Consider the following 113405-nt stretch of genomic DNA (forward strand, 5'->3'; position numbering starts at 1 on the left):
CGGGCCTCGTCGCGGTCGGTCAGCCCTGGTGGGTACCGGCCGAGCGGAGGTTCTGGCAGGCCTCGACGACGCGCTGCGCCATCCCGGCCTCGGCCTCCTTGCCCCAGGCGCGCGGGTCGTACTGCTTCTTGTTGCCGACCTCGCCGTCGATCTTCAGGACGCCGCTGTAGTTCTTGAGCATCCAGTCGGCGACCGGGCGGGTGAAGGCGTACTGGGTGTCGGTGTCGACGTTCATCTTCACGACGCCGTAGTCGACCGCGGCCGAGATCTCCTCGGGCAGCGAGCCGGACCCACCGTGGAAGACGAGGTGGAAGGGCTTGCTGTCGGCGGCCACCCCGAGCTCGGCGGCCGCGGCCTCCTGGGCGGCCTTGAGCACCTCGGGGCGCAGCTTGACGTTGCCCGGCTTGTAGACGCCGTGGACGTTGCCGAAGGTCAGCGCGGTCATGTAGTAGCCCTGCTCGCCGGCGCCGAGCGCGCGCACGGTGGCGACGGCGTCCTCGGGCGTCGAGTACAGCTTCTCGTTGATGGCGTTCTCGACACCGTCCTCCTCGCCGCCGACGACCCCCACCTCGATCTCGAGGATGATGTTCGCCGCCTTGCACGCCGCGAGCAGCTCCTCGGCGATCTGGAGGTTCTCGTCGAGCGGCACGGCCGAGCCGTCCCACATGTGCGACTGGAAGATCGGCAGCCCCCCCGCCTTGACCCGCTCGGCGGAGGCGGCGATGAGCGGCCGGACGAAGGTGTCGAGCTTGTCCTTCGGGCAGTGGTCGGTGTGGAGCGCGATGTTGACCGGGTAGTTCTTCGCGACCTCCTCGGCGTAGGCGGCGAGCGCCTTCGCACCGGTGACCATGTCCTTGACGGTCGACCCGGAGGCGTACTCGCCGCCGCCGGTGGAGACCTGGATGATGCCGTCGGAGCCGGCCTCGGCGAAGCCGCGGATGGCGGCCGTCACGGTCTGGCTCGAGGTGATGTTGATGGCGGGGTACGCGAACGAACCGTTCTTGGCCCGGTCCAGCATGTCGGCGTAGACCTCGGGCGTTGCGATGGGCACGGTGTTCTCCTCGTGACGTGGGATGTGCCTACGCCCTGATCCTTCCACCAACGCCCGGGCGGCGTGCACCGGTGTCCGTACCCGCCGGTAGCCCGTCCTCGGCCGTGACCCGGCCCGGACGTGCGAACGGGGCGACGCTGTCGCGTCGCCCCGTTCGGCGGCTCGGCGGGTGCCCTGCACACCCGGGGGCCGGCCGGAGGTCCGTGGACCGTCCGGATCGGAGGAGACCTGCGGTTTCCATACCCGATGAGACGACAGTGTGCAGCGATCGGTGGGTCGCTGTCCAGTGCTTTGGCGATTTTCGTGGACCTGCGTTCTCATCGTCTCCGCACCGGTTCTTGACCGGATCTTCGTCAAGGCGCCCCGCGGCCTGCCGACGAGAGGGGCAACAGGTCCCGGCAGCCCGCCGGGCCGACCCCGCACGGAGGTGAGGTCGCGTGGACGACGGGATGGACGAGATCGTCCGGGAGTTCCTCGTGGAGTCGCACGAGAACCTCGACCAGATCGACGTCGACCTCGTCGCGCTCGAGCGCGACCCGGAGTCGCGCGAGCGGCTCGCCCGGGTGTTCCGGGCCGTCCACACGATCAAGGGGACGTCCGGCTTCCTCGGGCTCCCGGTGCTCGAGGGCGTGGCCCACGCCGGCGAGACCCTCCTCGCCTCCCTGCGCGACGGCGACCTGCACCTGAGCACCGAGCGCGCCTCGCTGCTGCTCGCGACGGTCGACGCCATCCGCGAGATCCTCACCTCGGTCGAGGCCGGCACGGGCGAGGGCCCGCGCACCTTCGAGGACCTCGTCTCCCTCCTCCATCGCTCCGTGGCCGACGAGCCCGTCCTCGTCGGGGAGCCGGCGCCCGCTGTCGAGCCCGCGCCGGCTCCCCAGGACCTCCCCGCCCCGGCGGGGGTCGTCACCGCCCCGACGGCCCCCGTCGGCTCCCCCGTCCCGGGTCCGGGGTCGACGCCCGTCCGGGCGGTCCCCGAGCCCGTCGAGCCGGTCGCGGCCGAGGACGACGAGCGCGAGGTGCCCGGTCGCCGCGGCGCCGCGGAGTCCTCGGTGCGCGTCGACGTCGCCGTCCTCGACTCCCTGATGCGCCTCGTCGGCGAGCTCGTCCTCACGCGCAACCAGCTCTCGGCCCATCACGGCGGGCAGTCCGGCGCCGACCAGCCCGCCGGCGGCGCAGCCGTCGCCGCGGCCCCCACGGGTGCCCCCGGCGACCACGGCCGGCGGGCCCGCGGCAGCATGATGCAACCCCGCAACCTCGGGTCGAGCGACCTCCAGGACGCCGTGATGAAGGCGCGGATGCAGCCGGTCGACACGGTGTGGGCCAAGTTCCCCCGCGTCGTGCGCGACCTCGCGACGGCCTGCGGCAAGGACGTCTCCCTGACGATGCTCGGGCGCGACACCGAGCTCGACCGCGGCCTTGTCGAGGCCGTGCGCGACCCGCTGACCCACCTCGTGCGCAACGCCGTCGACCACGGCATCGAGACCCCCGCCGAGCGCGTCGCCGCGGGCAAGCCGGCCGGCGGCGCCCTCGTCCTGCGGGCCTCCCACGAGTCCGGCCGCGTCGTCATCGAGCTCTCCGACGACGGCGCCGGCCTCGACCCCGCCGCCATCACCGCCAAGGCCGTCGAGCGCGGCATCATCACGCCCGCGCAGGCCGCGTCGATGAGCGCCCACGACGCCCACGCGCTCGTCTTCCGCCCCGGCTTCTCGACCGCGGCCGCCGTGACGAACGTGTCCGGCCGCGGCGTCGGGATGGACGTCGTCAAGACGAACATCGAGGCGATCGGCGGCACCGTCGAGCTCTCGTCGACCCCGGGCCGGGGCACGACCGTCCGGCTGACCCTCCCGCTGACCCTCGCCATCGTCCCCGCGCTCATCGTCGTCGTCGGCGAACAGCGCTACGCCGTCCCGCAGACGCTCGTCCGCGAGCTCGTCGCCGTCCACGGTGGCGGCCACGTTGTCGAGGACGTCGCGGGCGTCCAGGTGCTGCGGCTGCGCGAGCGCCTGCTCACCCTCGTCGACGGACGCACCCTGCTCGAGGCGGAGTCGGGCCCCCCCGGCGCGATCGTCGTCCTCGACGTCGACGGCCGCGTCTTCGGCCTCGTCGTCGACGAGGTCCAGGACACCGAGGAGATCGTCGTGTCCTCGCTCGGCGAGCACCTCGCCGGCACCGAGGTCTTCTCCGGCGCCACGATCCTCGGCGACGGCGCGGTCGCCCTCATCCTCGACGGCACCGGCCTCTCCGGCCTGGCCCTCACGGGTGAGCAGCGCGCCGACCTGCTCGCCGACGCGGGCTCCGAGGACCGGTCCCGCGAGGACGCCCGGCGCCTCGTCGTCGTCCGGGCCGACGGCGAGCGCCACCTCGCCCTCCCGCTCGACGCCGTCACCCGCCTCGAGGACCTCGACGGCGGGTCCGTCGAGCGCCTCGGCGAAGGCTGGGCGGTGCGCTACCGCGGCGGCATCATGCCGCTCGTCGAGGTCGCGTCCGTCGTCGGCGGCCGCCCCGGCCGGACCCCGGGCGGAGGCGCCGACGGGTCGGCGAGCCGCGCGGTCGTCGTCGTCTCGCGGGGCGAGCACCCGGTCGGCCTCGTCGTCGACGCCATCGTCGACATCGCCGACGAGGACCCCTCCGTCGCCCCGCAGGACGGCCGGCGCGGACCGGGCGTCGTTGGTGGGGCGGTCGTCGGCGGCCGGCTCGTCGAGCTCCTCGACCTCGAGGCCGCCCTGCGCTGCGCGGGCCCCGTGCCCACGGCCGCGCTCCTCGAGGAGGCCGTGGCATGAGCGCGACGTACGTGACCTTCAGCCTCGGTGAGCACCTCGTCGGCCTGCCGGTCGAGCGGGTCCAGGAGGTGCTCGGCTCCCTGCCGATGACGCCGGTGCCGCGCTCGGACTCCCGCGTCGCCGGCCTGCTCAACCTACGCGGCCAGGTCGTCACCGGCATCGACCTGCGGACCCGCTTCGGCCTGCCCGCCGACGAGGCCGGCTCCGGCACCGTCGTCGTCCGCTCGGCGTCCGGCCCGGTCGCGCTCGTCGTCGACCGGATCGGCGACGTGATCGACGTCGACGACGTCCAGCCCCCGCCGGCCACCCTCGCGGGCCCGGTGCGCGACCTGGTGCGCGGCGCCTTCGTCCTGTCCGACTCCCTCCTCCTCGACGTGCGGCTCGATGCCGTGCTCGCCCTCGACCGATGACCGACCTCTCGCCCCTCCCGGCCCCCGAAGGAAGCCCTGCCATGTCCGACCGCCCGACCCCCGCCCTCCTGCGCCGGTACGCCGACCTCCGCCTCGCGACGAAGATGGGCCTGACCATCGGTTCGTTCGTCGTCGCCGTCGCCGTCGTCGCCGTCATGTCGCTCACCGGTCTCGGTGCCGAGGAGAAGGCCCTCGACGCCGTCGCCTACGACGGCGTGACGGCCGTCTCCGCCCTCGCCGACGTCCGCGTGGCGTATGCCGGACGTGACGACCTCGCGATGAGCTCGAGTGGCGCGGCCGCCGACGGAGCCGTCGAGCGCCTCGCCGCCCAGGACGCCGCGGTCGAGAAGGCCGCAGCCGTCTACTCCCAGGTCGAGGAGAAGGGCGCCGACGCCGGGAGCACCGGGTGGACCGACTTCACCGCGGGGTGGGCGAAGTACACCGACCTCCGCGACGGCGTCCTCCTCCCGGCCCTGCGCTCCGGTGACGTCGCCACCTACCGGGCGGCGGTCGAGACCCAGCTCCTGCCCCTCGAGGACGCGATGGGCAAGGGCCTGCTCGCGGAGCAGACCTCGCGCAACGCCGCAGCCGGCACGGTCGTCGAGGCGGCCCACGCCCGGTCGTCCACCGCGACCCGCACCGTGTGGATCGCGCTCGGTGTCGGCGGCGCGCTCGCCCTCGCGCTCGGGCTCGGGCTGATGCGCTCGATCCTCACCTCGGTGAGCAGCGTCTCGCGCGGCCTGCGGGCCCTGCGCGACGGCGACCTCACCGTCAGCGCGCGCGTCCTCAACCGCGACGACATCGGCGTCATGGCCGAGAACTTCAACGAGGCCGTCGCCGGCGTCCGCGGCATGGTCGGCGAGATCGCCGACAACGCGAGCACGCTGGCCCACGTCTCCTCGACGATGGCCACGGTCACCCAGGACATGGCCCACGGAGCCGACTCCCAGGCCGAGACCTCGCGCAGCACCGCCGCGGCGGCACACCAGGTCTCGGCGAACGTCCAGACCGTCGCCGCGGCCACCGAGCAGATGGCGGCCTCCGTCGGCGAGATCGCCCACTCGGCCAACCAGGCCGCCCGCGTCGGGCAGGACGCCGTCGCGCTCGCGGCGCAGACCAGCCAGACCGTCGCCAGCCTCGGCGAGTCCTCGACCCAGATCGGCACCGTCGTCGAGACCATCGAGAAGATCGCGGAGCAGACGAACATGCTCGCGCTCAACGCGACGATCGAGGCGGCCCGCGCCGGCGACCACGGCCGCGGCTTCGCGGTCGTCGCCAACGAGGTCAAGGAGCTGGCCCGCGAGACCCGCCGGGCCACCGCCGAGATCCAGGTGCGCGTGTCGTCCATCCAGGCCGACGCCGAGGCGGCGGTCGCCGCGATCAGCCGCATCGACGGCGTCGTCGGCCAGATCAACGACCACCAGACGACGATCGCCTCGGCGGTCGAGGAGCAGACCGCGACGACGAACGAGATGTCCCGCAACGTCGCCGACGCCGCGACCGGCACCGGCAGCATCGCGACGAGCATCGCCGAGGAGGCCGAGGCCCAGGCCCGGGCCGCCGAGGGCGTCGCCACGGTGCGCTCCACCGCCGGCGAGGTCGAGTCCATCTCCAGCACCCTGCGTGCGGCCGTCGGCCGCTTCACCGTCTGATGCGCGCGCTCCTCGTCGACGACTCGCGGACCATGCGGGCCCTCCTGGCGCGCCTGCTCACCGGCCTCGGGTTCGAGGTCGAGCACGCGGCGGACGGGCAGGAGGCCCTCGCGGCCGTCACCGCCGCCGCGGCCGAGGACCGGCTGCCCGACGTCTGCCTCGTCGACTGGAACATGCCGGTGATGACCGGGCTCGAGTTCGTCGTCGCCGTGCGGGCCAACCCGGAGTGGCGCGACATCTCGCTGATGATGGTGACGACCGAGTCCGAGCACGCCCAGATCGTCCGGGCGCTGGCCGCGGGCGCGCACGAGTACCTCATCAAGCCCTTCCCCGCCGAGGCCATCGAGGAGAAGCTGCGGCTCCTCGGCCTCGTCCCGGTCGGATGAGCACCCGCGTCGTCCTCGTCGACGACTCCCCCGCCGTGCGCCGCGTCGTCGCCGAGGCGCTCGGGGGCCTGCCCGGGGTCGTCGTCGCCGGCCAGGCGCGCAACGGTCGCGAGGGCCTCGACCTCGTCGACGAGCTGCGCCCCGACGCCGTCGTCCTCGACATCGAGATGCCGGTCATGGACGGCATCGAGACGATGCGGGCGCTGCACCGGTCGCACCCCTCGCTGCCGGTCATCATGTTCTCGACCCTCACCGAGCGCGGCGCCCGCGCCACGTTCGAGGCCCTCGCCGCCGGTGCGCGCGACTACGTCACCAAGCCGCGCAGCACGAGCGGGCTCCTCGAGTCGGTCGCGATCATCCGCCGGGAGCTCGGCGAGCGCCTCGCCGCCCTCTGCCCCCCGTCCGAACCGGTCTCCGTCGCAACCGATCCCGAGGTCGGACGCGCCCGGCGCCGCCCCGGACCGGTGGCGCTTGCCGGCCGTCGGCCGGCCGCCCCGTCGCCGCTCGCCGTCGACCACTCGGGTCGCGTCGACGTCGTCGCCATCGGGTCCTCCACCGGGGGTCCCGAGGCGCTCGGTGTGCTGCTCGCCGGACTGCCCCGCTCGCTGTCCGTCCCGGTCCTCGTCGTCCAGCACATGCCGCCCGTCTTCACCCGGCTGCTCGCCGAGCGGCTCGACCGCACCGGCCCCCTGCCGGTCCGCGAGGCCGTCGACGGAGCCCCGCTGCGTCCCGGCGTCGTCCACGTCGCGCCCGGCGACCTGCACCTCACGGTGGCCGGCTCGCCCGCCGCCGCGACCATCGCCCTGACGTCGGGGGCCAAGGAGCACCACTGCCGGCCCTCGGTCGACGTCCTGTTCCGCTCGCTCGTCCCGGTGTACGGCCGGCGCACCCTCGCCGTCGTCCTCACCGGCATGGGGACCGACGGGGCCGCCGGCGCCGGCGCCGTCGCCGCCGCCGGCGGTGTCGTCCTCGCCCAGGACGAGGCGAGCTCGGTGGTGTGGGGCATGCCCGGCGCCGTCGTCGCCGGCGGGCACGCCTCCCGCGTCCTCCCGCTCTCGACGATGGCCCGCACGGTCGCGGGCCGGGTCGCCGTCGGCCGGACCGCCCCGGCGGGGGGTGCGGCATGAGCACGCTCGACCAGGCGGACTTCGACCTCTTCGCACGCATCGTCCAGCAGGACTCGGCCATCGTGCTCGAGCGCGGCAAGGAGTACCTCGTCAGCGCGCGCCTCGCGCCGGTCGCGACGCTCGCCGGCCTCCCCGACCTCGCCTCGCTCGCCACCCGGCTGCGGAACCGGCCGGCCGACCCCGTGCGCGCCCAGGTCGTCGAGGCGATGACGACGAACGAGACGTCGTTCTTCCGCGACATCCACCCGTTCGACGCGCTCGCGCAGCACGTCGTCCCCGCGATCACCGCCACGTCGCGGCCGGACCGCTCGCTCGACGTGTGGGCCGCGGCGTGCAGCTCGGGGCAGGAGCCCTACTCGCTGGCCATCACCGCCGCCGAGTCCCTGCCCCCGGGGTGGCGGGCCCGGATCACGGCGACCGACCTGTCGCCGGCGATGGTCGCGCGCACCCGGGCCGGCCGGTTCAGCCAGCTCGAGGTCGGCCGGGGTCTCTCGGCCCTGCGCCTCGTCTCGCACTTCACCCGCGTCGGTCCCGAGTGGGAGGCCTCCCCGGCCCTGCGCTCGATGGTCACGGCCCGGACCCTCAACCTCGCGGCGCCGCTCCCGCTCCTGCCGCGCTTCGACGTCGTGTTCCTGCGCAACGTCCTCATCTACTTCGACGTCCCGACCAAGGCCGCGGTCCTCGCGGCCGTGCGCGGGGTGCTCCGCCCGGGGGGATACCTCTTCCTGGGCGCGGCCGAGACGACCCTCGGCCTCGACGCCGGGTTCGAGCGCGTGGCGCTCGGCCGGGCGATGGTCTACCAGACGAGAGGCGGTCACCGATGACCACAGCCAGCCCCATCGAGTCCGCGTACGTCGACTCGATCGTGTCGACCGTGTGGGAGTCGCTCTTCGGCGAGCCCGCCGTCGCGACCGCGCCGGAACCCGTTCCCGCGCAGGCGATCCGGGCGCGGGTCGGCATCCACGGAGGCTGGACCGGGTCGGTCGTCGTCTCGTGCGGACCCGACGTCGCCTCCGACCTGACCCGTGAGCTCCTCGCCCTGCCCGCCGACTCCGTGCCCGGTCCCGACGAGGTGCACGACGCCCTCGGTGAGATCGCGAACATCGTCGCGGGCAACGTCAAGTCCCTCCTCCCGGCCCACGCGGAGCTCGGCCTGCCCGAGGTCGCGGACGGGTCGGGGCAGCACCACCTCGACGGCGCCGTCGCCGCCACCTACCTCGCCACCCTCGGCCCGCTCCGGGTCGACGTCACCGCCCGGGAGGGCCGATGAAGATCCTCGTCGTCGACGACTCTCGCGTCATGCGCCAGATCGTCGCCCGCACGCTCCGCCAGTCCGGCCACGGTGGCCACGAGATCGTCGAGGCCGACACCGGCCGGGCCGGCCTCGAGGCCGTCGCCGCGCACCGGCCCGACCTCGTCCTCTCGGACTGGAACATGCCGGAGATGTCCGGCCTGGAGTTCCTCGAGGCCCTGCGCGCCGCCGGCGACGCGACGCCGTTCGGCTTCGTGACCTCCGAGGGCTCCTCGCTGATGCGCGCCCAGGGCATGGCCGCGGGCGCGCTCTTCCTCATCGGGAAGCCCTTCACCGCCGAGTCGTTCGCGCTGCACCTCGACCCGGTCCTCGGGCGGGGCGCGGCCCCGGCCCCGACCGTCGTCGAGGACCGGGTCGCCGGCCACATGGGCCTCCCGGAGCGCAAGGAGGCGCGCGACCTGCTCGAGCGACTGCTCGGCCGGGACTGCGCGGTCGACAACGGCGTCGGCGCCCCCGCACCCGGCGAGGCGAGGTCGACCACCGCCGAGATCGTCGACGACGCCGGGACCGTGACCGCCCTGCTCGTCGCCGACCACTCGCTCGTCGTGCGCGCCGGGGCCTGCCTGTCGCTCACCCCGGCCCCCGCCGCCGAGGACCTCGTCCGCGACGGGGAGACGACCCCGCCGGTGCGGGCGGCCTTCGGCGAGGTCCTCAACGTCTTCACCTCCCTGTTCAACGGGGCGGGGGCGCCGCACGTGCGCCTCGGCCGGGTCTGGTCCGACGGCGAACCGGTGCCCCACGAGGTGCTCGCCCCGATGGCCGGGTCGCTGACGCGCGACGACCTCACCGTCACGGTGTCCGGGTACGGCGCCGGGCGGTTCTCGGTCGTCCTGCCGGCGACGATGCCCTCGATGGCCGCGAGCGGGGTGGCCTGAGCGCACCGTCCCGACCGGGTAGCAGTGCTCAGGACGGGTGGCCCCGCCGCCCGTCACGCTGGGCGCATGGAGACCCTCTCGCCCGCCGCCGTCGCCGCCGCGACCCCGGCCACCCGCAACCGGGTCGTCGACCTGCTGCGCGTCGGCGCCCTCACCGTCGTCGTCCTCGGGCACTGGCTCGTCGCGGCGGTCGTCGTGCGCGACGGTCGGCTCGACGCCGGGGCCGTCCTCGACCGGGCGTCGTGGACGCACCCGCTCACCTGGGTGTTCCAGGTGATGCCGGTCTTCTTCCTCGTCGGCGGGTACGCGAACGCGGTGTCCTGGAGGGGCGCTCGCGAGCGTGGCGTCGCCTGGCCCGAGTGGCTGCGCGGCCGGCTCCGGCGGCTGCTCGTGCCGGTGGTGCCGCTGCTGCTGTTCTGGGTCGGGCTGCTCGTCGTGGCCGACGCCGCGGGGGTGGACCGGGCGTCACTGCGCACCGCCTCGCAGGTGGCGCTCGTGCCGACGTGGTTCCTCGCCGCGTACGTCGTCGTCTGCGCGCTGGCGCCCCTGACCCTGCGCCTCTGGGAGCGGTTCGGCTGGGCGTCAGTGGTCGGCGGGCTGGCGGTCGGCGGGGTCGTCGACCTCGTGAGCCTCACCGTCGGGCCGTGGTGGGTCGGGTTCGCGAACTACGTCGTCGTCTGGGGCGCGGTGCACCAGCTGGGCTACGCGTGGCTGGACGGCCGGGTCGGCGGGACCGGGCGGCGGCTGGCGATGGCCGCGGTCGGTCTCGTCGGGCTGGTGGCGCTCGTCCGGGCGGGGCCGTACCCGGTGTCGATGATCGGCCTCGACGGCGCCGCCGTGAACAACAGCTACCCGACGAGGGTGACGCTGGGGTTCCTCGGGCTGCTGCAGGGCGGGGTGGTCCTGGCCCTCGAGCCGGCGCTGCGTCGGGCGATGTCGCGGCCCCGGGCGTGGACGACCGTCGTCGTGCTCGGCCGCCGGATGATGTCGGTCTACCTGTGGCACCTGACGGTCATGGTCCTCGCCATCGGGGGGTCTCTGCTCGTCGGCGGGTTCGGGCTCGGCGCCGAGCCGCTGTCGGGTGCGTGGTGGACCACGCGGCCGGTGTGGTGGCTGGTGCTCGGGACGCTGACGGCGGGGGTCGTCGCGCTCGTCGGGCGGTTCGAGGACGTGCGCCGGACTGCCGGCCGGGTCGCCGCGTGGCGGCCGGTCGCGGCCGCGGTGCTCGGCTGCGGCGGGCTCGGGGTCATGGCGGCGCGGGGGCTGGTCGGCCGCGAGGGCCTCAGCTGGTGGTGGGCCATCCTCCCCGTGCTCGGCGTGGCCCTGGTCTCGCCGGGACCCAGGCGGCCGCGAGGCTGACGCGGTTGTCGGCGTCGGACGGGGAGACGACCACGCCCTGCGCCGACGTCCGTGCCGACGGCGCGGCCGGGTCGCCGGCGGCAGGTCAGCCGGCCGTCAACCCGTCGCGTCGGGCCGCCAGGTGGGCGCGCTCGACGTCGTTGCCGCAGCGGTCGATCGCGACGTCGAGCGCGACGACCGCCTCCGCGTCACGGCCGATCCGGGCGAGGAGCTCGCCGCGCACGGCCGGTACCCGGTGGCTGGTCGGCAGCTCGGCGTCGAGCCCGTCGAGGGCGCGCAGCCCCGCCTCCGGGCCGTCGCGCTCGGCCACGGCCACCGCCGCCGCGAGCCGCACGGCCGGTGACGGGTTGACCCGGGCCAGCGCGTCGTACGCGTCGCAGACGACGTCCCACCGGGTGTCGCCGGCCGTCGGCGCCGTGGCGTGCGCGGCCCCGATGAGCGCCTGGAGCCGGTAGGACTCGACGAGCGGGTCGGCGGCGGGCGGCATCCCGTCGAGGACGGCCAGCGCCTCGTGCACCTCGTCGTGGTGCCAGCGGGACCGGTCCTGGTCGGGCAGCAGGACGAGCGAGCCGTCCGGCCCGACGCGCGCGTCGCGCCGCGAGTGCTGGAGCAGCACGAGCGCGAGGAGCGCCCGCAGCACCGGCTCGTCAGGCCGGAGCGCGAGCGTCACCCGCACGAGCCGCACCGCCTCCCCGGCGAGGTCGGCCCGCAACAGGTCCGGTCCCGAGCCCGGCGCGTACCCGGCCGTGAAGGCGAGGTAGGCCACCTGGGCGACCGTGGCCAGCCGGTCCGGCAGCGCGTCGGCCCCCGGCACGCCGTACGGGATGCCCGCCGCCACGATCTTCTTCTTGCCGCGGGTGATGCGCGCCGCCATCGTCGGCTCCGGGACGAGGAACAGCCGGGCGATGTCGGCCGTCGTCACGCCGACGACGAGCCGCAGGGCCAGCGCCGCGGCCACCTCCGGCGCGAGGGCCGGGTGGCAGCACAGCAGCACCAGGCGGAGCCGGTCGTCCTCGACGAGGCCTCCCGGGTCGGCCATCGCGCCACCTCCTGTGGTCCTCTCGGCCTCGTCGACGAGCAGGGGCTGCTTGCGGCCGGCCATCGCCTCGGCCCGCAGCCGGTCGAGGACCCGCCGCCGCGCGGCCACGTGGAGCCACGCGGCCGGGTCGTCCGGCACCCCGTCGCCGGGCCAGCGCCGGGCGGCGGCCTCCGTGGCGTCGGCGAGGGCGTCCTCGACGAGGTCGAGCCGCCGGAACCGCCCGAGGAGCAGGGCGACCAGGCGCCCCCACTCGTCGCGGACGACGGCGGACAGGACCTCGTCGGGGGTCACACCGACTCGTACCCCTCGATGACCATCACCGGGCGGATCTCGACGGTGTACGCCGCCGGCATCAGCCGGGCGGCGGCGATGGCCGCGTCGAGGTCGGGCAGCTCGACGTCGTAGTAGCCGCCGACCTGCTCGGCGAGCTCGACGAACGGACCGTCGGTGACGACCCGCTCGTCGCTCCGGCCGGGGTGCACGGTCGTCGCCGTGTCGGCGTCGCACAGGGCACCGCTGGAGAGCCGGCGCCCGTGCTCGTCGACGTACCGCTCGAAGGCGTGGTGGGCGTCGAAGTACTCCCGGCGCTCCTCGGCCGAGGCCTGCTCCCACTCACCGGGCCGGTAGGCGATGAGGACGACGTAGCGCTTCACGACGCACCCTCCGCGTCGTCCTGCCGCCCGGTGACCATGTCGCGGAACTCGATGAGCTCGCCACGGGCGGCGAACTCGCGGCAGATCCGCAGCAGGTCCGCGCGGTCGGGGCTGTCGACGAGGTAGAAGCCGACCACCTGCTCGACCGACTCGGTGAACGGGCCGTCGGTGACGACCGTCCCGCCCGACCCGTCCGGACGCATCGACACCGCCTCGGCGGACGGCGTGAGCGGGCCGGCGGCGACGATGCGGTGGCCCCCGGCGTCGAGGTCGCCGTGGAACCGCTCGTGGCTGCGCATCCCCTTCTCGTGCTCCTCGGGCGGCAGCTGCGCCCACTCGGCCTCGGGCGCGGGCAGCAGGACGAGGTGGCGCCCCATCAGGCGCGGTCCTCGGCCGAGACCGTCCGCCGCACCTGGACCGCGTCGCCGAGCGCGGCGATGATCTGGCAGCACTCGAGCAGGTCGTCGAGGTCGTCGCTCTCGACCTGGTAGAAGCCGCCCACCTGCTCGGCGGTCTCGGTGAACGGGCCGTCGGTGACCGCGCCTCCCCCGGCGGGCACGCGCTTGCCCTCGCTCGTCGCGTGCAGCTCGGCGCCGCCGGTGATGCGGTGGCCGCGCCGCACCAGCTCGGCCGCGAAGCGCTCGTACTCGGCGTACCCGGCCGTGCGCTTCTCGGCATCCATCGTGGTCCACCAGCGGTCGGCGTCTCCGACGATGAGGACGACGTACTCGGTCATGGCCTGCTCCTTCGGTCGTGGCCGCCCGGTCGGCGGCCTCACCCCGATGACGCACGAGCCGGCCGCGTGTCGACAGGTCTACAACAACTTTCTCTCCGGATGCCGGAACCTTCGGTGACCTGCCGGTTGGAAGCGGCAGGTCACTGAAGCTCTCGGCAGCCGGAGAGAATGTTCAGCGGGGTGCGTCGAGGGCGGACGCGAGCAGGCGCAGGGTCTCCTCGCGCGCCGGTGCGCGGTCGGCCGGGGTCCCGGCGGATGCCCCCGCCACGGGGCTGACCATCACCTCGTCGACCCCGTGCTCGGCGGCGAAGGCGATGAGCCGCCCGGCGACGTCGTCCGGCGTGCCGACGAGCCAACGCCCGAGCATCTCCTCGGCGAGCGCCTCGTGGGCCGGGGCGAGCGGCGCGGCCTCGGCCTCCTCGACCGTCGCGAGGGCGTGCAGCGGCTGGCCGGTGCGCAGGGCGACCATCGACCGGATGTTCGGCAGCGCCAGCCGGCGGGCCTCCTCCGCCGACGCGGCGACGACGACGTTCGCGGTGAGCAGCGTCCGGGGCTCCGGGTGCTCCTCGGACGGCTGGTAGCCGTCGCGGTACAGGGCCAGGGCCTCGGCCGTCCCGCGCCCCGAGAAGTGCGAGGCGAAGACGTAGGGCAGGCCACGGGAGGCGGCGAGCCGGGCCGAGTAGTCGGACGAGCCGAGCAGCCAGAGGTCCGGCACGGAGGTGGCCTGCGGGGTCGCCCGCAGCACGTGGTCACCACTCGGGAGGCGCAGGGCGGCGCCGGCGGGCGACATCATCGCGACGACCGCGTCGACGTGGTCGGGGAAGCGGTCCACCGCGTCGCCGTCCCCCTGCCCGGTGCCGCTGCGCAGGGCCCAGGCCGTGACCGGGTCGGTGCCCGGGGCCCGCCCGATGCCGAGGTCGACCCGGCCGGGGAAGGCCGCCTCGAGGAGCGCGAACTGCTCGGCGACGACGAGCGGGGCGTGGTTGGGCAGCATGACCCCGCCGGAGCCGACCCGGATGCGGTCGGTCGCGGCGGCCACGACGGCGGCGAGCACGGGAGGGTTGGTCGCAGCCACGGCCGGCATGTTGTGGTGCTCGGCGAGCCAGTAGCGGCGGTAGCCCAGCTGGTCGGCGACGCGGGCCAGCGAGCGGGTGGCGGCGACGGCGTCGGCGCTGCTCTGGTCGGAGCGGACCGGGACGAGGTCGAGGACGGAGAGGGCGGGGGTGGTCACCGCAGGTCCAGCGGCCCCGGCGCCGGCACTATTCCGGGCGCTGGTCGAAGACGTGCCGGCGCACCCACGCGTGCATCGCGACGGCCGCCGCCGCGCCGGCGTTGACCGACCGGGTCGACCCGAACTGCGCGATGTGCAGGACGACGTCGCAGACGGCCTGCATCTCGGGCGTCAGCCCTGCGCCCTCCTGCCCGAGCACGAGGACGCAGGCCCTCGGCAGGTCGTGGGTCTCCAGCGCCACCGACCCCGGCACGTTGTCGATGCCGACGAGCGGCAGCCGCCCGCCGCCCTCCCCCGCGGTCGCCGCCCACGACGCGAGCGCCGCGGCGTCCACGTGGTGGTGCTCGTGCTGGTAGCGGTCGGTGACCATCGCCCCGCGCCGGTTCCAGCGACGCTTGCCGACGACGTGGAAGGCGGCGGCGTTCATCGCGTTCGCGGTCCGCACGACCGAGCCGATGTTGAGGTCGTGGCGCCAGTTCTCGATGGCGACGTGGAAGGGGTGCCGACGGGTGTCGAGGTCGGCGACGACGGCCTCCAGCGTCCAGTACCGGTACCGGTCGACGACGTTGCGCCGGTCGCCGTCGCGCAGCAGCTCGGGGTCGTACCGGTCGTCGTCGGGCCACGGCCCGTCCCACGGGCCGACGCCGACCTCGGCCTCCGGACGCTCCTCCACGGCACCGAGGCTAGGCGTGCACGCGGGAGAGGAAGCGGCGGGTGCGTTCCTCGCGCGGGTCGCCGAGCACCTGCTCGGGCGGCCCCTCCTCGTGAACCACCCCGCCGTGGAGGAAGCACACGGTGTCGGCGACCTGCCGGGCGAACCCGATCTCGTGCGTGTTGAGGACCATCGTCATCCCCTCGTCCTTGAGCTCGCGGAGCAGGTCGAGGACCTCGCCCACGAGCTCGGGGTCGAGGGCCGAGGTGACCTCGTCGAGGAGCATGAGCCGGGGCTGGTTGACGAGCGCCCGGGCGATGGCCACCCGCTGCTGCTGCCCGCCGGAGAGGTCGTCCGGGCGAGCAGAGGCCTTCTCCGCCAGCCCGACCCGCTCGAGCATGGCCATCGCGCGCTCGCGCGCCTCCGCCTTCGGCACCTTGTGCACCCGCACCGGGGCGAGGGTGGTGTTCTCGAGCACCGTGAGGTGGGGGAAGAGGTTGTAGGCCTGGAAGACGACCCCCATCCGGGCGCGGACGGCGTCGGCGTCGACCCGGGGGTCGGTGACGTCCTCCCCCTCGAGCGTGATGCGGCCGTCGTCGACGACCTCGAGGAGGTTGACGCAGCGCAGCAGCGTCGACTTGCCCGACCCGCTCGCCCCGATGAGGACGACCACCTGCCCCTCGCGCACGGTGAGGTCGAGGCCGCGCAGGACCTCGGTGTCCCCGAACGACTTCCGCACACCCTCGAGCTGCAGCAGCGGCGCGCTCACAGCATCCCTCCCGCCCCGTGGAACCCCTGACGCCGGGCGACGTGGTCGGTGAACCTCGCCATCGGGATGGTCAGGCACACGAACAGCGCGCCGGCGACGACGTAGGGCGTGAAGTTGAAGTCCGTCGCCGTCTCGATCTGCGCCGCCCGGATGGCGTCGATGACCCCGAGCACCGCGATGAGGCCGGAGTCCTTCTGCAGCGAGACGAGGTCGTTCATCAGCGGCGGGACGACCCGACGCACGGCCTGCGGCAGGACGACGTGCCGCATCGTCTGACCGTACGACAGCCCGAGCGAGCGGGCCGCCGCGCGCTGCGAGGGGTGCACCGACTCGATGCCGGCGCGGAACACCTCGGCGACGTAGGCCGAGTACGACAGGACGAGCGCGCACGCTCCCCAGAACAGCGCCGAGGAGGGGAGCCCCGACAACCGCAGCGCCGGCGCGCCGAAACCGAGCACGAAGATGACGAGCAGCAGCGGCAGGCCACGGAAGAGGTCGACGTACGCCGTCGCGAAGAGCCTGAGCGGGAAGGCGACCGGCCCTCGAACCGTCCGCATCACGGCCAGCGTCAGCCCGAGCAGGGCGATGACCACGCCGCAGACGAGCATCACCCGGATGTTCAGCCAGAGCCCCTCGACGACGGCCGGGAACGCCTCGACCGCCTTGTCCGGGTCGAGGAAGGTCTCGCGCACCCGCGGCCAGCCGGGCGAGGTGACGACGAGCGCGACGACCACCCCGACGAGGACGAGCGTGGACGCCGCCGAGATCCCGGCGGAGCGCACGGCGCGGCCCCGTCGGTAGGCGCGGCGCTCACGCTCGAGCTCGGAGGGGACCCAGTCCTCGCCGGCGACCCCGGCACCGTTGGCGGACACGGGGATCAGGACAGCTCGGGAGCGCCCTGCGTGGAGAGCCACTCGCCGACCAGCTCGTCGAGCGTGCCGTCGGCCCGCAGCGCGTCGACGGCCGCGGTCACGCACGGGGTGAGCGAGCTGCCCTTGTCGAGGACGGCGCCGAACTGCTCGGGGCTGCCCGTGGCCGGCAGCTGGCCGACGATGACGCCGTCGTCGAGCTGGGCCGCGGTCATGTAGAAGCCGGTCGGCAGGTCGACGACGATGCCGTCGATCTGCTTGTTCTTCAGGGCCTGCACGGCGAGGTCGTTGGTGTCGAAGACGGCGACGTCCTCGGTCGGCGCGATCTGGTCCTTCGCGGCGGTGTAGGACGTCGTGCCCACCTGCGCACCGAGCTTCGCGCCCTTGAGGTCGGCGACCGTGGTCTTGCCGTCGATCGGGCTGCCCTTGTAGGTGATGACGGTCTGGCGCACGTCGTAGTAGCCGGAGGAGAAGTCGACGGCGTTCCGGCGCTCCTCGCTGATCGAGACCTGGTTGACGTCGAGGTCGAAGGTCTTCGGGCCCGGGGCGATGGCGGTGTTGAACGGCACGACGACCCACGTGACGGCGTCCTTCGCGTACCCGAGCTTGTCGGCGACGGCGTACGCGACGGCCGACTCGTAGCCCTTGCCGTTGCTCGGGTCGTCGTCGACGAACCACGGGCCGTAGGCCGGCTTGTCGGTGCCGACGGTGAGCTTCCCGGCGGTGACGGTCTTCAGGGCGTCCGGGGTGCAGCCGGCGAGCGGGTCGGCCGAGCCGCTGCCGCTCGGCGTCGACGAGGCGGCGGGCTCGTCGACCGGGGCGCCGCACGCGGCGAGCCCCAGGGCGAGGAGGAGGACGACGGGGGCGACGAGGCGAGGGCGTCGGGTCATGGTGGTGCTCTCTTCCGGGCGCGCGGACGGCGACCGCGCGATCTGGGCGACACGGTAGACCGTCGGGACGGAACGCGTCGCGGACGTCCCACATGGCGACGGGATCCGTCGTCGGCCCCGGCCGGCGCCGACACGCACAGGGACCCCACGGTCCGCGCCGGACCGGCCCGGCGGCCGCGACACCTACCCTTGACCCCGTGATGCACGCGCTCGGTCCCCAGTGGATGGACCCCGAATACCTCCTGTCGACCTACGGGTCGGCGTTCTTCTGGCTGTCCCTGGCCATCGTCTTCGTCGAGTGCGGGCTCTTCTTCCCGATCCTGCCCGGCGACTCCCTGCTCTTCGCCATCGGCATCTTCGTCGCGGGCGGCCGGCTGGAGGTCAACCTCGTCGTCGCCATGGTCGCCCTCTTCCTCGCGGCCTTCCTCGGCAACGTCGTCGGCTACGAGATCGGCCGGGCGGCCGGGGCACCGCTGCGCCACCGCGACGGGCGGATCGTCAAGCGCCAGTACTTCGACAAGACCGAGGAGTTCTTCGAGCGCTACGGCGCCCGCGCGCTCGTCCTCGGGCGCTTCGTCCCGATCGTCCGCACCTACATCACGGTCGTCGCGGGCATCGGCCGGATGGAGCGCCGGCACTTCTTCACGTGGTCGGCCGTCGGTGCCGCGCTGTGGGTCTTCGTCGTCACCGTCGCCGGGTACTTCCTCGGCGGGGTGTCCCTCGTGCGCGACAACCTCGAGGCGGCGATCCTCCTCATCGTCCTGCTCTCGGTCGTGCCGATGGGCATCGAGTACCTGCGCCACCGCCGCGAGCGCGGGATGTCGCGCGAGGAGGTCGCCCGCGAGTCGGCCGAGGTCGTCGACGAGGTCGAGGACGCCGAGCGCTCCTGACGCCGGGCTCCTCCCCCCGCCCTCAGCCGAGGTCGATGAGTCCTCGGCGGTGCGCCTCGGCGACGGCCGCCGTCCGGTCCTGGACGCCGAGCTTGGCGAAGGCGCGCAGCAGGTGCGTCTTGACCGTCGCCTCCCCGATGAACAGCTCGCGGCCCACCTCGGCGTTCGACAGTCCGCGCGCGACGAGGGCGAGCACCTCGGCCTCGCGCCCGGTGACCTCCGGCCCGGCGGGTGCGCGCAGCCGGTCGGCAAGCCGGGCGGCCACCGGCGGCGCGAGCACGGTCTCGCCCCGGGCCGCGCGACGGATGGCGTCGGTGAGCACCGAGGTCGGGGCGTCCTTGAGGAGGTACCCGCGCGCTCCGGCCTCGACGGCCCGGACGATGTCGGCGTCGGTGTCGTAGGTCGTGAGGACGAGGACGTGCGGCGCCGACGGCAGCGACCGCAGCCTGGCGGTCGCCTCGGCGCCGTCCATCACCGGCATCCGCAGGTCCATGAGGACGACGTCCGGCTCGAGCCGCGGCACGAGGGCCAGGGCCTCCGCGCCGTTGCCGGCCTCACCGACGACGTCGAGGTCGGGCTCCTCCCCGAGCACCGCGACCATCCCCGCCCGCACGACGGGGTGGTCGTCGACGACGAGCAGGCGGATCACCGGGGAACCTCCAGCCGCAGCGTGGTGCCGGCACCGGGGGCGCTCGTCAGCCCCACCGCACCGCCGACCTGGGCGGCCCGGGCCCGGACGCCGTCGAGCCCGAACCCGCCCCCGTCGGCCGACGGGTCGAAGCCGCACCCGTCGTCGGTGACGGTGAGCACGACGCGCTGCGGCTCGTAGGCGAGGGCCACGGCCACCCGCCCGGCCTCGGCGTGCCGGCGCACGTTGGACAGCGCCTCCTGGGCGGTCCGCAGGAGGACCACCTCGGCGACACCGCCGAGCGGGGCGGGCTCGCCGTCGACGGACACGTCGGTCCGCAGGCCGGTCTCGCTGCTGACGGCCGCCCCGAGCCGCTGCATCGCCTCGACGAGGGTGCGCGACTGGAGGTGACCCGGCGTCAGCTCGGCGACGATGAGGCGGGCCTCGGCGAGGTTGTCGGTGGCCGTGCGCTCGATGAGCGCGAGCCGCTCGCGGACGGTGTCGGCGTCGCCGCGGGAGAGGGCGGCCTCCGCGGCCCGCGAGAGCGTGACGACCGAGGTGAAGCCCTGCGCGAGGGTGTCGTGGATCTCCCGGCTGATCCGCTCGCGCTCGTCCTGCACGCCGCGGTCGCGCTCGACGGCGGCGAGCCGGGCCTGCGTGGACCGCAGCTCGTCGATGGTCTCCGCGCGGCTCTGCGCCTCGTCGACGATGCGGTTGATGAAGATCCCGAGGGCCATCGAGATGCCGAGGGAGATGACCGAGCTGATGACGATGGCCCCGAGCGCGTCGGAGTCGAAACCGCTCTGCCAGAACCGCACCGTGCCGAACGTCGCGAGGGTCAGGAGGGTGCCGACCGCAGCCCACCGCACCTCGAGCATCGCCCACATCTGCGGGTAGAGGACGAAGTAGAGCATCCACGACTCGGTACCCGGGTCGACGAGCTGGATGGCCAGCAGGAGCGACCACGCGACGAGCTGGTAGGCCACCCCGGCCCCCTGCAGCTGCCGGATGCCCCGGACCCCGAGCGTCGCGTAGGCCACGCCGATCGCGACGAGCAGCAGCAGGGTGGGCCACAGTCCGTGCGGGCCGCGGTCGTCGAGCACGGCGACGACGACCGCCGAGCCCCACACGATGGCGAAGGCCCCGTGCCAGAAGGGTTCCTGCCGCCGCCACATCGCGCGGAACTCGGCGGTCGACACCCCCTCCTCGGCGCAGTCGGCGGTCGGGTCGGTCATGGCCACATCCTGCCGCCCGAGGGGCCCTCGCACCTCACACCGAGCCGCGCTTGAACCACGTGAAGGTCGTCAGGCAGAGCACCAGCCCGCCGAGCGCCCAGGCACCGAGCACGAGGAGGGTGCGCCCCGGCTCCCACGAGCCGGCCATCTCGGCCGACGCCAGCGCGTCCGGGAGGAAGACGGCGCGCATCCCCTGCGCGATCCACTTGAGCGGGAAGACCGACGCGACCTGCTGGAGCCACTGCGGCACGTCCGTGAAGGCGATGTACACCCCGGAGATGAACTGCAGGACGAGCTGGGGGCCGATGACGACGGCGCCGATCGAGCGCGACGAGGCGAGCGAGGAGTAGGCGATGCCGAGCACCGTGCCGCCGAAGACCCCCAGCGCGAAGACGCCGGCGAAGAGCAGCCAGCGACCGCCGGTGTCGGGCAGCGGCACGTCGAAGGCGAGCCGGGCCACCAGGAGGAGGAGCGCCACCTGGACGAGCGAGGTGCAGATGACGAGCCCCACCTTGCCGAGGAAGTACGCGGCCGGCGGCATCGGGGTGGCGCGCAGCCGCTTGAGGGTGCCGTCGTCGCGCTCGGCGGCGACCGACATCGCCATCGTCTGGAAGCTCGTGAGGATGACGCCGGCGGCGACCATCCCCGGGAGGAAGTAGCGGGCCGCGGTCATCCCCGTGCTCGCCGAGTCCTCGAACTGGCTCGAGAAGATCACGGAGAACAGGAGCAGCAGGAGGATCGGGAAGAGGAAGGAGAAGAAGACGGCCTCCTTCTCGCGCGAGTACATCTTCAGCTCGACACCGGTGCGGTCGACGCCGAGGGCGAGGGTGTTCATGCGGGCACCTCCTGGCGCTCGTCGGTGACGTGGGGGGCGATGAGCCCGAGGTAGGTGTCCTCGAGCGACGGACGGGTGACGGTGAGCTCGGGGACCTCGCCGCCGAACCGGGCTGCGAGGGAGGCGACCTCGGTGGTGGGCGTGGCGGTGCGGACGTTCTGCCGGGTGCCGCCCTCCTCCCACGAGACGGTCGCCTCCTGCGACTGCCGGCCGCCGAGGGCCGCCGGGGTGTCGAGCGCGAGCAGCCGCCCGCCGGCGATGACCCCGACCCGGTCGGCGAGGTGCTCGGCCTCGTCGAGGTAGTGCGTCGTCAGGAGGATGGTCGTGCCGTCGTGGGCGAGGCCACGGATCAGCTCCCAGAAGTCCCGGCGGGCCTGCGGGTCGAACCCCGTCGTCGGCTCGTCGAGGAAGAGCAGCTCGGGGCGGCCGACGATGCCGAGCGCCACGTCCATCCGGCGTCGTTGGCCGCCGGAGAGCCCGGAGATGCGGTCGTCGGCCTTGGCGGTGAGACCGGTGGCCTCGAGGACCTCGTCGACGTCCCGTGACGCGCGGTAGCCCTTGGCCGTGCTCCGGAGGATCTCGCGCGGGGTCAGCAGGTCGAGGCCGCCGGAGGTCTGGAGCACGATGCCGATGCGGTCGCGCCAGGCGCGGGTCGCGCCGTGCGGGTCGGTGCCGAGGACGGAGACCTCGCCGCCGTCGCGGTCGCGGAAGCCCTCGAGGATCTCGACGGTCGTCGTCTTGCCGGCGCCGTTCGGGCCGAGGAGGGCGAACACCTCGCCGGCGTGGACGTCGAGGTCGAGGCCGTCGACGGCCCTGTGGTTCCCGTACGTCTTGGTCAGCTCGCGGATGCGGATGGCTGTCTGGCTCATGCCTCCAGCGTGCTCGCCCCCGGCGCCTCGCGGGACGCCCGGGCGGTGGACGTCACGTCCACCGACCGGTGGACGGCCCAGGCCGCGACGACGGCGACGAGCAGCCCCGCGAGCCCGGCGACGAGGTAGGCCGGGCGCGGGCCGGCCAGAGTGCCGACGACCCCGCCGAGGCCGAGGGCGAGCGCTCCGGCGGCCCGCGACAGCCCGCTGACGAGGGCGACGACCGCGCCGCGGTGGCCGGCGGCGAGCTCGTCGAGGAGCAGGGCGAACACGAGGGCGTTGACGACGCCGAGCAGCACCCCCACCGCGGCCGCGGCGACGAGGTAGACGGGGTAGCCCGGAGCCAGCCCCTGCCCCACCTGGCCGAGCCCCACGAGCCCGATCGCCCACAGCACCAGGCGGACCCGCGCGCTGCGCGTCGACGCGGCACCGGCGGCCAGCGCCCCGAGGACCGCCGCTCCACCGTGGACGGCCTCCGCCGCGCCGAACTGGGCCGGGCTCGCCCCGAGGACGTCGCGGACGAGGAAGACCTCGACGACGTTGACCGACTCGAGCGTGACGACCATCGGCAGGAGGGCGAGCACGAGCACGCCGAGGACGCGGTCCGAGCGCAGGGCCACCACGCCGTCGCGCGGCAGCAGCCGGTCGCGCCACCCGTCCGGGGGTCCCTCCCCCGCCGGTGTCGGTGCACCGAGCCGCGGCAGGGTGAGGGCGGCGGCCCCGAGGACGAGGAACGACGCGGCGTCGAGGAGGAGCGCGGTCGACGGCCCGTGCCACTGGACGAGGACACCGCCGGCGCCGGCGCCCAGCGGCCCGGCGAGCCCGCGCAGCGCCTGCTGGAGGGCCACGACCCGGCCCGCCGACCCCTCGGGCACGAGCCGCGGGACCAGGGCGGTCCACGACGGGTTGCCGAGGGCGAAGGCGGTCTGGAGCACGAGGACGAGCCCGAGCGTCGCGGGCAGGCCGTCGACGGCGGCGAGCCCGAGCGCGGCGATCACCTGGACGGCGGCGGACGCGGTGAGCACGCGCCGGGGGTCGGCCCGGTCGGCGAGCGACCCCGCGACGCCCATGAGGGCGACCACCGGCACGGCGAACGCGAGGAGGAGCGCGGAGACCGCCCACGGTCCGGCGCCGGAGTCGTGGACCCGCAGCAGCAGCGCGACCATCGCCGCCGAGTCCCCCGCGACGCTCACCGCCGCCGCGAGGAGCACCGTCCGCACGGGGCCGAGCGCGAGCACCTCCCGGTAGTTCCGAAGCACCTGTTTCATAAATGTGAAGGTAACCCTTCAGATCTCGCGTCGTCAACTACCATCGGCGCCATGGCCGCGCCCGACCGCTCCGAGCTGCGGATCACCGACCCCCGCGCACTGCGCGCCCTCGCCCACCCGGCCCGCCAGCAGGTCATCACCGAGCTGTTCTCGGGCGAGGTGCTCACCGCCACCGAGGCCGGCCGGATCTGCGGGCTCTCCCCCTCGGCGATGAGCTACCACCTGCGCGCGCTGGAGAAGTGGGGCATCGTCGAGCGCGACGAGAGCACCGACGGCCGCGAGCGACCGTGGCGCGCGACGGCGAACGCCATCAACGTCACGCCGGAGGCGCACCGGGGAGCCGGTGAGGCGGTCAGCCGCCGCTCGGTGCACACGTGGTTCTCGGACCTCGAGGGTGACCTCGACCGCCTCGTCGACGCGGTCGGCGACGGCGAGAGCCACGGCATGACCTCACGAGGTCGGCTGTGGCTCACCGGCGCCGAGGAGGCGGAGCTGCGCGAGGCGCTGCACGAGGTGGTCCGGCGCCACCGCGGGCGGTCACGGCGCGACCATCCCGAGGGGGCCCGTCCCTACAACGTCTACGCGCTGGTCCTGCCCGCCGACGAGGCCGCCACCCCCGACGCCTGAACCGGCGTCGCCGCCTGTGGGTCGAGGTGATACCCGACCCCATCCCGGTCGCGTTTCACCTCGACCGACGGGCGAGGGCGGTGGTCAGGCCGAGGGGCCGGCGGCGGGGGGCGCGGGCGGAGGGGTCGAACCGGGCTCCGGCGCAGCCGAACCCGGGGCACCCGGTGCCTGGTAGCTGCTCGGCGGCGGGATGGTGGCCTCGCGCTGGCCGAAGTCGACCTTCGGCGCCTCACGCTGCTCGCCGACCGCCTCGAAGTACTCGGCCCGCTCGATGTGGAAGAGGTTCGCGACGATGTTCGTCGGCACCGTCTCGACCTTGGTGTTGAGGTCGCGGACCGTCGCGTTGTAGTACCGCCGGGCCGAGGCGATGCGGTCCTCGGTGGAGGTCAGCTCGTTCTGGAGGGCCATGAAGTTCTCGTTGGCCTTGAGGTCGGGGTAGGCCTCGACGATCGCGAGCAGCCGACCGAGCGCCTGGCTGAGCATGTTCTCGCTCTCGGCCTGCTGGGCCGGGGACTGGCCGGGCGCCATCGCCGCGGACCGTGCCGCGACGACGTCCTCGAGGGTGCCGCGCTCGTGCGCCGCGTAGCCCTTGACGGTCTCGACGAGGTTGCCGATGAGGTCGTGCCGGCGGGTCAGCTCGACGTCGATCTGGCGCCACGCCTCCTGGACGAGGTTGCGCAGCTTGATGAGGCCGTTGTACGCGCCGACCGCCCAGAGGACGAGGGCGAGCACGATGACGACGACGACGATGGTGACGATCACGAGGTCCTCCGGGTCCGGTCGGCTGGGTCGATCGTAGGGCCTGGGTCAGGCGAGGCCGAGGTCCTCGAGGCCGTAGACGTGCCGGTACTCAAGCCCGGCGTCCGCGAACTTCTCCGCGGCGCCGGTCGCGCGGTCGGCGATGGTCGCGACGGCGACGACCGTGGCCCCCGCCTCCTGGACGGCCTGCGCGGCGTCGAGCGGGGAGGCGCCGGTGGTCGAGGTGTCCTCGACGACGAGGACGCGCCGGCCCGCGACCGACGGACCCTCGATGCGCTGCTGGAGCCCGTGGGCCTTGCCGGCCTTGCGGACGACGAAGGCGTCGAGCCGCCCGCCCGCCGCGGCCCGCGCGTGGAGCATCGCGGTGGCGACGGGGTCTGCGCCGAGGGTCAGCCCCCCGACGGCGTCGAACTCGAGGTCGGCGACGAGGTCGAGCATCACCCGCCCGACGAGCGGGCTCGCCTCGCCGTCGAGGGTGATGCGGCGCAGGTCGACGTAGTAGTCGGCCTCCTTCCCCGAGGAGAGGGTGACGCGGCCGTGGACGACGGCCTTGTCGCGGACGATCTCGAGGAGGCGGGCGCGGTCGGCGGCGATGTCGGTCACGGCACCACCGTAGGGGTTCGGCCGCGGCGAGCGCCCGCTGCGTCCGAGGGGCTCAGGCCCGGCGGCGCGGGGGGACCGACCCGTAGAACGCGGCCCCGAGGTCGGTGGAGACCACCCCGGTCCCCCACTCGCCGCCCCAGCCGACACCGCCCGGGACCGAGGACTCGTGGGCGACCGGCGGGAGGGGGTCGGTGCCGTCCCAGACGTCGCGACCGACGGCGAGGGTCCGCCCCGCCGGGCTCGCGACGACCGCCCGGGCGAGCAGCCGCAGCAGGTCCGGACGCATGCCGTCGAGGAGGATGCGCGGGCGGTGCCGTTCGGCGAGGACGAGGAGGCGGGCCACCTCGTGGACGTCGTCCGGGCGCAGCCGGGTGCCGACGAGGAGGAGCCGGCGCACCTCGCCGAGCAGCTGCGTGCGGGCGGCCGAGCCGAGGCTGGTCAGGGCGTGCCGGTGCGCCGTCTCCTGCCAGTCGACAGGGCCGGTGCGCAGCAGGTGGCGGTACTCGCGGAGCACCGCCGTCTCGGCGGCGGGTCGCACCACCCGAGGGTACGTCCGGCAGGCCCCTGACCGGTAGGGATGCCCCCGCGGGAACCCCGGCAGGGCAGCCGGCGTCGGAGGATCCACCGACCGTCCCGAGGAGCCCCGATGACCCAGCCCGCGACCACGCCCCAGCTGCGCTGCCCCCTCTGCGGGTGCACCGACTTCCAGCGCGAGGAGTCACGGCAGGAGTCCCGGTGGGGGTTCACCTCGCACCGGATGACCCTCCTCGTGTGCCGGCAGTGCCGGTACGTCCTCCACTTCTACGACAAGCACTCCATCTTCGACGTCGACTGACGCGCGCGGACGGGCCGGCCGCGGAGGGGCGGCCGGCCCGTGGCGCGCGCGGACCGGGCTCAGGCGCCGGCCTGCTCCAGGAGCCGTTCGGCGGCGGCGCCGAGCGCCTCCTGCATCTCCGGGTCGTGGTCGTACTGCGCGGCGAGGGCGGCGGCGGTCACGGCGGCGGCCGCGAAGACCTGCCCGTCGTCCCAGCCCTTCGGGGGCACCGGACGCGGCCAGCGGCGCGGCCACCCGGTGCCGCACCAGTCGTCGACCTCGTCGAGGAAGCCCTTCCCGGCGCCGTCCCGGCCACCGACGACGATGATCGCGCCGAGGAGGACACCGCGCAGCAGGTCGGCCCCGACCTCGGCCTCCTTCGGTGGCAGCGGCTGCGGGTTGAGCGCCGCCACGTCGAGCCGGCCGACCCCGCGGGCCACGAGGTGCCCGTGCGGGATGACCGCGTCCCACGCCTCGGGCGGGATGAGCCCGAGCTTCGCGAGTGCCTTCCAGTTCAGTGCCATGGGGTCCTCCCTCGTCCGTCCACCCGCGTGGTGCGGGTCACCGGGGAGGAGGACGCGGGGTGGCGGCTGATACCGGGCCGCGCTCAGCGGCGGCGCAGCGCCTCGACGAGCCGGGCCGCGCCCCCGCGCACGAGCGGACGCGGCAGGGCCCGCACCACGAGGCTGGCGACCTTCCACTGCGCGCCGGGGACCGAGACGACCTTGCCGGCGGCGGCGTCCGCGAGCCCCTGCTGCGCCACCTCGGCGGCCTCGGTCCAGAGCGCCCGCGGGACGCCGGGCAGCGACATCCGCGCGCGGGTGTGGAACTCGCTGCGGGTCAGCCCGGGGCAGACCGCGGTGACGCCGACACCGGTCCCGCGCAGCTGGCCGGCGAGCGCCTCGCTGAACACCGTGACGAAGGACTTCTCGGCCGCGTAGGTGCCGTTGGCCATGAACCCGGCGACCGAGCCGACGTTGACGATCGTGCCGCGGCCCCGCTCGCGCATCGCCCGGCCGGCGGCGTGGCAGGTGAGCATCACGGCGCGGACCATGACGTCGAGCGCGGCCTCCTCCTGGACGACGTCGTTGTCGAGGAAGGGCCGGTGCAGCCCGAAGCCGGCGTTGTTGACGAGGACGTCGACGGGGCGGTCGGGGTCGGCTAACCGGCGGCACACCTCCTCGGTCTGCTCGCGGTCGGCGAGGTCGGCGACGAGCACCTCGGCGGCGGTGCCGTGCCGCTCGCGCAGCTCGCCCACGAGGCGCTCGAGGCGGGCGCGGTCGCGGGCGACGAGGACGAGGTCGTGGCCGTCGTGGGCCAGGCGTTCGGCGAAGGCGCGGCCGATGCCGGCCGAGGCGCCGGTGACGAGGGCGGTGCTCATGGCACCGACCCTAGGTCCGCCGGGCGGCGTCGGCGCGCGTCGTTAGGGTGGGCGGGTGCGCATCGCCACCTGGAACGTCAACTCGATCCGCTCCCGCATCGACCGTGTCGAGGACTGGCTGCGGCGCACCGACGTCGACGTCCTCTGCATGCAGGAGACCAAGGCCCGCGAGGACCAGTTCCCCTTCGACCGGTTCGAGGCGCTCGGCTACGAGGTCGCCCACCACGGCCTCAACCAGTGGAACGGCGTCGCGGTGCTGTCGCGGGTCGGTCTCGACGACGTCCAGGTCGGCTTCGAGGGCGACCCCGGGTGGGGCGAGCCGCTGGCCGCCGAGGCGCGGGCCATCGGGGCGACGTGCGGCGGGGTCCGCTTCTGGTCGGTCTACGTGCCCAACGGACGGGCGCTCGACGACCCGCACATGGCGTACAAGCTCGCCTGGCTCGGGCAGCTGCGCGACCGCGCGGTCGAGTGGGCCGCCGACGGCACACCGGTCGCGCTCTGCGGCGACTGGAACATCGCCCCGCGCGACGAGGACGTCTGGTCGATGGAGTACTACCTCGACAAGTCGCACGTCAGCCCGCCCGAGCGCGCCGCGTTCCATGCCTTCCTCGACGCCGGGTTCGTCGACGTCGTCCGCCCGCACACCCCCGGCGCGTACACGTACTGGGACTACCAGCGCCTCGCCTTCCCCAAGAAGCGCGGGATGCGCATCGACTTCGTGCTGGGCTCGGCGTCGTTCGCGGCCCGGGTCGCGGGTGCGGCCATCGATCGCGAGGAGCGCAAGGGCACCGGCGCCAGCGACCACGCGCCGGTCGTCGTCGAGCTCGACGACTGAGGTCCGCCCCGGCGTCGAGGGCCGGGCGGGGGCTGACGGACGTCGGCGGTCGGGGTTACCGTGCCGGGATGACCCGCCCGCCGCACGAGAACGTCGCGACGCTCCTCGTCGACCCGACGGTGCTCGCCGCGCTCGAGGTGAGCCTCATGCACCTCGACCTGCGGGTGTGGCCGATGGCGACGGCGCCCATCTGCGCCGACGGGCCGCGGCAGGCCTTCCAGTACCGCCGGCGCGTCGTCGAGGCCCGGCGGGGGGCGTGGGACGACGCCGCCGACTGGGTGCCGGTGTGGGTGTCGTTCGGCGCGTCGTGGCGCGAGGGCGCCGAGCCGCTGCCGTGGGCCGCCCACGCCGCGCTCTGGGACGAGCTCGCCCGCTGGCCGGGGCACCTGCGCTACCGCAAGTGCCTCACGGGGGTGGCGCCGCTGCCGGTTCCGGTGGGGGTCGACGGCGAGGGGTCGGGTCCCCGGGTCCGCCGCGCCTGACGCGCCCACCAGCGCTCCCGCCCCCAGCGCGCCACCAGGAAGGTTCCCTGGCAGCAGATGTGGGGTGAACACCCCCATCCCGCCACCATGAAGGCTTCCTGGTGGCGACTGAGGGGTACTCGCCCGCTGCCGTCAGACCTGCTCGCGGGGGCAGAACCAGGTGGTGCGCCCGCCCACGGTGGCCCGCCGCATCTCGGCCCCGCAGCGCGGGCAGTGCCCGGACGGCCCCCGGTGCGCGACCACCTCGAGGGTGTGCACCCCACCGCGCCGGACGGCCTGGCGCACGGCCGTCCGCACCCGTCGGCGCAGCTCGTCGAGCTCGTCGACCGACAGCTCACCCGCGGGCCGACGCGGGTCGAGGCGCGCCTGCCAGAGGACCTCGTCGGCGAGCAGGTTGCCCACCCCGGCGAGGGTGCCCTGGTCGAGCAGCCGGGCCTTGACCGGCAGCCGCCCGCGCCCGACCCGCTCGCGGAACTCCGCGCGGCCGACCTCCGCGGCGTCCGGGCCGAGGGCCTCGACGTCGGGGTCGAGCCGCACCCGGCCGAGGCGACGCGGGTCGAGCAGCCGCAGCGCACCGCCGTCGTCGAACCACAGGGTGAAGCGGAACCACTCCTCCTTCCGGCGGCGCGGGTCGGCCCGGCGGCCGGTGCCCTGGTAGTCGCCGCCCTCGGCGGCGCCCTCCGGGCCGCTGACGAGGATGCGCCCGCTCATCCCGAGGTGGAGGCCGAGCGTCGGTGACCCCTCGCCGTCGACGTCGCACCAGATCGACTTGCCGCGCCGGTGCGCCGCGGTGAGCCGGTGCCCGACGAGGGCGTCGCGGATCTCGCCGGGACGGTGCGGCCGGCACTCCCAGGTGTCGGAGTCGTCGACGTCGACGACGGTGCGGCGCAACCCGGCCCGCTCGATGACGGCCCGGGCCGACTCGACCTCGGGGAGCTCGGGCACCGGTCAGCGACGGGTGAGGATGCCGGCCGCGTAGGCCGCCTGCCCGACGTGCTGGGTGGCGTCGTTGATCGCGCTGACGAGCCGCACCCCGAGGGTGACCGGCGGGTCCCAGTCCTCGTCGACGACGCGGTCGAGGTCGGCGTCGGTGACCCCGCGCAGGGCGTCGTCGACGAGGGTTGCGGTGGCGTCGAAGTACCCGCGCAGGTCGGCGGCCGAGGCGCACACGGCGAGGACGTCGGCGTAGTCCATCCCGTACCCGTGGGCGCTGGCCGGGAACGGCAGGCCGAAGCGGTCGGCCCAGCCGTCGGCGGTCCACACGACGTCGCGGTCGAAGGCGTCGGCGACGTGGGTGTCGAGGACGCGGGTCAGGTGCCAGACGAGCCAGGCGACGGTGTTGGCGCCCTCGGCCGGCGGCTCGGCGAGCCGCTCCTCGGGGAGGTCGTCGAGGAGGCCGTGCACCGTCTCGCGCACGCGGTCGAAGGCGTCGAGGAGGAGGTCGCTCGTGGTGGCCATGGTGCTGACGCTACCCGCGCCCGCCGACCGCCAACCCCTCCGGGACGGTGGCGCCCGCCGGGCGGCCGGAGCGGCCGAGGGTGAGGGCCAGCAGCGCCCCGAGCACCGCCGCGCCGGCCGCGCCCCGGAAGACCGACGACACCTGGACGACGGCCGCCTCGCGCAGGGCATCGGTGTCCGTGGGGTCCGGGAGGGCGGCGACCGCCCCGTAGTAGGCGTGCAACCCCACCGCGGTGAGCAGGGCCAGCCCGACGACCATCCCGACCATCCGCGCGACGACGACGAGGGCGGACGCGGTGCCGTGGGTCTCCTCGGACGACTCGGCGAGCGCGGCGTCGTTGACCGGCGCGAGGGCCAACCCGATGCCGAGACCGGTGACGGCGAGCACGACGGTGGCGCCCCACTGCTCGAGCGACCCCGGGCCCCAGGTCGACATCACCCCCAGCCCGACGGCGGTGAGCGCGAGCCCTCCCCCGGCGATCGCGCCCGCCCGCAGCCGTCGCAGGAGCCACCCACCGGCCAGCGCCCCGACCGGCACGGCGACGAGGAAGCGGACGAGGACGAGGGCCGCCTCGCCCTGGTCCTCCGTGTACACGAGCCGGGCGAGCAGGGGGACGTCGACGACGACCGCGACGAGGGCCACCCCGGCGAGGAGCGAGACCCCGAGCGCGCGCAGCAGCCGGCCGCGCACGAGCCCCCTCGGGACGAGCGGCGCGACGGACCGCCGGTGGTGCACGACGTAGGCGAGGACGAGGAGGGCCGCGACGGGCAGCAGCGCGTAGCCGAGCGGTCCGACGACCTCGCGCTCCGGCTCCGCGGCGGCGAAGGTGAGGACGACGGCCCCGAGCGCCCCGCCGACGAGCGCGGCCCCGAGCAGGTCGACCCGGCGCAGGGCGCCCCACCGACCGTGCATCATCGCCCCGAGGGCGGCGACGGCGAGGACCGCGGCGACCACCCCCACCGGTGTCGCGAGCCGCGAGGTGGCCTCTCCGAAGGGGACGAACGGCAGCCCGAGGTCGACGCTCGTCACGAGGGCCTGCGGCGCCGCGAGGGCCAGCCAGCCGACGGCCACGGCCAGCGTCCCGAGGACGGCCGGGACCGGCCGCGGCCGGCGCACCCCTCCCCCGCCCGTGACGACCACCGCCGCGGCGAGGACCACCCCGGCGGCCGCCCCGAGCCAGAAGATGGCGCGCCAGTCCGCGACGACGAGGACGGCCGCGCCGAGCACCGGCCCGAGGACCGACCCCAGCTCCTGCACTGCGCCCACGACCCCGAGCGGCACCCCCCGGCGTCCCGCCGGCCAGAGGTCGGCGACGAGCGCGAGCGTCGCGGGGACGAGCCCGCCGCCGCCGACGCCCTGCACCACCCGTCCCGCGACGAGCACCGGCAGCTCGACGGCCAGCGCGGTGACCATCGAGCCGAGGACGAAGACGGCGAGGCAGCCGAGCAGCACGCGCCGCCGGTCGACGAGGTCGGCGAGGCGGCCGACGAGCGGCAGCACCGCGACGTAGCCGAGGAGGAAGCCGGAGACGATGGGCGTCGCCCGCTGGAGGGAGTCGATGCCGACCCCGACGCCGCGCATCATGTCGGTGAGCGCGAGGACGACGACGTAGGTGTCGGCCGCGGCGAGCGCGACCGCCACCGAGGCCGCGCCGAGCAGCGCCCTAGGGGCGGGTGATCTCAACGGGCTTGCCGTAGTCGGTGAGCGTGAGGGTGTACGTGGAGTCGCCGCCCTCGAAGAACGGCCCGACGAGCGTCGCCGTGCGCAGCTGGTCGGCGTCGGTGAGGCCGAAGGTCACCCGGTACGTCCCGGTGCCGTCGCCGAGGTGGAAGAGGTCCGAGACGCGCTGTGCGGGAAGCGTTCCCGAGATCTGGGTGAGCACCTCCTTGCCGGCACGCACCTGGCCCCCGGCCTTCGGGCTCCCGGTCTGGGGCAGCAGCCCGGCGATGCCGTCGGCCGGGTCGAAGAAGCCCGCCGGGTTCGGGGCGTTGAGGGTCGAGAGGTCGAACTTCTCGAAGTCCGGCGTGAAGAGCTTGAGGTAGGCGTCCTCGCCGACCGCGATGACGTCGACGGTCGCGGCCACACCGCGCACGGTGCCGGTGATGGTGCCCTCGAACTTCGGCTCGGCGGCGTCGACGACGCCCTGGCCCTTGGCGGCGCTCACGCCGTTCTCCGTGGCGGGGACGTCGGTGCTCGCGAGGTCGAGGGCGACGCTGCCCGCGGAGGCCAGCGCCGCGCGGGCGGCCTCGAGCCGCTGGGTCGGTGACTTCGCGGGTGCCTCGTCGCCACCGCCGTCGCACCCGGCGACGAGGAGGGTGGCCGCGGCCAGGAGGGCGAGGACGGGGCGGCGGCGCATGGCGGTCAGGGTAACCGCCACGCGCCGCCCCGCGGATCAGGTCAGGACGAGCCCGTCGCCCGCGGCGTCGGTGCCGACCGTCACGGTGTCGCCGTCGCGCACCTCGCCGGCGAGGAGGGCGGTGGCGAGCCGGTCGCCGATCTCGCGCTGGACCAGCCGGCGCAGCGGCCGGGCCCCGAACGCGGGGTCGTGGCCGGTGCGGGCCAGCCAGGCCTTCGCGGCGTCGGTGACCGCGAGGTCGATGCGCCGGTCGGCGAGCCGGGTCGCGAGGGCCCGGACCTGGAGGTCGACGATGCGCGCCAGCTCGTCGGTGGAGAGCGGATCGAAGACGACGACCTCGTCGAGCCGGTTGAGGAACTCGGGCTTGAAGGCCTGGCGCACCGTGGCCATCACGGCCTCGCGCCGGGCGTCGGGGTCCATCGTCGGGTCGACGAGGTACTGCGACCCGAGGTTCGAGGTCATGACGAGGATGACGTTGCGGAAGTCGACCGTGCGGCCCTGCCCGTCGGTGAGCCGGCCGTCGTCGAGGACCTGGAGGAGGATGTCGAACGTCTCCGGGTGGGCCTTCTCGACCTCGTCGAGCAGCACGACGGAGTACGGGCGACGCCGCACGGCCTCGGTGAGCTGCCCGCCCTCCTCGTAGCCGACGTAGCCGGGCGGGGCACCGATGAGCCGGGCCACCGCGTGCCGCTCGGAGTACTCGGACATGTCGAGCCGGACCATCGCCCGCTCGTCGTCGAAGAGGAAGTCCGCCAACGACTTCGCGAGTTCGGTCTTGCCGACGCCGGTCGGACCGAGGAAGAGGAACGACCCGGTCGGGCGGTCGGGGTCGGCGATGCCGGCGCGGCTGCGGCGCACGGCGTCGGACACCGCGCGCACCGCCTCGGCCTGCCCGATGAGCCGGGAGCCGATGATCGACTCCATCGAGAGCAGCTTCTCGGTCTCGCCCTGGAGCAGGCGGCCGGCCGGGATGCCGGTCCACGCCGCGATGACCTCGGCGATGTCGTCGGGGCCCACCCTCTCCTTGACCATGAGGTCCGCGTCGCCGGCGGTCTCGGCGGCGACGGCGGCCTCGAGCTGGGTCTGGAGCGCGGGGATCTCGCCGTAGAGCAGGCGCGACGCGCCCTCGTAGTCGCCGTCGCGCTGGAGCCGCTCGGCCTGGGTGCGCAGGTCGTCGAGGCGGGCCTTGAGGTCACCGACCCGGTTGAGGCCCTCCTTCTCGGCCTCCCAGCGCGCGGTGAGCGCGGCGAGCTCCTCGGCCTTGTCGGCGAGGTCGGCCCGCAGCCGCCCGAGCCGCTCGATCGAGGCCTCGTCGGTCTCCTTGACCAGGTGCAGCTCCTCCATCCGCAGCCGGTCGACGGCACGGCGCAGGACGTCGATCTCGACCGGGCTGGAGTCGATCTCCATCCGCAGGCGCGAGGCGGCCTCGTCGACGAGGTCGATCGCCTTGTCCGGCAGCTGCCGTCCGGTGATGTACCGGTCGGACAGGGCGGCGGCGGCGACGAGCGCGGCGTCCTCGATCTCGACCTTGTGGTGCGCCTCGTAGCGCTCCTTGAGGCCGCGGAGGATGGCGACGGTGTCCTCGACCGACGGCTCGCCGACGTAGACCTGCTGGAAGCGGCGCTCGAGCGCGGGGTCCTTCTCGACGTGCTCGCGGTACTCGTCGAGGGTCGTCGCGCCGACGAGGCGCAGCTCGCCGCGGGCCAGCATCGGCTTGAGCATGTTGCTCGCGTCCATCGCCGACTCGCCGGTGGCGCCGGCGCCCACGACGGTGTGCAGCTCGTCGATGAAGGTGACGACCAGGCCGTCGGAGCCCTTGATCTCCTCGAGGACGGCCTTGAGCCGCTCCTCGAACTCGCCGCGGTACTTCGCGCCGGCGACCATCGCGCCGAGGTCGAGGCTGACGAGTCGCTTGTCCCGCAACGACTCCGGGACGTCACCGTCGACGATGCGCTGGGCGAGGCCCTCGACGACGGCGGTCTTGCCGACGCCGGGCTCGCCGATGAGCACCGGGTTGTTCTTCGTCCGGCGTGAGAGGACCTGCACGACCCGGCGGATCTCGTCGTCGCGGCCGATGACGGGGTCGAGGCGGCCGTCGCGGGCGGCCTGGGTGAGGTCGGTGCCGTACTGCGCGAGCGCCTCGCCGCCCTCGACCGGGGTCTCGGAGGTGACCTGGCGGCCGTCGCGCAGCTCGGTGATGCGGCGCTCCATGTCGGCCGCGCCGCGCTTCTCGACGGCGGCGAGGTGCCCAGTCTCGGCGAGGGCGAGCAGGAGCAGGTCGAGGGCGAGGAAGGTGTCGCCCTTCGCGCGCATGAGGGTGTCGGCCTGCTGGAGGACGGCGACCGCCTCGCGCCCGAGGGTCGGGGAGGTCGCGGCGCCGCTCGTGGTCGGCAGCGACCTCAGGCGGGCGTCGGCCTGCCCGAGCACGTGGGCGGCGCCGGTGCCGGCCGCGGTGAGGAGCGCGTCGGCGAGCGGGGTGTCGAGGCGCACGGCGGCGCTCGTCAAGTGGTCGGGGGTGACCTCGGGGTGGCCGGCGGTCTGCGCGGCGCGCTGGGCGAGGGCGAGGGCCTCCGCGACCTTCGTCGTCGGCTTCAGCTCCATGCGGGTGTCTCTCCTGGTCGTGCGGGGGTCGGGGCGTCACTCGGGACAACGCTCACCAAAGTTGAGTGTATTCCGCTCAAGGCGCTCCCGCGAGCCGGACGAGGTGCAGGTCACGGCCCGTCCCGGTCAGCCGGCCGGGTCCGGGTCGTACCAGCCGCCGCGCTCCTCGGCGAGCGCCGCGAACCGGTCGCGCAGGCCCTGGGCCACGGGCCGGCTCTCGTCGACGACGTTCTCCTCGCGCACGTAGACACCCCACTCGTGGTCCTCGGCGTCGTCTTCCCTGGCGAGGGCCTCCCGGACCACCCGCACGTCGTCGAAACCGTCCTCGCGCAGCCCGTCGGCGACGTCCTCGGCGGTCTCGCGGTCCGGGAAGACGATGAGGTGCTCGGTCACGCCGCCAAGTATGGACGCGGGAGGCACCGGTGCGCCCCTGCCGCAGGGCCGTCGCGCCTGCCCCGGCTAGCGTCGTGCCATGAGCGCCGGCACCGTGACGACCTCGACCGCCCCCACGTCCGCCGACCGGCTGCGCCAGGTGGGCGTCACGCTCGCGGAGGTCTTCTGCGTCGTCGGCACGCTCGTCGGCGTCGGGGTCATCGGCACCCGCGTCGAGGAGTCCTCGGGCGGGGCGCTGGCCGCCGACGCCACGCTCGTCGCGCCGGCCGGGCCGGCCTTCTCCATCTGGACCCCGATCTACCTCGGGCTCCTCGGCTACACCGTCTGGCAGTGGCTGCCCCAGCAGGCCGCCGAGCCCCGGCACCGCGCCATCGGGTGGCTCGTCGCCGCCTCGATGGTCCTCAACGCCGGCTGGCTGCTCGTCACCCAGCAGGGCTGGCTGTGGGCGAGCGTCGTCGTCATCATCGCGCTGGCCCTCACCCTCGGCCTCCTCGTCCGCCGCCTCCAGGAGCACCCGTCGTACGGGCACGCCGAGTCCGTCCTCGTCGACGGCACCTTCGGGCTCTACCTCGGCTGGGTGAGCGTGGCGACGGTCGCGAACGTCACGACGACGCTCATCGAGAGCGGCGTCGACCCGGGGGGTGTCGTCGCGGAGGCCCTCGCCGTCGTCGTCCTCGCCGTGGCCGCCGGCCTCGGGGTCCTGTACGCCCGGCGGTTCGGCGGTCGCTGGGCGGTCGCCGTCGCGATGGCCTGGGGCCTGGCTTGGATCGGCTGGGGCCGGCTGGCCGACGAGCCCGCCTCGACCCTCGTCGGCGGTGCCGCGCTCGTGGCCGCCGTCGTCGTCCTCGCGGCCCCGGCCCGCGTCCGGCCGCGCCTCGACGCCTGAGCGGCCCGGCTGCACCGATCGCCCCGCTCCCCGCGCGGGCGGGGCACGGTGGAGCATGGACACGACACGAACCGCCCCCGCCGTCGCCCTCCCCGGGCCCTCGCGCCGCACCGCCGTCACCGCCGCCGCCGTGGGCGCCGGGGCGTTCCTGCTCGCCCCCGACCGCGCCGCCGCCCACGGCCGCGACCACGGCCACCACGCCCCGCGCCTCCCCGACACGGTGCGCCTGCCGGACGGGATCCAGCCGGAGGGCATCACGTCCGGGCCCGGCACGACGTACTACGTCGGCTCGCTCAACGACGGACGCATCGTCACCGGCGACCTCGCGCGCGGCCGGCAGCGGGTGCTCCTGCCCGGGGCCACGGGTCGCCAGCTGCGCGGCCTGCGCTGGGACGGCCGCTCCGGGCTGGTGTGGGCGGTCGGCAACGTCGGCATCGTCGCGCACGTGTGGGCGGTCGACGCCCGGCGGGGCACCGTCGTCGCCGACATCGTCGTCCCGGGCGGCGGGTTCCTCAACGACCTCGACATCGCGGGTCGCACGGTCTGGGTCACCGACTCGCGGGTCGACCGGCTGACCGCCATCGAGCTCGACAAGCGCGGCCGGCCGACTTCCGGCACACCGCGGTTCGTTCCCCTCGGCGGGGACTGGCCGGGCTACGACGGCACCAACCTCGCCGCCAACGGCATCCGCGTGACCCGAGGAACCGCGCTGCTCGACCACAGCACCGAGGGCGGCCTGTGGGCCGCCGACCCCCGCACCGGCCGGGTCCGCGAGGTCCCGGTCTCCGGGGGTCCGGGTATCACCGGTGGTGACGGTCTCGAGCTGCGCGGCTCGACGCTCTGGGTGGTCCGCGGCAGCGGCCAGAACGAGGTGTCGGTGCTGTCCCTCGGCTGCGGCCATCGCGAATGGACGGCCCGCTGGCGCGGGGCGCTGACCGACAAGACGCTCGACGTGCCCTCGACCGCCACGTACGCCGCCGGGTCCCTGTGGGCCGTCAACGCCCGCTTCGGGACACCGTCGCCCGCCACCGCCTCCTACTGGGTGACCCGCCTCCCCGCCCGCTGAGCGACGAGGTCCAGCAGGGCGAGGTACCCACCCGGCTCCCAGGCGGCACGCCCGACGAACAGCCCGTCGACCCCGGTGTCGAGCAGCGCCTCCGCGTTCGCCGGGTCCACGCTCCCGCCGTACAGGACCGGGACGTCGACGCCGGAGGCGAGGTCGGTGAGTGCGGCACGCAGCGCGTCGACCACCGGGGCGACGTCGGTCGGGGCGGCCGGACGACCGTCCACGCCGATCGACCACACGGGCTCGTAGGCCACGACGACCGAGGCAGCCTGCTCCGGACGCAGCGCGGCCAGTGCGGAGCGCACCTGCCCGGCGACGTGTCGTCGGTGCCCGCCGCCCGCGCGGACCTCGGCGGTCTCGCCGACGCAGAGCAGCAGGGTCAGGCCGCCGTCGAGGACCGCCCGGGCCTTGCGGGCGACCAGCGCGTCGTCCTCCCCGAGCCCCAGCCGGCGCTCGGAGTGCCCGACCTCGACGAGGGACGCCCCGGCGTCGCGCACCTGCGCCACCGACACCTCGCCGGTCCGTTCCGGGCCGTCCGACCAGTGCGCGTCCTGCGCCCCCACTCGCAGTCGGTGGCCGGACGGCACCGCGTCACGGACGGCCGAGAGCGCGGTGTGCGACGGGAGGACGAAGGCCTCGACCCCGTCGGGCACCGGCACGGCGGTCACCGCGCTCGTCCACGCCCGCGCCTCGGCGAGCGTCTTCGTCATCTTCCAGCTGGTGCCGAGCCACACCCTCAGCAGCCCTCGTAGGCCGAGATGACCTCCACCTTCTCCTGCGAGGGTGACGCGGGGTCGAACTCGTAGCCGAGCCACTCCTTCGCGAGGCGCCGCGCGAGCTGCAGTCCGACGACCCGCTGCCCGAACGTGAGCACCTGGCAGTCGTTCGAGAGCACCGAGCGCTCGACGCTGAACGAGTCGTGCGCCACGGTGGCCCGGATGCCGGACACCTTGTTGGCGGCGATGGCCACGCCGATGCCGGTGCCGCACACGAGGATCGCCCGGTCCGCCCGGCCGTCGCGGATGGCCTCCGCAGCCCGGATGGCGACCTCGCCGTACGACTCGGACTCGAGGTCCTCGGCCGTGACGCCCAGGTCCTCGACGGCGGACACCCGCGGGTCCTCGCGCAGGTCGGCGAGCAGGACCTCCTTGTAGTCGAAACCGGCGACGTCGGACCCGACGAGCATCCGGTACGGGGCGCTCACGACGCACCGCCGGTGCTGCCGACGCTCTCGCCGGCCAGGACGGCGCCGACGGCCGTGACGATGAGCCCCATCGACACCGCGCCGGCGTCCGGGGTGCCGATGCTGCGCTCGGCCAGCGGCCGGGCCCGCCCGAGTCTCGGTGTCAGGGAAGCGGTCTCGTGGGCGGCGTCGACCGCGGCCGAGGCCGCCACCGACCAGGCCTCGCCGAGCCCGTCGCCGGCACCGACCCGCGCCCGCAGCGTCTCGGCGAACGGCACGAGCGCGTCGACGAGGGTCTTGTCCCCGACCTGCGCACCCCCGGCCGCCTGCACGGCGTCGAGGCCCCGGGTCACCGCGGCAGCGACGACCTCGGCCGTCACCTCCTGCTCGTTGCCGAGCTCCGCGCCGATGCCGGAGAGCAGGATCCCCCAGAGGATGCCGCTCGTCCCACCGGCCTTGTCCCCGAACGCGTCCGCGGCCGCGGCGAGGACCGCGCCCGCGCCCCCCGCCGCCCCGTGCGCGGCCTCCCGCGCGGCCCGGCAGCCCCGGACCATCCCGAGCCCGTGGTCGCCGTCGCCGGCGATGGCGTCGATCCGGCCGAGCTCGGCCTCGTTCTCCTCGACCGCCGCGGTCATCGCGTCGAGGGCGGCCCGCACGCGCGGAACGGCCGCCCGCGACTCCTCGCTCGCGGTGACGTCGACGGCGTGCTCGTCGGCCGTCGACGCCACCTCGACGGTCTCGTACGTCGGCAGCTCGCCGACGTCGCCGCGACGGAAGGCCGGCGTGTCGGCGGGCGCCACCCAGAGCTCCTCGAGACCGCCGTCGAGCCAGGTGACCGACAGCGAGCACCCGGCCATGTCGAGGCTCGTCACGAGCTCGCCGACCTCGGGCTGGACGGCGTCGACCCCGGCCTCCTCGAGCAACCGCGCGACGTGCCCGTAGAGCACGAACAGCTCCTCGTACTTCGTCGCGCCGAGGCCGTTGACGAGGACGGCCGCGCGCCCCGAGGCGTCGGCCGGCCGCTCGGCGAGGACCTTCTCCACGAGCGCGGCGGCGAGCTCGGGGGCCGGCATCCAGGGCGCGGAGGAGATGCCCGGCTCGCCGTGGATGCCGAGGCCGAAGTCCATCCGGCCGTCCTCGACGTGGAAGAGGGCGTCGTCACGGCCCGGCAGCGTGCAGCCGTCGAAGGCGACGCCGAAGGAGGAGGTGCGGTCGTTCGCCAGGCGCATGAGGCGCTCGACCTCGTCGAGCGAGTCGCCCCGGTCGGCTGCGGCGCCGCCGACCTTGTAGACGGTGAAGGTCCCGGCGATCCCCCGCCGGCGGTCCTTCTCGTCCAGCGGTGCCGACGCGACGTCGTCGGTGACGTACACGACACGGGTGTCGATGCCCTCCTCGACGAGGCGCTTCTGCGCCGCACCGAAGTTCAGGCGGTCGCCCGCGTAGTTGCCGAACGCGAGGACGACCCCGCCACCGCCGCTCGCGGCCCGCGCCACCCGGTAGACCTGCTCGGTCGAGGGCGAGGTGAACACGTCGCCGAGGACCGCCCCGTCGGCGAAGCCGGCGCCGGTCACCCCGGAGTACGACGGGTAGTGGCCCGACCCGCCGCCGACGACGAGGCTCACCTTCCCGGCGCCCGGCCCGCCGCGGCGGACGAACCCGGCCGCACCCGGCACCCGCCGCACGTAGCGCGCGTACGCCAGGGCGAACCCGGCGATGACCTCCTCCTTGAACTGGGACGGGTCGTCGTGGATGTGCGTCATGACAGGGCCTTTCGGGACGCCGCGCCGGGCACGGCGGAGCAGCCGCCGGTGCGGGGGGTGGGGGCGGGGCGGCCGGTCCCGATGCACACAGGCACCGGCCGCCCCGGGTCGGGGACGGGCGGGGGCGTCGCGCACGACGCCCCCGCGCGCGTCACTCGGAGAGGACGAAGTTGTCGAGCGTGTCGACGTTGTCCTTGGTGATGAGCACGCAGTCGATGGCCTGCTTCTCGGTGGATGCGCCGGTCTTGCCGTCCTTGAGGAAGGCGTCGGCCTGCTGCACGGCGAGCGTCGTGCCCTGCACGATGGGCTGGAGGACGGTGGCGACCATCTCGCCGGCCTTGACCGCGTTCGCGGCGTCCTGGTTGCCGTCGAAGCCGAGCACCTTGACCTGGTCGAGCTTGCCGGCGTCCTTGAGCGCCTGGATCGCGCCGAGCGCCATCTCGTCGTTGCCGGACACGACACCCACGATGTTCGGGTGGGCCCGGAGCATGATCTCCATCTTCGCCTTGCCCTCGGCGCGGTCCCAGTTCGCCGTCTCCTTCTGGACGAGCTTGAGGTCGGGGTACTGCGAGATGACCTCGGTGTAGCCGTCCGAGCGGACCTGGGCGTTGTTGTCGGTCGGGTTGCCGAAGAGCTCGACGTACTCGCCCTTCTCACCGACCGACTCGACCCACGCCTGCGCGCCGAGCGTGGCGCCCTGGGCGTTGTTCGAGACGATCTGGCTCTTGGCGATGCCCTGGTCGGCGATCTCCGCGTTGACGAGGAACACCGGGATGCCCGCGTCGGTCGCCTTCTTCACCGCACCGACAGACTCGTCGGCGCCGGCCGGGTCGAGGATGATCGCCTTGACCTTCTTGGAGATGGCGCCGTCGATGAACTGGTTCTGCTTGTCGGCGTCGTTGCCGTGGGCGTCGACCGTCGTTTCGTAGCCGAGCTTCTTGGCCTCGGCGACGGCCGTGTCGACCTCCGCCTTCCAGTACGGGTTCGACGGGTCGACCGTGATGACGGCGATCGTGCCGCCACCGCCGCCCGAGCCGCCCGCGGCGGCGGAACCGGAGGAGGACGAGCCGCTGTCGGACGAGCCGCACGCGGCGAGCCCGACCGTGACGACGAGCGCGGCTGCCGCCGTCGTGAGCTTGCGGAACATGGGATTCCTTTCGGGGGGAGGGGTGGTGCGGGTCCCGGTGGGTGCCGCGCCCCTCACTGGCGCGGCACCCACCGAGGTCAGGCGGGACGCGGCGCGCCCGGCCGGTTCGTGGCGGCGGCGACCCTGCGCAGGGCCCGCCGCTTCTGGAGGGACTGCTGGAGCTGGTCGACGGCGACGGCGAGGATGATCACCGCGCCCTTGATGACCTGCTGCCAGAAGACCGAGACCCCGACGAGGACGAGGCCGTCGACGAGGAAGCCGATGACGAAGGCGCCGATGAGCGTGCCGCGGATGGTGCCGCGGCCGCCGGAGAGCGCGGCGCCGCCGATGACGACGGCCGCGATGGCGTTGAGCTCGTAGAACTCCCCGGCCCGCGGCGTGGCGGCGGGCAGGTCGGCGGTGAGCAGCAGGCCGACGGTCGCGGCGCAGAGGCCGGAGAGGACGTACACGATCGTCTGGACCCGCTTGACGGGGACGCCCGACAGCTCGGCCGCGCGCTCGTTGCCGCCCGTCGCGTAGAGCCAGCGACCGAAGGCGGTCCGGTTGAGCAGCAACGAGAAGACGACGGCGAAGGCGACCATGAACCAGACCGGCATGGGGATGCCGAGCGGCGCGCTGGCCAGCGCCGTGATGAAGCCGGTGTTGCCCAGCCCCTCCTCGCCCTGGAGCTTGGTGAAGGTCTCGCCGTTCGTGATGAGCAGCGCGATGCCGCGGGCGACGTAGAGCATCCCGAGCGTCGCGATGAACGGTGCGACGTTGAGCTTCGAGACGAGGACGCCGTTGACCCAGCCGACCAGCGCGCCGATGAGCACCGAGGCCGCGATGACCACCCACACCGGCGGGTACGCGACGAGCTGGGTGAGCGGCATGTCCCAGCCCTGGAGCAGGTAGCCGGCGATGACCCCGGTGACCCCGACGGTGGACCCGACCGACAGGTCGATGCCGCCGTTGAGGATGACCATGAGCATCCCGATGGCGAGGATCGCGTTCATCGCGACGTGCCTCGTCATGAGGATGAGGTTCGAGGGGTCGAGGAAGTTCGGCGACAGCGACGCGAAGATCACGACGATGATCGCGAGCGCGATGAGCGCGCGGCCCTCGACGAGCAGGGCGTTCCAGTTGGGCTTGCGGAACCGGCCGGCGGGCGGCGGAGTCGCGGCCGGGCGGGTCTCGCGCGGCGGGGCGAGGGTGTCACTCACTGTCGGGCTCCTTCGGGTGGACGTCGCCGCCGGCCTCGCCGGCGGCGGCCATGACTTCTTCACGGGTGCAGGTGCGGGGGTCGAACTCGCGGACGACCCGGCCCTTGGACATGACGACGACCCGGTGCGACGCGGTGAGCGCCTCACCGATCTCGGAGGTGACGTAGAGGACGGCCAGGCCGCGCTCGGCCTCACGGAAGAGGAGGCTGAAGATCTCGCCCTTGGCGCCGACGTCGATGCCGCGGGTGGGCTCGTCGAGGAGGAGCACCTTCGGGCGGGTGAGCAGCATCTTCCCGATGACGACCTTCTGCTGGTTGCCGCCGGAGAGCGAGGTGATGAGCGCCTCGGGCCCGGCGGTCTTGACCCGCACGTCGCGGATCTGGTCGTCGATGCCGCCGCGCTCGTGCTTCCGGGAGACGAACCCGCGGCGGACGGCACCGAGCAGGCTGGCGAGGGAGAGGTTCTGCCCCACCGTCATCAGCTGCACGAGACCGTCCCGCTGCCGGTCCTCGGGGACCAGGCCGATGCCGAGGGCGATGCGCTCCTGGATCGAGTGCCCGGCGAGGTCGGTGCTGCCGAGGACGGCCCGGCCGGACGCGATCGGCTCCCGGCCGGAGAGGGCCTCCATCAGCTCGGTGCGGCCGGCGCCCATCAGGCCGTAGACCGCGACGATCTCGCCGGCGTGGACGTCGATGCTCACGCCGTCGACGGCGAGCCGTCCCCCGGCGTCCGGGTCGACGACGCGGACGTCCTCGATGCGGAGGGCGACCTCGCCGAACTCCCTTGCCGCGCCGGTGAAGTCGTACTCGGCCTCGCGCCCGACCATGGCGGCGACGACCCACGGGAGGGTGAGCCCCTCGGCCGACCGGTCGGCGACGAGCTCACCGTCGCGGAAGACGACCGCGTGGTCGGCGACCTCGATGGCCTCCTCGAGGTGGTGGCTGATGTAGACGATGGCGACCCCGTCGGCGGTGAGGTCGTCGATGATCTTGAAGAGCACCTCGACCTCGGCCGCGGACAGCGCCGAGGTCGGCTCGTCCATGATGAGGATGCGCGCGTCGGCGGCCAGGGCCCGGGCGATCTCGACGATCTGCTGCTGCCCGAGGCGCAGGTCGGCGACGAGGGTCGAGGGGTGGATCGGCTCCTCGAGGCGCTCCATCAGCTCGCGGGTGATGCGGGCCTCGCGGGCGTAGTCGACGTCGCCGCGCCGGGTGCGCAGCTCGCGGCCGATGAAGATGTTGTCGCGCACCGAGAGGTTCGGGCAGAGGTTGAGCTCCTGGTGGATGATCGCGATGCCGCGGGCGACCGCGTCGTTCGTCGAGGCGAGGACGACCGGCTCGCCGTCGAGCTCGAGGACCCCGCCGGTCGGCTGCTCGACGCCGGACAGGATCTTCATGAGGGTCGACTTGCCGGCGCCGTTCTCGCCGAAGAGCACGGTGACCTTGCCGCGCCGGACGTCGAAGTTGACGCCCTTGAGCGCGCGGGTGACGCCGTACGTCTTCGTGATGTCGACGGCGCGTAGGACGACGTCGGCGTCCGGCTCGGCGTTGGCGGGGCGCTCGGCGACCTGGGTCACGACGCCACCTGCACCGAGACCGGCTGCACGAGGAACGAGTTCTTCGGGCCGCCCGTGCTGTAGGCGCCGACGACGGTGACCTGCTTGCCCTGGAGCGAGGCCGGGTCGAGCTTCCCGACCACGTCGACGAGGACCTTGATCTTGATCTCGTTGGCGACGTTCTGGAAGTCGGTCTGGCCCGGGAAGTCGCTGAAGGTCATGAAGCCGGTGGCGTCGCGGATCGGCGTGCCGCTCACCGCGTTCGCCACCGGGACGCGCACGGTGTCGTCGGCCGGGACGCCGTCGACCGTCAGCTCGAGGAAGCCGGCGTCGACCGAGGCCACCGTGCCGGTGACGGTGACCGGGAAGGCGAACTTGCCGCTGCCGACGTCGATCCCGTACTGCTTGCCGGCCGCCGCGGCGTCGGCGTCGACGGCCGGGGCGAGGGTGCCGAGGTCGGTGCCCTTCTCCTGGAGCGTCTGCGTGATCTTCGGGAAGTTCTCGGCGACGTAGCTCTTGGCCTCGAAGACCTGGGGCCGCAGGGCCTGGGCCTCCTCGGGCGTGACGAAGCGGGTCGAGACGACCATCGCCACGAGCAGGACGACGAGGGCGGCGGTGAGGACGAGGGAGCGGCGCTTCACGCGCGACAGGACGTTCATGACGGGATGAGCGAGACCTTGATCGACTCCTGGCCGGAGGCGACGAGGTCGAGCCCGCGCTGGAACTCGGACAGGGGCAGCTGGTGGGTGCAGATGTCGTCCATCGGCAGCCGTCCGGACTCGATGAGCCGGATGGCGGCCGGCCAGCACCCGGGGCCGAGGTGGGCGCCGAGGACGTCGAGCTCCTTGTCGTCGCTGATGATCGACCAGTCGACGGAGACGTCGTCCTTGAAGACCGAGTACTCGACGAACCGGCCGAGCTTGCGGAGCACGTTGAGGCCCTGGAGCACGGCCGACGGGTGGCCGGTGCCCTCGAGGTAGACGTCGGCGCCGTAGCCGCCGGTCATCGCCTTGACCTCGGCGACGGCGTCGGTGTCCGCGATGTTGATGGCCCGGGTCGCGCCGGTGCGCAGGGCGAGGTCGAGCTTGCGCTGGTCCATGTCGAGCGCGACGATCTCGGCCGGGAACTTCGCGGCGGCGCCGGCGATCATCCCGAGCCCGATCGGGCCGCACCCGGCGACGACGACGACGTCGTTGAAGCGGATGTTCGCCCGCTCGACGGCGTGCAGCGCGCAGGACAGCGGCTCGGCGAAGGCGGCGTGCGCCGGCGGGAGGTCCTTGCTGATCCGGTGCACGAGGGCCTGGGTCGGGAAGACCATGTAGCTCGCCATGCCGCCGGGGTTGCGGCGCTTGAAGCCGAACATGTCGTGCGGCGCGCACATGTGGTAGTTCCCGGTGTCGCAGTAGCGGCAGTCCCAGCAGGGGACGATCTGCTCGGCCACCACCCGGTCGCCCACGTCGACGCCCCAGTGGGCCCGGGCCTCGTCGTCGGCCCGCACGACCGTGCCGGTGAACTCGTGGCCGGGCACGACCTCGGTCTCGGCCCACGCGGGGCGGTTGGCGTCGCCCCAGAACTTCGCGGCCCCGTGGTACGCCTTGAGGTCGCTCGCGCAGATGCCCACCGCCTCGACGCGCACGAGCAGCTCACCCGGGCCGGGGGTCGGCACCGGGATCTCCTCGAGGCGGTAGTCGCGCGGCCCGTGGCAGATCACCGCCTGCATCGACGTCGGCAGCTCGCTGGGGGCCGAGCTCTGGCTGGTGGCCGTGTCCGTCACGGGAGACCTCCGGTGGTCCGGCGCTGCTCTGCGCCTGTCGCGGGTGATGCGCACCACCGTAGGGGCGATCTGCACGTTTGTCCAGAACTAATTTTCAGGGACCGGCGTCGGGCATACTTCACCCGTCCGCACGAGGTGGGAGGGAGGCTGCCGATGAGTCCGACGCGTCGCGCGCCCGACGCCGACCGCGCCGCGCCCGGTCGCTTCCCCCCGGACCTGCTGTACCGCGCCGCCCGCATGTACTACCTCGAGGACGCCAACCAGGCCGAGGTCGCCGAGGCCCTCGGCACGAGCCGTCCGACGGTCAGCCGGCTGCTCGCCGAGGCGCGGGCGCAGGGCATCGTCCACATCGAGGTCCGCGAACCGCAGCCCGACCGCACCGCCGAGCTCGGCCAGCAGCTGGGGACCCAACTCGGGCTCACCCGCTGCTGGGTCACGCCGGCCGTGGGCGAGCGCCGCACCGGATCGGTCCTCGCTCCCGCTGTGGGAGAGGCACTCTCGGCCGCGGGGCTGCGCTCCGGCGACGCCCTGCTCGTCTCGTCCGGGGCGACCGTCCACGGCATCGCCCAGCACGAGCTCACCGCCCTGCCCGGCGTGCTCGTCGCCCCGGTCGTCGGCGGCACCGACGAGCCGGAGGAGTACTACCAGACCAACGAAATCACCCGGCAGGTCGCGGCCCGGGTCGGTGGTGTGCCCCAGTTCCTCTACGCGCCGGCGATGCCCGGGGCCGACCTCCACCCGATCCTCACGAGCGACCCCACGACGCGCCGCGTCACCGACCTCTGGTCCCGCGCCCGGGCGGCCGTGCTCGGCATCGGCGCGCCCCCGAGCACGCGCACCTCGCTGCCGAGCGTGCTGCCCGGCGGCAGCTCACGGCTCGCGACGGCGGTCGGCGACATCTGCTCCCGCCCGTACGACGAAGACGGTGTGCCGCTCGAGTTCCCCGGCAGCGAGCGGCTCATCGCGATGCGTCTCGAGGACCTGCGGCGCATCCCCGCAGCCATCGGGGTGGCCGTCGGCGCGGTGAAGGTCGCGGGCATCCTCGCCGCGGTCCGCGCCGGGTACGTCACCCAGCTGGTCACCGACGAGCCGACCGCCTCCGCCCTGCTCGCCGCGGCTCAGCGCGACTGAGCGTCCTCGTCCGCGAGGTCGGCCAGGCGGTGCATGTGCCGGGCGGTGTCGGCGTACATCTCGGTGAAGACCGGGTAGATGCGGTCGTAGCGCTCGCACGCGGCGGGGTCGGGCTCGACGACCCGGCCGACGTTGGCCCAGTCGGTTTCCGGCGCAACGCTTCCCGTGCCGATGGCCGAGAGCAGGGCGCTGCCGTAGCTGGCCCCGATGGTCTCCTCGGGCACGACCTGCGGGCGCCCGCAGACGTCGCTGACGACCTGCGTCAGGAGCGCCGACTGGGTCCCGCCACCGACCGCGACGAGCCGGGACGGGGTCGCCGGATGCGACGGCGGGACAGTGTCGAAGAGCTCGAGGATCTGACGCACCCCGAAGGCGATGCCCTCGTAGGCCGCCCGCAGCACGTGCCCTCGGCCGTGGCGCAGGGTGAGCCCGATCGCGACCCCGCGCGCCCGGGGGTCCTGCACCGGCGTGCGCTCGCCGGCGAAGTACGGCAGGAGGACCAGACCCTCGGCCCCCGCCGGCACCGCGGCCGCCTCGGCCTCGAGGCTGCCGAGCGGTGCACCCCCGGTGAGGTCGTGCACCCAGCGCACGAGCGACCCGCTCGTCGCGGTGCCGGCGGCCAGGGTGCGGCTGCCCGGGTGGACGCCCATCGTGCTCCAGAGGCCCGGCCGGACGGTGAAGTGGTCGAGCGGGCGGACGAGGAACATCGTCGAGCCGTACATGAGCATGACGTCGTCGGTGTCGCGGACGCCCACCGAGAACGCCTCGGCCCACGCGTCGACGGTGCCCGCCGAGACCGGGACGCCCTGCGGCAGACCGGTCTCGGACGCCGCCGCCGCGGTGACGGTGCCGACCACCTCGTGCGGCCACACGAGCCGCGGCCGCTCGAGGTGGCCCGCGACGTCGTCGAGCCAGTCGTCGGCCCAGTCCGCCGCGGCCACGTCGTAGAGCGGGTCGCACTGGCTCGCGGACTGGTGGTCGAGGACGTACTCGCCGGTGAGCCGGCCGGCGACCCACGAGCTGAGGCCCCACCACCGCCGCGCGCGGGCGAAGGCCTCCGGCTCCTCCTCGCGGACCCAGAGCAGCTTCGGCCCGACGGCCTGGGAGGTGAGGTCCTTGCCGCAGCGCGCCCGGACGGCCTCGGCCCCGAGGCGCTCGGTGAGCGAGGCGATCTGGCGCCCGGCCCGGCCGTCGATGCCGTAGAGGACGGCCGGGCGCACGGGGCGGCCGTCGGCGTCGGTGAGCACGAGGCAGGGCCCCATCCCGCTGACGCACACCCCCGCTACCGCCTCGGCACCGACCTCGGCGACGAGCTCACGGGACACGGCGGCGACATCGGGCCACCAGGCGCCCTCGGGGTCCATCTCGGCCCAGCCGGGGCGCGGCATGCTCATCCGGTGCGGCCGGGAGGCCGTGGCCAGCACCCGCCCGTCGGCGGTGACCGCGACCCCCTTCGTGCTGCCGGTGCCGACGTCGAGACCCACGAACACGTGCGGCACGGCACCTCCGGGGTCGTTCACGGGGATCGCGGGAGGTCCATCGTGCCAGAGCCGCCCGGGACGGTGCGCGGACCGCCGACGGGGGTCAGCGGCGCGGCGGGCGCCAGACGACGAGGGCCTGGCTGCGGGTCGAGCGCGGCCGCTCGCCGAGCCGGGCGGCGTAGACGTCGCCGCTCGGGCTGACCGAGAACACCCGCGTGGTGCGCCCGCTGCCGGCCTCGAGGGCGTCGACCTCGGCCGCGAGCTCGGCGACCCGGGCGCGCAGGGCCTCGACCTGGTTCTCGAGCTCGAGGATGCGCGCGATGCCGGCGAGGGAGACGCCCTCCTCCTGGGAGAGCCGCTGCACCTCGCGCAGGAGCGCGACGTCGCGCTGGCTGTAGCGCCGGCCGCCCCCGCGGGTGCGCGACGGGGTGACGAGCCCGAGCCGGTCGTACTGGCGCAGCGTCTGGGCGTGCATGCCGGCGAGCTCGGCCGCGACCGAGATGACGAAGACGGGGGTGTCGTCGTCGGGGGAGAAGGCGGAGACGTCGATCCGGGCCATCGGTGGACCTCCCGTCAGGTGGCGGCCTGCTGGAACAGGGTGGCGCGCGGGTCGGCGTCACCCTCGGCGTCGCGGAGGGTCTCGACCGCGTGGCGGGCCTCGTCGGACAGCCGCTGCGGGACGACGACCTGGACGCGGGCGAGCAGGTCGCCGGTGCCGTGCCGGCCCGCGACCCCGCGCCCCTTGACCCGCAGCACCCGCCCGCTCGGGGTGCCGGGGGCGACCTTGACGCGCACCGAGGAGCCGTCGAGCGTCGGGACCGGGACGGTGGCGCCGAGCGCGGCCTCGGCGAAGGTGACCGGCAGGTCGACGGTCAGGTGGTCGCCGTCGCGCCCGAAGACCGGGTGCTTCTCGACGGCGACGGTGAGGATGAGGTCGCCGCGCGGGGCGCCCGGGTCGCCCTCGGCACCCTTGCCGCGCAGGCGGATCTTCTGCCCGTCGCGGACCCCCGCGGGGATCTTCGTCGTGACCCGCTGGCCGTCGGCCGTCGTCAGCGTGACGGTCGAACCCTCGACAGCGTCGCGGAAGCCGAGCGTCGTGCGGGCGTTGACGTCGGCCCCGGGTCGGGGGCCGCGCGCTCCGCGGAAACCGGTGCCGCCGAACGGGTCCGCGCCGGCGCCGCCGCCGAACATCTGGGCGAGGATGTCGTTGATGTCCTCGCCGCCCGGCTGACCGCCGCCGGTCGAGAACCGGACCCGCTGGCCGCCACCGCCGCCGCTGCCGAAGGCGCTGAAGATGTCCTCGAAGCCGCTCGCCCCGCCCGGGCCGCCGGAGCCGGCGCGGAACCGCGCCCCGCCGCCGGCCATCGAGCGCACGGCGTCGTACTCCTGGCGCTGCTTGGGGTCGGAGAGGACGGCGTTCGCCTCCCCGATGTCCTTGAAGCGCTGCTCGGCCGCGGCGTCCCCGGCGTTCTGGTCGGGGTGGTGCTTGCGCGCGAGCTTGCGGTACGCCTTCTTGATCGCCGCCTCGTCGGCGTCCTTCGGGACGCCGAGGATCGCGTAGAAGTCCTTCTCGAACCAGTCCTGGCTGGCCATCGGCGCCTCCTTCCGGTCGCTCTCGGGGGTCAGTCGGGGTCGGCGACCATGACGCGCGCCGGCCGGAGCACCTGCTCACCGGCACGGTAGCCGGGCTGGAACACCGTGACGACCGTGGTCGCCGAGGCGTCGGCCGGCAGGTCGGCGTCGTCGGCGGGCCACTCGCCGTGCATCAGCGCCTCGTGCTGCTGCGGGTCGAAGACCTCGCCCTTGGCGCCGTAGCGCTCGAGGCCGTAGCGCCCGAGCGTCGACTCGAGCTTGTCGGCGATGGCCGCGAACGGACCGCCCTCGAGGTCGCCGTGCTCGCGGGCCAGCTGGATGTCGTCGAGGACCGGCAGGACCGACTCGAGGACGTCGCGCACCGCCCGCTCCTGGACGACGGCCCGGTCGCGGTCGACCCGCCGCTTGTAGTTGACGTACTCGGCCTGGAGCCGCTGGAGGTCGGCGAGCCGCTCGGCGGCGAGCACCGTGTCCGGGTGCGCGTCACCGGTCGCCGGGACCTCGGCCGGCGCCTCGGCGGGCTCGCCGGCGGGCACCTCGGCGCCCGCGGGGACGGCCCCGGACTGCTCCGGGGCCACCTCCTCGCGCTGCGGCTCGTCGTTGACCGCCTCGGTGTTGACCGAGTCGTCCATCGAGGAGTCGGTCACTTCTTCTCCTCGTCGTCCTCGACGACCTCGGCGTCGACGACGTCGTCGTCACCGGCGTCGGTGGCCGGCTGGCCGCCGTCGCTCGCCTCGGCGCCCGGGACGTCGCCGCTCTCGCCCTGCTCGGCGGCCGCGGCGTAGACGGCGGCGCCCATCTCCTGGGACTTCGTGTTGAGGGTCTCGATCTTGGCCTTGATGTCCTCGGTGGAGGCGCCGCTGTCGGGCTTGATGGCCTCCTTGAGGTCGGCGAGCGCCTCGTCGACGGGCGTGCGGTGCTCGTCGGAGACCTTGTCGCCGGACTCGGAGAGGAACTTCTCGGTCGAGAAGACGAGCGACTCGCCCATGTTGCGGGCCTCGGTCTCCTCGCGGCGGGCCCTGTCCTCCTCCGCGTGCGCCTCGGCGTCCTTGACCATCCGCTCGATCTCCTCCTTCGACAGCGCGGAGCCGCCGGAGATGGTGATCTTCTGCTCCTTGCCGGTGCCGCGGTCCTTGGCCGAGACGTTGACGATGCCGTTGGCGTCGATGTCGAAGGTGACCTCGACCTGCGGCACGCCGCGCGGTGCCGGCGCGATGCCGGAGAGCTCGAAGGTGCCGAGCGGCTTGTTCTGCTGCGCGATCTCGCGCTCGCCCTGGAAGACCTGGATGAGCACCGACGGCTGGTTGTCCTCGGCCGTCGAGAAGACCTCGCTGCGCTTGGTCGGGATCGCGGTGTTGCGCTCGATGAGCTTGGTGAAGAGCCCACCCTTGGTCTCGATGCCGAGGCTGAGCGGCGTGACGTCGATGAGGAGGACGTCCTTGCGCTCGCCCTTGAGGACACCGGCCTGGAGGGACGCGCCGAGCGCGACGACCTCGTCCGGGTTGACGCCCTTGTTGGGCTCCTTGCCGCCGGTCAGCTCCTTGACGAGGGCGCTGACGGCCGGCATGCGGGTCGAGCCGCCGACGAGGACGACGTGGTCGATGTCGCCGACCGAGATGCCGGCGTCCTTGATGACGTTCTGGAACGGCTGCTTCGTGCGGTCGAGGAGGTCCTTGGTCATCTGCTCGAACTGGGCGCGGGTCAGCGTCTCGTCGAGGTGGATCGGGCCGTTCTCGGACATCGAGAGGTACTGGAGGGAGATGTTCGTCGAGCTGGCCGACGAGAGTTCCTTCTTCGCCTGCTCCGCCGCGTCGCGGAGGCGCTGCATCGCGATCTTGTCCTTCGCGAGGTCGACGCCCGAGGAGTTCTTCACGGTGGTGAGCAGGTGGGAGACGATGCGCTCGTCCCAGTCGTCGCCGCCGAGCTTGTTGTCGCCGCTCGTGGACCGGACCTGGATGGTCGAGAAGCCGTCCTCGGGGTCCTTGCCGACCTCGAGGAGCGAGACGTCGAAGGTGCCGCCGCCGAGGTCGAAGACGAGGATGAGCTCGTCCTCCTTGCCCTTGTCGAGGCCGTAGGCGAGCGCCGCGGCGGTGGGCTCGTTGACGATGCGCAGGACGTTGAGGCCCGCGATCTCGCCGGCCTCCTTGGTGGCCTGGCGCTCGTGGTCGTCGAAGTACGCGGGGACGGTGATGACCGCGTCGGTGATGGTCTCGCCGAGGTAGGACTCGGCGTCGCGCTTGAGCTTCTGGAGGATGCGGGCGCTGATCTCCTGGGCGGTGTACTTCTTGCCGTCGACCTCGTCGGTGCTCCAGTCGGTGCCCATGTGGCGCTTGACCGAGCGGATGGTGCGGTCGGCGTTCGTGACGGCCTGGCGCTTGGCGATCTCGCCGACGAGCACCTCACCGCCCTTGCTGAACGCGACGACCGACGGGGTGGTGCGACCGCCCTCGGCGTTCGCGATGATCGTGGGCTCGCCGCCCTCGAGGACGGCGACGGCGCTGTTGGTGGTTCCGAGGTCGATGCCGACTGCACGGGCCATGGGGGTGCTCCTTGTGGGTGGTGCCGGTGGTTCGGGTTGAGTGCTTCTCGCTCAAGTTAGACCGGGCGGATCGGCGGCTGCAAATCCGTGGGTCGAAACTTGCGTTCACCCGACTCAACTCCGCGGGTCCGCGCGATGTTCCCACCTGCGGCCCGGGTCTGGGTGCTCGACGGTTCGTCGGGTACTCCCGACGACCCGTCGAGCACCCGCGCTCACCCGGGCTCGGCTCAGGCGGTGACGAGGGGGCGCAGCGCCTCGGCCATCATCGAGACGACACCGGGGACGTGGCCGTTGGCGACCATGTTGACGACGAGGCCGTCGACGCCGCGGTCGAGGACGCGCTCGCGCAGCTGGCCGGCGACCTCGTCGGGGGTGCCGACGAACTGGCGGTCGGTGGCCGCACTGCGCTCGGCGTCGCTCATCGCGTCGAGGTCGACGCCGCGCGAGCGGAGGAAGTCGCGGTGCATGGCACGGGCCGCGTCGCCGTCCTCGTCCATCATCACGAAGGCGAGGTAGCTGGTCTCGAGCGTGGACCGGTCGCGGCCCTCCTCCTCGCACCGGGCGGCGAGCGCCTCGAGCTTCTGCGGGATGTCCGAGGCGTTGCAGATGAGGTTGAGGTGCGCGGCGTGCCGGGCGGCGTACTTGAACGTCTTGCGTTCTCCCCCACCGCCGATGAGGATCGGCAGGTCGTCGCGCAGGCGCGGCTCGTTCATCGCCGCCTCGGTGCGGTACCACTCTCCCGAGACGGTCGGGCGCTCGCCGCGCAGCATCGGCTCGATGATCGACAGGGCCTCCTCGAGCCGGTTGAACCGGTCGGTGAAGGTGCCGAACTCGAAGCCCAGCTGCTGGTGCTCGAGCTCGAACCACCCGGCGCCGATGCCGAGCACCGCACGCCCGGCGCTCACGAGGTCGAGGGTCGTGACCTCCTTCGCGAGGAGCGTGGGGTTGCGGTAGGTGTTGCCGGTGACGAGCGTCGAGAGCTGCACGTTCTCGGTGGCCGTGGCCAGCGCCCCGAGGAGCGTGTAGGCCTCGAGCATCGGCTGGTCGGGGTCGCCGATGCCGGGCAGCTGGTAGAAGTGGTCCATCACGAGGACGGCGTCGACGCCCGCGGCGTCGGCCTCCTGCGCCTGCTGGACGACGGTGGGCACGATGCGGGCCGGGTCGCCGCCGGGGTAGCTGAAATTCGGGATCTGGTAGCCGAGGCGGATGCTCATGCTCGCGACGCTACGCCCACGCCCCCGCGCCGGTGGGCGCCGCGTACACGGCATCGGGCGGGGCGTGGAGGGGCGGCGTAGGGTCGAGCGGCATGGGGACGGACGCGGCCGGCGACACGCGCACGATCGGGGGGTTCGACCGCGCGGGACGGGGGTTCGTCGCCGCGCTCTTCGGCGGGGTCGGGGTGGCCGCGGGGCTGGTCCTGCCGTGGCTGGCGGGCTTCGCGGCCGACCACGGCTGGGTGCCCTTCGGCGGGCCGGTGCGCTGGCTCGGCTCGTTCGACGAGCCGTGGCTGGTCTGGGGCCGGCCCCTCATCGGGCTCGCGCTCGGGCTGGCCTTCGCGGCCTGGGTCGTGGTCAGCTCGCCGGTGCTCCACGTGGCGCCCGACGAGGTCCGCGTCGAGCGGCGCGGCTCGGTCGAGCGGGTCATCGCCCGCTCGACGGTCGACGGCGTGCACCGGGCCGGGTCGAAGGTCGTCATCGAGTCGCCGGGCGGGCGCGTCCTCTTCCGCGACGACGTGGAGGGCGACCGTGACGCCGTCCGCGAGGCCTTCGTCGCCGCCGGGTACCCGTGGGAGGGCCCGCCGGAGTGAGGTCCCCCGCGAGGTCAGGAGACACGCAGGCCGCGGTGCTCGTCCGTCTGCGTGTTTCCTGATCTCGACGGTCCGGGGCACTCGCTCAGCGGGCGAGGGCCGCCCCGGTCCAGGCCTCGTCCGCCGTCACGTCGCGGAGCACCTCGAGCCACGCGGGGACTGGTGCCGGCGGGGAGGCCCCGTCGTCGACCTCGGCGACGAGGGTGCCGTCCTCGTGCTCGTCCACCGCGACGAGCCAGCCGTCCCGCCGCACGACGTGGCGGGTCTTGCGCAGCACGCGAGCCGGCAGGTGGGCCAGCAGCGCCCACTCCGCCTCGTCGAGGTAGAGGTTCGTGCACGCCAGGGCGGAGGCGTCGTCGCCGAGCCGGACCTTCTGGCCGAGCTTGCGCGTCACGATTCCGTCGGCGGAGCGCACCTCCCGCAGCCGCAGGCGTGTACCGGTGAGGTAGCGGTCGATGACCTCACGGCGCTCGACGTCGCCGTCGGGGATCCGGGCGACGAGGAACCGGCGCTCGCGCTCGACCACCGCGTACTTGAGGGAGGGCTGCACGCCGACCACGCTAGCGAGGCACGCGCGGCCCGGCTGTCGGTGCGGGCGCCTAGCGTGGACGGATGAGCGACCAGCAGCCCATCGACCCGACCACCGACCCCCAGGACGCCACGAAGCCGCCCGAGGAGTGGGCCACCGGCGACGAGCCGGCCACCGGTCCGCAGCTCAGCTACCTCGCCACCCTCGCCCGTGAGGCCGGGCGCGAGGTGCCGGAGGACCTGACCAAGGCCCGCGCCTCCGAGCTCATCGACGAGCTCCAGGGCGCCTCGCCCCGCGTCGACCCGCAGTGAGGGAGGCCTCCCCGGCCCGCGTCGCGCTGGCCGTCGTGGTCGTCGCGGCGCTCGTCGGGGTCGGCGTCGTCCTCGGCCGGGCCCTCACCGGAGGCGGAACCGACGGCCGGGCGGTCGCGGCCGTCCTCCTCGTCCTCGCCGGCGGCCTCATGGGCCTCGTCCGGGCCCGCCGGGGTCAGTAGCCGGCGTCGTCGAGCGCCCGGGCGGTCAGCTCGCGCCCGAGCGCGATCATGTCGGCTGCCCGGTGGAAGTCCATCGTCCGGCAGGCGTCCGAGGGCACCGAGACGAGGACGTCCGGCGGGTTGCTCGCCATCCGGTAGCGGGTGATGAGCGCGGCCATCGTGTCGAACGAGCGGTTGAAGATCTCGGTCGAGGCGAGGTCCTTCGGCGCCGGCGCGTACCCGGGGGCGGTGACCGCCGCCGGCGACGCGCCCTCGGTCACCGGTTCGACCTCGCCGTCGGTCGGGGCGTCCGCCGCCTCCGGCGAGGAGTGCGAGCCGCCCATCAGCGCGCTCACCCGGTGCGTCAGCGAGCGAACCGAGCCCGCGATGGGCCCCGGCGTGCGCACCGGCGCGACGGGCATCCCCTGGCTGTGACCGGCCTGGAGGCTGACCGCGACCGTGAGGTCGGACATCACGGCGGCCGTCGGTTCGATGGGCACCGGGTTCATCAGCCCGCCGTCGACGAGCAGCCGGCCGTCGACGACGATCGGCGTCACGAGGCTGGGGATGGCCACCGAGGCGCGGACGGCCGTGGCCACCGGCCCGCGCTGGAACCAGACCTCGCGGCGGTTGTTGAGGTCGGTGGCGACGGCCGTGAACGGGATGGCGCAGTCCTCGATGAGCGCACCGCCGAGGATGTCGCCGACCTTGGCGAAGATCCGTTCGGCCCGGATCGCCCCGCCCCCACCGAGGTTCATGTCGAGCAGCCGCCACACGTCGTACTGCGTCAGGCTCGTGACCCAGTCGGTGTAGGCGTCGAGCCGACCCGCGGCGGCCAGCCCGCCGACGAGCGCGCCCATCGAGGTCCCGGCGATCGCGACGACCTCGAACTCCCGCTCCTGCAGGACCTGGAGCGCCCCGATGTGCGCGTACCCCCGTGCACCTCCGGCGCCGAGCGCGAGCGCCACCCGTCGAGCCATGGCCTCAGGGTACGTCCGGGCGCGGTGGCAGACTGGCGTGCCATGGTGCTCCGCAGCGACGCGCGGCAGCGGGGGTCGGCGTGAACCTCGTGCTCGACCTCCTCGTGGTCGGCGCGGCCCTCGTGGTCAGCGCCGGGCTCGGTTGGTGGCTCGTCCGGCTGCGTCGCCAGTACGTCACGGCCCAGCGCGAGATCGCGCGCCTCAAGGAGCTCGCCGTCCGCAAGGCCGACCAGGTATCGGTGCTCAGCCACGAGATCCGCACGCCGCTGGCCCTCATCAAGGGCTCGGCGGACCTGCTCGTCGAGGAGACCCCGGGGCCGCTCACCGACGTCCAGCGCCGGTTCGCCACGACGATCTCGGACAGCGCGGAGCACGTGATCGCCCTCGCCGAGGACCTCCTCGCCCAGGCCCGCATCGAGGCCGGGCTCTTCGAGGTCCACCTGCGCCCCGTCGAGCTGCGGGCCTACCTGCGCTCGGTCGTCCGCGAGCTGCGCCTCGTCCACGACCGCGAGATCGTCCTCGACACCCCGGGCCCGCCCTCGCGCGTGCTGCTCGACCCGCAGCTGGTCCACCAGCTCCTCAGCAACCTCGTCGCCAACAGCCTGCGGCACGACCCCAACCCGGTGAACCGCGTGACGGTCCGCGGCTACGTCGCCGACCCCGACGTCGTCATCGCCATCAGCGACCGCGGGCGCGGGATGACCGAGGAGCAGCGCGCGATGCTCTTCGAGCGCTTCCGCAGCAGTGCCGCGCTCGGCGAGGGGACGGGCATCGGCCTCTACATCTCCCGCCACATCGTCGAGCTGCACGGCGGGTCGATCCACGTCGACACCATCGCCCAGCACGGCACGACGATGCTCGTCACCTTCCCCGCGGGCGGGACGGCGTGAGCGCGGCGCCGGCCGAGCGGCCGCTCGCCCTCGTCGTCGACGACGAGCCGTCGATGCGCGACATCGTCACCTTCGCCCTCGAGACCCAGGACTTCGAGACGTGCACGGCCGGTTCGGCCGAGGCTGCCTGGGCGCTGCTGCAGCGCCGCTCGGTCGACCTCGTCGTCCTCGACGTCATGCTGCCCGGGCTCTCGGGCGTCGAGCTCTGCCGTCGCATCGCGCAGACCTCGGGCATCCCCGTCATCCTCCTCACTGCGCTCGGCGAGACCTCGCGCCGCATCGCGGGCCTCGAGGCCGGCGCGGCCGACTACGTCGCCAAGCCGTTCCACCCCCGCGAGCTCGCCCTGCGCGCCGCGGGCCTGGTGCGTCGCTCACCGCTCGGCGACGGCCAGCTGACCCACGGGTCGCTGACCGTCAACCTCCTGACGGCGACGGCGTGGGTGTCGGGCCGCCGCGTCGACCTCACGAGCCACGAGTTCCGGCTCGTGGCGGCCTTCGCCGGCAGCCCTGGCGAGACCCTGCCCTTCCGGCGGCTGCTGCTCGCCGGGTGGGGCGACCCCGACCTGCCGGGTGGCCGCGAGCTGCTCAAGACCGCGGTGTACCGGCTCCGGATGAAGCTCGGCGCAGCGGAGCCGGGGGCCGAGGCGATGATCCGCAGCGTGCGCGGGGTTGGGTACGCGTTCGAGCCGGACCCGGCGGACGGGACGCAGGGAGGCTCGGTCACAGAACCGTGACCGAGCCGGGGCGGTCGGTGACCGTCGTCCCGGTACGCGCCGCCTAGCGTCGCAGCGAACGCCCGGGAACACGACAAAGGAGCCGCACATGTCCCGTCCACGCCTCGCCACCTGCCTGCTCGCCGTCCCGATCGGGATGGCCGGACTCGCCGGGTGCGCCGTCGACGACACCGCCTCCGGAGGCTCGGGCCAGGGCAGTGGCACCGTCGTCATCGCCTGCACGCCCCAGGAGGAGCAGTGCCAGGCGATGGCCGCCGCCTTCACGAAGAGCAGCGGGATCAAGGCCACCTACGTGCGGATGAGCTCAGGCGAGGGCGTGGCCCGGCTCGACTCGGCGAAGAGCAAGCCCGAGTTCGACGTCCTCTACGGCGGGCCCTCCGACGGCCACGTCGCGGCGGCCAAGGCCGGCCTCACCGAGAAGTACGTCTCCCCCGAGGCCGCGAAGATCCCGGACGAGTACAAGGCCGCTGACGGCACGTGGACCGGCACCTACGTCGGCGCGCTGGGCTTCTGCTCGAACAAGGACGTCCTCGCCGAGCTCGGTGTGGACGCGCCGACCTCGTGGCAGGACCTGCTCGACCCGAAGCTCCGGAAGAACGTCGCGATCGCGCACCCTTCGACCTCGGGCACCTCGTACACCGCCGTCTGGACCCAGATGGTCCTCAACGGCATGGACGAGGCGAAGACCTTCGACTACCTCGCCAAGCTGCACCAGAACGTCCTCCAGTACTCGAAGAGCGGCTCGGCCCCCGGGCAGATGGCCGGGCGCGGCGAGGTGGCCGTCGGCATCGTCTTCAGCCACGACTGCGTCAAGTACCAGAAGGAGGGGTTCGACATGCTCGAGAACACCTTCCCCTCCGAGGGCACCGGCTACGAGGTCGGCGCGGTCTCGCTCGTCAAGAACGGCCCCAACGCCGAGAACGGCAAGAAGTTCATCGACTGGACGCTCACGCCCGAGCACCAGGACATCGGCCCGACGGTCGGCAGCTTCCAGATCCCGACCAACCCGGACGCCAAGGTCACCGAGGAGATGGTCAAGCTCGACGAGGTGAACCTGGTCGACTACGACGCCGAGGCGGCCGGCGAGCGCAAGAAGGAGATCACGGCGAAGTTCGACGCCGAGGTCGCCCCGCAGCCGAAGGAGTGACCCGGATGCCCCTCCCTGCCCTCCCCGGGCCACCGGGCGGACGCCGATGACCGCCACGCTCCTGCCCGGGGCCCCCGCCCCGACCGAAGCCCCCGCGCCCGGCCGCCGGCGCTCCGGCCCCCGCTCCGGTCGCGACCTCACCCTCGTCGCCACCGTCGTCGTCGTGGCCGTGGTGCTCGTGGCGATCGTCGGGCTGCCCCTGCTGCGCATCCTCCTCGCCGCCTTCTCCGAGGAGGGCTGGGGCATCGTCAGCTCCATGCTCACCGACCCGGTGAACCGCCGGATCCTCTGGAACACGGTGCAGCTCGGCGTGATCGTGTCGCTCGTCGGCACGCTCGTCGGCTTCGTCATGGCCTATGCGCAGGTGCGCCTCGACTTCCGGGGCAAGCGCATCATGCACCTGATCGCGCTCATGCCGATCGTGTCGCCCCCGTTCGCGGTGGCGACGGCGGCGATCACCCTGTTCGGGCGCAACGGGATCGTCAGCAGCGACCTGCTCGGTCTCGGCGTCGACATCTACGGACTCGGCGGGCTCGTCCTCGTGTTGTCGATGTCGTTCTTCCCGGTCGCGTACATGAACCTCAAGGGGATGCTCGAGAGCCTCGACCCCTCGCTCGACGAGGCGGCCGCGCTGCTCGGTGCCAGCAAGGGCAAGGTCTTCCGCACGGTCACCCTGCCGATGCTGGTTCCCGGCATCGCTGGCTCGGTGCTCCTGCTGTTCGTGGAGTCGATCGCCGACCTGGCCAACCCGCTCGTCCTCGGCGGCGACTACACGGTGCTCGCCTCCCGGGCCTACCTGGCCGTCACCGGCGAGTACAACGTCGCCGGCGGGGCCGCGTACTCGCTCGTCCTGCTCGTCCCGGCTCTCAGCGTCTTCCTCGTCCAGCGCTACTGGGTCGGGCGGCAGAACGTCGTCAGCGTCACCGGTAAGCCCTCCGGCACACCGGAGCTCGTGCGCACACCGGCGCTGCGCATCCCGATCCTCACCGCCGCGGTCCTCGTCTGTCTGCTCGTCGTCACGATGTACTCGACGGTGGTGGTCGGCGGGTTCGTCAAGATCTTCGGGGTCAACAACGAGTTCACGCTGTCCCACTACCGGTTCGTCCTCGCGGGCATCGGGTCGGACGCGATGTTCACCACGACGCTGCTCGCCCTCGTGGCGACGCCGCTCGCGGGGATCCTCGGGATGCTCATCGCGTGGCTCGTGGTGCGCAAGCTGCGCCGGACGTCGGGGCTGATGGACTTCGTCGGCATGCTCGGGCTCTCGGTGCCGGGCACCGTGCTCGGCATCGGGTACGCCATCGCGTTCAACACCCCGACGGTGTTCGCGAACCGGCAGTGGTTCCCGGCCGTGGCCGGGGGGTCGGCGATCTTCGGAGGGGCGATGGCCATCGTCATGGTGTTCGTCGCCCGATCGCTGCCGTCCGGGCAGCGCTCGGGCATCTCCGCGCTGCAGCAGATCAACCCGGCGATCGACGAGGCCTCGACGAGCCTCGGGGCGGACAGCCTGACGACCTTTCGCAAGGTCACCCTGCCGCTCATCCGGCCTGCGCTGCTCTCCGGCCTGACCTACGCGTTCGCGCGGTCGATGACGACCCTGTCACCGATCGTGTTCATCACGACCCCCCAGACCAAGATCATGACCTCACAGATCCTCGCCGAGGTCGACGCGGGCCGGTTCGGCAACGCCTTCGCCTACTGCGCGATCCTCATCGTCATCGTGCTGTCGGTCATCGGTCTGCTCAACCTCGCACTCCTCCACCCGTCCCTGCGCGGCGTCAACCGCCGGTGAGCAGCACCAGGAGCACCATGACCCAGCACACCGAGTCCGCCGCGCTCGTCGTCGACGAGCGCGCCGCCGACGCCCTGCCCGCCGCGACCCCCGGCCGGCTCGACCTGCGCCGCCTGCGCAAGGTGTACGGCACCGACCACCACGCCGTGCCGGCCGTGCGCGACATCGACCTCGAGATCAACCCGGGCGAGTTCCTCACGCTGCTCGGGCCGTCCGGCTGCGGCAAGACGACGACGCTGCGGATGATCGCCGGCTTCGAGACGCCCACTGCCGGGGAGCTGCTGCTCGACGGTGACGTCATCACCGGGATGGCGCCGAACCACCGGCCGATGGCGATGGTCTTCCAGTCCTACGCCCTCTTCCCGCACCTCACCGTGTTCGACAACGTCGCCTACGGCCTGCGGCTGAAGAAGCTCCCCGGGACGCGGGTCCGCGAGGAGGTCGAGACCGTGCTCACCTCGATGAACCTCGCCGCCTTCGCGGACCGTGCCCCGCACCAGCTCTCCGGTGGCCAGCAGCAGCGCGTAGCCCTCGCGCGGGCCCTCGTGATGCGCCCGAAGGTGCTGCTCTTCGACGAGCCGCTGTCCAACCTCGACGCCAAGCTCCGGGTCCAGATGCGCGGCGAGATCCGGCGCCTCCAGCGCCGGCTCGGCATCACGACCATCTTCGTCACCCACGACCAGGACGAGGCGATGACGATGTCGGACCGGATCGTCGTCATGAACGTCGGGGTCATCGAGCAGGTCGACACCCCGGGTGAGATCTACCGTCACCCGGCGTCGGTCTTCGTCGCCGACTTCATCGGCCGGGCCAACTTCCTCGACGCCGAGGTCTCCGACGTCGGGCCCGACACCGCCCGCATCACCGTCCTCGGCCGGGAGTGGACCGTGCCCCGTCACCCCGACGCCACCGCCGACTCCGCCCCCGCCCTCCTCGTGCGGCCGGAGTCGGTGCGGCTGCGGCCGGCCCGTGAGGACTCCGTCGGTGGTTCGACGGGCCGCACGATCTCGTCGATGTTCTACGGCCAGTCGGTCGAGTACGACATCGAGACCGAGGCGGGCAACATCGTGGCGTCGGTGGCCGACCCCCACGAGGACCAGACCTTCGAGCCCGGCGACCTCGTCGACGTCTCCTTCGAGGCCGCGCGCACCTGGCTCCTCCCCGTCCCGGGCGCCGGGGCGCCGTGAGCGGCGCGGCGACGGCGGAGGCCGTCCAGGAGTCACATCGGCTGCGGCGGGTCGCCTCGGCCGCGGCGGCGGCCAGCGCCCGCCACCTGCTGACCGCGTTCCGGTCGCCGATGCTCGTCGAGCACAAGGGCGGTGCCCACGACCTCGTCACCGAGCACGACCTCGCCTCGGAGGCGATCATCCGCGACCTCATCCTGCGCGAGGAGCCGGACAGCACCGTGCTCGGCGAGGAGGGGGGCGCGGTCGGCGACGGGCGGGTCGTCTGGCACGTCGACCCCATCGACGGGACCGTCAACTTCGCCAACGGCATCGCCTTCTGGTGCGTCTCGGTCGCGGCTGCGATCGAGGGCGAGGTCGTGGCCGGGGTGGTGCTCGACCCGGTCGGCGGGCACGAGTTCGCGGCCGACCTCGGGGGCGCGTGGCTCGACGGCGCCCGCCTGGGCCCGCCGGCCGCGCCGACCGAGCTGGGCGCGACGGTCGTCAGCAGCTTCCCCGCCGCCCTGGACCTCGCGAGCCACGGGGCAGCGGCGCTCGAGGCGACCGGTCGGCTGCTCGAGGCCTTCGGTACGACGCGGGCGATGGGCAGCGGCGCACTCGGCCTGGTCCACGTGGCGGCCGGCTGGGCCGACGCGACCTTCGACCTGCACACCCACCCGTGGGACGTGGCCGCCGGCAGCCTCGTGGTGCGCATGGCCGGCGGCCGCTACGTGGGGTTCGTCGACGGTCGCCCCGACGAGGACCCCCGCACCCTCCACCTCGCGCCGTCCTACTACGCCGTCGGCCCGGGGGCGCACTACCCCACGCTGGACTCGGTGGTCCGCCGGCTGTCCGGGAGCCGGCTGCCGGCCGCGTCGGCCTGAGGACCCGGCGGCGCGGCGCGGGCTACCCTCGGTGGACGACGACGAGGAGGTGCACGGATGGCCGACGCACCCCGTCTCCCGGTTGGTCCCCGCCTGCCGCGCGCGGTCCAGAGCGTCGGGATGATGCGGCTGCGGCACCGCTGGGTGCCCCGGCTGCACCGCCGGTACGGCGACGTCTTCACCGTCCGGCTGCTCCCCCGGGGCCGTGACGTCGTCCTCTTCTCCGACCCCGCCGCCGTCCGCGAGATCTTCGCCGGCGACCCCGCCGTCTTCCACGCCGGCGAGGCCAACTCGCTGCTCGGGCCGGTGATGGGCGAGCACTCGCTGCTGCTCCTCGACGACCTCGAGCACCGGCGCGCCCGGGCCCTCCTCACGCCGGCCTTCTCGGGGCGGGCGCTGCGCGGGTACGCCGACCTCGTCTCCGGGCTGGCCAAGACCGAGGTCGGCTCGTGGGTCCCCGGCGTCCCGTTCCCCGTGCTCGACCGGATGAACGCGCTGACCCTCGAGGTCATCCTCCGGGTCGTCTTCGGCGTCACCGACGACACCCGGCTGGCCCGGCTGCGGCCCCTCGTGCGCGACCTCGTCGACGTCAGCCCGCTCGTCTTCCTCGGCTACGCCGTGCCCAGGCTCCGGCACGTCGGGATGTGGCGCCGGGCCGCCGAGCGCACGTCCGCCCTCGACGCCCTCGTCCGCGAGGAGATCCGCGAACGCCGGGCCGACCCCGACCTCCCGCACCGCGACGACGTCCTGTCCCGGCTCGTCCGGGTCGACGACGGCGGCGACCGGCTCACCGACGACGAGCTGCGCGACCAGCTCGTCACCCTGCTGCTTGCCGGGCACGAGACGACCGCGACGGCCCTCGCCTGGACCCTCCACGAGATCGGCCTCGACCCCGAGCGGCGAGCCTGGGCGCGCGACGCCGCCCGCAGCGGGGACGACGACCGGCTCGAGGCCCTCGTCGAGGAGGCGATGCGCCTGCATCCGGTCATCCCCATGGTCGTCCGGGTGCTGCGCGCGCCGGCGACGGTCGGCGGCCGCGACCTCCCGGCCGGCACGACGGTGGCCGCCTCGATCCTCCTCGCGCACTCCCGCGCCGAGAACCACCCCGACCCCGGCGCCTACCGCCCCGAGCGCTTCCTCGGCGGCCAGCCGGCCCCGAACACCTGGATCCCGTTCGGCGGCGGCGTGCGGCGCTGCCTCGGAGCCGGGTTCTCCCTCATGGAGGCCGTCGCCGTGCTCCGCGAGGTGCTCGTGGCCGTCGACGTCAAGTCGCTCGGCCCGGAGCCACCGCGGGTCCGCAACATCACGAGCGTCCCGGGCCACGGGGCCCGGATCGTCGTCCACTGACCCGGAACGGCACGCCCTCCCCCGACGTCCCACGGGCGAGGGTCGCGGTCCGCGACCATGAGGGCGTGAAGGGATCACCGATGAGCGCACCGACCACCGCACCCCGCACCCGACGGGCGGGCCGCGCGGCCCTGGCCGCCACGACCGCGCTGGCCGTCGCGACCCTCGCCGCCTGCACGGTCGGCGGCAAGGAGGACCCGCCGCTCGGTCCCGACCCCTCGGTCTCGACCTCGTCCGCCGGCCCGTCCGCCTCGCCGTCGCCCACCGAGTCCTCCGCCTCCCCGTCGCCGAGCGGCACCCTCGCCGGCTTCACCCTCGAGGACCAGCAGAGCGATGACTGGCCCGAGCTCGGCGCCGACCTCGGCATCGGCCTGGAGTCGCGGGTCGGGAAGCACGAGGGCTACGACCGCGTCGTCTACGAGTTCACCGGCAAGGACGCCCCGAACTACCGGGTCCGCTATGTCGACGAGCCGATCGGCGACCCGTCGGGCGAGCGGGTCAAGGTCGCCGGCGACGTGTGGCTCGAGGTCGTCGTCAACTCCCTCGACATCCCGGGCGAGTCGGCCCCGAGCCCGGACGACCCGCTGCCCTCGACCCTCGCCGGAACCGGTGTCGCGGAGGCGAACGCCATCTGGGGCGGCTTCGAGGGCTACGGTCAGGCGTTCATCGGGCTGACCGGCGAGCAGCGCCCCTTCAAGGTCTCGACGGCGACGAACCCGAGCCGGCTCGTCGTCGACGTCGCCCGCTGAGGACCTGCCGCCTCCGGCCCGTCAGAGGTCGAGGTCCTGGTGCCACGACTGGGTGCGGTAGTCGGTGACCCAGCCCATCGAGGTGTAGAGGCCGTCGGCGCCGGTCGGTGAGTCGGCGTCGACCTCGAGGCCGACCCGGTTGCGGCCGCGGCGGGCGGCATCGCTGATCACGGTGTGCAGCAACGCCTTCGCCACACCGCGTCCGCGGGCCCGCCGGTGCACCCCGATGTAGTCGACGTAGCTGCCGGGGATGCCCTCGGCGTCCGGCCGCAGCACCGAGGAGACGACGGCGCCGGCGGGCAGCGGGCCCTCGTCGGTCTCGACGGTCGCCAGCCACCAGTGGTCCCACCGGTGGCCGGGATCCTCGCGCAGCCGCATGACGAACTCCGGGAAGCTCTCGCGGTAGGAGCTGAAGTGGTCCTGGAACGACTCCTCGAGGACCCGGTGCACGGCCTGGAGGTCCTGCGCGACGGGCAGGCCGTCGTCGTGGCGGTCGACCGGGCGGACGAGCACCCCCTCACGCGGACCGGGGAGCGAGGACTCCTCGTCGGGGTGGACGGGACGGGTCATCTGGAGCCAGGTCCGCGTGCAGCGGTAGCCGGCCGCGTCGAGCCAGCGCTGCTGGCGGGGGTCGTCGGCGTAGGCGCCGGAGTCGAGGAGGGTCGTGCGCAGGCGGCGCATCCGGCCGATGTCGCGGGCGTGGCGCTCGCCCGCGGCGAAGAGGTGGCCGGCGAGGAGGTCGGCCTCCTTCTCGGCGGCGTCCGGGGAGACGGTGACCTCGACGAGCACCCGCCCGGCGGCGCGGTCGTGCACCGACAGCCAGGCGAGCAGCCGGGCGTCGGGGTCGCGGACGAGCACCTGCCGCCGCGTCCACGACCCGGTGCCCGCGAGCTGGCCGAGCACCGCCTCGGGGTCGACGCCCGCCGAGCCCTTCGCGGCCTGCTGGTGCGCGGCGAGCAGCGCGGTGACCTCGGGCACGTCCTCGGCCACCGGGCGGGTGGTGGCGTAGCGGTCGGGCAGTCCGTCGATGGTCACCTCGGCGTCGTTCATGGCGACCACTCTCCCACCGCCGGGACGGGGCTCAGACCTCGGTCTCCAGCAGCTCGCGCAGGTGGGCGTCGACCTCGTCGAGGTAGGACTGCTCGAACCCGAAGAGCCCGAAGTGTCCCGCGATGCTGTGGAGCATCCGCACCTCGGCGCCGGGCGTCATCGCGGCCTCGGGCTCGCAGTCGCGCGGCGGGAAGAACATGTCCTGCTCGATCGGCATGACGAAGGTCTTCGCCGTGATCCGCCCGAGGGCCGCCGCGAGGTCGCCGCCGGCGTTGCGGGCGACGTCGCCGCGCTGCCACTTCCAGCCCATCGACAGCAGGGCGTTCGGGTCCATCATCCCGAACAGCGTGCGCGTGAAGTTCTGCTGGAACTCCTCGTAGGTCGAGAACTCCAGGCCCTCGGCGATCGGCGGGATGCCGCGCCAGAACTCCGTCTTCCAGAAGTCGGTCGTCAGCCCCATCGTCGCCCAGATGTCGGCGTGCCGCGCGAGGCCGGCGGCCACCTCCTCGTGCGAGGCGTACTCGCCGCCGTTCCACCCGGGGTCGGACGTGATGGCGTCCATGAGGGTCCGGGTGAACAGGAAGTCGTGCGGCGTGTTCTGCGCGGTGCCGGCGATGGGCGCCGCGCGAAGCACCTTGTCCGGGAACCGGACCGCCCACTCCCACGTCTGCTGCGCACCCATCGAGCCACCGACGACGAGGGCGAACCGCTCGATCCCGAAGTGCTCGCGCATCAGCTGCTCCTGCGCCCGCACGTCGTCGCCGATGCGGACGTCGGGGAAGCGCGACATCGCGATGGACGTGTCGTCAGTGGTGTGCGGCGAGGTCGACATCCCGTTGCCGATCTGGTTGACGACGGCGATGAACCACCGGCTCGGGTCGAGCGCCCGGCCCTCACCGATGTAGACCTGCCACCACGTCGCGTGCGTGCCCGAGAACCACGTCGGGACGAGGATCGCGTTGTCCTTCGCCTCGTTCAGCTCGCCGAAGGTCGCGACCGCGAGGTGCAGGTCGGGGATGACCCCGCCCTCCTCGAGCTCGAAGCGGCCGACCCGCAGGAGCTCGGACGGCCCCTGCACCTCGGCGCTGTAGAACGGGTTGTCCAGGGGCATGGCGGGTCCTCTCGTCGCGACGCTGCTGACGTCCCGACGCTAGGCGGCGGACATCGGCCGGCGGAACCCTCCACCCGGCCGGGGCCATCCCGAACGTGGTCAGTCGGTGGTGGAGAGGCGCCGGACGGCGAGGACGGCGAGCGCCCGCGCGACCGCGACGACCTCGTCGAGCGGCACCGACTCGCGGGGCGAGTGCGCCAGCCGCACGTCCCCCGGCCCGTACTGGAGGGTCGGCACCCCCGCCGCGGCGTAGAGCCGCAGGTCGGAGCCGTAGGGCGCGGCCGCCACCGTGGGGCGGGCCATTCCCACCGCCTCCGCCGCGTCGGCCACCTCGTCGGCGAGCGGGTGGCCGGCCGGCAACCGACCCGGGGCGAAGGCGCCCCCGGGCCAGGTGACCACGGGCGGGTGCTCGCGCAGCCACGGGTCCCCGGACGCGGCCTCGGCGACGCACCGCACGAAGGCCTCGCGCGCCGCCTGCGGGTCCTCGTCGAGCGCGACGCCGTACCGCCCCTCGGCGACGAGCAGGTCGGGGACGCTGCTCGCCCAGTCGCCGGCGCGGACCTGCCCGACCGAGAGGGCGTACGGCAGCCGGGTGCCGGCGAACAGGGGGTCGGGGGAGGCGTTGCGGGCGGCCTCGAGCCGGCGCAGCGCCGCGTGCACGACCGCGAAGGTGTCGAGGGCCGAGACGCCCTCGAGGCGGGTGCTGCCGTGGGCGGCGAGGCCGGTGACCTCGAGGCGGAAGGTCAGGGCACCCGCGTTGGCGGTGAGCAGCCGGCCGCTCGTCGGCTCGGTGACGACCGCGACCTCCCCGGTGTGCCCGCGGCGCAGGGTCGCGAACGCCCCGAGGCCGCCGTCCTCCTCGCCGACGACGGAGTGCAGGGCGAGCCGCCGCCCGCTGCGGACCCCGGAGCGGTGCAGCGCCCGGGCCACCGCGAGGTTCACCGCGACCCCGGCCTTCATGTCGCAGGCGCCGCGCCCGTGCAGCCGCCCGTCGTGCACGACGGCCGCGAACGGGTCGTGCGCCCAGGCGGCCGGGTCGCCGACCGGCACGACGTCGACGTGGCCCTGGAGGACGAGCGCGGGCTCGCCGTCGCCCGGCGTCGTCCCGACCAGCCCCCAGGCCTCGGTGCGCGGCGCCTCGCTGCCGGGGAAGCCGGGGTCGGCGCGCAGGGCGTCGAGGTCCTCGGACCACATGTCGACCTCGAGCCCGACCTCGTCGAACCAGCCGGCGAGCAGGTGCTGCACCTCGCCCTCGGCCGCCGACCCGGTGACGCTGGGGACGCGCACCAGCGCGACGAGGTCCTCGACGAGGCGCCGCTCGTCGAGCGCCTCGAGCACCCGGCCCTCGTCCTCCGACAGCGCACCCACGGCGGCACGCTAGCGCTCCCGCGCGCCACGACCGCGGAATGCGCGGCCCGGGGTCGCGGGTTGCTCCGCAGGTGAGCTCCCCCTCGACGACCCGGGTCCCGCGCGCGAGCGTCGGGCTGCGCAGCGAGCGCGGCCCGGTCCTGCTGTCGGTGATGCTGTCCACCGGCCTCGTGGCGATCGACGCGACCATCCTCGCCACCGCCGTGCCGGCCGTCGTCCGCGACCTCGGGGGCCTCTCGCAGTTCCCCTGGCTGTTCTCGGTCTACGTGCTCGCCCAGGCGGTCTCGGTCCCGGTGTACGGCAAGGTCGCCGACCTCTTCGGCCGCAAGACGGTGATGCTCGTCGGGGTCGGCCTCTTCGTCCTCGGCTCCCTGCTCTGCGGGCTCGCCTGGTCGATGGGCGCGCTCATCGCGTTCCGTGCCGTCCAGGGCCTCGGCGCCGGGGCCATCCAGCCGATCGGCATGACCATCGTCGGCGACCTCTACACCGTCGCCGAGCGGGCGACCGTCCAGGGCTACATCGCATCGGTCTGGGCCGTCAGCTCGCTCGTCGGGCCGACCCTCGGGGGCGTGTTCTCCGAGGCGCTCACGTGGCGCTGGATCTTCTTCGTCAACCTGCCGCTCGGCGCCGCCGCGGCGTGGATGCTCTGGCGGCGGTTCTCCGAGACACCGCGCCCCGCCGCGGAGCGGCCGCGCATCGACGTCGCCGGGACCCTGCTGCTGCTCCTCGGCACGGTCGCGCTGCTCGTCGCCCTCCTCGAGGGCGGGGTGCTCTGGGCGTGGTCGTCCCCGACGAGCGTGGCGCTCTTCGTCGCGGCGGTCGTGCTCCTCGCGGCCTTCGTCGCCGTCGAGCGCCGGGCCGCCGAGCCGGTCCTGCCGCTCTGGGTCTTCGGCCACCGCGTCGTCGGCGGGGCGATGCTCGTCTCGCTCGTCGTGGGCGTCATGCTCCTCGGCCTCACCTCCTACGTGCCCCTCTACGCGCAGGGCGTCCTCGGCACCGGAGCGATCGTCGCCGGCTTCGCGCTCGCCGCGATGACGATGGGCTGGCCGGTGGCCGCCTCCACCGCCGGGCGGCTCTACCTGCGGCTCGGCTTCCGGACCACCCTCCTCATCGGGTCGGTGCTGGCCGTCGCGGGCTCGGGCCTGCTCCTCGCCGTCGGCCCGGACAGCTCGGTGTGGCTGCTCGCCGGCGCCTGCCTCGTCCTCGGCCTCGGCTTCGGGTACGTGGCCAGCCCCTCGCTCGTCGCGGCCCAGTCCTCGGTGCCGTGGCACCAGCGCGGCGTCGCGACGAGCGCCTCGATCTTCGCGCGCTCGGTGGGCAGCGCGGTCGGGGTCGCGGCCTTCGGCGCCGTGGCCAACACGGTCGTCCGCTCGCGGCTGGGCCACAACCCCTCAGACCTCGAGTCGCTGCCCCCCGGAGTGCTCGGGCCGGCGCTGGGGACCGTGTTCGCGGTCGCCGCCGGGGTCTCGGTGACGATGCTGCTCGCCTCCCTCGTCATGCCGCGCGAGGTACACGAGGTCGAGGCGACGACCCCCTCCTGACCGATCGGGTGTGAGGTCGGGAACACCTGCGCGCGAGGGCTGTTCATGGCGTCGTAGGTTGGCGGTGCAGGGGCGCGCACCCGCGGGCTGCAGGGACCCGCGGGGACGTGCCCCCTCGACCGAGGAGGTCTCGTGGCCATCGTCACTCGGCTCGACGCCGTCTCGCCCCCGGAGCGGGCCGATCGCCCGGTCCTCGTCGCCGGACCGCGCCTGCGGGCCGGAACCGTGCTGTCGTGGGTCGTGGTCGGGCTGATGACCCTCCAGGCCGTCCTCGGACTCGCTGTCGACGGCCTCTACCCCGAGCAGGCGTGGGCCGTGGCCGCGCTCCGGGGCAACGACCTCGTCACCGTCGCGATCGTGGTCCCGGCGCTGGCGCTCGCCCTCGTCCTCTCCCGGCGTGGGGGATCCGCACCGGCAGCCGCCACCTGGCTCGGGCTGCTCTTCTACGGCGTCTACAACTTCGCGTACTACGCCTTCGGCGCCGCCTTCAGCCGCGTCTTCCTCCTCCACGTCGCGGCCTTCTCGCTCTCCGTGTGGGCGCTGGTCCTCCTCGGGACGAGCGTCGACGCCGCGGCGCTCGCGGCCCACGTCCGTGGCGGACCCGCCGCGCGCGTCGTCGCGGGGTTCACGGCGCTCGTCGGGCTCGCCCTGGTCGGCGCCTGGGGCGCGATGTCGGTGCGCTTCGCGGTCACCGGACGGCTCCCCGAGGACGTCATGCCGCCCAGTGCGGTGCACCTCGTCTACGCCCTCGACCTCGGCGTCCTCGCGCCCGTGTTCCTCGTCGCCGGCGTCCTGCTGTGGCGCCGCCGGGCGTGGGGGTCGGTGCTGGCGTCGGCGGTCAACGTCTCCGGGGCGGCCTACCTCGCGGTGCTCGAGGTCGTCGGGGGGTTCCAGGCCGACGCCGGGATCGCGGGGAAGACGTGGGCGTCGCCGGTCGGCATCGGGTCGACCCTGCTGTGCCTCGGGGCGGCGCTCGTCCTCCTCGTGCGGGTGCCTCGCTCAGCCGAGGCGTGACCCGGCCGAGGCGACCCCGAGCCAGGTGTGCGGGTTGCCGTCCCAGCACCAGCCCAGCTTCGGCGCGCGCTCGCTGATCCACAGCGCCGGCACCCGACGGTCGCCGCGCCGGGAGCCCGACAGCATGAAGCAGCGGTTCTTCTCGAGCAGCGCCGGCGCGTGCGTGACGGTGGCGATCCCCTCCTCGATGGTCAGGGGGGTCCGTCCGCGGCCGAGCACCACCGGCAGCGCCTCCTCGGGGCGGACGCCGCAGAACTCCTCGCCGCGGTCGACGTCGAGCAGGAGGTAGGCGTCCGGGCGGGGCAGGGCGACCGCCTCGATCGGCCGGTACGGCGACAGCCCCGCCTCGCCGTGGTTGCGGTCGAGGATGCCGGGCCGGGTGCCGCGCGGCGCGAGCCGCAGGAGCGGGACGGTCCGCTCGGGGTCGACGACCTCGCGGGTCACGACGAGGACGAGGGGGGTGCGTCCGTGAGCGGTCGGCGGCAGGTCGCCGAGACCGGCGGCCAGGTCGCGCAGCGGGGCGACGCGGGCGCGGAAGGCGTTCTCGGAGTCGCCGGCGAGGGCCGGGTAGCCGAGGCGGACGAGGGTCGCGACCTGCTCGTCGAGGACGTCGAGGGCGGGTGCGGTGGCGGCGGGAGCGGTGATGGCGGGACCTCCGGGTCGTCGTGGGCGGCCCGGTCTCAACGCCTCGACCCGCGCCGGAGTTCCCCGCCGGCCAGGCTGCCGGTCGAGGTGAACCCGACGCGCAGAGGGTCCCGCATCACCTCGACCCACCCGGACCCTCCACCGGTCGAGGTGAGACCCGACCCGCAGAGGGTCGCGTATCACCTCGACCCGGCAGCCGCCCCGCCGGCCGTCGACCGCCGCACCGGGTGGGTCTCGCGGGCCCGCAGCCACGGCACCGCCGCGACGAGGGTGATGGCGCCCGTGACGGCGAAGGCCAGGCCGAAGCTGCCCTCGTCGACGAGCAGGCCGGCGACGACCGGGCCGATGATGGCGCCGGTGTCGGCGGACATCTGGAAGGCCGCGAGCGCGGGGCCGCCGTTGCGCTCGCGACCGACGACGTCGGCGAGCGAGGCCTGCTGGGCCGGGTTGAGCGCGCCCGAGCCGAGGCCGGCGACGACGGAGCAGGCGATGAGCAGGGGCAGGGTGCTCGCGAGGCCGGTGAGCGCGGTGAAGACGCCCGACACGACGAGCCCCCCGATGATGTACGGCTTGCGACCGACCCGGTCCGAGGTGCGTCCGGCGAAGGTCAGCCCGACGGCGTTGCCGACCGCGAAGGTGGCCAGGGCGGTGCCGGCCACGAGCGACTGCTGGGACTCGCGCGTCGCGACGTCGAGGCCCTGGTCGACGATGACGGCGGCCGCGAAGAGCGGCAGGATCGCGTTCCGGACCCCGAAGTTCGCCCAGCCGTTGGCGAACCCGGAGGCGACCGCCGCGCGGTAGGCGCTGTCGCGCCAGCCGTCGCGGACGCCCATGACGGGCAGGACCGGCGCACCCTCGACCGGGCGCAGGGAGGCGTCCTTGAGGAAGACGAAGACGATCGTCGCGGCGAGCAGCAGGGCCGCCGCGTAGACGAGGAAGGGCACCCGCAGGCCGAGCCCGCCGAGGGTGCCACCGACCACCGGCCCGCCGATGCCGCCGATGAGGAACGCCGAGGCGTAGGCCGAGGAGACCCGGGCCCGGATGGACGGCGGCGCCAGCCGCACGATGAGCGCGACGGCCGAGACGGTGAACATCACCGACCCGATGCCGCCGAGGCCGCGGAAGACGAGCAGCTGCCAGTAGGAGTGGGCGAAGGCCGTGGCCCCGGTGGAGACCGCGACGATGACGAGCCCCGCGAGGTAGATGGGCCGCTCGCCGAGCCGGGCGATGAGCCGGCCACCTGCGGGCGCGAAGAGCAGCCGGAAGAACGCGAACGCGCTGACGACGACGCTGCTGGCCGTCGCCCCGACCCCGAAGCTCTGGGCGAACTGCGGGAGGACCGGCGTGATGAGCCCGAACCCGAGCGCGATGACGAACGCCGACGCGATGAGGACCCAGATCTCGCGGGGGATGCGGGCGGTGGCGGAGGGGGTCGTCACGGGGTCGGCGGACACGATCCACCAGTATGCCCGCGCCCACCGACGCCGCGGCCTCAGCCGGCGGAGGTGCCGCTCACTTCGCCGCGGCCTTGGTGGCCGAGGGCACGCACTGCGCGTCGGCGGCCTTCTCGTCGCCGGAGTAGAAGTCCTTCGCCTCGAGCTCGGTCGAGTCGCCGCCGTCGAGGGTCTCGGTGAGCGTCGTGCTGCCGAGGACCGTGCCGCCATCCTTCTTCGCGACCGCGACGAGGACGGTGTAGGTCATCCGGTCCGACCCGTCGTTGGTCAGGGTGGCCGAGAAGGACCAGTCCTTGCCGTCCTGCGCGCACTCGACCTTCGAGAGCTCCTTGATGGCGCCGGCCGGCTGGTTGCTCGGCGGGGCCGCGGTGACGGTCCGGAGCGCACCGCTGTTCGTCGGGGTGGGCTCCGCGTCGTCGCCCGAGCAGCCGGCGAGGCCGGTGGCGAGCAGGAGGGTGGTCAGGGCGGCGGTGGCCCGCGTCCTGGGTGTCACGACGTGCGTTCCTCTCGTTGGGGTCTTCAGTGCATCACGGTCGGTGGGCGTGCCGGGCACCGGCTCCGCGCCGCCGGGAGGCCAGCACCGCCAGCAGGCCGGCGAGGACGAGCAGGAGGCCCAGGCCGAGGCCGCGGACCAGGTCGGTCCCGGTCTGCGCGAGGGGGCCCCCGCCACCGGCCGACGGCGGGACCGCGTCGTCGGTCGCCGCGACGGTCACGGAGTCCGCGTCGGACACGACGGCGTCGTACGGGTCGGCGGCCGTGACGCCCGCGCGGTTGACCACCTCGCCGGAACGCACCTCGGCGGCGGTCACGACGTGGGTCCTGGTGAGGTCGGCGCAGGCCTGCGTGGCCCCCGGTGCAAGCGGCCCGGCCGTGCACAGCGTGCCGGCGAGGCCGAGCATCGGGTCGGTGAGGCGGACGTCGGTGAGCACGGTGTCCCCGGTGTTGCGGACCGAGAACGAGTACTCGATGCGCTCGCCGGCGTCGGCCCTGTCGTCGCCGTCCTCGTCGCGGAGCCGCGCGGTCTTCGTCAGCTCGATGCCGGAGGTCGGCCGCGTCTCGACGACCGCCGCGCTCTCGCTCGGGGCGGGGTCGGGGACACCGGCGGTGTCGCTGACCGCCGTCGCGACGGCGACGTTGCGGATCATCCCGGCCGCCGCGTCGGCCGGCGTGACGACGTAGGCGAGGACCGAGCAGTCGAGCGAGTCACCCGGCGCCAGCGGACCGGCGGGGCAGGTGACCTCGCCGCCGAGGCGCGGGTCGGAGACCGCGACGTCGGTGAGGGTGACCGTGCCCGTGTTCGTCACGCGGAAGGCGTAGCGGATGGTCTCGCCGGCCGAGGCGCGGCCGTCGCCGTCCTCGTCGACGAGGGTGCCCGTCTTGACGAGGTCGAGGGAGGCGCCGCCCGTGACGGGGACGGAGACCTCGTCGGTGGCGGCGACCCGGGGGCCGCTCGGACCGGCGGAGGACCCGGACGCGGTCGCGGTGTTGTCGACCCGGCCGGCGTCGAGGTCGGCCTGGGTCAGCGCGTAGGTCGCGGTGCAGGACCTCGAGGCCCCGGGGGCCAGCGGGCCGGTGCCGCACGCCAGCCCGGCGAGCGAGAGGCGGGCGTCGTCGACCGTCACGTCGAAGAGCGTCGTCGTGCCCGTGTTCGTCACGGTGAAGGTGTAGGTGACGCTGTCACCGGCGTCGACCCGGCCCGAGTCGTTGGTGTCCGTGACCGGCCCGGCCGTCTTGTCGAGGGCGATGCCCGCGGCGTCGTCGACGACGACGGTGGCGGTGTCGACGGCCGACACCGGGGCGCCGCCGGGACCTTCCGCCCGCGCCGTCGCGGTGTTGTCGACCCGGCCCGCGTCGACGTCGGCCTGGGTGAGGACGTACGGGTCGGCCGTGCAGGTGGTGCTCGCGCCGGCGGCGAGGGTGGTCGCCGGGCACGTGACGTCGCCGACGAGGGGGTCCTCGACCGTGAGGCCGGTGAGCGTCGTCGTCCCGGTGTTGCGGACGGCGAAGGTGTAGGTGACGGTGTCGCCGGCGTCCGCCGTGCCTGAGTTGTTCGCGTCGACGACCGCGCCGGCCGTCTTCGTCAGCCGGAGCTGCGCGAGGCCGTCGAGAGGCACGACCGCCGAGGCGTCGTCCGTCACGGTCCCGCCGGTGGTCGGCACCGCCGTCACGGTCGCGGTGTTGAGGACGGCGCCGGCGTCGAGGTCGGATGCGGTCAGCGTGTAGAGCACCGTCGTCGCGCACGCGGCCGAGGCGCCGGGCGCGAGCGGGCCGTCGGTGCAGGCCAGGCCGGTGACGTCGAGGCGCGGGTCGTCGACGACGAGGTCGGTGAGCGAGACGTCACCGGAGTTGCGGACGGAGAAGGCGAACTCGACCTGGTCGCCGGCCGAGACGCGACCGTCACCGTCGGTGTCGCGGACCCCGGACGCGGTCTTCGTCAGCTCGACCGACGCGGTGGGGGCGAGGACGACGGTGGCGCTGTCCTCGGCCCTCAGGGCGGCGCCACGGCTGTCGGTGCCCCGCACGGCCGCGGTGTTGTCGACCCGGCCGTCGTCGACGTCGCCCTGGGTGAGCACGTGGTCGCGTTCGCAGGACGTGCTCGCCCCGGGTGCCAGGGAGGTGTCACCGCACTCGGCGCCGACGAGCCCGAGCCGCGCGTCGTCGAGGACCAGCCCGGAGACGGTCGTCGCGCCGGTGTTCGTCACGGTGAAGCGGTAGGTGACGGTGTCGCCGGCGTCGTCACGGCCCGACCCGTTGGTGTCGTCGACCCCGACCACGTCCTTGACGAGCCCGAGCGCACCGGAGGGTGCGAGGTCGGCCGTCGCCGAGTCGGTGGCGTCGACGGGGTCGCCGGTCGGCGGGGTGCCCCGGACCGTCGCGGTGTTGGTCACCGACCCGGCGTCGACGTCGTCCTGGGTCAGCGCGTACGCCGGCGGGACGCAGGTCCGCGTCTCGCCCGGCGCGAGGGGCCCTGCGCCGCAGGCGAAGTCGGTGAGGCCGAGCAGCGCGTCGTCGACGACGACGGTGTCGAGGGTCGTGGTGCCGGTGTTCGTCACGGTGAGGGTCCAGGTGACGGTGTCACCCGCGTCCACGCCGTTCGTGTCGGGGTCGCCGACGTCGCCCGCGGTCTTCGTGAGCGACACCGAGGCCGCACCGGCGAGCGGGACGCGCACCGAGTCCTCGTCGGACACGACGGCGACGGGGCTGGTCGCCGTGACCCGGGCGGTGTTGTCGACGCGGCCGGCGTCGAGGTCGGGCTGGGTGAGGGTGTGCACCGGCGCGGTGCAGGACGTGGACGCACCGGCGGCCAGCGTCGTCGCAGCGCAGGTGACGGCGCCGAGCAGCGGGTCGGACACCTCGACGTCGGTGAGCGTGACGTTCGAGGTGTTCTCGACGCGCAGGGTGAAGCCGACGGTGTCGCCCGCGTCGACGCGGCCGGAGCCGTTGGCGTCGACGACGTCGCCGGCGGTCTTGACGAGCCGGACCTCGGCCACGCGGTCGAGCGGGGCCGACGCGCTGTCGTCGTCGGAGACGGTGCCCCCGGCCGGCGTCGCCGCGTCGACGGTGGCGGTGTTGTCGACCGTCCCCGCGTCGAGGTCGTCGGCGGTCAGCGTGTGGGGGCGCGGCGCCTCGCACGTGGCGGCGGCACCGGGGACGAGCGGGCCGGTCGCGCAGGCGAACCCGTCGAGCCCGAGCAGCGCGTCGGTGACGGCGGGGTCGGAGAGGGTCGTGGCCCCGGTGTTGGTCACGACGAAGGTGTAGGTGAGCTGGTCACCCACGCTCGGTCGGCCGTCGTCGTCGACGTCGACGACCGCGGAGACCGACTTGTCGAGCCGCACCGACGAGGGACCGGCGAGCGTGACGGTGGCGGAGTCGTCGTCGGTGGCCGGGTCGCCGCCCGGCGTGCGCGCGGTGGCGGTCGCGGTGTTGACCAGCTCGCCGGCGTCGACGTCAGCCTGGGCCAGCTCGTACGTGGCGGTGGGGCAGGTGACGCTCGCCCCCGGGTCGAGCGAGCCGCCGCCGCAGCGCAACCCGTCGAGGCCCAACCGGCTGTCGCTGACCGCGACGTCGGTGAGGCGGGTGCTCCCCGTGTTCGTGACGACGAGGGTGTAGGTGACGGTGTCGCCCGCGTCGACCCGGCCGCTGCCGTTCGCGTCGACGACGTCTCCGGCCGTCTTGTCCAGCCGCAGGGTGCCGGTCGTCGACAGGCGCGTCGTGACGGTGTCGGTGGCGGTGGTCTCGACGTCCTGCGGGTCGAGCCCGACGACGGTCGCGGTGTTGTCCACCCGGCCGGCGTCGACGTCGGCCTGGGTGAGGACGTAGGCCGGCGCCGAGCACGTGGTCGTCGCACCCGGCGGCAGCGTGATGGCGCCGCACCGGATGTCGTCGAGGTTCGGGTCGGCGACCTGGATGACCCGCACGGTGACGTTCGAGACGTTCCGCACCGTGAAGGAGTAGGCGATCGTGTCGCCCGCCGAGTCCACCCCGTCGCCGTCGACGTCGACGACGTCCGCCGCGGTCTTGTCGAGGGTCAGCTCGGCGAGCGTGGTCATCGGCGTCGTCGTGGACGACGAGGCGCTCGGCGCGGTCCCCGACGGCGGGACGGCGGTGGCGGTCGCCGTGTTGGAGACCGAGCCGGCGTCGACGTCGTCCTGGGTCAGCGTGTACGTCCACGTCCGGTCGCACGGGAGGCTCGCCCCCGGGGCGAGCGGGCCGGCGGTGCACGCGGCGTCCGTGAGCCCGAGCAGCGGGTCGGTGAGGGTCACGTCGCGCAGGGTCGTCGTGCCGTCGTTGCGCACCGAGAACGAGTACTCGACGGTGTCGCCGGCGTCCGCGCCGTTCCCGTCGGTGTCGGAGATCGCCGAGGCGGACTTCGTCAGGGCGAGCGCGTTGCGGCCGGTGACCTCGAGGTCGGTGCCGTCGGACGTCGTCACCGGGTCGCCCGGCGGCGTGAAGCCCGTCGCGGTCGCGGTGTTCGACAGGCCACCGGCGTCGATGTCGGCCTGGGTCAGGACGTAGCTGCCCGTGCAGTCGACCGACTCGCCGGGGGAGAGTGTCGCGACGCAGCGCAGCGCCGTGAGGCCGATCCGCGGGTCGGCGACGGTCAGCAGGTCGAGGGTCTGGGTTCCGGTGTTGGTCACCCGGAACGCGTAGTCGACGACGTCGCCGGCGTCGGTGGTCGTCGGGTCGAGGCCGCGGTCGGTCGTCGGCGTCCCGGCCGTCTTGCGCAGCGACATCCCGTTGGTCACCGGGACCCGGAGGCCGACCGAGCCGTCGGCCCGCGTCGGCGTGCCGTCCGGGCCGGTGGCCGTCGCCGTGGCGGTGTTGTCGACCCGCGCGGCGTCGACGTCGGCCTGGGTGAGGACGTAGGGGTCGCTCGTGCACTCGGTCGACGCACCGGGGGCCAGCGTGTCGGTGCCGCAGACCTCGTCCTCGAGGCCGAGCCGCGCGTCGGTAAGGGCGACCCCCGTGAGGGTGACGTTCGAGGTGTTCGTGATCGTGAAGCCGTAGGTCACCGTGTCGCCGGCATCCGTGCGGCCGGAACCGTTCGCGTCGACGATCGGGCCCACGGTCTTGTCGAGGCGCAGCGCCGCGACCCGGTCGAGGGGCGTCACCGTGGAGGAGGTGTCGGTGGGCGCGGTGCCCGCCGGGGTCGTGGCGGTGACCGAGGCGGTGTTCGCGACCGAGCCGGCGTCGACGTCGGCCTGGGTGAGGACGTGGACGACCGCGGCGTCGCACCCGAGCGTCTCGCCCGGCAGGAGCGGTTCGGTGGTGCAGGGCTCGCCGTCGAGGCCGAGCATCGCGTCGGTGAGCCGGACGTCGGTGAGGCGGGTCGTGCCGGTGTTGCGCACGGTGAACGTGTACGTGATCGTGTCGCCGGCGTCGGCACCGTTCCCGTCGAGGTCCTGGACCTCAGAGGCCGACTTGACGAGGTCGATGCCCGGTGCGGGGACGAGGACGACGGCCGCCGACGCGTCGTGGGACAGGAGGGTCGACTCCGGCGTCAGCGCGGTGACGGACGCGGTGTTGTCGATGCGCCCCCGGTCGACGTCCTCCTGGGTGAGCACGAGGTCGGCGCTGCACTCCGCCGAGGCCCCGGGGGCGAGGGAGTCGGCGCAGAGGAGGTCGGTGACGCCGACCACCTCGTCGCGGATCCTCGCGTCGGTCAGCGTGCGTGCTCCGGTGTTGGTCACCGTGAACGTGTAGGTCACCGTGTCGCCGGCGTCCTGGCGGCCGGTGCCGTTGGTGTCGCGCACCGGCCCGGCCACCTTGGCGAGCTCGACCGACGCCGGGCCGTCCAGGGTGGTGGTCGTGCCGTCGGAGTCGGTGAGGTCGCGCCCCGTCGGGTCGGTACCGGTGGCGGTGGCGGTGTTGGTCACCGAGCCCGCGTCGAGGTCGGCCTGGGTCAGGGTGAGCACCGGCCCGTCACACGTGCGGGTCTCCCCCGGCGCGAGCGGGTCGGTGCCGCAGGGGAAGGCGACGAGCCCGAGCCGCGGGTCGTCGACGCGGACGGGGTCGAGACGCGTGGTGCCGGTGTTGGTCACCCGGAACGAGTAGCCGATGGTGTCGCCGGCGTCGACCTGCCCGCTGCTGTTGGCGTCGGTGACGCCGGTCGACTGCTTGACGAGGACGAGGCCGCTCGCCTGCGGGAGCGGGACGTTGACGACGTCGGCCGCGGAGACAGCGCCCTGCGGGCCGGTGGCCGTCACCTCGGCCCGGTTGTCGAGCGCGCCGGCGTCGAGGTCGTCCTGCGTGAGGACGTACGCGGACGCCGTGCAGGTGGTCGAGGCGCCCGGCGCCAGCGTCGTCTCGGGGCAGATGACGGTGCCGACGAGCGGGTCGGTGACCACGACCCCGCGCAGCGTGACGTTCGAGGTGTTCCGCACGAGGAAGCGGTAGGTGACCGAGTCGCCGGCGTCGACCCGCTCGGGGTCGGCGCCCTGGGCGACCGTGGGGTCGCCCGCGGTCTTGTCGAGGGTGACCTGCGCGAGGTTGTCGACCGCCACGGAGGCGGAGGCCGAGTCGGTGGCCGGTCGTCCGCGGGTGTCGGTGCCTCGGACGGTGGCGGTGTTCTCGACGCTGCCGTCGTCGACGTCGTCCTGGGTGAGGGTGTAGCCGGCGCTGCACCGCACGACCTCGCCCGGGGCGAGGGACGCCGCGCACACGAGGGCGTCGACCCCGATCCGGCTGTCGGAGACCGTGACCCCGGTGAGCGTCGCCGGGCCCGTGTTCGTCACCGTGAACGTGTAGGTGACCGTGTCACCGGCGTCCGGCCCGTTGCCGTCGGTGTCGACGACCGCCGACCCCTCCTTGACGAGGTCGACGAGGGGCGTCGTGTCGACGGTGCGCGTCGCGTCGTCGGTGTCGGTGACCCGGCCACCCGTGGCGGCGGCCGCCGACACGACGGCGGTGTTGTCGACGCGGCCGGCGTCGACCTCGCCCTGGGTGAGGACGTGCGAGCCGCGGACGGCGCAGGCCGTCGTGGCGCCCGGCAGCAGCGGGCCACCGGCGCAGAGGGCGTTCGCGAGGCCGGCCACCGGGTCGTCGAGGCGCAGGTCGGTGAGGCTCACCGCGCCCGTGTTGCGGACGGAGAACGTGTACTCGACGGTGTCGCCCGCGTCCTGGCGGCCCGAGCCGTTGGCGTCGACGACGGCGCCGGCCGTCTTCGTCAGCTCGACCGACGCCGGGCCGCCGACGACGACCGAGGCCGTGTCGTCGTCGCTGACCGTCGCGCCCTGCGGCGTCGCGGCTCGCGCCGTCGCGGTGTTGTCGACCCGGTCGGCGTCGACGTCGGCCTGGGTGAGGACGTACGGGGAGGTGCACGTGGTCGAGGCGCCCGGCGCGAGCGACGTCGCGCCACAGCTCGACGCCGCGCGCCCGATCCGGCTGTCCTCCACCGTGACCGCCGTCAGCGTCACCGGCGAGGTGTTCGTCACCGTGAAGCGGTAGGTGACCGTGTCGCCCGCGTCGGTGCGGCCGTCGCCGTCGGTGTCGGCGATCCCGACGACCTCCTTGTCGAGGCGGATGACGGCGAGCGTGCTGACCGAGACGGTCGCGCTCGAGTCATCGGTGGCCGTGTCGCCGACCGAGCTCGTCGCGGTGGCCGTCGCCGTGTTGCGGACGGCTCCCGCGTCGACCTCGTCCTGGGTGAGGACGTGGACGTACGAGCCGGCGCAGGGCTGCACGCCGAACGGGGCGAGCGGGGTCGTCGTGCAGACCACGTCGTCGAGCCCGAGCAGCGCGTCGTCGAGGGTGACGCCCGTGAGGGTCGCGGACCCGGTGTTGCGCACCGAGAACGTGTACTCGACGGTGTCGCCGGCGTCCGGCCCGTTGCCGTCGACGTCGGTGACGGCCGAGGCGGTCTTCGTCAGCTCGACGGAGGTGGTCGGGCGGATGGTCACCGAGGCCGTGTCGTCGTCGTCGACGGTGCCGCCGGCGGGGGTCGTCGCCGAGGCGGTCGCCGTGTTGTCGATGCGGCCGGCATCGACGTCGGCCTGGGTCAGCGTGTACGTGACCGAGCACGAGGCGGCGTCGCCCGGGGCGATGCTCGCGCCGCAGGCGAGCCCGGTGACGCCGATGCGGGGGTCGTCGACCGTCACGCCGGTGAGCGTCGTCGAGCCGGTGTTCCGCACCGCGAACGTGTAGGTGACGGTGTCACCGACGCCCTCGCGGCCGGTGCCGTTGGCGTCGACGACCGGCCCGGCGGACTTCGTGAGCACCAGCGCGGACGGCACGGCGTAGGTGACGGTCTCGCTGTCGGTGTCGGTGACGGTGACGTCGCGCGGGTCCTCGGCCCGCACGGTGGCGGTGTTGTCGACCCGGCCCGCGTCGACCTCCGCCTGGGTCAGCCGGTGCCCCGCGGCCGTGCAGACGGTGGAGTCGCCGGGGGCGAGCGTGGTGTCGGGGCAGGTGACCTCGCCGGCGAGCGCGTCCTCGACGCGCACGGCGCGCAGCGTGACGGTCGTCGTGTTCGTCACCGTGAAGGTCCAGCGCACGGTGTCGCCGGCGCTCACGGTGCCGGAGCCGTCGGTGTCCTCGGGGGCGGACCCGACCTTGTCGAGGGCGATCGACGCGACGCTGTCGACCGGCGTGAGGGTCGAGCTCGTCGCCGTCGGCGGCGTGCCGTAGGGCGGGGTCGCCGTGGCCGTCGCCGTGTTGGAGACGGAGCCGGCGTCGACGTCGGCCTGGGTGAGGGTGCGGGTCGCGGTGACCGCGCACGCCGCCGTCGCGCCGGGCGCGAGCGGGCCGGCGGTGCAGAGCGCGTCGGTGGTGCCGGTGACGGGGTCGGTGACGCGGACGTCGGTGAGGCTCGTCGTCCCCGCGTTGCGGACGCTGAACGAGTACTCGACGGTGTCGCCGGCGTCGGGGCCGTTGCTGTCACCGTCGATGACGTCGGACGCGGTCTTGGTGAGCTCGAGCTGGGCCGAGCCGGCCACCGTGACGCGGGCGCTCGAGGTGTCGGTGGTCACCGAGGCGTCCGGGCGCACCGCCCGGGCCGTCGCGGTGTTGTCGACGAGGCCGGCGTCGACGTCGGCCTGGGTGAGGACGTACGGGCGCGTGCAGGTGCCGCTCGCCCCGGGGGCCAGCGTGGCCGGGCCGCAGCGCTCGCCGTCGACGCCGAGGGTCGGGTCGCTGAGGGTCACGTCGGTGAGCGTGACGGTCGAGGTGTTGCGGACGGTGAAGCCGTAGGTGACGGTGTCACCGGCGTCGACCCGTCCGTCGGCGTTCGTGTCGTCGATGTCCGAGGCGGTCTTCGTCAGCTCGACGTCACCGGTGCTCGGCAGCAGGACGGTCGCCGAGTCCTGCGAGGTCGTCGTGCCGGTCGAGCCGGTGGCCCGTGCGGTCGCGGTGTTGTCGATCCGGCCGGCGTCGAGGTCGGCCTGGGTCAGCGTGTACGCGGGGCTGGTGCAGGTCCGGGTGGTCCGCGGGGTCAGCGCCGAGGACCCGGCGCAGGAGAACCCGGTCAGCCCGAGCCGGGCGTCGTCGACGAGCACCGTGCGCAGCGTCGTCGTCCCCGTGTTGAGAACCGAGAACGTGTACGTGACGACGTCGCCGGCATCGACCGTGCCGGAGGTGTTCGTGTCGACGACGGCCCCGGCGATCTTGTCGAGCTGCATGGCGTCGACCTGGGCGATGGGCAGCACGGCGGTGTCGGTGCTCGTGACCGGGTCGCCCCCGGGCTCGTCGGCCGTCGCCGTGGCCGTGTTGGACAGGGCGCCGGCGTCGGCCTCGGCCTGGGTGATGGTCGCCGTGGGGCCGGTGCACGTGGCCTGCTCCCCCGGTGCGAGGGTCGTCGGGTCGCAGGTGACCACGCCCAGCCGCGGGTCGCTGATGCGCAGGTCGGTCAGCGTCACGGCGGCGGAGTTCGTCACCGTGAAGGTGAAGGTGACCCGGTCTCCGGCGTCGGTCCGCCCGGTGCCGTTCGTGTCGACGACCGAGCCGACCGCCTTGTCGAGGGCGATCTCGGCGACCTGGTCGACCGGCGTCGTCGCCGTGTCGGAGTCGCTGACCGTCCCGCCGACCTGCGGTCGACCGGTGGCGGTCGCGGTGTTCTCGATCGACCCGGCGTCGACGTCGTCCTGGGTGAGCACGTACGGCCGCGGACCCTGGCAGGTGACCGATGCCCCCGGCGCGACCGGACCGGGGCTGCACAGGTAGTCGACGAGCCCGAGCTTGTCGTCGGTGACCCGGATGTCGCGAAGCGTCGTCGCCCCGCTGTTCGTGACGGTGAAGGTGTAGACGACCTCGTCGCCGGCGCTCGGCAGGCCGTCGTCGTTGGCGTCGCGGAGCTCGCCACCGGTCTTGAGGAGGAGGAGGGACGAGGTCGGCGCCAGCGGCGTGACGACGGAGTCCTGGCCCGGCGGGGTGCTCGTGCCGCCGCCGGGCGTCGTGGCGGTGACGGTGGCGACGTTCTCGACCCGCGACGAGTCGACGTCGCCCTGCGCGAGGGTGAACGCGGGGGCGGTGCAGGAGACGGTCTGGCCCGGAGCCACCGGACCGGCGGCGCAGAGGTACCCGGTGAGCCGGAGCTTGTTGTCGTTGACGACGACGTTGGTCACCGTGACGCTGCCGGTGTTGGTCACCGAGAACGAGTAGACGATCTGGTCGCCCGCGTCGGTGCCGTTCCCGTCGAGGTCGATGACGCCGGAGGCGGTCTTGTCGAGGGCCAGCGTGCTCGGCGGCGCGAGCGTGACCGTCGCCGACGCGGAGGCGGTCGCGGTGCCACCGCGCGGGTCGGAGGCCGTGACGGACGCGGTGTTGACGACCGTGCCGGCGTCGAGGTCGGCCTGGGTGAGCCGGTACGGGGCCGCGGTGCACGTCGTGCTCGCGCCGGGGGCCAGGCTCGTCGCCGCGCAGGTGACGGTGCCGAGGCGCGCGTCGCTCACCGTGACACCGCTGAGGGTCACGGTCGAGACGTTGCGGACGGTGAAGGTGTAGGAGACCGTGTCGCCGGCGCTCTGCCGGCCGTCCGCGTTCGCGTCGACGACCGCGCCGGCCGTCTTGGTCAGCGCGACGGCCGCGACCGTCGTGAGGCTCGTCGTCGTGCTCGACTGGCCGGTCGCCGTTCCGCCCGTCGCGCCGGTGGCGGTCGCCGTGGCGGTGTTCGACACCGCCCCGGCATCGACGTCGGCCTGGGTCAGGGTGTACGTGCGGGTCGCGGCGCAGTCGGACGACGCGCCGGGCGCCAGCGGGCCGGTGACGCACAGCGCCCCGGACAGGCCGAGCTTGGCGTCGTCGACCCGCACGTCGGTGAGCGAGACCGTGCCGGTGTTCCGGACGGCGAACGAGTAGGTGATCGTGTCACCCGCGTCGGCACCGTTGCCGTCGAGGTCCGCGACCGCCGAGGCGCGCTTGGTCAGCTCGACGGCCGGCGTCGAGGTGAGCGTTCGGGTCGCGGCGGCGGGGGCGCTCACGGTGCCGCCGGCGGGCGTCGTGGCCTCCGTCGTCGCGGCGTTGTCGACCCGGCCGGCGTTGAGGTCGGCCTGGGTCAGGGTGTACGCCGGGGCGGTGCAGGTGACCGTCCCACCCGGAGCCAGCGACCCTGTCCCGCAGGCGTAGTCGACGACACCGAGCCGCGCGTCGGTGACCCGTGGCGCAGTGAGCGTGGTGGCCCCGGTGTTGCGCAGCGTGAAGGTGTAGGTGACCGTGTCGCCCGCGTCCTGGCGGCCCGAGCCGTTCGCGTCGACGACGGACCCGGCGGTCTTCGTCGCCGAGAGCGAGCTCGGCGGCGTCACGTCGCGGACGGCGGTCGAGGTCGCGGTGACCGTCGCCCCGGCCGGCGTGCGGCCCGAGGCGGTGACGGTGTTCTGCACGCGGCCGGCGTCGACCTCGGCCTGGGTGAGCGTGTGGACGAACCCGGAGCAGGTCGTCGAGGCGCCGGGGGCGAGCGTGCCGGTACCGCAGACCTCGCCGGACAGCCCGAGCATCGCGTCGCTGATCCGGACGAGGGAGAGCGTGACGTTCGAGGTGTTCGTCACCCGGAAGGAGTACGAGACCGTGTCGCCCGCGTCCTGGCGGCCGGAGGCGTTGGCGTCGGTGACGGCGCCCGCGGTCTTGACGACGGTGAGCGCCGCGAGCTGGTCGACGTCGCGCACCGCGCTCGCCGAGGCCGACGGCGCGGCGCCCGAGCGCGGGGTGGCGCTCGCCGTCGCGGTGTTGACGACCTGCCCGGCGTCGAGGTCGGCCTGGGTCAGCGTGTAGGTGGCCGAGGGGCACGACACCGTCGCGCCGGGGGCGAGCGGACCGGCCGCGCAGACGACGTTCGACAGGCCGAGGCGCGGGTCGTCGAGACGGATGTCGTCGAGCGTCGCGCCGCCGGTGTTGCGCACCGTGAACGTGTAGGTGACGGTGTCACCGACGTCCGGGCCGTTGTCGTCGACGTCGACGACGGCGCCCGCGGTCTTCGTGAGGACGACGGAGTTGGTCGGCGTGACGGCCCGCGTCGCGGTGCTCGTCGCGACCGGCGTGGTGCCGCCGCTCGGCGTCGTGGCCGTCGCGGAGGCCGTGTTCGTCAGGCCGCCGGCGTCGACGTCGGCCTGCGTGAGCACGTAGTCACGCGGCGCCGGGCAGGACACCGTCTGCCCGGGCACGATGCTGCCGGGGGCGCAGGTGAAGGCGGCCAGCCCGAGCTTCGGGTCGATGACGACGCCGTCGCGCAGCGTCGTCGACCCGGTGTTCGTCACCTCGAACGAGTAGGCGACCGTGTCGCCCGCGTCCTGCCCGTTGGCGTCGAGGTCGGTGACCGTGCCGGCGACCTTGCGCAGCGAGACCGTGGACGTCGCGGCGAAGGCGCGGCGCTCGGTGTCGGACACCGTCACCGGGCCGCTCGGGGTCGTGCCGTCGACGGTGGCGGTGTTCTCGACGAAGCCGGCGTCGACGTCGGCCTGGGTGAGCACGTACGGGGCGGGCGCCGCGCAGGTGGCGGTCGCGCCCGGTGCCAGCGGTCCGGCGACGCACGGCGTCCCGGTGAGGCCGAGCCTGGCGTCGGTGACCGTCACGGAGCTGACGCTCTGGCTGCCGGTGTTGGTGACGCGGAACGAGTACGCGACGGTGTCACCCGCGTCGGGCCCGTTGCCGTCGAGGTCCTGGACCGGGTCGCTGACCTTGACGAGCGCGAGCGAGCGGGTCGGGACGAGGGTGACGACGGCCGAGGCGCTCGTGGACGTCGTGGCGCCACCGGGCGTGGTCGCCGTGGCCCCGGCGGTGTTGTCGACCCGGCCGGCGTCGAGGTCGGCCTGGGTGAGGACGTAGGCGGCCGCGGAGCAGGTCGTCGACTGCCCCGGCGTCAGGGTGGTGCGGACGCAGGTGACCGGGCCCAGCTTCGGGTCGGTGACCGTGACGTTGCCGAGCGTGACGTTCGAGGTGTTCGTCACCGTGAACGAGTAGGTGACCCGGTCGCCGGCGTCCTGCCGGCCGCTGCCGTTGGTGTCGGCGACCGCTCCGGCCGTCTTGGTCAGCGACAGCGCCGCCACGGTCGTCACCGGCGTCGTCGTGCCGGAGGTGGCGGTCGGGGCGGCGCCGCCGGGCGGCGTCGCCGTGGCCGACGCGGTGTTCGCCACCGAGCCGGCGTCCACGTCGGCCTGCGTGATGGGGTAGGCGACGACCGTCGAGCAGGTGGCCGAGGCGCCGGGGGCGAGGGTCGCGACGCACGCGGCCGCGGAGAGACCGAGCTTGGCGTCGGTGACCGTGACGTTGGTGAGCGTCGTCGTGCCGGTGTTGCTGACCGAGAAGCCGTAGGTGATCCGGTCACCCGCGGACGGCCGGCCGTCGCCGTTGGTGTCCGCGATGCCGGAGGCGGTCTTGGTGAGGGACAGGCCGTTCGTCGGCGCGACGGTGACGGTCGCCGAGGAGGTGCCGCTCACCGGGGTGGCCCCGTTCGGCGGGGTGCCCGTCGCGGTCGCGGTGTTGACGACCGAGCCGGCGTCGACGTCGGCCTGGGTCAGCGTGTACGTCCGGGTGCACGAGGTCGTGGCGCCGGGGGCGAGCGGGCCCGCCGCGCAGAGCACGGAGCCGAGCCCGAGGCGCGGGTCGCCGATCCGCAGGTCGCTGAGCGCCGTCGTGCCCGTGTTGCGGATCGAGAAGGTGTACGTGACGGTGTCGCCGGCGTCCGCGCGGCCGCTGCCGTTCGCGTCGACGACCGCCCCGGCGGTCTTCGTGAGGACGAGCGAGGCGGTCTGGGTCGGCGTCGTCGTCGAGTCGGTGTCGGTGACGGCGGGCAGGAACGGCGGTGTGCCGGTGGCGGTGGCGGTGTTGGCGACCGAGCCGGCCGTCACGTCGGCGGCCGTGATCGTGTACGGACCGGAGACCGGGCACGAGGTGCTCTCGCCGACCGAGAGCGCGGGGTCGGCGCACGGGGCCGTGATGCCGGCCGCCGCGAGGCGCGGGTCGCTGACGGTGACGCCGGCGACGGCGATCGTGCCGGTGTTGCGCATCGTGAAGCCCCACGTGATGCGGTCACCGGTGTCGGTGAGGCCGTTGCCGTTGACGTCCTGCACGCCGAGCACGGTCTTCACGAGGTCGATGCCGGGGGCCGGCGGGGTCGGCGGGGCGAGGCACGCGGCGTTGTTCGCGGTGCCGCCCGACTCCTGGCCGGCCGGGAGGGCGGCCGCGTTGTACAGCCCGCTCCCGCTGCCCGCGCACGCCGTGGACGCGGTCGTGCGCGTCATGTGCAGGCGGATCGTGAGCGTCCACGTCTGGGTCGTCGTCCCGCCGATGGCCGTACCCGCGGGGGCGAGGGTGAAGGGCCCGGTCGTCGAGGACGAGCCCGTCGTCGGGCCGGTCCACGACGCCCCCTCGACGACGAGGCCGGGCCCGAAGGCCGGGGTGTCGGTGAGCGCGCCGTACGTCGTGGGGGTCTGTCCGGAGTTGACGACCCGGACGGTGTACGTCGCGGTGTAGCGACCCGTCTCGGGGTCGAGGGCGCTCAGCGCGCCGGCGGTCTTGACGACGTCGAGGGAGGCCGCCGAGGCGACGGGCGTGCTCGTCCCCGAGGTGTTCGACGTGACCGACCCGCCGGTGACCGCCGCCGCCGCCGCGGTCGCGGTGTTCGTCACCGCTCCGGCCGTGACGTCGGCGCTCGTCACGGTGTACACGGGCGAGGTGGTGCACGTGACGGTCGCCCCCGGAGCGAGGGATCCGGTGGCGCAGGCGACCGCGCTCAGGCCGAGCTTGGCGTCGGTGACGGTCAGCGACGACAGCGTGACGTTGCCGGTGTTCGTCAGGCTGAAGGTGTAGCGGATGCGGTCACCGGGGTCGGTGACGCCGTTGGCGTTGACGTCGGTCACCTCGGCGACCGACTTGGTGAGCGAGAGCCGAGGCGCTGGCGGGAGGGCCGTGGACGTCGAGGACGTCGCCGTCGTCGTCACGCCGTTGGGCGCCCGACCGCTGACCGACGCGGTGTTGTTGACCGCTCCGGCATCGACGTCGGCCTGGGTGACGGTGTAGGACACCGCGGTACACGTCATCGAGGCGCCGACGGCCAGCGTGGTGGCCGGGCAGGTGAGCGCCGGGAGGCCGAGCTTCGGGTCGCTGAGGGCGACGGTGTCGAGGTCGACGTTGCCGGAGTTGCGGACGACGAACGAGAAGACGATGCGGTCACCGGCGTCGGCGCCGTTGCCGTCGAGGTCCTGGAGCGCGCCCGCGGACTTCGTGAGGGTCAGCGCGGGTGCGGGCGGGGCCGGCGGGGTGGCGCAGGCGGCGTTGTCCGAGGTGCTCCCGGCCTCCTGGCCCGCGGGCAGCGTCGCGCCGTTGTAGAGGCCGGTGCCGGTGCCCGAGCAGGCCACCGCCTGGGTGCCGTTGGTGTACCGGAAGGTCACGACGACGGTGTACGTGTGGGTGGCGCCGGCCGCGATGCTCGTCCCGGCCGCGCCGACGGAGTACGGCCCTGCGCCGGTCGCCGACCCGCTCGCCTGGCCGCTCCACGTCGCGCCGGTGGGCTGGAGGTTCGACGCGAACGCCGGGGTGTCGGTGATCGGCCCATAGGTGCCCGCCCCGTTGCCGGTGTTGGCCACCGACACCGTGTACGTCGCGCGGTACGTGCCGTCCGCCGCAGGACCGGTGACCGCACCCGCCGTCTTCGACAGGTTGAGCGTCGGCTTGGTCACGGTCACGGTGGCGGTGTCGTTGTCGGAGACCGAGGTTCCGGTGACGTTGCCGGCGCCGGTCGCCGTGGCCGTGTTGGTCGTCGTCGTCGAGAGGGTCTGGCTCAGCGTGTAGACCCACGACTCGCCGACCTGCAGGAGGTTGTCCGCGTTGGTGTCGCCGGTGTGCGTCTGGCTGACGGTGCCCTTGTCGTCGGCGAGCGTCACGTTGCGCAGCGGTTCGTTGCCGGTGTTGATGACCGTGTACGTGTAGGTGACCGGTCCGCTGATGTTGAGCGTCGTCGGGCTGGCCGACTTCGTCACCTGGATGCCCGGGGTGTAGGCGAGGTTGCACGTGGGGTCCCCCGCGCCCGCGACCGACGGGTCGTCGGAGAGCGTGGTCGTCACGCCGCTCGCGCTGACCGTGGCCTGGTTGCACACCGACCGGACCGCAGCGGTCAGCGTGTTCACGGTGACCCGGAAGGTGACCGTCGCGGTCGCGCCCTTGGCGACGATGCCGCTGTTCACGCCCGCCGAGTTGACGGCCCGGGCGCTCGAGAAGGGGAAGAACGGTGAGCTCCCGGTGTCGGCGACCGCGGCACCGTTGAGGGTCGTCGAGTTGCGGACGTAGGTCGTGTTCGCCGGGATGGCGTCCTGGACGGTCGTGGCGAGGGCCGAGAGGGTGCCGAGGTTGTCGACCTTGACGGTGTAGGTGAGGGTCTCGCCGCCGTCGACCGGGGTGCTCGGCGAGACCGTCTTCGTCGCCCGCAGCGCCGGCTTGGGGATGGCGCACGAGGCGAGGTCGCCGACGACCCGGAGGTTCGAGCCGGTGGACTGCTGGGTGACCGTCCCGGTGTCGGGGTCGACCCGGTAGAGCGCGTACTGGGAGGTGCCGGTGTTGGTGGAGGTGGCGTAGAGCGTCCCGTCGGACGAGAAGGCCAGGCCGTTGTAGAACGAGCCGACGGTCGGGGCCGCGAAGGTGTTGACGAGCTGGGCACTCGGAGTGCTCGTGGCCAGCGAGGCCGCCGTGATCCGGTAGAGGTAGGTCGTCGTCGAGTCGGCGGCGAGCACGTACATCGTGCCGTTGCCGTCGAAGGCGATGTCACCCGACTGCAGCGCGGAGAAGGCGACGCCGTTGCTCGTCGTCGGGGTCTTGCCGGCGGAGAACCCGCCCGCCGAGGTCCACGAGTAGAGCAGGCCGGCGTTGTTGAAGGTCCAGAGCCGGCCGTCGATGTCGAAGGCGAGTCGGTTGCTCGTGAACTCGAGGTTGCCCGTGCCGTCGGCGACCTTGGTCTGGGTCCCGGTGGCGAGGTCGACCCGGTAGAGGTCGTTGGCGAAGGTGCCTGCGGAGACGGTTCCGCGGGGTGCGTAGTAGAGGAAGTCCGGGTCCTTGGGGTTGATGGCGATCGCCGAGCTGTGCTGGTTGCCGGTCAGCCCCGGGGGGTTGAAGCTCCCGACGACCGCGGCCGTCGGATAGATGCGCCCGTAGGTCCCCGGGGCGAGGCTCGAGGTGCCCACCGAGCCGTACCAGATGGTCGAGCAGGGGGTGATCGGCTGCTGGACGGTCACGGTGGCCTGGCCGCTGCGGGCGACCGACCCGTCGCACTGGACCGGGCAGAAGGCGCCGTAGCCGAACGAGAAGCTCGCCGTGTTCGTCGTCGTGGCGGTCAGCGTCGTCGTGCAGCGGAAGACGAGGGTCTGCCCCGCATCGAACACCCGGGTGTTCTCGACGCCGGCGGTCGAGCCGCCCGAGACGTACGAGACGGCCGGGCACACGGAGTCGGTGGCCGACTGGAAGTACAGGCGGGTGTCGCCGGTGTTGACGAGCGTGTACGTGTAGCTGACCGTGCCGCCCTCGTAGGGCAGCGAGGTCGGGTTGGCGCTGACGTCGAGGGTGTAGGTGGGCGAGACCGCGGCGGCGAGGGACCCGGGTCGGGCGGCGGCCGGCGGGGTGGCCGCCTCCGGGGCCGCAGCCCGGGGTGCGGCGGCGGTCGGTGCTGGGGTGGCGAGCGCGGCGGCCGGGAGGACCACGGACCCACCGAGGGCGAGGACCAGCGTGGAGACGACGAGGATCGCCGTCCGTCGCCACGAGCGGGCCTGTCGACCCCCACCGTGGACGGGACCGTCGCTCGCGAGCCACCCGCGCACCGCAGAAACCACCTTCGCGTCGCCCGGCGGGCCCCTGGTCCGCCGGCGGACCTCCCGGTCCTCGTTCACTTCCTAGCGACGCTGCCCCCGAGGACAGGCGTTGCCACGCCACCCTAGGGGCCCTGACAACGGTGTCACGATACCGGTGGGGGCTTCTTGACCAAGTCCTTGCCAAGCCTTGACCTACCTCTGGGATCCACCCTTCGTCTGTTGACGAATTCGAGGTGGGGACGAGGTGGCGGCGTGACCTCCGGAGGGTCAGCGGGCGAGCACGGAGACCGCGATCGGCACGACGGCGAGGAGCACGAGCAGGGTGTCGCCTCCGCGCCACGGGGCCGGCGACCACCAGGTGCGGCGGCGTGCCGTCGCGAAGCCCCGGCTGTCCATCGCGACGGCCAGCTCGGCGGCGGCGCGCAGGGTGCGGACGAGCAGGCCGAAGGTCAGCGCCCCGAGGTGCCGGACGAGCGCGGCCGGGTGCCGGGCCGACGACCCGAGCCCCCGCACCCGGCGGGCCCGGCCGATCTCGGTCCACACCGCCCCGAACGTGTGCACCCGGTGGACCGCCGCGGCCGTCGCGACCACCGTCCGGTCCGGGAGGCCGAGCCGCTGCGCGAGGTGGTCACCGAGCCGGTCCGGGTCGAGCCAGGGCAGGAGGACGGCCGACGGCAGGACGATGACGAGGACCCGCAGGGCGACGGTCAGGGCGGTGTCGGCGTCGCGTCCCGCCAGCCACCACGTCGACCAACCCACGCTCAGCGCGGCGAGCGCCCCCGGGACGAGCCGCAGCAGCACCCCGCGGACCCGTCCCGTCGGCCCGACCCCCCGGCCCGGGGCCCACAGCCCCACGACGGCGAGGACCACCTGCGTCGCGAGCACGGCGAGCGAGGTGCTCCAGTGCGGCGACAGGACGCCGGCCGGGACGGCGAGGAGCGCGCCGGCCAGCAGGGCGAGCGGGGCGCACCGGGCGAGCAGGGGCGTGCGGCGGGGTCCGGGTGCGGGCCGGTCTCGGACCGGGGCCCGGACCTCGTGCACCGTGCCGGCCCGGGCGACGACCGCCGCGTCGTGGGTCGCCGCGACCACCGCACCTCCGGCCTCCCGGTAGGCGGCGACGAGGCCGACGACCGCCGCCCAGGTGTGCCGGTCCTGGCCGATGGTCGGCTCGTCCGCGAGCAGCACCGGCGGGCCGTGGTGGAGCGCGGCGAGCACGGCGAGCCGGCGCTGCTCGCCCCCGGAGAGCTCGCGCGGGTCGGCCCCTGCGAGGTGGCCGAGCCCGAGCGCGTCGAGCAGCCGGTGCGCGCGGTCCGCGGCGGCCGGGCCGTCCGCTCCCACCACCCGGCTCGTGACGAGGACCTCGTCGAGGACGGTGCCGGCGACGATGGTCGACCCGGCCCACTGGGGGACCCACGCCAGCGACCGGGCCAGGCCGCCGGGGGCGAGGTCCCGGGGGTCCGACGGGCCGGTGCCGGTCGTGACCCGCACGGCGTCGCCCGGCTCGGGGTCGAGGAAGCCCGCGAGCGCGTGGAGGAGGGTCGACTTGCCGGAGCCGCTCGGGCCGACGAGCACCGAGAGCGACCCCGGCGCGGCGACGAGCGGCTCCTCCAGCCGCGCCGCGAGGGACGTTCGGGTCGAGCCGTCGAGCAGCCGGGTGGTGCGCGTGACCTCCATCGGGGCGGCCGCGAGGGCCGGGGCGTCCCCGACCGGGCGGCGCGGTGCGACGAGACCGGCGTCGAGGGGCAGCGCGACCGGGTCCGGCGCGCCGGGGACCCAGATGCCCATCGCGAGCAGCCGCTCGCGCTCGGCCGACAGCACCTCGCCGACGGCGCCGTCGGCGACGACCCGGCCGTCCGCGTCGAGGACGACGAGCCGGTCGACGAGGTCGACCCACGGCCCGAGGACGTGCTCGACGACGACGAGCGTGCGCGGCTCTCGCTCGAGCATCCCCGCCACCGCGCTGCGCACCTCGAGCGCCGACCCCGGGTCGAGCATGGCCGTCGGCTCGTCGAGGAGGACGAGCGAGGGGTCGAGGGCGAGCGTGCCGGCCAGGGCGAGGCGCTGGGTCTGCCCGCCGGACAGCGCCGAGGTCGGGGTGTCGAGCGGCAGGTCGTCGAGCCCGACCGCGGCGAGCGCGGCGGTGACGCGCTCGGGCATCAGCGCGCGCGGGGTGCCGACGTTCTCGAGGCCGAAGGCGACGTCGCGCCCGACCGTCGCCGCGACGACCCCGCTGCCGGGCTCCTGGAGGACGAGCCCGCTCGCGCCGGCGCGCGCCCCCGGCGCGACGCCGTCGAGCGTCACGGAGCCGGACAGGTCGCCGGCCTCGACGCTCCCGAGCAGCCCGGCGAGCGCGCGCAGGAGGGTCGACTTGCCGGCCCCCGACGGCCCGGCGAGCAGGACGCGCTCGCCGGGCCGGAAGGTGAGGTGCACGTCGCGCAGGACCGGCTCGCGGCGCCCGTACGGACGCCACGTCAGCCCCTCGACCTCGACGAGGCCGAGCCGCGCGGTCGTCATCCGCTCAGACAGCGCCGGTCTCCCGCAGCTCCTGGCCGGGCGGGAAGGCCGACAGGGCACCGGCGCGCGCCAGCGCCCGGGTCAGCAGCCAGCCGACGAGCCCGGCGAGGACGGCGCCCGACACCGCGAGGGCGCCGAGGTAGGCGAGCTTGTCGCGCAGCAGCAGCTCGCCGTACCAGGCTCCCCCGCCGGTGAGGTCGCCGAGGAGCGGGACGTCGGTCCACGACGCGGGCACGCTGAAGGTCTCGAAGAGCCACTCGAGCGGGACGGCGAGGACGCCGGCGAGCACCGCGGCCGGGAGCCGGTAGGAGCGGTAGCCGAGGAGCGCGAAGGCGAGCTCGGCGCCGAGGCCCTGGAGGATGCCGCTCATCAGCGTCGTCGCTCCCCACTGGGTGCCGGGGAGCATCGAGACGAGGGCGGCGACGACCTCGCACAGCAGGGCCGCGCCCGGGCGGCGGACGACGAGCCCGCCGACGACGCCGGCGAGGAGCCAGGGGCCGGTGAAGAGCCCGCTCAGCGGGACGTAGGCGACGGAGACGGCCTTGCTCAGGGGCTCGTAGGCGAGGGCCCACCCCCAGAAGACGATGCCGAAGGCGGCGCCGAGGAAGGTGATGGTGAGGATGTCGACGGTCCGCCAACCCAGCAGCGGGCGGGTGGCGGTGATGGAGCGCCGGCCGGGCGGCGCCTGCGTGGTGGTCGTGCTCATGGTTGCTGCTCCCGTGGTCGGTGGTGACCTCGGGGAGGCGTGACCCCGCCGGCACCCGGACGCGAGCGACCGGACGTGGCGGGAGCACGCCTGAGATTCCCGACTCCCTTCGCCGGTGCTAACCGGATCAGGTTCGAGGGTCTGCGGTCGGACCGCACTCTCAGCGCCTGGGCGCTCCCCTGTCGTTGGACGCGTCGAGCATACCCCCGTGCGGGCTAGGGTAACGAGACACCATCGGGCACAACCGCTGTCCGGCCCCGACCCCCTGAGGAGCCACCCGTGGGAAAGCTCGCCTGGAAGATCCTCGGCACCGGCGGCCCGATCATCGCCGGGATCGTCGCGACCAAGCTCGTCGACACGATCTGGGCCAAGGCCGGCCAGGACCAGATCAACCCGAAGAACCCCGACGCCCCGGTCGTCAAGGCCGTCGCCTACGCCGTGGCGCTCGGTGTCGCCGTGGGGGCCGCGCGCACGCTCGCCGAGCGGCAGGCCGCCTCGTACTACCGGAAGTCCTCGGGCCACCTGCCCAAGGACATCAAGGTCGAGCCGGTCTGACCCCCGGCCTCAGTCGAGCTCGAGGGCCCGGGCGATGGGCATCCCCGGCCGGTAGGCGAGGTGCTCGTGGCCCGGGGCGTCGAGGACCGCGAGGTCGGCGCGGGCACCGACGGCCACCCGCCCGACGTCGTCGCGCCGCAGCGCCCGGGCGCCGCCGACGGTCGCGGCCACGAGGGCCTCGGCGGCGGTCATCCGCAGCTCCCGCACGGCGAGGGCGACGACGAACGGCATCGACGCGGTGTTGCACGTCCCGGGGTTGCAGTCCGAGGCCAGCGCGACCGACACCCCGGCGGCGAGCAGCCGGCGGGCGTCGGGGTAGGGCATCCGGGTCGAGAACTCCACGCCCGGCAGGAGGGTCGCGACCGTGGTGTCGGCGGCCGCGGCGAGGTCGTCGACGTCGGTGTCGTCGAGGAAGGTGCAGTGGTCGACCGAGGCCGCGCCGAGCCCGACGGCCAGCCGGGCCCCCGGTCCGGGTCCGAGCTGGTTGCCGTGCACCCGCAGCCCGAGACCGGCGTCGCGCCCGGCGAGGAGCACCCGGCGGGCCTCCTCGCCGGTGAAGGCGTGCGGGCTGTTGGGCTCGCAGAAGACGTCGACCCAGCGGGCGAGCGGGGCGCAGGCGGCGAGCATCGGCCCGGTGACGAGGTCGAGGTAGGCGGCGCGGTCCTCGCGCGCCTCGGGCGGGACGACGTGGGCGCCGAGGAAGGTCGTCTCGTCGGTGACCTCGCGGGCCAGCCGGAGGCTGCGGACCTCGTCCTCGACGGTCAGCCCGTAGCCGCCCTTGACCTCGAGGGTCGTCGTGCCGAGGGCCCTCGCGTCGGCGACGCGGGCGGCCAGCAGGCCGCGCAGCTCGTCGTCGGTCGCGGCGCGGGTGGCGGCCACCGACACCCCGATGCCGCCGCCGTCGTAGGGCGTGCCGGCCATCCGGGCGGCGAACTCGGCGGACCGGTCGCCGGCGAAGACGAGGTGGCTGTGGCTGTCGACGAACCCCGGGACGACCGCCCGGCCGCCGACGTCGAGGGCGTCGTCCGCCGCCGGGGCCTCCACCGCCGGCCCGACCCAGGCGACCCGCCCGTCCTCGACGACGACCGCCGCGTCGCGCACGACCCCGAGCCGCTCGGCGGCGGGCAGCGACCGGTCGGTGACGGGCGTGGCGCCGTCGGGGCCGGCGCACGTGACGAGCTCGGAGATGCCGGTGACGACCGTGCTGCTCATCGACGGACCTCCGAGATCGCCTCCACGAGAAGATGACCCACGTCGCCGAGCCGGTGCCGTCCCTCGCTGACGACGTGCTCGCCGCCGACGACGACATCCGTGACGTCGGCCGAGGTGGCGGCGTACAGCACCTGGTCGAGGGCGCAGCCGGCCGTGCGCGGGCTGTCGGTGCGCACGGCGACGAGGTCGGCGACGTGGTTGCTCGCGAGGATGCCGCCGTCGGGCCAGCCGAGCGAGTGGTAGCCGTCGAGCGTGCCCATGGCGAGCAGGTCGGTCGGGGTGAATCGTCCCCGCTCGAGGGTGGTCAGCCGCTCGTGCATCTCGACGCCGCGCACCTCCTCGAAGGGGTCGACGACCGCGTGCTGGTCCGAGCCGACGGCGAGCCGGGCGCCGGCCTCGGCGAGCGCGCGGGCCGGGCCGATGCCGTCGGCGAGGTCGCGCTCGGTCGTCGGGCAGAAGACCGCGCAGGCGCCGGCCCCGCCGAGGAGCGTGACGTCGTCGTCGGTGAGGTGCGTGGCGTGGACGAGCGACGTCGTCCCGGACAGCAGCCCCTCGTCGGCGAGCAGCCGGGCCGGGGTGCGCCCGTAGAAGGACTCGCACGCGAGGTTCTCGCCGGGCTGCTCGGACAGGTGCGCGTGCAGCGGCCACTGCTCGCGGCGCGCGGCGTCACCGACGAGGGCGAGGTCGTCGCACGGCACGGCCCGCACCGAGTGCACCGCGGCGCCGACCCGCCAGGTCCCGCCCGGCCGCAGCGCGGCGACCCGCTCGAGCCAGGCCTCGGCCGAGCCGTCGGAGAACCGCTGCTGGACGTCGTCGAGGGGCAGGTGCCCGGAGCCGGTGAGCCCGCCCGCGAGGTAGACCGTGTCGAGCAGGGTGAGCCGGAGACCGGCCGCCGCCGCCGCCTCCACGAGCGCGGTGCCCATCGCGTTGGGGTCGTCGTAGGGACGCCCGCCGGGGCCGTGGTGGAGGTAGTGGAACTCCCCGACGACCGTGTAGCCGGCGAGCACCATCTCGGCGAAGACGGCGGTCGCGAGCCGGCGGTAGGAGTCGGGGTCGAGGTGGTCGGCGAGGGCGTACATCCCGTCGCGCCACGTCCAGAAGTTGCCCTCCTCGCCGTGCGTGCGGCCGCGCAGGGCCCGGTGGAACGCGTGGCTGTGGGCGTTCGCGAGGCCCGGCAGCACGAGCCCGTGGAGGACGGTGTCCCCGGGCTCGATCGCGCTGTCGGAGAGCACTTCGACGATGCGGCCGTGGTCCGTGACCACCCGGACGTGGCGCCGCGCACCCCCGGGGAGCACCGCGTGCTCGCACCAGTACGTGGTCATGCAGCGGTCGGTCCCGCGAGGTCGGCGACGACGTCGGCGAGGGCCGCCACGCCGGTGAGGCAGTCGTCGGCCGAGGCCCATTCGTCCGGGCTGTGGCTGACGCCGGTCGGGTTGCGCACGAACAGCATCGCCGTGCTGAGGCCGGCGTTGGCGAGGATGCCGGCGTCGTGCCCGGCGCCGGTGCCGATGACCGGGGCGCCGTCGACGAGGCCGGCGAGCCGGGCGACGAGGGCGGGGTCGAAGTCGGTGCTCGGGGTCCACGACTCCTCGGTGACGAGGGCGTCGAACTCGCCCGCGACCTGGCTGACCTCGGTGACGACGCGGCGCACCGCCTCGGGGTCGCGGCCGCGCGCGTCGAGCCACCCGGTGGCGCAGCTGGCGATGGCGTTGACGCCACCCGGCACGACGTCGACCTTGCCGACGGTCGCGAGGCAGCCGTGCTCCTCGGCGGCCCGGCGAGCGGCGATGACGGTGGCGGCCAGCCCGAGCACGGCGTCCTCGCGGGCGTCGAGGGCGGTGGTGCCGGCGTGGTTGGCCTCCCCGGGCACGTCGATGCGCCAGCGGCCGTGCGGCCAGATGTCGCTGCCGATCCCGACCGCCTGCCCGAGGTGGTCGAGCACCCGGCCCTGCTCGACGTGGAGCTCGACGAAGGCGCCGACGCGCGCGAGCGTGGCGTCGTCGCGCCCGAGGTGGTGCGGCGTGCCGCCCGCCCGCTCGATCGCCTCGGCCATCGTCACGCCGTCGCGGTCCTTGAGGCCGCGGGCCCGGTCGGGGGACATCGCGCCGGTGATGACGCGGGAGCCGGCGCAGGCGACGCCGAAGCGCGCGCCCTCCTCGTCGCCGAAGTTCACGACGCCGATGGGCCGCTGCGGCCGGAAGCCCCGCTCGCGGAGGGCGTCGAGCGCGGCGAGGGCGCTGACGACGCCGAGCGGGCCGTCGAAGGCGCCGCCGTCCGGGACCGAGTCGAGGTGGGAGCCCACGACGACACCGGGGTCACCCGCCGCGACGGCCGCGTCGGGGTCGCCCCACCACGCCCACTGGTTGCCCATGAGGTCGGTCGTCAGGTCGAGGCCGCGCGCGGCGCACTCGCCGCCGAACCACTCGCGCAGGTCGTGGTCGGTGCGGGTCCACGCGAAGCGCCGGTAGCCCCCGGTGCCCGCGTCGAGCCCGACCGACTCGAGGTCGGCCCACATCCGTCGGAAGGCGAGCGTCGCCCCCGGAGATGCCGACCTGTTGGACATGTCGACCATTGCACCAACTCCCGGGACCTCACGGGGTGGGAGGGACGAGCGATTGTCTCGGCGGGGAGACGGGTGCGGCGAGCGGTCGTCGCACCGGGGGTGACCCTAGGCTGGTCCGATGGACGACGGAGCCGACCGCGCCCGGCGGGCCCTCGCCGCCTCCGGCATCGCCTACGAGATCACGAGCCACGGCCGGGTCGGGTCACTCGAGGAGGCGGCCCGGCTGCGCGGGGTCGAGCCGGCGGGCATCGTCAAGACCCTCGTCGTCCGGCGGGCCGAGGACGACCACCTCTTCGTCCTCGTGCCGGGCGACCGCGAGATCTCCTGGCCCAAGCTGCGGGCCCACCTCGGGGTCAACCGGGTGTCGATGCCGGACGCCGCGGTGGCGCGGGACGTCACCGGGTACGAGCGCGGCACCATCACGCCGTTCGGGTCGCTGCGGGCCCTGCCGGTCGTCGCCGACGCGACGCTCACCGGGCGGACGGTCTCGATCGGGGCCGGTGCGCACGGCGTGGCGGCGACCGTGGGCGCCGACGCGCTCGTCGCCGTCCTCGACGCCGAGGTCGCCGACGTCACCGACCCCGTCACCCCCCGCTGACCCCCCGCCCTTTCCCGACTTCTTGCGAGTTCAGCCGCTCGACGCGCCCTCCGGACGGCGTGTCGGCGGCGGAACTCGCAACAAGTCGGCGGGGATGCGGGTCAGGCGCCCTCGCGCATCGGGACGCGGACGCCGCGCTCGGCGGCGACCTCGTCGGCGTGGTCGTAGCCGGCGTCGCAGTGCCGGATGACGCCCATCCCCGGGTCGTTGGTCAGCACCCGCTCGAGCTTCTCGGCCGCCAGCGCCGTGCCGTCGGCGAGCGAGACCTGCCCGGCGTGGATGGACCGGCCGATGCCGACCCCGCCGCCGTGGTGGATGGAGACCCAGCTCGCGCCCGACGCGGTGTTGACCATCGCGTTGAGCAGCGGCCAGTCGGCGATGGCGTCCGAGCCGTCGAGCATCGACTCGGTCTCGCGGTAGGGCGAGGCGACCGAGCCGCAGTCGAGGTGGTCGCGGCCGATGACCAGCGGCGCGCTGACCGCCCCGAAGGCGACGAGGTCGTTGAAGGCCAGCCCGGCCTTGTCGCGCTCGCCGTAGCCGAGCCAGCAGATGCGCGCCGGCAGGCCCTGGAAGGCGATCCGCTCGCGCGCGCCGCGCATCCACTTCTGGAGGCGGTCGTTGTCGGGGAAGATGTCCATGACCGCGCGGTCGGTGGCGTCGATGTCCTTCGGGTCGCCGGAGAGCGCGGCCCAGCGGAACGGGCCCTTGCCCTCGCAGAACAGCGGCCGGATGTACGCCGGCACGAAGCCGGGGAAGTCGAACGCGCGGTCGTAGCCGCCCTGGCGGGCCTCGTCGCGGATCGAGTTGCCGTAGTCGAAGACCTCGGCGCCGGCGTCGAGGAATCCGACCATCGCCTCGACGTGGCGGGCCATCGAGGCGCGGGCCCGGTCGGTGAACTCCTCGGGCTTCTTCTCGGCGTACTCGGCCCACTCCTCGAGCGCGATGCCCTCGGGGAGGTAGCTGAGCGGGTCGTGGGCGCTCGTCTGGTCGGTGACGACGTCGATGGGAACGCCGCGGCGCAGCAGCTCGGGGAAGACCTCGGCGGCGTTGCCGACGACGCCGACGGACAGGGCCCGGCGCTCGTCCTTGGCGCGCAGGACCCGCGCGACGGCGTCGTCGAGGTCGTCCGCCACCTCGTCGAGGTAGCGGTGCTCGACGCGGCGGTGCAGGCGCGACGGGTCGACGTCGACGACGAGGCACACCCCGTCGTTGAGCGTGACGGCCAGCGGCTGCGCACCGCCCATCCCGCCGCAGCCTGCGGTGAGGGTGAGGGTGCCGGCCAGCGTGCCGCCGAAGCGCTTCTCGGCGACGGCGGCGAAGGTCTCGTAGGTGCCCTGGACGATGCCCTGGGTGCCGATGTAGATCCACGAGCCGGCCGTCATCTGGCCGTACATCGTCAGCCCGAGGTGCTCGAGGCGGCGGAACTCGGGCCAGGTCGCCCAGTCGCCGACGAGGTTGGAGTTCGCGAGCAGGACGCGGGGCGCCCACTCGTGGGTGCGGAACACCCCGACCGGCCGGCCGGACTGCACGAGCATCGTCTCGTCGGCCCTGAGGTCGGTCAGCGTGCGGACCATCGCGTCGAACGAGCGCCAGTCGCGGGCCGCCCGGCCGGTGCCGCCGTAGACGACGAGGTCGTCGGGACGCTCGGCGACCTCGGGGTCGAGGTTGTTCATGAGCATCCGCAGCGGGGCCTCGGTGCTCCACTGGCGGGCGGTGATGGTGGTGCCGCGGGGGCTGCGGACCGGGCGGGCGCCGTCCATGTCGTGCTCCTTCGTCGTCGTCCATCCACTGTCGCGGCGGCGTCGGGCCGGGTGAACCCCGGGCGGCGTGGACGCGTCTGGCATCCGAGACGTGCCGGCGGCGGCAGGGTGGGCGGTGTTGCCGGAACGGCACGGGGATGCGGCGCGCCGGGCGGCACCGGAGCAGACTCGGGCCATGACGACGCACGACGCCCACCACACCTCCGGCCACGACCACGGCCCGGCCGTCCGCCACGAGCACGGGTACGCGCTGCGCGACGACGAGTCGGTGTGGGACGCCCGGTACTCCGAGCTCGACCGGGTGTGGAGCGGCGAGCCGAACCTCGCCCTCACCGTCGAGGCCGCGACGCTGGCACCGGGTCGCGCGCTCGACGTCGGCTGCGGCGAGGGCGCCGACGCCGTGTGGCTCGCGACCCGCGGCTGGGAGGTCACCGCGCTCGACCCGTCCGGGGTCGCCCTGGCCCGGGCCCGCGCGGCCGCCGAGTCGGTGCGGGTGTCGGTGCGCTGGGTGCACGCGGGCCTCGCGGAGGCCGACCTGCCCGTCGGTGGCTTCGACCTCGTCTCGGTGTTCTACCCCGCCCTCGACCTGGAGACCGGGCCGGTCGGGCGGCTCGCCTCGCTCGTCGCGCCGGGCGGGACGTTGCTCTTCGTCCACCACGCCGAGGTCGACCGCGAGCGCGCGCTGGAGCACGGCTTCGACCCCGACCTGCTCCTCTCGCCGGAGGGGATGGCGGCCGGGCTCGGCGACGGGTGGTCGGTGACGGGGCCGGAGAAGCGGCCGCGCTCGGTCAGTGGCGGCGCGGGGGCGCACCACCACGACGACCTCGTCGTCCGGGCCGTCCGGACGACGGACACCTGACGGACGCCCCTCGCCTGCCCGCCCCCGCGCCGCGAGTGGTCAGCGCCGCTCGGCGCGGGTCCGGAGGTCGTCGAGCCGGCGGTCCCAGGCCCGCGACACGGACGCCAACCAGTCGGCGCGGGCGGCCACGGCCTCGACGTCGACGGCGTAGAGCACGTCGCGCCCCTGCTTCGAGGTCCGGACGAGCCCGGCGTCCTCGAGCACGCGCAGGTGCCGGCTGACCGCCTGCCGGGTCACCGGCAGCGGGGCGGCGAGCCGCGTGGCCGTCGACGCACCGGTCGTCCCCAGGGTCGCGAGGAGGGTCAGCCGGGTGGCGTCGCCGAGCGCCGCGAAGACCGCGGCGTCGGCCGGCCCGACCGGCGGGGCGGACGTGCTCACGCCGCGTGCCGGCCCTCGAGGTGCCGCTTGGCGACGGCGAGCTCGGTGTCCCAGCCCTCGGTGTTGTCGGCGACGGTCTTCAGGAGCTCGGCCTCGGACTCGTCGAGGGACTCGAAGCCGCTCTCGCGGACCCGCAGCGTCACCCCGCCCGGGCGGTCCTCGACCCAGAACTCGGTGAGGGTGCCGGGTCCGTCGACCGCGGGCTCGTCGGTGCGCGCCAGCCAGCGGAACGCGACGTAGCGCGGCTCCCGCTCCTCGACGACGACGAGGGGGAAGACGCCGTGGACGGGATCGGTCACGGTGACGACGCCGTCCGCGCGCCGCTCGACGACGTGCTCGACGTACTCACCGTCGTTGATCCACCAGCCGGGCTCGCTGACCAGCGGCCACACCTGCGCCGCGTCGGCGTCGATCTCGATGCTCTTCTCGATGACGTGTCCCAGGTCCACTCCCTCGGTCGTCGATTATGTGCAATATCAATGTTGCACATATGAGCCGATCGGGCAAGGAGTCAGGCGAGGGGGCCGGTGTGCTCCTCGACGACGCGGCGCACCGTGCCGTCGGTGACGAGCCGGTGGGCCACCTCGATCTCGGGGGCGAGGAAGCGGTCGGGGCCGGGGGCGCCGGCCCCCGCGGCGACGAGGGCCTCGACGACGGCCCCGGTGGCGGGCGCCGGCTCGAGGGGGGCGCGCAGCTGCAGGCCGCGGGCCGCCGTCAGCACCTCGACGGCGAGGACGCGGGCCAGGCCGTCGACCGAGCGCCGCAGCTTGCGGGCGCCGGACCACCCCATCGAGACGTGGTCCTCCTGCATGGCGCTGCTCGGGATGGAGTCGACCGAGGCCGGGGCGGCCTGGCGCTTCAGCTCCGAGACGATCGCGGCCTGCGTGTACTGGGCGATCATGTGGCCGCTGTCGACGCCGGGGTCGTCGGCGAGGAACGGCGGGAGGCCGTGGCTGCGCGAGACGTCGAGGAACCGGTCGGTGCGGCGCTCGGACATCGAGGCGAGGTCGGCCGCGACAATGGCGAGGAAGTCGAGGACGTAGGCCACCGGTGCGCCGTGGAAGTTGCCGTTGCTCTCGACCCGGCCGTCGGGGGTGACGACCGGGTTGTCGACGGCGGAGGCGAGCTCGTTCGCCGCGACGCGGGCGGCGTGCTCGACGGTGTCGCGGGCGCCGCCGGCCACCTGCGGCGCGCACCGCAGCGAGTAGGCGTCCTGGACGCGGGTGCACTCCTCGGTGCGGTGCGACTCGCGGATCGGGCTGTGCGCCATCACCTTCCGGATGTTCGCCGCGCTGACGGCCTGGCCGGGCTGGGGTCGGAGGGCGTGCAGGTCGGCGGCGAAGACGTCGTCGGTCCCGAGCAGGCCCTCGACGCTCATCGCGGCGGACACGTCGGCGACGACGAGCAGCTCGCGCAGGTCGTGCAGCGCGAGGCAGAGCATCCCGAGCATGCCGTCGGTGCCGTTGACGAGGGCCAGGCCCTCCTTCTCCTCGAGCTCGACGGGCGTGAGCCCGGCCACGGCGAGGGCGTCGGCGGCGGGCACCCGGGTGCCGGTGGCGTCGCGGACCTCACCCTCGCCCATGAGCGCGAGCGCGCAGTGCGAGAGGGGCGCGAGGTCGCCGGAGCAGCCGAGCGAGCCGTACTCGTGGACGACCGGCGTGATGCCGGCGTCGAGCATGCCGGCGTACGTGCGCAGGGTCTCCTCACGGATGCCGGTGCGTCCGGTCGCGAGCGTGGCGACGCGCAGGAGCATCAGGGCGCGCACCACCTCGCGCTCGACTTCGGGGCCGGAGCCTGCGGCGTGGCTGCGGATGAGGCTGCGCTGCAACCGGTGTCGAAGGTCGACGGGGATGTGCCGGGTCGCGAGGGCCCCGAAACCGGTGGAGACGCCGTAGTGCGGCTGCGGGTCGTCGGCGAGCCCGCGGATGATCTCGCGGGTGCGGCGGACCTCGGCGAGCGCGCCGTCGTCGAGGACGACCGGGGCGTCGTGGCGGGCGACGGCGACGACGTCCTCGACGGTCAGCGGGCCGGCGCCGACGACGACGGGGGCGGCGGGCGAGGAGGCAGCGGTCATCCCTCCATTGGAGGGCCGGCCGGTCGGCGCGACCACCGACCGGAGCGGCATCCTGTCTCGCACCCGAGACCTCCGGGGCCCGGGCCCTTCCGTCGCGCACCCCCGCACCACACGCGTATCGGGTGACCCGACAACCCTGCGCTTCACCCGGGAACGGTTCCGGGGTGAAGCGCGGCCGTATCGGGTGACCCGATACGCGTGAGATCCGAGGGGTAAGGCGCTCAGGCGGGGACGGGTGCGTCCTCGGCCGCGGCGACGAGGCCCGCGTACCGGCCGCCGAGGGCGAGCAGCTCCTCGTGCGTCCCCGACTCGACGACCCGCCCGGCGTCGAGCACCGCGATGCGGTCGGCCCGGCGGACCGTCGACAGCCGGTGGGCGATGGTGATGGTCGTCCGGCCCCGGGCCAGCTCGTCGAGTGCCGCCTGGAGCGCCCGCTCGGTGGCGGTGTCGAGGGCCGAGGTCGCCTCGTCGAGGACGAGGACCGGCGGGTCGCGGAGGATGGTGCGCGCCACGGCCAGCCGCTGCTGCTCACCGCCGGAGAACCGGTGGCCGCGTGCCCCGACGACGGTGTCGAGCCCGTCCGGCAGCGACGCCACGAGGTCGGCGACCTGCGCGGCCGCCAGGGCCCGCCACAGCTCGGCCTCGGTCGCGTCCGGCCGAGCGAGCAGCAGGTTGTCGCGCACCGACGCGTGCACGAGGTAGCTCTCCTGCGACACCGTGCCGACGACGGCCGCGAGCACCTCGGGGTCGAGGTCGCGGACGTCGACGCCGTCGACCGTCACGCGCCCGGCGTCGGGGTCGTGGAGGCGGGCCAGCAGCCCGGCCAGCGTCGACTTCCCGGACCCGGTGGCCCCGACGAGGGCCAGCGTGGAGCCGGCCGGCACCCCGAGGGTCACGTCGGAGACGGCGTCGCGGTCCGAGCCCGGGTAGCGCACGCTCACGCCGTCCAGCCGCACCTCGCCCGACACGAGCGACGGCTCGAGCGGCACCGGGTGGGCCGGCGCCGGGACGTCCGGGACGAGGTCGAGGTACTCGAAGACCCGCGAGAACAGGGCCATCGAGGCGACCCACTGCGCCCCGACGTTCAGCAGCCCCATGAGCGGCCGGAAGATGCCGCCCTGCAGCGCGGTGAACGCGACGAGCGTGCCGATGGTCATCGACCCCGACGTGGCCGGCAGCCCGGCGGCGAGGTAGACCAGCGCCGGGATGACGGCGAAGACGATCTGCATCGTCGCCATCCGCCACCGGCCGGCCAGCTGGGAGCGCAGCTCCAGGCCCACGAGGTCCGACGATGTCGACGAGAACCGTTCGGCCGCAGCCCGACCCGTGCCGAGTGTCTTGGCGAGGCGCACGCCGCTGACCGACAGGCCCTCCTCGATCTGGGCGTTGAGGTCGGCGAGCCGCCGCTGCTGCTGGGCGGTGACCTCACGGCGCAGCAGCGCCACGCGGCGGGTCAGCCACAGCGCCGGCGGCACGACGAGGAGGGAGAGCAGCGAGAGCCGCCAGGAGAGGGCGACCATCGCGACGGCGGTGGCGACGGCGGTCGTGACGTTCGAGGCGATGGACGTGGCGGTCGAGGTGACGACGCCCTGCATGCCGCCGACGTCGTTGACGAGCCGCGACTGCACCTCGCCGCCGCGGGTGCGGGTGAAGAAGCCGAGCGACTGGCGCTGGAGGTGGGTGAAGACCTTGGTGCGCAGGCCGTGCATGACGCGCTGGCCGACCTGCGTCGACAGCCAGGTCTGGACGACGCCGAGCAGCTGGGTGACGGCCGCGACCGCGACCATCGCCGCAACGGCGAGGACGAGGAGGCGCACGTCCTGCTGCGGGAGCGCCACGTCGACGACCTCGCGCACGAGGAACGGCTGGGCGAGACCGACGATGCTCGTGACGACGATGATCGCCACGACGACGGAGATCCGGGCGCGGTGCGGTCGGAAGAGGGCGAGCACGCGGGAGAGGCGCACGGGCGCCTCCTCGAGCCGGGCGCGGTCGCGGGGGTCGACGGTCATCGCGCCGCCGCGCCCACCACCACGGCCTCCGCCGTGGGTCGGTCCGGTCACGGGCGCGGGGTCGGAGGCGCGGGAACGGGTGGGGGTCTGGGTCGGGGCCGCTGTCACGGGCACCCCTCCTTCCGGTCGGGTCGTGTTAGTGAGGCTACCTCACAATGAGGCAAACGCACGAGTCGGCGGTAGCATTCCCCCGTGCGCCCACGCGACGACACCCCTGCCGCCGACCTCGACCTCGGCGACCTCGTGATGCGCGTCGCCCGCGACCTGCGGCGCACCGGCATGACCGCCTACGAGCCCTACGACCTGGCGCCCCACCACGCCCGCGCGCTGCGGGTCGTCGGGCACCACGGGACGATGCGGCTCGGCGAGCTGGCCCAGCACCTGCGGGTGGCGCCCCGGTCGGTCACCGACGTCGTCGACGCGCTCGAGGAGCGGGGCCTGGCCGAACGCTCGCCCGACCCGACCGACCGGCGGGCCCAGGTCGTCGGGCTGACGGACGCGGGCCGACGTCTCGTCGACGAGGTCGACGCGGCTCGACGCACCGGCGCCGAGGCGTACTTCGGACGGCTGCCCGAGCGCGACCGCGCGAGCCTGCGCCGCATCCTCGAGCGCCTCGACGCCACCGACTGACCGCCGGCGCGGTGTCCGTCCGCGTCGACGACCCCGACCTGCCGGAACCTTCAGCGACCTGCCTCTTGCAACCGGCAGGCGGCTGAAGGTTCCGGCATCCGGAGAGAAAGTGGGGCGTCAGGGGCGGGTGACGAGGAGGCCGTCCTCGTCGGCCCAGAGCGTCGCGCCGGGCACGAACTCGACGCCGCCGAACCCCACCGGCTCGTCGCGCTCGCCCACGCCGTCCTTCGCGGACTTGCGCGGGTTCGACCCGAGGGCCAGCACGCCGAGCGGCAGCTCGCCGAGGGCCACGACGTCACGCACCGCCCCGTGGATGACGACGCCGGCCCAGCCGTTGGCCACCGCGGACCCGGCGATGAGGTCGCCCATGAGCGCCGACTCCAGCGACCCGCCACCGTCGACGACGAGCACCCGCCCCTCCCCCGGCTCGGCCAGCACGGTCTTGACGAGGGCGTTGTCGCGGTGGCAGTGCACCGTGCTGATCGGCCCGCTGAAGCGCGCCACCCCTCCGTAGGAACGGAACTGGGTCGAGCACGACTGCAGCGTCTCACCGTGCTCGTCGTAGAGGTCGGCGGTCGTGAAGTCCTCGGTGCTCATGCGACCTCCTCCTTGACCGCGAGCACGGGGCACCGGGCATCGAGGAGGATGCGCTGCGCCACCGAGCCCATGATGAGCTTCCCGACGGCGGTGCGGTGCCGCAGCCCGATGACGACGACGGACGCCCCCCGGGCCGAGGCCTCCCCGACGATGACGTCCGCGGGGTCGCTGCCCTCCTCGACCTGGACGACCTCGACGTCGACCCCGAGCTCGCTGACGTCGCGCTCGACCCGCGCCAGGTCGTCGACGCCGGCCCGCCGCGCGTCGACGAGGACGTCGTCACGCGACATGTTGAGGACGAGCAGCGGCTCGGAGCGGCGGCGGGCCTCCTCGACACCGGCGCGCAGCGTCGCCTCCCCCAACGGGTTCGGCAGGTATCCCACGAGGACGGTCATGACGCGCGTCCTTCCGTCGTCGTGGCGCGGGCGAGCTCGACCTCGGGAGAGGGGTTCTCCCCGTCGCCTCCCGCGGGAGGGTCGTCGTCCCCTCCCCGTCCGCGACGCAGCCGGCTGACCAGCGGCCACACGAGGACGGCCACGATGAACGCGTAGCAGACCCAGGCCACCGGACCGCCGACGAGCCCGGAGGCGTCACCGCCGGTCAGCTGCAGCGCCTGGCGGGCCTTGCGCTCGACGAGCGGGCCGAGGATGGCGCCGACGATGAGCGGCAGCACCGGGAGCCCGAAGCGCCGCATCGCGAAGCCGAGGGCCCCGAGGCCGAGGAGGAGGAAGAGGTCGAACGGCTGGGCGTTGACCGCGTAGGCGCCCATCGACGCGAAGAAGAGGATCCCCGCGTAGAGGTAGGGCCGCGGGATGCGCAGCAGCTTGGCCCACGCCGGGGCGAGGGGCAGGTTGAGCACGAGCAGGAAGAAGTTGCCGATGAAGAGGCTCGCGACGAGCATCCACACGAGGTCCGGCTCCTTCGTGAGCAGGAGCGGCCCGGGCTCGATGCCGTAGGACATGAACGCCGCGATGATGATCGCCGCGGTCGCGTTCGTCGGCAGCCCGAGCGCCAGCAGCGGCACCATCGTCCCGGCCGCCGAGGCGTTGTTCGCGGCCTCCGGGCCGGCGACGCCCTCGATCGCGCCCTTGCCGAACTCCTCCGGGTGCTTGGTCAGCTTCCGCTCGGTGAGGTACGACAGGAACGTCGGGATCTCGGCACCCCCGGCGGGGATGGCCCCGAACGGGAACCCGAGCGCGGTGCCCCGCAGCCACGGCTTCCACGACCGGCCCCAGTCCTCCTTCGACATCCACGGGCGGCCCACGGGGATGACCGTCCCTGCCTTGCGCCGCAGGTGCGCCGCGACCCAGAGGGCCTCGCCGACCGCGAAGATGCCGACCGCGACGACGACGACGTCGATGTTGTCGGCGAGGAACGGGCTGCCGAAGGTGAGCCGCTGCTGACCGGTGACGAAGTCCGTGCCGACGAGCCCGAGCGCGAGACCGACGAGCAGCGCCGCGAACCCTCGCACGCGCGACGAGCCGAGGATGGCCGCGGTGCCGACGAATGCCACGAGGATGATCGCGAGGAACTCCGGCGGCCCGAGGGTCACCGCGAAGTCGACGACCTGGGGCATGACGAAGACGATGGCGGCCGTGGCGATGGTGCCGGCGACGAAGGACCCGATGGCCGAGGTCGCGAGCGCCTGGGCGGCCCGTCCGGCCTTGGCCATCTTGTTGCCCTCGAGGGCGGTGACGACCGAGGCGGACTCGCCGGGGGTGTTGAGCAGGATCGAGGTCGTCGAGCCGCCGTACATGCCGCCGTAGAAGATGCCGCCGAAGAGGATGAGCGACTGCTCGACGGGCAGGCCGTAGGTGATGGGCAGCAGGAGGGCGACGGTCATCGCCGGGCCGATGCCGGGCAGGACGCCGACGGCCGTGCCGACGGTGACCCCGAGCAGCGCGATGAGCAGGTTCATCGGGGTGATGACGTCGGCGAACCCGCCGAGCAGGGCGTTGACGTTGTCCATCAGAGGATCCCCTGGAGGATGCCGGCGGGCAGGTTGACCCCGAGCCCGATGGCGAAGGCGTAGAAGGTGCCGAGCGCGAGGGCGATGCCGATCGCGAGCCCGCGCACGTGGTGCCGGTTGCCCAGGGCGAAGGCCGACAGGAAGAACAGCAGCGACCCGCTGATGACCCACCCGAGCGGCTCGATGAGCACGGCGTTGAGGGCGAACGCGCCGCCGAGGAGACCGACGGTGCGCCAGTCGGCGCGGTGGCCGAGCTCGACGTCCTCGCCGGCCTCGGCCTCCCCGACGCCCCCGCGCAGGACGTCGAGGGCGTAGAGGACCGCGACGACGACGAGCGCCCCGCCGACGAGGAAGGGCATCGCGCGCGGGCCGACCGGGTCGTTGCTGCTGGTGACCTCGCCGAGCCGGGACGCGTCGACGACGACGACGACCCCGGCGAGGGCCAGGGCCGCACACAGGCCGAGCTGCGCGCGGTCCCGGACCCGGCCGAGGGGGCCGGCCCCGGAGGGCGTGGTGCCCTCCGGGGCGGTGGTGGCCTCGGTGCTCATGTCAGGCCAGGCCGAGCGTCTGGAGGATCTTCGCGACCTCGGCGTCCTGCGCCGTGAGGAAGGTGCCGAACTCGTCGCCGGTGGCGAAGGCGTCGACCCAGCCGCGCTTCTCGAGCTCGGCCTTCCACGCGGCCGACTCGTGCATCTTCGTGAAGGCGTCGACCCAGACGGCCTTGTCGGCGTCGGAGAGGCCGGGCGGGGCGACGACGCCACGCCAGTTGGTGAACTCGAGGTCGATGCCGGACTCCTTGAGGGTCGGCACGTCCGGGAGGGCGGCGACCCGCTCGGCGCTGGTCACCGCGAGGATGCGGACGTCACCGGCCTCGACCTGGTCGAGGAACTCGCCGAAACCGCTGGCGCCGAAGGCGATCTTGTTGCCGAGCAGTGCCGGGAGGAGCTCGCCGCCGCCGTCGTAGCTGACGTAGCTGACCGTCTTCGGGTCGATGCCGACCGCGTTGGCGAGCTGCATCGGCAGGAGGTGGTCGGGACCGCCCGGGGACGAGCCGCCACCGACGGCGAGGCCCTTCGGGTCGGCCTTCCACGCCGCGACGAGCGCGGTGATGTCCTTGTAGGGCGAGTCCTTCGGCACGACGATCGCGCCGGCCTCCTCGATGAGCTTGGCGATCGGGGTGGTCTCGGAGAGCTTGGCCTGCGACTTCTGGGTGTACGCGGCGCCGACGACGCCGAGGCCCATCTGCATCGCGAGCTTGCCGTTGCCCTTCTCGTTGACGACCCGCTGGAGGCCGACCGTGCCGCCGGCGCCGGGGAGGTTGAAGACCTGGACGCTGCCGGTGATCTTCTCCTTCTCCATCACCTGGGCCGCGGTGCGCGCGGTCGTGTCGTACCCGCCGCCCGGGCTGTTCGGGACCATGTACTGGAGGCCGGTCGCCGGGGCGCCACCACCGGAGGAGGTCGCACCCCCGCTGCCCTGGTCCTTCGTGGCGCCGCAGCCGGTGAGGGCCAGCGTGGCCGCGACGAGTGCGCCGAGCGCGATGCGGTGGAGTCTCATCGTCGAGATCCCTTTCCTGTGGTGGAGTGGAACGCGATGATCGTGGGCGACCGACGACGAGCCTGTCGCGCTTCTGTCCGCAACGGAGGTTGAGTACATAGTGGTCACGCGCAGACGCCGTCGCGCGACGCTGGCCGGGCAGCTCTTCGCGCTGCAGCTGGCCATCATCGTCGTCGTGCTCGTCGCCGTCGCCGCCGTGTCGCTCGCCCAGTCCGCGGCGACCTTCGAGCGCACCGAGGGCCGGCGGGTGTCGGCGCTCGGGGAGCAGCTGGCGTCCAACCCGCTCGTCCGCGCCAACCTCGACCAGCCCGAGACGCGCACCGGGCTCGCGACGCTCGGGCTCTCGCTCGTCGCGCAGGCCAACATCACGTCGGTGAGCTTCGCCGAGCCCGACCTCGACGTCCGCGTCTCGACCGACCCCTCCCTCGAGGACCGCCCCCTGACGCTCGGCGACCCGCGCGTGGCCTCCGGCGGCAGCTGGTCCGGGACGCTCGTCCTCGACGGGCGCGAGTACATCGCCTCGCAGGTCCCGGTGCTCGCCGGCGACGACGACGACAAGGACCCCTCGACCCCGACCCGCGCCGGGCAGCTGCTCGGCACCGTGATGGTCGCCGAGCAGGCGCCGTCGACGTGGGAACGGCTGCAGGGCACCAGCTCCTATTTGCTCACCTACCTCGGCATCGCGCTCGTCGTCGGGCTCGGGGGCTCGTGGCTGCTGTCCCGCCGGATCAAGCGGCAGACCCGCGGGATGGAGCCGCGCGAGATCGCCGGGCTCGCCGAGCACCGCGAGGCGATGCTGCGCGGCATCGCGGAGGGGGTCATCGCCCTCGACCCGCAGCACCGCATCACCCTCGTCAACGAGGTCGCGCGCCAGCTGCTCGACCT

At 74.2% G+C, this 113405-nt stretch carries 99 protein-coding genes and 1 riboswitch (1 of these 100 running past the window's edge); of the genes, 35 read left to right on the top strand and 64 right to left on the bottom strand.

Annotation, left to right across the window (positions count from 1 at the left end):
- Positions 1-19: 19 nt before the first annotated feature.
- Positions 20-1051, bottom strand: coding sequence for a class II fructose-bisphosphate aldolase (gene fbaA, locus JQN70_RS15260; protein ID WP_204132228.1), 1032 nt, complete (start codon positions 1049-1051; stop codon positions 20-22).
- A gap of 437 nt (positions 1052-1488) precedes the next feature.
- Here fbaA and JQN70_RS15265 point away from each other — a divergent pair, with 437 nt between their 5' ends.
- The 9 genes from JQN70_RS15265 to JQN70_RS15305 all read left to right on the top strand — a co-directional run bounded on the left by JQN70_RS15265 (position 1489) and on the right by JQN70_RS15305 (position 10955).
- A complete protein-coding gene (locus JQN70_RS15265) occupies positions 1489-3834 on the top strand; it encodes a chemotaxis protein CheA (protein ID WP_307836016.1) in 2346 nt (781 codons plus the stop codon).
- Positions 3831-4244: a chemotaxis protein CheW gene (locus JQN70_RS15270; protein ID WP_204132229.1), complete on the top strand. Its 414-nt coding sequence runs from the start codon at positions 3831-3833 to the stop codon at positions 4242-4244. Before JQN70_RS15265 ends, JQN70_RS15270 begins: the two co-directional genes overlap by 4 nt.
- 41 nt (positions 4245-4285) lie before the next feature.
- A complete protein-coding gene (locus JQN70_RS15275; RefSeq protein ID WP_204132230.1) occupies positions 4286-5896 on the top strand; it encodes a methyl-accepting chemotaxis protein in 1611 nt (536 codons plus the stop codon).
- Positions 5896-6282 (top strand): response regulator, encoded by a 387-nt coding sequence (locus JQN70_RS15280; protein ID WP_204132231.1) that lies wholly within the window; start codon positions 5896-5898, stop codon positions 6280-6282. The genes JQN70_RS15275 and JQN70_RS15280 overlap by 1 nt, the downstream gene beginning before the upstream one ends.
- Entirely contained in the window at positions 6279-7409 is a 1131-nt protein-coding gene (gene cheB, locus JQN70_RS15285; RefSeq protein ID WP_204132232.1) for a chemotaxis-specific protein-glutamate methyltransferase CheB, read from the top strand. Before JQN70_RS15280 ends, cheB begins: the two co-directional genes overlap by 4 nt.
- Complete coding sequence (locus tag JQN70_RS15290; protein ID WP_204132233.1) at positions 7406-8233, top strand: CheR family methyltransferase; 828 nt, start codon at positions 7406-7408, stop codon at positions 8231-8233. Before cheB ends, JQN70_RS15290 begins: the two co-directional genes overlap by 4 nt.
- Complete coding sequence (locus tag JQN70_RS15295; RefSeq protein ID WP_204132234.1) at positions 8230-8679, top strand: chemotaxis protein CheX; 450 nt, start codon at positions 8230-8232, stop codon at positions 8677-8679. The genes JQN70_RS15290 and JQN70_RS15295 overlap by 4 nt, the downstream gene beginning before the upstream one ends.
- A complete protein-coding gene (locus JQN70_RS21035; protein WP_204132235.1) occupies positions 8676-9596 on the top strand; it encodes a response regulator in 921 nt (306 codons plus the stop codon). The genes JQN70_RS15295 and JQN70_RS21035 overlap by 4 nt, the downstream gene beginning before the upstream one ends.
- Positions 9597-9662: 66 nt before the next feature.
- Positions 9663-10955, top strand: a complete 1293-nt coding sequence (locus tag JQN70_RS15305; RefSeq protein ID WP_204132236.1) for an acyltransferase family protein — start codon at positions 9663-9665, stop codon at positions 10953-10955.
- An 85-nt stretch (positions 10956-11040) separates the two neighbouring features.
- Here the strand turns inward: JQN70_RS15305 and JQN70_RS15310 are convergent, their stop codons facing one another.
- The 9 genes from JQN70_RS15310 to JQN70_RS15350 all read right to left on the bottom strand — a co-directional run bounded on the left by JQN70_RS15310 (position 11041) and on the right by JQN70_RS15350 (position 17794).
- Entirely contained in the window at positions 11041-12285 is a 1245-nt protein-coding gene (locus JQN70_RS15310) for an RNA polymerase sigma factor (RefSeq protein WP_204132237.1), read from the bottom strand.
- Positions 12282-12647 (bottom strand): YciI family protein, encoded by a 366-nt coding sequence (locus tag JQN70_RS15315; RefSeq protein WP_204132238.1) that lies wholly within the window; start codon positions 12645-12647, stop codon positions 12282-12284. The genes JQN70_RS15310 and JQN70_RS15315 overlap by 4 nt, the downstream gene beginning before the upstream one ends.
- On the bottom strand, positions 12644-13024 hold the full coding sequence (locus JQN70_RS15320) for a YciI family protein (RefSeq protein WP_204132239.1): 381 nt from the start codon (positions 13022-13024) through the stop codon (positions 12644-12646). The genes JQN70_RS15315 and JQN70_RS15320 overlap by 4 nt, the downstream gene beginning before the upstream one ends.
- Positions 13024-13383, bottom strand: a complete 360-nt coding sequence (locus JQN70_RS15325; RefSeq protein ID WP_204132240.1) for a YciI family protein — start codon at positions 13381-13383, stop codon at positions 13024-13026. Before JQN70_RS15325 ends, JQN70_RS15320 begins: the two co-directional genes overlap by 1 nt.
- Before the next feature lie 172 nt (positions 13384-13555).
- Positions 13556-14614 (bottom strand): LLM class flavin-dependent oxidoreductase, encoded by a 1059-nt coding sequence (locus JQN70_RS15330; RefSeq protein WP_204132241.1) that lies wholly within the window; start codon positions 14612-14614, stop codon positions 13556-13558.
- Between the two features lie 28 nt (positions 14615-14642).
- Positions 14643-15287 carry a TrmH family RNA methyltransferase gene (locus JQN70_RS15335; protein ID WP_204132242.1) on the bottom strand — a complete coding sequence of 215 codons (645 nt, stop codon included), beginning with the start codon at positions 15285-15287 and terminating at the stop codon, positions 14643-14645.
- A gap of 10 nt (positions 15288-15297) precedes the next feature.
- Positions 15298-16035, bottom strand: a complete 738-nt coding sequence (locus JQN70_RS15340) for an amino acid ABC transporter ATP-binding protein (protein WP_307836017.1) — start codon at positions 16033-16035, stop codon at positions 15298-15300.
- Complete coding sequence (locus tag JQN70_RS15345; RefSeq protein WP_204132243.1) at positions 16032-16907, bottom strand: amino acid ABC transporter permease; 876 nt, start codon at positions 16905-16907, stop codon at positions 16032-16034. Before JQN70_RS15345 ends, JQN70_RS15340 begins: the two co-directional genes overlap by 4 nt.
- A gap of 5 nt (positions 16908-16912) precedes the next feature.
- Positions 16913-17794 carry an ABC transporter substrate-binding protein gene (locus JQN70_RS15350; protein ID WP_204132244.1) on the bottom strand — a complete coding sequence of 294 codons (882 nt, stop codon included), beginning with the start codon at positions 17792-17794 and terminating at the stop codon, positions 16913-16915.
- A gap of 200 nt (positions 17795-17994) precedes the next feature.
- Between JQN70_RS15350 and JQN70_RS15355 the strand changes: the two genes are divergently transcribed.
- Entirely contained in the window at positions 17995-18684 is a 690-nt protein-coding gene (locus JQN70_RS15355) for a DedA family protein (protein ID WP_204132366.1), read from the top strand.
- A gap of 22 nt (positions 18685-18706) precedes the next feature.
- On the opposite strand, the gene JQN70_RS15360 is transcribed toward JQN70_RS15355, so the two are convergent.
- From JQN70_RS15360 to JQN70_RS15380, 5 genes are read right to left on the bottom strand one after another with little or no spacing between them, the layout of a single operon-like run.
- Complete coding sequence (locus JQN70_RS15360) at positions 18707-19333, bottom strand: response regulator (protein WP_204132245.1); 627 nt, start codon at positions 19331-19333, stop codon at positions 18707-18709.
- A complete protein-coding gene (locus tag JQN70_RS15365; protein ID WP_204132246.1) occupies positions 19330-20547 on the bottom strand; it encodes a sensor histidine kinase in 1218 nt (405 codons plus the stop codon). Before JQN70_RS15365 ends, JQN70_RS15360 begins: the two co-directional genes overlap by 4 nt.
- Positions 20548-20581: 34 nt before the next feature.
- The gene (locus JQN70_RS15370) at positions 20582-21382 is read right to left on the bottom strand and encodes an ABC transporter permease (RefSeq protein ID WP_204132247.1); all 801 of its coding nucleotides are present in this window, start codon (positions 21380-21382) and stop codon (positions 20582-20584) included.
- Entirely contained in the window at positions 21379-22251 is an 873-nt protein-coding gene (locus JQN70_RS15375; RefSeq protein ID WP_204132248.1) for an ABC transporter ATP-binding protein, read from the bottom strand. The genes JQN70_RS15370 and JQN70_RS15375 overlap by 4 nt, the downstream gene beginning before the upstream one ends.
- Positions 22248-23519 carry an MFS transporter gene (locus tag JQN70_RS15380; RefSeq protein ID WP_204132249.1) on the bottom strand — a complete coding sequence of 424 codons (1272 nt, stop codon included), beginning with the start codon at positions 23517-23519 and terminating at the stop codon, positions 22248-22250. The genes JQN70_RS15375 and JQN70_RS15380 overlap by 4 nt, the downstream gene beginning before the upstream one ends.
- A gap of 51 nt (positions 23520-23570) precedes the next feature.
- Between JQN70_RS15380 and JQN70_RS15385 the strand changes: the two genes are divergently transcribed.
- Positions 23571-24146, top strand: coding sequence for an ArsR/SmtB family transcription factor (locus JQN70_RS15385; protein ID WP_204132250.1), 576 nt, complete (start codon positions 23571-23573; stop codon positions 24144-24146).
- Between the two features lie 84 nt (positions 24147-24230).
- Here the strand turns inward: JQN70_RS15385 and JQN70_RS15390 are convergent, their stop codons facing one another.
- Genes JQN70_RS15390 through JQN70_RS15400 form a run of 3 tightly spaced genes read right to left on the bottom strand, consistent with a single transcriptional unit; the run spans position 24231 to position 26046 of the window.
- A complete protein-coding gene (locus JQN70_RS15390; protein WP_204132251.1) occupies positions 24231-24908 on the bottom strand; it encodes a LemA family protein in 678 nt (225 codons plus the stop codon).
- Positions 24909-24953: 45 nt separating this feature from the next.
- Complete coding sequence (gene pyrE, locus JQN70_RS15395; RefSeq protein ID WP_204132252.1) at positions 24954-25508, bottom strand: orotate phosphoribosyltransferase; 555 nt, start codon at positions 25506-25508, stop codon at positions 24954-24956.
- Positions 25509-25560: 52 nt separating this feature from the next.
- Positions 25561-26046 carry a hypothetical protein gene (locus JQN70_RS15400; protein WP_204132253.1) on the bottom strand — a complete coding sequence of 162 codons (486 nt, stop codon included), beginning with the start codon at positions 26044-26046 and terminating at the stop codon, positions 25561-25563.
- A 108-nt stretch (positions 26047-26154) separates the two neighbouring features.
- Here JQN70_RS15400 and JQN70_RS15405 point away from each other — a divergent pair, with 108 nt between their 5' ends.
- Entirely contained in the window at positions 26155-26343 is a 189-nt protein-coding gene (locus tag JQN70_RS15405; RefSeq protein WP_204132254.1) for a hypothetical protein, read from the top strand.
- A gap of 59 nt (positions 26344-26402) precedes the next feature.
- Here JQN70_RS15405 and JQN70_RS15410 read toward each other — a convergent pair whose 3' ends face one another.
- On the bottom strand, positions 26403-26846 hold the full coding sequence (locus tag JQN70_RS15410; RefSeq protein ID WP_204132255.1) for a hypothetical protein: 444 nt from the start codon (positions 26844-26846) through the stop codon (positions 26403-26405).
- A gap of 83 nt (positions 26847-26929) precedes the next feature.
- On the bottom strand, positions 26930-27703 hold the full coding sequence (locus tag JQN70_RS15415; RefSeq protein ID WP_204132256.1) for an SDR family NAD(P)-dependent oxidoreductase: 774 nt from the start codon (positions 27701-27703) through the stop codon (positions 26930-26932).
- Positions 27704-27758: 55 nt separating this feature from the next.
- On the opposite strand from JQN70_RS15415, the gene JQN70_RS15420 reads away from it, so the two are divergent.
- Entirely contained in the window at positions 27759-28538 is a 780-nt protein-coding gene (locus JQN70_RS15420; protein ID WP_204132257.1) for an exodeoxyribonuclease III, read from the top strand.
- A gap of 68 nt (positions 28539-28606) precedes the next feature.
- Positions 28607-29020, top strand: coding sequence for a hypothetical protein (locus tag JQN70_RS15425; RefSeq protein ID WP_204132258.1), 414 nt, complete (start codon positions 28607-28609; stop codon positions 29018-29020).
- A 132-nt stretch (positions 29021-29152) separates the two neighbouring features.
- On the opposite strand, the gene JQN70_RS21040 is transcribed toward JQN70_RS15425, so the two are convergent.
- The 6 genes from JQN70_RS21040 to JQN70_RS15455 all read right to left on the bottom strand — a co-directional run bounded on the left by JQN70_RS21040 (position 29153) and on the right by JQN70_RS15455 (position 35829).
- Positions 29153-29965 (bottom strand): Fpg/Nei family DNA glycosylase, encoded by an 813-nt coding sequence (locus JQN70_RS21040; protein ID WP_204132259.1) that lies wholly within the window; start codon positions 29963-29965, stop codon positions 29153-29155.
- A 3-nt stretch (positions 29966-29968) separates the two neighbouring features.
- A complete protein-coding gene (locus JQN70_RS15435; protein ID WP_204132260.1) occupies positions 29969-30478 on the bottom strand; it encodes a mycothiol transferase in 510 nt (169 codons plus the stop codon).
- A 10-nt stretch (positions 30479-30488) separates the two neighbouring features.
- On the bottom strand, positions 30489-32162 hold the full coding sequence (locus tag JQN70_RS15440; protein ID WP_204132261.1) for an MFS transporter: 1674 nt from the start codon (positions 32160-32162) through the stop codon (positions 30489-30491).
- The gene (locus JQN70_RS15445; protein ID WP_204132262.1) at positions 32143-32835 is read right to left on the bottom strand and encodes an LppX_LprAFG lipoprotein; all 693 of its coding nucleotides are present in this window, start codon (positions 32833-32835) and stop codon (positions 32143-32145) included. The genes JQN70_RS15440 and JQN70_RS15445 overlap by 20 nt, the downstream gene beginning before the upstream one ends.
- A gap of 36 nt (positions 32836-32871) precedes the next feature.
- On the bottom strand, positions 32872-35436 hold the full coding sequence (locus tag JQN70_RS15450; protein WP_204132263.1) for an ATP-dependent Clp protease ATP-binding subunit: 2565 nt from the start codon (positions 35434-35436) through the stop codon (positions 32872-32874).
- A gap of 126 nt (positions 35437-35562) precedes the next feature.
- Positions 35563-35829: a ribonuclease E inhibitor RraB gene (locus tag JQN70_RS15455; protein ID WP_204132264.1), complete on the bottom strand. Its 267-nt coding sequence runs from the start codon at positions 35827-35829 to the stop codon at positions 35563-35565.
- Between the two features lie 79 nt (positions 35830-35908).
- Between JQN70_RS15455 and JQN70_RS15460 the strand changes: the two genes are divergently transcribed.
- Both JQN70_RS15460 and JQN70_RS15465 read left to right on the top strand, forming a co-directional pair.
- Complete coding sequence (locus JQN70_RS15460) at positions 35909-36715, top strand: TspO/MBR family protein (protein WP_204132265.1); 807 nt, start codon at positions 35909-35911, stop codon at positions 36713-36715.
- Positions 36716-36770: 55 nt separating this feature from the next.
- Complete coding sequence (locus JQN70_RS15465) at positions 36771-37781, top strand: YncE family protein (protein WP_204132266.1); 1011 nt, start codon at positions 36771-36773, stop codon at positions 37779-37781.
- On the opposite strand, the gene JQN70_RS15470 is transcribed toward JQN70_RS15465, so the two are convergent.
- The 8 genes from JQN70_RS15470 to JQN70_RS15505 form a co-directional block, all read right to left on the bottom strand.
- Positions 37751-38515: a triose-phosphate isomerase family protein gene (locus JQN70_RS15470; RefSeq protein ID WP_307836018.1), complete on the bottom strand. Its 765-nt coding sequence runs from the start codon at positions 38513-38515 to the stop codon at positions 37751-37753. The genes JQN70_RS15465 and JQN70_RS15470 overlap by 31 nt on opposite strands.
- Before the next feature lie 2 nt (positions 38516-38517).
- Positions 38518-38967, bottom strand: coding sequence for a ribose-5-phosphate isomerase (locus tag JQN70_RS15475; RefSeq protein ID WP_204132367.1), 450 nt, complete (start codon positions 38965-38967; stop codon positions 38518-38520).
- Positions 38968-38981: 14 nt separating this feature from the next.
- Positions 38982-40724 (bottom strand): dihydroxyacetone kinase family protein, encoded by a 1743-nt coding sequence (locus JQN70_RS15480; protein WP_204132267.1) that lies wholly within the window; start codon positions 40722-40724, stop codon positions 38982-38984.
- A 151-nt stretch (positions 40725-40875) separates the two neighbouring features.
- Positions 40876-41871, bottom strand: a complete 996-nt coding sequence (locus JQN70_RS15485) for a D-ribose ABC transporter substrate-binding protein (protein ID WP_204132268.1) — start codon at positions 41869-41871, stop codon at positions 40876-40878.
- 77 nt (positions 41872-41948) lie between these two features.
- Positions 41949-43070: an ABC transporter permease gene (locus JQN70_RS15490; protein ID WP_204132269.1), complete on the bottom strand. Its 1122-nt coding sequence runs from the start codon at positions 43068-43070 to the stop codon at positions 41949-41951.
- On the bottom strand, positions 43063-44646 hold the full coding sequence (locus tag JQN70_RS21045; protein WP_204132270.1) for a sugar ABC transporter ATP-binding protein: 1584 nt from the start codon (positions 44644-44646) through the stop codon (positions 43063-43065). Before JQN70_RS21045 ends, JQN70_RS15490 begins: the two co-directional genes overlap by 8 nt.
- Positions 44643-45284 (bottom strand): DUF2291 family protein, encoded by a 642-nt coding sequence (locus JQN70_RS15500; protein ID WP_204132271.1) that lies wholly within the window; start codon positions 45282-45284, stop codon positions 44643-44645. Before JQN70_RS15500 ends, JQN70_RS21045 begins: the two co-directional genes overlap by 4 nt.
- Positions 45281-46345 (bottom strand): alcohol dehydrogenase catalytic domain-containing protein, encoded by a 1065-nt coding sequence (locus tag JQN70_RS15505; protein ID WP_204132369.1) that lies wholly within the window; start codon positions 46343-46345, stop codon positions 45281-45283. Before JQN70_RS15505 ends, JQN70_RS15500 begins: the two co-directional genes overlap by 4 nt.
- Positions 46346-46552: 207 nt before the next feature.
- Between JQN70_RS15505 and JQN70_RS15510 the strand changes: the two genes are divergently transcribed.
- Positions 46553-47530: a sugar-binding transcriptional regulator gene (locus JQN70_RS15510; RefSeq protein WP_204132272.1), complete on the top strand. Its 978-nt coding sequence runs from the start codon at positions 46553-46555 to the stop codon at positions 47528-47530.
- Here JQN70_RS15510 and JQN70_RS21050 read toward each other — a convergent pair.
- The 6 genes from JQN70_RS21050 to JQN70_RS15540 form a co-directional block, all read right to left on the bottom strand.
- Complete coding sequence (locus tag JQN70_RS21050) at positions 47518-49050, bottom strand: FGGY-family carbohydrate kinase (RefSeq protein WP_307836019.1); 1533 nt, start codon at positions 49048-49050, stop codon at positions 47518-47520. The two genes, JQN70_RS15510 and JQN70_RS21050, sit on opposite strands and share 13 nt — an antisense overlap.
- Before the next feature lie 64 nt (positions 49051-49114).
- Positions 49115-49570, bottom strand: a complete 456-nt coding sequence (locus JQN70_RS15520) for a heat shock protein transcriptional repressor HspR (RefSeq protein WP_204132273.1) — start codon at positions 49568-49570, stop codon at positions 49115-49117.
- Positions 49571-49584: 14 nt separating this feature from the next.
- Positions 49585-50604 (bottom strand): DnaJ C-terminal domain-containing protein, encoded by a 1020-nt coding sequence (locus JQN70_RS15525; RefSeq protein ID WP_204132274.1) that lies wholly within the window; start codon positions 50602-50604, stop codon positions 49585-49587.
- A 29-nt stretch (positions 50605-50633) separates the two neighbouring features.
- Positions 50634-51251, bottom strand: coding sequence for a nucleotide exchange factor GrpE (grpE, locus tag JQN70_RS15530; RefSeq protein ID WP_307836020.1), 618 nt, complete (start codon positions 51249-51251; stop codon positions 50634-50636).
- Positions 51248-53143, bottom strand: a complete 1896-nt coding sequence (gene dnaK / locus JQN70_RS15535; protein ID WP_204132275.1) for a molecular chaperone DnaK — start codon at positions 53141-53143, stop codon at positions 51248-51250. Before dnaK ends, grpE begins: the two co-directional genes overlap by 4 nt.
- A 227-nt stretch (positions 53144-53370) precedes the next feature.
- The gene (locus JQN70_RS15540; protein ID WP_204132276.1) at positions 53371-54357 is read right to left on the bottom strand and encodes an LLM class F420-dependent oxidoreductase; all 987 of its coding nucleotides are present in this window, start codon (positions 54355-54357) and stop codon (positions 53371-53373) included.
- A gap of 92 nt (positions 54358-54449) precedes the next feature.
- Between JQN70_RS15540 and JQN70_RS15545 the strand changes: the two genes are divergently transcribed.
- Complete coding sequence (locus JQN70_RS15545) at positions 54450-54950, top strand: YqeB family protein (protein WP_204132277.1); 501 nt, start codon at positions 54450-54452, stop codon at positions 54948-54950.
- Between the two features lie 85 nt (positions 54951-55035).
- Here the strand turns inward: JQN70_RS15545 and JQN70_RS15550 are convergent, their stop codons facing one another.
- Positions 55036-55500, bottom strand: coding sequence for a CYTH domain-containing protein (locus JQN70_RS15550; RefSeq protein ID WP_204132278.1), 465 nt, complete (start codon positions 55498-55500; stop codon positions 55036-55038).
- Between the two features lie 62 nt (positions 55501-55562).
- Between JQN70_RS15550 and JQN70_RS15555 the strand changes: the two genes are divergently transcribed.
- Positions 55563-55790 (top strand): DUF3072 domain-containing protein, encoded by a 228-nt coding sequence (locus tag JQN70_RS15555; RefSeq protein WP_204132279.1) that lies wholly within the window; start codon positions 55563-55565, stop codon positions 55788-55790.
- A complete protein-coding gene (locus JQN70_RS15560; RefSeq protein ID WP_204132280.1) occupies positions 55787-55972 on the top strand; it encodes a hypothetical protein in 186 nt (61 codons plus the stop codon). The genes JQN70_RS15555 and JQN70_RS15560 overlap by 4 nt, the downstream gene beginning before the upstream one ends.
- On the opposite strand, the gene JQN70_RS15565 is transcribed toward JQN70_RS15560, so the two are convergent.
- Positions 55966-56931: a patatin-like phospholipase family protein gene (locus tag JQN70_RS15565; protein WP_204132281.1), complete on the bottom strand. Its 966-nt coding sequence runs from the start codon at positions 56929-56931 to the stop codon at positions 55966-55968. The genes JQN70_RS15560 and JQN70_RS15565 overlap by 7 nt on opposite strands.
- A gap of 80 nt (positions 56932-57011) precedes the next feature.
- On the opposite strand from JQN70_RS15565, the gene JQN70_RS15570 reads away from it, so the two are divergent.
- From JQN70_RS15570 to JQN70_RS15605, 8 genes are all read left to right on the top strand, one after another.
- Positions 57012-57821, top strand: a complete 810-nt coding sequence (locus JQN70_RS15570) for a sensor histidine kinase (protein ID WP_204132282.1) — start codon at positions 57012-57014, stop codon at positions 57819-57821.
- Positions 57818-58555 (top strand): response regulator transcription factor, encoded by a 738-nt coding sequence (locus JQN70_RS21055; protein WP_204132283.1) that lies wholly within the window; start codon positions 57818-57820, stop codon positions 58553-58555. The genes JQN70_RS15570 and JQN70_RS21055 overlap by 4 nt, the downstream gene beginning before the upstream one ends.
- 88 nt (positions 58556-58643) lie before the next feature.
- Positions 58644-59702 carry an ABC transporter substrate-binding protein gene (locus JQN70_RS15580; RefSeq protein ID WP_204132284.1) on the top strand — a complete coding sequence of 353 codons (1059 nt, stop codon included), beginning with the start codon at positions 58644-58646 and terminating at the stop codon, positions 59700-59702.
- A 46-nt stretch (positions 59703-59748) separates the two neighbouring features.
- The gene (locus JQN70_RS15585; RefSeq protein WP_204132285.1) at positions 59749-61494 is read left to right on the top strand and encodes an ABC transporter permease; all 1746 of its coding nucleotides are present in this window, start codon (positions 59749-59751) and stop codon (positions 61492-61494) included.
- Positions 61495-61511: 17 nt separating this feature from the next.
- Entirely contained in the window at positions 61512-62681 is a 1170-nt protein-coding gene (locus JQN70_RS15590) for an ABC transporter ATP-binding protein (protein ID WP_204132286.1), read from the top strand.
- Entirely contained in the window at positions 62678-63541 is an 864-nt protein-coding gene (locus JQN70_RS15595; RefSeq protein ID WP_204132287.1) for an inositol monophosphatase family protein, read from the top strand. The genes JQN70_RS15590 and JQN70_RS15595 overlap by 4 nt, the downstream gene beginning before the upstream one ends.
- A gap of 57 nt (positions 63542-63598) precedes the next feature.
- Positions 63599-64888 carry a cytochrome P450 gene (locus JQN70_RS15600; protein ID WP_204132288.1) on the top strand — a complete coding sequence of 430 codons (1290 nt, stop codon included), beginning with the start codon at positions 63599-63601 and terminating at the stop codon, positions 64886-64888.
- Between the two features lie 80 nt (positions 64889-64968).
- A complete protein-coding gene (locus JQN70_RS15605) occupies positions 64969-65637 on the top strand; it encodes an AMIN-like domain-containing (lipo)protein (protein WP_204132289.1) in 669 nt (222 codons plus the stop codon).
- Between the two features lie 21 nt (positions 65638-65658).
- Here the strand turns inward: JQN70_RS15605 and JQN70_RS15610 are convergent, their stop codons facing one another.
- The 3 genes from JQN70_RS15610 to JQN70_RS15620 all read right to left on the bottom strand — a co-directional run bounded on the left by JQN70_RS15610 (position 65659) and on the right by JQN70_RS15620 (position 69166).
- The gene (locus tag JQN70_RS15610; protein ID WP_204132290.1) at positions 65659-66687 is read right to left on the bottom strand and encodes a GNAT family N-acetyltransferase; all 1029 of its coding nucleotides are present in this window, start codon (positions 66685-66687) and stop codon (positions 65659-65661) included.
- 31 nt (positions 66688-66718) lie between these two features.
- Entirely contained in the window at positions 66719-67798 is a 1080-nt protein-coding gene (locus tag JQN70_RS15615) for an alpha/beta fold hydrolase (protein WP_204132291.1), read from the bottom strand.
- Between the two features lie 99 nt (positions 67799-67897).
- Positions 67898-69166, bottom strand: a complete 1269-nt coding sequence (locus JQN70_RS15620) for an ArgE/DapE family deacylase (protein WP_307836021.1) — start codon at positions 69164-69166, stop codon at positions 67898-67900.
- Positions 69167-69237: 71 nt separating this feature from the next.
- Here JQN70_RS15620 and JQN70_RS15625 point away from each other — a divergent pair, with 71 nt between their 5' ends.
- Together JQN70_RS15625 and JQN70_RS15630 are read left to right on the top strand one after the other, a co-directional pair.
- Entirely contained in the window at positions 69238-70707 is a 1470-nt protein-coding gene (locus tag JQN70_RS15625) for an MDR family MFS transporter (RefSeq protein ID WP_307836022.1), read from the top strand.
- Positions 70708-70839: 132 nt separating this feature from the next.
- A complete protein-coding gene (locus JQN70_RS15630; RefSeq protein ID WP_204132293.1) occupies positions 70840-71721 on the top strand; it encodes a hypothetical protein in 882 nt (293 codons plus the stop codon).
- Here JQN70_RS15630 and JQN70_RS15635 read toward each other — a convergent pair.
- The 6 genes from JQN70_RS15635 to JQN70_RS15655 form a co-directional block, all read right to left on the bottom strand.
- On the bottom strand, positions 71707-72405 hold the full coding sequence (locus JQN70_RS15635; RefSeq protein WP_239111688.1) for a DUF5701 family protein: 699 nt from the start codon (positions 72403-72405) through the stop codon (positions 71707-71709). The two genes, JQN70_RS15630 and JQN70_RS15635, sit on opposite strands and share 15 nt — an antisense overlap.
- 140 nt (positions 72406-72545) lie before the next feature.
- Positions 72546-73820, bottom strand: coding sequence for an MFS transporter (locus tag JQN70_RS15640; protein WP_307836023.1), 1275 nt, complete (start codon positions 73818-73820; stop codon positions 72546-72548).
- A gap of 58 nt (positions 73821-73878) precedes the next feature.
- Positions 73879-74313, bottom strand: a complete 435-nt coding sequence (locus JQN70_RS20280) for a hypothetical protein (protein WP_239111689.1) — start codon at positions 74311-74313, stop codon at positions 73879-73881.
- A 34-nt stretch (positions 74314-74347) separates the two neighbouring features.
- The gene (locus tag JQN70_RS15645) at positions 74348-92545 is read right to left on the bottom strand and encodes a DUF7507 domain-containing protein (protein WP_204132295.1); all 18198 of its coding nucleotides are present in this window, start codon (positions 92543-92545) and stop codon (positions 74348-74350) included.
- Between the two features lie 258 nt (positions 92546-92803).
- A complete protein-coding gene (locus JQN70_RS15650) occupies positions 92804-95050 on the bottom strand; it encodes an ATP-binding cassette domain-containing protein (RefSeq protein ID WP_239111690.1) in 2247 nt (748 codons plus the stop codon).
- Between the two features lie 4 nt (positions 95051-95054).
- On the bottom strand, positions 95055-95756 hold the full coding sequence (locus JQN70_RS15655) for an ECF transporter S component (protein WP_204132296.1): 702 nt from the start codon (positions 95754-95756) through the stop codon (positions 95055-95057).
- 87 nt (positions 95757-95843) lie between these two features.
- Positions 95844-95947: riboswitch (TPP riboswitch) on the bottom strand.
- A gap of 88 nt (positions 95948-96035) precedes the next feature.
- Between JQN70_RS15655 and JQN70_RS15660 the strand changes: the two genes are divergently transcribed.
- The gene (locus JQN70_RS15660) at positions 96036-96311 is read left to right on the top strand and encodes a DUF4235 domain-containing protein (RefSeq protein ID WP_204132297.1); all 276 of its coding nucleotides are present in this window, start codon (positions 96036-96038) and stop codon (positions 96309-96311) included.
- Between the two features lie 9 nt (positions 96312-96320).
- Here JQN70_RS15660 and hutI read toward each other — a convergent pair whose 3' ends face one another.
- Genes hutI through JQN70_RS15675 form a run of 3 tightly spaced genes read right to left on the bottom strand, consistent with a single transcriptional unit; the run spans position 96321 to position 100086 of the window.
- On the bottom strand, positions 96321-97523 hold the full coding sequence (gene hutI / locus JQN70_RS15665; RefSeq protein ID WP_204132298.1) for an imidazolonepropionase: 1203 nt from the start codon (positions 97521-97523) through the stop codon (positions 96321-96323).
- Entirely contained in the window at positions 97520-98845 is a 1326-nt protein-coding gene (locus JQN70_RS15670; protein WP_204132299.1) for a formimidoylglutamate deiminase, read from the bottom strand. Before JQN70_RS15670 ends, hutI begins: the two co-directional genes overlap by 4 nt.
- Positions 98842-100086, bottom strand: coding sequence for an allantoate amidohydrolase (locus tag JQN70_RS15675; RefSeq protein WP_239111691.1), 1245 nt, complete (start codon positions 100084-100086; stop codon positions 98842-98844). The genes JQN70_RS15670 and JQN70_RS15675 overlap by 4 nt, the downstream gene beginning before the upstream one ends.
- Before the next feature lie 118 nt (positions 100087-100204).
- Between JQN70_RS15675 and JQN70_RS15680 the strand changes: the two genes are divergently transcribed.
- On the top strand, positions 100205-100684 hold the full coding sequence (locus JQN70_RS15680) for an aminoacyl-tRNA deacylase (RefSeq protein WP_204132300.1): 480 nt from the start codon (positions 100205-100207) through the stop codon (positions 100682-100684).
- A gap of 101 nt (positions 100685-100785) precedes the next feature.
- On the opposite strand, the gene hutU is transcribed toward JQN70_RS15680, so the two are convergent.
- Positions 100786-102444 (bottom strand): urocanate hydratase, encoded by a 1659-nt coding sequence (gene hutU / locus JQN70_RS15685; protein ID WP_204132301.1) that lies wholly within the window; start codon positions 102442-102444, stop codon positions 100786-100788.
- Between the two features lie 175 nt (positions 102445-102619).
- On the opposite strand from hutU, the gene JQN70_RS15690 reads away from it, so the two are divergent.
- Entirely contained in the window at positions 102620-103303 is a 684-nt protein-coding gene (locus JQN70_RS15690) for a class I SAM-dependent methyltransferase (RefSeq protein ID WP_204132302.1), read from the top strand.
- Between the two features lie 39 nt (positions 103304-103342).
- Here JQN70_RS15690 and JQN70_RS15695 read toward each other — a convergent pair whose 3' ends face one another.
- The 4 genes from JQN70_RS15695 to JQN70_RS15710 all read right to left on the bottom strand — a co-directional run bounded on the left by JQN70_RS15695 (position 103343) and on the right by JQN70_RS15710 (position 107767).
- A complete protein-coding gene (locus JQN70_RS15695) occupies positions 103343-103681 on the bottom strand; it encodes an ArsR/SmtB family transcription factor (RefSeq protein ID WP_204132303.1) in 339 nt (112 codons plus the stop codon).
- Complete coding sequence (locus tag JQN70_RS15700; protein ID WP_204132304.1) at positions 103678-104130, bottom strand: SRPBCC family protein; 453 nt, start codon at positions 104128-104130, stop codon at positions 103678-103680. The genes JQN70_RS15695 and JQN70_RS15700 overlap by 4 nt, the downstream gene beginning before the upstream one ends.
- Before the next feature lie 62 nt (positions 104131-104192).
- Positions 104193-105755, bottom strand: coding sequence for a histidine ammonia-lyase (hutH, locus tag JQN70_RS15705; RefSeq protein WP_204132305.1), 1563 nt, complete (start codon positions 105753-105755; stop codon positions 104193-104195).
- Positions 105756-105976: 221 nt separating this feature from the next.
- Entirely contained in the window at positions 105977-107767 is a 1791-nt protein-coding gene (locus tag JQN70_RS15710; protein ID WP_204132376.1) for an ABC transporter ATP-binding protein, read from the bottom strand.
- A gap of 192 nt (positions 107768-107959) precedes the next feature.
- Here JQN70_RS15710 and JQN70_RS15715 point away from each other — a divergent pair, with 192 nt between their 5' ends.
- Positions 107960-108397, top strand: a complete 438-nt coding sequence (locus JQN70_RS15715) for a MarR family winged helix-turn-helix transcriptional regulator (protein ID WP_307836024.1) — start codon at positions 107960-107962, stop codon at positions 108395-108397.
- 117 nt (positions 108398-108514) lie between these two features.
- Here JQN70_RS15715 and rraA read toward each other — a convergent pair whose 3' ends face one another.
- Genes rraA through JQN70_RS15740 form a run of 5 tightly spaced genes read right to left on the bottom strand, consistent with a single transcriptional unit; the run spans position 108515 to position 112520 of the window.
- Positions 108515-108994 (bottom strand): ribonuclease E activity regulator RraA, encoded by a 480-nt coding sequence (rraA, locus tag JQN70_RS15720; RefSeq protein WP_204132306.1) that lies wholly within the window; start codon positions 108992-108994, stop codon positions 108515-108517.
- On the bottom strand, positions 108991-109389 hold the full coding sequence (locus JQN70_RS15725) for a universal stress protein (protein WP_204132307.1): 399 nt from the start codon (positions 109387-109389) through the stop codon (positions 108991-108993). Before JQN70_RS15725 ends, rraA begins: the two co-directional genes overlap by 4 nt.
- A complete protein-coding gene (locus tag JQN70_RS15730) occupies positions 109386-110963 on the bottom strand; it encodes a tripartite tricarboxylate transporter permease (protein ID WP_204132308.1) in 1578 nt (525 codons plus the stop codon). The genes JQN70_RS15725 and JQN70_RS15730 overlap by 4 nt, the downstream gene beginning before the upstream one ends.
- Complete coding sequence (locus JQN70_RS15735; protein ID WP_204132309.1) at positions 110963-111511, bottom strand: tripartite tricarboxylate transporter TctB family protein; 549 nt, start codon at positions 111509-111511, stop codon at positions 110963-110965. The genes JQN70_RS15730 and JQN70_RS15735 overlap by 1 nt, the downstream gene beginning before the upstream one ends.
- Before the next feature lies 1 nt (position 111512).
- The gene (locus tag JQN70_RS15740; RefSeq protein ID WP_204132310.1) at positions 111513-112520 is read right to left on the bottom strand and encodes a Bug family tripartite tricarboxylate transporter substrate binding protein; all 1008 of its coding nucleotides are present in this window, start codon (positions 112518-112520) and stop codon (positions 111513-111515) included.
- A gap of 100 nt (positions 112521-112620) precedes the next feature.
- Between JQN70_RS15740 and JQN70_RS15745 the strand changes: the two genes are divergently transcribed.
- On the top strand, positions 112621-113405 hold the start of the coding sequence (locus tag JQN70_RS15745; protein ID WP_204132311.1) for a sensor histidine kinase. Its footprint extends 937 nt past the window's final position; the window shows 785 of its 1722 coding nt (coding positions 1-785); the start codon lies at positions 112621-112623; the stop codon falls past the right edge of the window.

This window comes from Phycicoccus sonneratiae, assembly GCF_016887965.1.
GTDB classification, from domain to species: domain Bacteria; phylum Actinomycetota; class Actinomycetes; order Actinomycetales; family Dermatophilaceae; genus Phycicoccus; species Phycicoccus sonneratiae.

Excerpts from the sequence above, each read along its gene's own strand:
- JQN70_RS15270 (WP_204132229.1), top strand. The coding sequence starts at position 3,831 with ATGAGCGCGACGTACGTGACCTTCAGCCTCGGTGAGCACCTCGTCGGC.
- JQN70_RS15275 (WP_204132230.1), top strand. The coding sequence starts at position 4,286 with ATGTCCGACCGCCCGACCCCCGCCCTCCTGCGCCGGTACGCCGACCTC.
- JQN70_RS15280 (WP_204132231.1), top strand. The coding sequence starts at position 5,896 with ATGCGCGCGCTCCTCGTCGACGACTCGCGGACCATGCGGGCCCTCCTG.
- cheB (WP_204132232.1), top strand. The coding sequence starts at position 6,279 with ATGAGCACCCGCGTCGTCCTCGTCGACGACTCCCCCGCCGTGCGCCGC.
- JQN70_RS15290 (WP_204132233.1), top strand. The coding sequence starts at position 7,406 with ATGAGCACGCTCGACCAGGCGGACTTCGACCTCTTCGCACGCATCGTC.
- JQN70_RS15295 (WP_204132234.1), top strand. The coding sequence starts at position 8,230 with ATGACCACAGCCAGCCCCATCGAGTCCGCGTACGTCGACTCGATCGTG.
- JQN70_RS21035 (WP_204132235.1), top strand. The coding sequence starts at position 8,676 with ATGAAGATCCTCGTCGTCGACGACTCTCGCGTCATGCGCCAGATCGTC.
- JQN70_RS15305 (WP_204132236.1), top strand. The coding sequence starts at position 9,663 with ATGGAGACCCTCTCGCCCGCCGCCGTCGCCGCCGCGACCCCGGCCACC.
- JQN70_RS15320 (WP_204132239.1), bottom strand. The coding sequence starts at position 13,024 with ATGGGGCGCCACCTCGTCCTGCTGCCCGCGCCCGAGGCCGAGTGGGCG.
- JQN70_RS15325 (WP_204132240.1), bottom strand. The coding sequence starts at position 13,383 with ATGACCGAGTACGTCGTCCTCATCGTCGGAGACGCCGACCGCTGGTGG.
- JQN70_RS15350 (WP_204132244.1), bottom strand. The coding sequence starts at position 17,794 with ATGACCCGACGCCCTCGCCTCGTCGCCCCCGTCGTCCTCCTCCTCGCC.
- JQN70_RS15355 (WP_204132366.1), top strand. The coding sequence starts at position 17,995 with ATGCACGCGCTCGGTCCCCAGTGGATGGACCCCGAATACCTCCTGTCG.
- JQN70_RS15365 (WP_204132246.1), bottom strand. The coding sequence starts at position 20,547 with ATGACCGACCCGACCGCCGACTGCGCCGAGGAGGGGGTGTCGACCGCC.
- JQN70_RS15370 (WP_204132247.1), bottom strand. The coding sequence starts at position 21,382 with ATGAACACCCTCGCCCTCGGCGTCGACCGCACCGGTGTCGAGCTGAAG.
- JQN70_RS15375 (WP_204132248.1), bottom strand. The coding sequence starts at position 22,251 with ATGAGCCAGACAGCCATCCGCATCCGCGAGCTGACCAAGACGTACGGG.
- JQN70_RS15380 (WP_204132249.1), bottom strand. The coding sequence starts at position 23,519 with ATGAAACAGGTGCTTCGGAACTACCGGGAGGTGCTCGCGCTCGGCCCC.
- JQN70_RS15385 (WP_204132250.1), top strand. The coding sequence starts at position 23,571 with ATGGCCGCGCCCGACCGCTCCGAGCTGCGGATCACCGACCCCCGCGCA.
- JQN70_RS15405 (WP_204132254.1), top strand. The coding sequence starts at position 26,155 with ATGACCCAGCCCGCGACCACGCCCCAGCTGCGCTGCCCCCTCTGCGGG.
- JQN70_RS15410 (WP_204132255.1), bottom strand. The coding sequence starts at position 26,846 with ATGGCACTGAACTGGAAGGCACTCGCGAAGCTCGGGCTCATCCCGCCC.
- JQN70_RS15415 (WP_204132256.1), bottom strand. The coding sequence starts at position 27,703 with ATGAGCACCGCCCTCGTCACCGGCGCCTCGGCCGGCATCGGCCGCGCC.
- JQN70_RS15425 (WP_204132258.1), top strand. The coding sequence starts at position 28,607 with ATGACCCGCCCGCCGCACGAGAACGTCGCGACGCTCCTCGTCGACCCG.
- JQN70_RS15435 (WP_204132260.1), bottom strand. The coding sequence starts at position 30,478 with ATGGCCACCACGAGCGACCTCCTCCTCGACGCCTTCGACCGCGTGCGC.
- JQN70_RS15445 (WP_204132262.1), bottom strand. The coding sequence starts at position 32,835 with ATGCGCCGCCGCCCCGTCCTCGCCCTCCTGGCCGCGGCCACCCTCCTC.
- JQN70_RS15450 (WP_204132263.1), bottom strand. The coding sequence starts at position 35,436 with ATGGAGCTGAAGCCGACGACGAAGGTCGCGGAGGCCCTCGCCCTCGCC.
- JQN70_RS15460 (WP_204132265.1), top strand. The coding sequence starts at position 35,909 with ATGAGCGCCGGCACCGTGACGACCTCGACCGCCCCCACGTCCGCCGAC.
- JQN70_RS15465 (WP_204132266.1), top strand. The coding sequence starts at position 36,771 with ATGGACACGACACGAACCGCCCCCGCCGTCGCCCTCCCCGGGCCCTCG.
- JQN70_RS15475 (WP_204132367.1), bottom strand. The coding sequence starts at position 38,967 with ATGCTCGTCGGGTCCGACGTCGCCGGTTTCGACTACAAGGAGGTCCTG.
- JQN70_RS15480 (WP_204132267.1), bottom strand. The coding sequence starts at position 40,724 with ATGACGCACATCCACGACGACCCGTCCCAGTTCAAGGAGGAGGTCATC.
- JQN70_RS15485 (WP_204132268.1), bottom strand. The coding sequence starts at position 41,871 with ATGTTCCGCAAGCTCACGACGGCGGCAGCCGCGCTCGTCGTCACGGTC.
- JQN70_RS15500 (WP_204132271.1), bottom strand. The coding sequence starts at position 45,284 with ATGAACGTCCTGTCGCGCGTGAAGCGCCGCTCCCTCGTCCTCACCGCC.
- JQN70_RS15505 (WP_204132369.1), bottom strand. The coding sequence starts at position 46,345 with ATGCAGGCGGTGATCTGCCACGGGCCGCGCGACTACCGCCTCGAGGAG.
- JQN70_RS15510 (WP_204132272.1), top strand. The coding sequence starts at position 46,553 with ATGAGTCCGACGCGTCGCGCGCCCGACGCCGACCGCGCCGCGCCCGGT.
- JQN70_RS15520 (WP_204132273.1), bottom strand. The coding sequence starts at position 49,570 with ATGGCCCGGATCGACGTCTCCGCCTTCTCCCCCGACGACGACACCCCC.
- JQN70_RS15525 (WP_204132274.1), bottom strand. The coding sequence starts at position 50,604 with ATGGCCAGCCAGGACTGGTTCGAGAAGGACTTCTACGCGATCCTCGGC.
- dnaK (WP_204132275.1), bottom strand. The coding sequence starts at position 53,143 with ATGGCCCGTGCAGTCGGCATCGACCTCGGAACCACCAACAGCGCCGTC.
- JQN70_RS15540 (WP_204132276.1), bottom strand. The coding sequence starts at position 54,357 with ATGAGCATCCGCCTCGGCTACCAGATCCCGAATTTCAGCTACCCCGGC.
- JQN70_RS15545 (WP_204132277.1), top strand. The coding sequence starts at position 54,450 with ATGGGGACGGACGCGGCCGGCGACACGCGCACGATCGGGGGGTTCGAC.
- JQN70_RS15555 (WP_204132279.1), top strand. The coding sequence starts at position 55,563 with ATGAGCGACCAGCAGCCCATCGACCCGACCACCGACCCCCAGGACGCC.
- JQN70_RS15565 (WP_204132281.1), bottom strand. The coding sequence starts at position 56,931 with ATGGCTCGACGGGTGGCGCTCGCGCTCGGCGCCGGAGGTGCACGGGGG.
- JQN70_RS15580 (WP_204132284.1), top strand. The coding sequence starts at position 58,644 with ATGTCCCGTCCACGCCTCGCCACCTGCCTGCTCGCCGTCCCGATCGGG.
- JQN70_RS15585 (WP_204132285.1), top strand. The coding sequence starts at position 59,749 with ATGACCGCCACGCTCCTGCCCGGGGCCCCCGCCCCGACCGAAGCCCCC.
- JQN70_RS15590 (WP_204132286.1), top strand. The coding sequence starts at position 61,512 with ATGACCCAGCACACCGAGTCCGCCGCGCTCGTCGTCGACGAGCGCGCC.
- JQN70_RS15600 (WP_204132288.1), top strand. The coding sequence starts at position 63,599 with ATGGCCGACGCACCCCGTCTCCCGGTTGGTCCCCGCCTGCCGCGCGCG.
- JQN70_RS15605 (WP_204132289.1), top strand. The coding sequence starts at position 64,969 with ATGAGCGCACCGACCACCGCACCCCGCACCCGACGGGCGGGCCGCGCG.
- JQN70_RS15610 (WP_204132290.1), bottom strand. The coding sequence starts at position 66,687 with ATGAACGACGCCGAGGTGACCATCGACGGACTGCCCGACCGCTACGCC.
- JQN70_RS15615 (WP_204132291.1), bottom strand. The coding sequence starts at position 67,798 with ATGCCCCTGGACAACCCGTTCTACAGCGCCGAGGTGCAGGGGCCGTCC.
- JQN70_RS15650 (WP_239111690.1), bottom strand. The coding sequence starts at position 95,050 with ATGACGACCGCGCGGCTCGGCCTCGTCGAGGTCGAGGGGCTGACGTGG.
- JQN70_RS15655 (WP_204132296.1), bottom strand. The coding sequence starts at position 95,756 with ATGAGCACGACCACCACGCAGGCGCCGCCCGGCCGGCGCTCCATCACC.
- hutI (WP_204132298.1), bottom strand. The coding sequence starts at position 97,523 with ATGAGCAGCACGGTCGTCACCGGCATCTCCGAGCTCGTCACGTGCGCC.
- JQN70_RS15670 (WP_204132299.1), bottom strand. The coding sequence starts at position 98,845 with ATGACCACGTACTGGTGCGAGCACGCGGTGCTCCCCGGGGGTGCGCGG.
- JQN70_RS15675 (WP_239111691.1), bottom strand. The coding sequence starts at position 100,086 with ATGTCCAACAGGTCGGCATCTCCGGGGGCGACGCTCGCCTTCCGACGG.
- JQN70_RS15680 (WP_204132300.1), top strand. The coding sequence starts at position 100,205 with ATGGACGACGGAGCCGACCGCGCCCGGCGGGCCCTCGCCGCCTCCGGC.
- hutU (WP_204132301.1), bottom strand. The coding sequence starts at position 102,444 with ATGGACGGCGCCCGCCCGGTCCGCAGCCCCCGCGGCACCACCATCACC.
- JQN70_RS15690 (WP_204132302.1), top strand. The coding sequence starts at position 102,620 with ATGACGACGCACGACGCCCACCACACCTCCGGCCACGACCACGGCCCG.
- hutH (WP_204132305.1), bottom strand. The coding sequence starts at position 105,755 with ATGACCGCTGCCTCCTCGCCCGCCGCCCCCGTCGTCGTCGGCGCCGGC.
- JQN70_RS15710 (WP_204132376.1), bottom strand. The coding sequence starts at position 107,767 with ATGACCGTCGACCCCCGCGACCGCGCCCGGCTCGAGGAGGCGCCCGTG.
- rraA (WP_204132306.1), bottom strand. The coding sequence starts at position 108,994 with ATGAGCACCGAGGACTTCACGACCGCCGACCTCTACGACGAGCACGGT.
- JQN70_RS15725 (WP_204132307.1), bottom strand. The coding sequence starts at position 109,389 with ATGACCGTCCTCGTGGGATACCTGCCGAACCCGTTGGGGGAGGCGACG.
- JQN70_RS15730 (WP_204132308.1), bottom strand. The coding sequence starts at position 110,963 with ATGGACAACGTCAACGCCCTGCTCGGCGGGTTCGCCGACGTCATCACC.
- JQN70_RS15735 (WP_204132309.1), bottom strand. The coding sequence starts at position 111,511 with ATGAGCACCGAGGCCACCACCGCCCCGGAGGGCACCACGCCCTCCGGG.
- JQN70_RS15740 (WP_204132310.1), bottom strand. The coding sequence starts at position 112,520 with ATGAGACTCCACCGCATCGCGCTCGGCGCACTCGTCGCGGCCACGCTG.